The sequence below is a fragment of the Pseudomonas sp. Marseille-Q5117 genome (assembly GCF_946901175.1).
GTDB classification, from domain to species: Bacteria; Pseudomonadota; Gammaproteobacteria; order Pseudomonadales; family Pseudomonadaceae; genus Aquipseudomonas; species Aquipseudomonas iranensis.
Window position 1 is genome coordinate 56,003 of sequence record NZ_CAMPPP010000008.1, and the last position, 115,343, is coordinate 171,345.

Consider the following 115,343-nt stretch of genomic DNA (forward strand, 5'->3'; position numbering starts at 1 on the left):
TGTCTGCGATTTGACGAACAACACATGACTCCTTGTGGGAGCGAGCCTGCTCGCGAAAGCGGTGTCTCAGAAAAGTATCTGCCGTCTGACACGCTGCCTTCGCGAGCAGGCTCGCTCCCACCGGTTATTTGTGTTTCCGGCTATTCGCAGTGAGCGGCAAAACCCGCTATCGTCGCCGCCATTCGATTTTCGAGGCGAACATGGGCTATCTACTTTTTGTGACGCTGATCCAGGCGTTTTCCTTCAGTCTGATCGGCGAATACCTGGCCGGGCATGTCGACAGTTACTTCGCGGTGCTGGTGCGTGTGGTGCTGGCCGGACTGGTGTTTATTCCGCTGACGCGCTGGCGTTCGGTGGAGCCGGCGTTCATGCGTGGCATGTTGCTGATCGGCGCGTTGCAGTTCGGTGTGACTTACGTCTGCCTGTACCTGAGCTTCCGCGTGCTGACGGTGCCGGAGGTTTTGCTGTTCACCATTCTTACGCCGCTGCATGTGACGTTGATCGAAGACGCGCTGAACCGTCGCTTTAATCCGTGGGCATTGATTGCTGCGCTGGTGGCAGTAGGCGGTGCGGCGGTGATTCGCTTCGACAGCATCAGTCCCGACTTTTTCATGGGCTTTCTGCTGCTGCAACTGGCCAACTTCACCTACGCCGCCGGGCAAGTGATGTACAAGCATCTGGTGGCCAAGCATCCGAGCGATCTGCCGCATTACCGCCGTTTCGGTTATTTCTACCTGGGCGCGTTGGCGGTTGTGCTGCCAGCGTTCCTGTTGTTCGGCAAGTCGAACTTCCTGCCGGAAGCGCCGCTGCAATGGGCGGTGTTGCTGTTTCTCGGACTGGTGTCGACGGCGCTGGGTCTGTACTGGTGGAACAAGGGCGCGTGCATGGTCAACGGCGGTACCCTGGCGGTGATGAACAACCTGCATGTGCCGGTGGGGCTGCTGTTGAATCTGCTGATCTGGAATCAGCATGAGGAACTGGGGCGGTTGTTCCTTGGCGGGGGTGTGATTCTGGCGGCTGTGTGGATCAGCCGGTTGGGTATCCGCAAATCCGCGGTCGCCGCATAACCCTTGTGGGAGCGAGCCTGCTCGCGAAGGCGCTGGCTCAGATAAGTATGGGGCGACTGACACATTGCATTCGCGAGCAGGCTCGCTCCCACATTGGATCTTGGGTTACATCAGGTGTTTTTCCGGCTCCGCAATACTCGCCGAGCCCAACACCGCCGGCAGCAACCCGGCGCGCAAATCCCCGCCACTCGGCTGCTGATACAGGCTCAGCCCGAACTCCGGCAGCACCGCCAGCAGGTAATCGAAAATATCCCCCTGAATCCGCTCGTAATCGGCCCACACCGTGGTGCGGGTGAAGCAGTAGATTTCCAGCGGAATGCCCTGCGCGGTGGTCTGCATCTGCCGGACCATGCAGGTCATGTTCGGCTGAATCTCCGGGTGACTCTTCAAATACGCCAGTGCGTACGCGCGAAAGGTGCCGATGTTGGTCATGCGGCGGCGGTTGGCCGACATGGCGGCGACATTGCCCTGCGCTTCGTTCCAGGCTTTGAGCTCGGCTTTCTTGCGGCCCATGTAGTCGGTCAGCAGGTGCACCTGGGAGAGCTTTTCTTCCTCGTCGTCGCGGATGAAGCGCACGCCGCTGGCATCGATGAACAGGCTGCGTTTGATCCGCCGACCGCCGGACTGCTGCATGCCGCGCCAGTTCTTGAACGACTCGGACATCAGCCGCCAGGTCGGGATCGAGACGATCGTCTTGTCGAAGTTCTGCACCTTGACCGTGTGCAGCGTGATGTCGACCACGTCGCCATCGGCGCCGACTTGCGGCATTTCGATCCAGTCGCCGACCCGCAGCATGTCGTTGCTGGTCAGTTGCACGCTGGCAACGAACGACAGCAGGGTGTCCTTGTAAACCAACAGAATCACCGCCGACATCGCACCCAGACCCGACAGCAGCAACAGCGGCGAGCGGTCGATCAGGGTGGCGACGATGATGATCGCGCCGAACACGTACAAAACCATTTTCGCCAGTTGCACGTAGCCTTTGATCGAGCGTGTACGCGCATGCTCGGTGCGCGCGTAGATGTCGAGCAGGGCGTTGAGCAGGGAACTGACCGCCAGCAGCAGGAACAGGATAGTGAAGGCCAGGGCGACGTTGCCGAGAAAATTCATCGCGGTTTTGCTCAGCTCCGGCACCAGGTGCAGGCCGAACTGGATCACCAGCGATGGCGTCATCTGCGCCAGCCGTTGAAACACCTTGTTGTGGCGAAAGTCGTTGACCCAGTGCAACGCCGGTTGGCGGCCGAGCATGCGGCTGGCGTGCAGGATCAGGTAACGCGCCACCCGTCCGAGCACCAGCGCAATGACCAGCAGCACCAGCAGCGCCAGTCCCGATTGCAGAAGTGGGTGCTCTTCGAGCGTGCCCCAGAGGCCTTGGGCTTTGAGCCAGAGCTGTTTGATATCCATAAGCGGAACATTTCTTCTGTAAGACGCGAGGGCCGATTAGAGCATTTAAGACGCTGTGTATTGCAGCGAGTGACAAATCGGGCAACAAAAAAACCACTGATTGTCGCCGTTTGCACAAAGAAACTCGGCCTGAGCGCTCGAAACCGGTAACCTATGCAGCTGTTTTTTTGCATATCTTCGAGGTAGCACCCGTGTTTTCCCAATTCGCCCTGCACGAACGCCTGCTCAAAGCCGTGGCCGAGCTGAAATTTGTCGAGCCAACGCCAGTGCAAGCCGCGGCCATCCCGCTGGCGCTCCAGGGGCGTGATCTGCGGGTGACGGCGCAAACCGGTAGCGGCAAAACCGCCGCTTTCGTCCTGCCGATCCTCAATCGCCTGATCGGCCCGGCGAAGATCCGCGTCAGCATCAAGACGCTGATCCTGCTGCCGACCCGTGAACTGGCCCAGCAGACCTTGAAGGAAGTCGAACGCTTCTCGCAGTTCACCTTCATCAAGTCCGGCCTGATCACTGGCGGCGAAGACTTCAAGGTGCAGGCGGCCATGCTGCGCAAAGTGCCGGACATCCTCATCGGCACCCCGGGGCGGATGATCGAGCAGCTCAATGCCGGCAACCTCGACCTGAAAGAAGTCGAAGTGCTGGTCCTCGACGAAGCCGACCGCATGCTCGACATGGGTTTCGCCGAAGACGTGCAGCGTCTGGTCGATGAATGCCCGAACCGTCAGCAGACCATGCTGTTCTCCGCCACCACCGGCGGTTCCGGCCTGCGCGAGATGATCGCCAAGGTCCTGAACAACCCGGAGCACCTGCAGCTCAACGCCGTCAGCCAGCTCAACTCGACGACTCGTCAGCAAATCATCACCGCCGACCACAATCAGCACAAAGAGCAGATTGTGAACTGGCTGCTGGCCAACGAGACCTACCAGAAGGCCATTGTCTTCACCAACACCCGCGCCATGGCCGACCGTATCTACGGCCGCCTCGTGGCTCAGGAATACAAAGCGTTCGTGCTGCACGGCGAGAAAGACCAGAAGGATCGCAAACTGGCGATCGATCGTCTGAAGCAGGGCGGTGTGAAGATCCTCGTCGCGACCGACGTTGCGGCCCGTGGTCTGGACGTCGACGGTCTGGATCTGGTGATCAACTTCGACATGCCACGCAGCGGCGACGAATACGTGCACCGCATCGGTCGTACCGGCCGCGCCGGCAACGACGGTCTGGCGATCTCGCTGATCTGCCACGGCGACTGGAACCTGATGTCGAGCATCGAGCGCTACCTGAAGCAGAGCTTCGAGCGCCGCACCATCAAGGAAGTCAAAGGCACCTACGGCGGACCGAAAAAGGTCAAGGCCTCGGGTAAAGCCGTCGGCGTGAAAAAGAAAAAGACTGACGCCAAGGGCGACAAAAAGAAAACCGCCGCCAAGACGCCGACCAAGCGCAAGAGCGTCAACCGTCCAAAGCCGGATTCTCTGGTGAGCAGCGACGGCATGGCCCCGCTCAAGCGTCGCAAGCCAGCCGAGCCTGCGGCTGAGTAAGCTAAAGAACGCGCATAAAAAAACCGGGCATTGTCCGGTTTTTTTTCGTCCTCAACTGTCGGCTTTCTTCTCCGCCGACCCCAGTTCCTTCAAACGCTGATCGATCAGCTGGCACTTGTCCGGCAGATCGGCGCTGGCCGTGTCCAGATCCATTTTCTGCAACTCGGCGTTGATCTCCTTGGCCTTTTCCGGATTCTGCTCGGTGAGCTTGGAGACTTCCTTGGCCAGTTGTTCGCGTTTGATCGTCGCCTCTTCCGGCGTGCAGGCCCAGACGGGCAGGGCGCAGGCAAGGGTGGCGGCGAGAGACAGCTTGATCAGGGTTTTCATGGGCAGGCCTCAGTTCCGGTTAAGGCGGGTTGAACGGTTGAGGGCTGAAGCCTGGTAAAAGTTCAGAAACTGTGGGGCCAGGATTGTCCTCAATCGGCATGGCAGCAACCCGACTTCGGCGCACCGTCATACCGATCATGATGCCGCACCCATTCCATGATCTCGTCTTCATTCCTGCCCTTGGGCGTCAGATCCAGATAGTGGTAAGCACCAACCAGCATGTCCAGACCGCGCGCGTATGTGGAATAGGTGTGAAAAATCTCGCCTTCGTCATTGCGATAAAACACGCTCAGCCCCGGCATTTCTTCCTCGGCGCTGTCGGTCTTTTCGTAGTTGTAGGTAGCCTTGCCCTCGGCGACGTCTTCAGCCCGGGCGCAGACGCCGAAGTCGTAATTGAAATCGCAACCTTCTGACGAGACCCAGTCGAACTTCCAGCCCATGCGCTGTTTGAATGCCTGAAACTCGTCGAACGGCGCGTGGGAAACTGCGACAACTGCAACGTCGTGATGGGCCAGGTGCTGGTTGGCGCCGTCAATGTGGTCGCTGAGGAACGAGCAGCCCTGGCAGCCTTGCTCCCAGCCTTTGGCAAACATGAAATGGTAGATGATCAACTGGCTGTTGGTGCCAAACAGGTCGTTGAGCTTGAGCTCGCCGTTCGGCCCTTGGAAGTGATAGTCCTTGTCGACTTTCACCCACGGCAGGGCGCGGCGCTCGGCGCTGAGGCGATCGCGTTCCCGGGTGAAGGCTTTTTCGTGGGCCAGATGCTGCTCGCGGGCGGCGAGCCATTCTTCGCGTGATACCACCGGATGGTTTGTAACGTTCATGACGATGTCTCCTGCGGGTGAACCGGCTGTTTCAGCCTAGTCGTTCATCGTGCGAGGGAATCGACAGCCGCCGGTCGGTCGGGTCCGGAAATACTGCTGAACGGCTGCGCAGCGCTTCGGTCACAACCTTGAACGCGGCACAAAATCACCCGCACCGGAGGTTGGATCAGGATGACGACTTATAACTGGGATTTGATTGAACGTTTGCTGCATGAAGTGCAGAACAGCGCTGGCCAAAGCTTCGCTCCCCGCGCTTATGCCGAAGACTATGCGGCGGAGAAAGCCAGCGCTGGCGAGCCGATCGACAATCTCGATCACTTGAAAACCCTGGCCTGTGATTATGAAAAGCTCTTGCTGGAGCGCGGATTCATCGAGCCACGGCCGGATCACGAGGGCAGTACTGGCAACAACTTCATTCTCACCCCGCGCGGCTCCAGCCTGTTGAGCCTGATCGACAGCAGCATCCCCGGCAACGACCATCCGCGTCAGGTGCTGGATGAACAGGAGGATGCGCTGGATGAGGTGACGTTTGATGAAGTCGCTTCAAAGGCTCAAATCGCCTGAACCAGCGAAATCCGCCCTGTGGGAGCGAGCCTGCTCGCGAATACGGTCTGTCAGTGACATTGAACTGTCTGATACACCGCTTTCGCGAGCAGGCTCGCTCCCACATTGGATTCCAGTGATTTCAAGGTTTCTGCGCGGCCTTCAGGCACTTGAGGTCATTGAAGTCTTTGCGCACTCCCTCGATTTTCTTCAACAACCGCTCACGCTGTTGCGGCGTGCTCTCGGCCATCAAGTCGACAAACAGCGAGCGCGCCTGGGCTTCGGTGTTGGCGTAGGCCTTGCGATAATCCGCTGTCCACAACCGCTCGCGATTGACCAGAAGTGTCTCGATGCGTTGTGGGAATTCCGCGCTTTGGCGTTGCGCAACGGCGGCGCTGAACTGTTGCTGCCAGTGCGCGCGATTGGCGATCCATTGGGTGTTCTGGTCGCCCAAGGCATTGGTCCAGGCCACGACGCGTTGTTTCTGTGTATCACTGAGTGGGCCTAGCCAATCGTTCAGGCGTTTTTCCATGCGCTCGCCGCGTTCCTTGATCTGCTGAGCCAGCGGCGGTTTCACGTATTCCTGCTGACGTTTGCGCAAATCCTTGGCGAACGCTTCGTTCATTTCTGCCACCTGTTTATCGTCCAGTCCTTGCAGCAGCTCGATGGCCGAAGGGGTGATTTCCCGGGCGGTTTCGGCGATGGCCTGTTTGGCTTCGGCGGTGCGCTCCTGCAGAGCGGCGTCGCTGACCTGATTGCTCTGGACCATGGCCTGCAAACGGTCCAGCCAGTCAAGGTAACCGGGTAACTGCGTGGTGCAGTGCCAGCTCAGGTGTTCCTTGAGCCGTTCGCTGAACCAGTCTTTCTGCTCGCCGTTCATGTCCACGTAATCGCTGAGCGACCACGGGATAATCACGTCGAGGTTGCGGTAGGCCAGGCCCACGCGGCTGCAAGCGCCGAGGGCGAGAGTGAAGATCAACAGGGCGGCAATCTGTTTGAACCAGCGAGACATGGCAAATCCTTGCAAGAGCCTGGCGTCGGAAATCTGATTCTTATGTGATGCAGGATGCGCGCGGCAGTTCAGCCGATCAATAGAACGTGCGTACAGCCTTGAGGGTGACGAGGCCGTCACACTCGCTGTTGTGCCCGGAATAGGCCGAGCAATCACTGCCGCTGAGGCTGGAGTCGCTGTAGATCAGATCAAGATCGACGCCCATGAATGGCCGCGACAGTTTCACCGACCAGTCAGTGAAAGTGCTGATGTAACCACCGTCCACCGCCGCCGGTGTATTCAACTGGTGCGTGGTGTATTTCATGCTCACGCCAATACCGAACGGCTGATTGCCAGTGAGGTCGGCAAACAAGGTGTTGTTCTGTTTATCCGGGTCGTTGCTCAGGGCAATGCCAAAGCGACTGCCGAGCAGGGTCAGGCCACCGAACAGCTCTTGGCTGTCGAGGGTGTCCACGCGGGGATAGCTGTAATGGATCATCCCGACTTCATAGCCGAGCACCTGATCGAACGGCTGCTTGAAGCCGACGTAGGAATCGATCTCGAGGTTCTTGCCCGGGCTGATGCCCATGCTCGGCGCGTACTGGCCGAAATACACGCCGCTGTCGTGGCTCAGATCAAGGCCACCGTGGAACGAGCCGACCGCCGCCGGTTTCACCAGACCCTGGGCCATGCTGCGGCTGGGCGTAGTGCCGAGCTTGAGATCGAAGTCACCCAGTTCACCCTGAAAAACCTGCGCGTGCGCAGTCGCGCCTGACAGCAGGCTGACGAACAATAAACAGGGAAATGGGCGCATGCGTCACTCCATGAACCGCGAGCGCAGGGCGAAGGCCTGCTGAAACGCTTGATCTAGACGCGTGCAAGGATACCGGCGAATGCCTGGCATTGATGGCCGTTCGTCGTTTTTCGGGAATTTTTGTTTAAAACGAAGGGGTGTTGCGCGGTGCCAGTCCAGGCGCTTCGAAGTTCAAAGCGCCTCTGGACGGGGTGAAACCGGTGTTACTTCTTGCCCAGGCTGATCTGCTTGGACGGGCCGAATGTCTGGCCACTGACGCCTTTGGCAATTTGCTGGATCTCGCCGCCGGACTTGAGGAATGCTGCGATCTGATCGTTGATCGATTCGCTGGTTTCAACGGCTGGAGCTGGCTTTGCTTTGCTGGTGGATGCTTTTACACGCATGGCGGCCATTAACCTTTAGAAAAGTAACTCGGCCAGGCATCGTACAGGAATAACTTGACAATAGCTTGGTAAATATCCCCCGGATTAACCAACCGTAACGCTGCATTATTACCGGCCGCCCACTCGTAATAAGCAGCTAACCTGCTGTTTTAAATAAGAACATTTAATCGAGGTGAGGCAAATCAGCACGGCTGTGAAGCGTCGGGCCGGACTGACGAGCGGCACCCCGCAGGCCAGTGATCACGCAGAATCAACAGGTTGACGCAGATTTTCCGCTGCGAGGATCTGTCGCCCGACGTCTGCGGCAAAAACGGGTAGAATGCCGCCCACGTATTGAGGGTTTCGGAAATGGCTTTAGTCGGGCGTTACAACAGTTTGCAAGTGGTTAAACACACTAACTTCGGTTTATATCTGGACGGCGGTGCCGACGGCGAAATTCTTTTGCCCAACCGTTATATCCCCAAAGATATTCCCAGCGAAGATGAAGACTGGCTCAACGTATTCATCTATCTGGACAGCGAAGACAAACTTCTCGCCACCACGGAAAAACCCAAAGTTCAGGTCGGCGAATTTGCCAGCCTGAAAGTGGTTGAAGTCAACAGCATCGGCGTGTTCCTCGACTGGGGCCTGCCGAAAGATCTGTTGCTGCCGTACTCGGAAGAAAAGCGCCAGATGACTGCTGGCGAATACTGCGTGGTGCACGTCTACCTCGACAAACACACGCGCCGCATCACCGCCACCGCACGCCTTGATCGTTACCTGGACAAGACCCCGGCCACCTACAGCCCGGGCCAGGAAGTTGATCTGCTGGTAGCCGAAGCCACCGACATGGGCTTCAAGGCGATCATCAACAACAAGCACTGGGGCCTGATCCACAAGAACGAGATCTTCAAGTTCATGCGTTCGGGCATGCGCGAGAAAGGCTTCATCAAGGAAGTGCGCGCCGACGGCAAGATCAGCCTGAGCCTGCAACCGGTCGGCCAGGAAGCGGCGAGCAGCCTGAGTTCGAAGATCCTCGGCAAGTTGCGCGAGAACGACGGCACCCTGGCGGTCAGTGACAAGAGTGATCCGGCACTGATCAGCAGCCTGTTCGGCGTCAGCAAGGGCAACTTCAAGAAAGCCATCGGCTCGCTGTACAAGGAAGGCAAGATCGTCATCCACGCCGATCGCATTGAACTAACCTGAGCCTTGAGTGGCCCATGTTGCAGGCCACACAAGAGGTTGGATCGATGAAAAAGGCGCTGATCGCTTACGTCGCAACGCTGCTGACGTTTCTGCTGCTCGATGGCATCTGGCTCGGGCTGCTGATGGCGCCGACCTATCGCGAACTGCTCGGTTCGCTGATGCTGGAAAAACCGCTGCTGTTGCCCGCAGCGGTTTTTTATTGCCTGTACGTTATTGGCTGCGGGGTGTTTGTCGCGTTGCCGGCGCTGAGCTGGCAGAGGGCGGCGAATCTGGGCGCGCTGTTGGGGCTGGTGGCGTACGGCACTTATGACCTGACCAATTGGGCGACCTTGCGCGATTGGTCGATGCAGGTGAGTTTGATGGATTGGGCGTGGGGGACAGTGGCGACAGCGGTTGCCTGCACGGTGGGTTATTTGGTGGCGAAGCGGTTTGCCTGAGCTGATCCGGCAGTTGTGTTGGCAGTGCTGGCCTCTTCGCGAGCAGGCTCGCTCCCACATGTTCACCGAACCCTCTGTGGGAGCGGGCTTGCCCGCGAATGACGGCGCAGCCGTCAACCATTCAGCGCTGACGCCACTGACCAACTTAATGTCTTTTCCAGACGGCTTTTTCCGCGCATCTGATTGATAATCCCCGACACTGTTTTCTGACCATTGGATGGCCTGCCATGTTGTGTGTGTTCGAGGTGTTGCGGTGAGTGCCGAGCGGCGCAATGCCGACGGTTTTGCCCTGCAAGTGATGATCGGCCTGTGCCTGATCTGGGGTGTGCAGCAAGTTCTGATCAAATGGGCGGCAACGGACATCGCGCCGGTGATGCAAGCGGCGGGGCGCTCGGGGATTTCTGCGTTACTGGTCGGTTTACTGATCTGCTGGAAGGGCGGTTGGGATCAGGTCGGCAGCACCTGGCGCGGCGGCTTGCTGGCCGGTGCGCTGTTTGGTCTGGAGTTCCTGTTCATCGCCGAAGGCCTGCAACTGACTACCGCCGCGCATATGTCGGTGTTCTTGTATACCGCGCCGATCTCCACCGCACTCGGCGTGCATTTCCTGCTCGCCAGCGAGCGGTTGCGCCCGTTGCAATGGCTGGGGATTCTCCTGGCTTTCATCGGCATTGCGATTGCCTTCGCTGGCGGTGTGTCGTGGGACAACCTTGATCGGCGCATGCTGCTGGGCGATGCCTTCGGCGTATTGGCCGGCGCCTGTTGGGGCGCGACCACCGTGGTGGTGCGCGCCTCGCGATTGTCGGAAGCGCCGGTGACGCTGACCCTGTTCTATCAGTTGCTGGTCGGTTTCATCGGCCTGCTGTTGATCGCGCTGTTCAGCGGCCAGATCACCCACGTCAGCCTGACTACCGTGGCGGTGGCCAGTGTGCTGTTCCAGGGCCTGGTGGTGTCGTTCTTCAGCTACCTGGTGTGGTTCTGGCTGCTGCGCCGTTATCTGGCGGCCAACCTTGCGGTGTTCTCGTTCATGACGCCGTTGTTCGGCGTGACCTTCGGCGTGCTGCTGCTCGGCGAACAGTTGAGCGTGAACTTCGTCATCGGCGCCGTGCTGGTGCTGCTCGGCATCACTTTCGTCAGCGCCGAACAGTGGCTGCGTCGGCGTTTGCGCAAGGCGCTGGGCCAGTAGCCTTGGCCTGCATCGCCAGCGCGCCGGCCAGCAACAGGCCGGCACCGGCGATCAGCAGCGCCGGCTGCAAGCCGCCGCTGAAATGGCTGCTCAGCGCCGCCAGCAGCGGGCCGCTGAGCTGGCCGACAGCGAAGCACGCCGTGAGCATCCCGGCGTTGCGCTGAGTGGCGTGGGGCGCCAGCTCTCGCGACCGCTGCATGACCAGTTGCATGCAGGCCAGAAACGGCGTGCCGCAGAGGATCACCCCCAACGCCAGACCGAGGCCGCTGCCCAGCAGACAGGCGAACACTCCGGCCGCTTGCAGCCACAACGTCGCCATCAGCCAGTGCCGCGTGGTCTCGGGATCATGTCGGCGCAGACTCACCAACCACACACCGATTGCCGCGCCGAGGCCAAAGCACGGCCAGAACAGATCCGCCTGCCACTGGCCGTGAAACTGCGCATTGGCCATCTGCGACAGGAACGTTGCCGGAATGATGTAGCCGATGCCGTACAACGCATACACCAGCGCCAGCCGGGCAATGCCGCGATTCGCTGGGTTCACATGGGGTGGCGCTGGCCTCGCTACCACCGTGGGCTGCGGCAACAACCGCCAGACGCCGAGCATCATCAGCAACGCGGCGGCCGCGTAGATCAGCCACAGGGTTGCCGATGTCTGCTGCAAGCGATGTGAGACCAGCGCTAGCAACCCTGTGAGAAAAATCCCCAGACCCGGCCCGGCGAAAACCAGAGCACCCCAGCGCGGGCGACCCGCTGCCGCCGCCAGCGGCTGACTGAGTGAAGTAATCATCACCAGCACCCAGGCACTCGCCACCCCGGTACCAAAACGCAGCAGCAAGTGCGACCAGAAACCGTTGGCCCAGAACGACGCCAGGGTCAGCAGCACGCACAGCCACAGCCCGCCATGCAATCGTCGCTGCACCTGCTGCGGCCGCTGGGCGAACATCGCATCCACGGCACCGAGCAGATAGCCGAAGTAGTTGGCCGCCGCGATCAGCCCGGCAGCGGTGAGGTCGATCTGCCCTTCGCTGAGCAGGTGCGGCATCTGAGGAGGCGGCGAAACGGCCAATGCCCATGGCCATCATCAGGGCAACGAAACAGGCGGATAAACGTATCAGCGGCGACATGGTCGGGCTTCCTTCAAAGCAGCAATGACCGTCAGGCTAGGATCGATTGACTTTCTTTAAAATTGAATAATAGTGAGTAACTTGTTCTGTTCAGGAGAAAGTGGGTGGAATTCAGCCAACTGCGGATATTTCAGGCGGTCGCCGAGGAAGGCTCGATCACCCGCGCCGCCGAGCGTTTGCATCGTGTGCCGTCGAATCTGTCGACGCGGCTGAAACAGCTCGAAGAGCAGTTGGGTGTCGAACTGTTCGTCCGCGAACGGCAGCGCTTGCAACTGTCGCCGGCGGGCAAGGTTTTGCTCGATTACACCGGCAAACTTTTCGCTCTGCGCGATCAGGCCAGTGCGGCGGTGATGGGCGGGCAACCGGCCGGCGACTTCGTGCTGGGCACCATGTACAGCACGGCGGCGATCCATCTGCCGGCGTTGCTGGCGCGTTATCACAAGCAATACCCGATGGTGAATTTGCAGGTGCAATCGGCACCGACCGGGGAATTGCTCGAAGGGTTGCTCACCGGTCGCCTCGACGCGGCGTTGGTCGACGGCCCTCTGGAACTGGCCGGGCTCGATGGCGTGCCGTTGTGCGAGGAGCGGCTGGTGCTGATAACCGAAATCGACCATCCACCGGTGCACAGCGCGCGGGATGTCGAGGGACGCTCGGTATTCACCTTCCGTCAGGGCTGTTCATATCGCATGCGTCTGGAAGCGTGGTTCTCTCACTACCACGCGGCGATGGGCCGGCCGATGGAGATCGAGTCGTATCAGGGCATGCTCGCCTGTGTGATTGCCGGCAGTGGTGTGGCGTTGATGGCCGAGTCGATGCTGGCCAGCCTGCCGGGTCGCGAAAGCGTCGCCGTGCATCCGTTGGCCGCGCCGTTCGCGGGTGCGACAACATGGCTCATGTGGCGCAAGGGCATGGCCGGGGCCAACCTGAATGCCTGGATCGACGTGCAGCAAGCGGTCTATCCCGTGGCTTTGCATGAAGTGCGTGAAACAGCCTGAACCAATCGCAACAGATTCTGTTCAATTCAGTAACAGATCATTGCGGATTTGGCCGAGCATTGCGTAGGACTTCGGACTATTATCAGTGCGAAGCGGCCTCAGAATTCCGGCCGCTCAGCACCACCCTGAAGGGGGCATGACGATGAAAGAGAAAATCCAGAACTGGCTGCACGATTTGGGAGTTGCCCTCGGTTTGATCGAACCGCCTCTGCAACCGGTACCGATTCGCACGGACGACGAACAGCGCCGACGCCAGCCACGTCGCCGTTAATACCTGCGATCAGAGATTTCAAGATCGCAGCCGTCGGCAGTTTCTACAAAGTGTAGGAGCTGCCGAAGGCTGCGATCTTTTGTTTTTTATCAGGCAAAAAAAACGGGTGTGGTTACCGACGCCACACCCGCTGAAGAAAACATCAAGTCGTTACAGCCGATTCACACCGCCGTTGCCACGGTCGCCGGGCGCGGCGAGAACAGGCTGACCAGTACAAAGCTCACCAGGCTGACACCCAGGCTGTAATAGATCGGCGAGTTCGCGTCCATGCCGTCCTTGACCATGAACACCAGCGCCGTGATAAAGCCCAGCGTCATTGCGCTGATCGCCCCGGCAGTGGTCGCACGCTTCCAGAAAATCGCGCCCATCAGCGGAATCAGCATGCCGCCGACCAAGAGGTTGTAAGCCAGAGTCAGCGCGCTGATCACGTCGTTAACGACCAGAGCAATACCCAGCACCGCGATCCCCGTCAGCAGGGTAAACAGACGGCTGACCGCGACGTTGGACTGTTTGCCGCCGCGCAGTTTCGGCAGCAGGTCTTCAGTCAGGGTGGTGGACGCGGCGAGCAGGCCGGCGCTGGCGGTGGACATCATCGCCGCCAGTGCGGCAGCGATCACCAGGCCACGGATGCCGTCAGGCAGCGAGACTTTGACGATGGCGGCAAAGGCGTTGTTGACGTTGTCCAGATCCGGAATCAGTACATGCGCAGCCATGCCGATCAAGGCGCAGACCAGGCCGTAAATGATGCAGTAGATCCCCGCGGAAGTGCCGGCGTACTTGGCGACTTTTTCGCTTTTGGCGGTGAAGACCCGCTGCCAGATGTCCTGGCCGATCAGGATGCCGAAGAAGTAGATCATGAAGTAGGTAATGATCGTGTCCCAGCCGATGCTGGTGAAGTTGAAGCTGGCCGCCGGCAGTTGCGCGACCAATTGATCCCAGCCGCCTACGCGGTACAGGCAGATCGGCAACAACACGAACATCAGGCCAACCGTCTGGATGCCGAACTGGACGATGTCCGTCAGGGTCAGCGACCACATGCCGCCGATCGTTGAATAAGTCACCACGATACCGCCGCCCAGCAGTACGGAAATCCAGAAGGGCAGACCGAACAACACTTGCAGCACGGTGCCGATCGCGAGAATCGAGGTCACGCCGATCATCAGCGCGTAAGCGAGCATGATCGTCGCACTGGCGGTGCGCGCCATCGGGTTGTAGCGCTTCTCCAGGACCTGGGTGACGGTGAATACCTTGAGTTTCAGCAAGGGTTTGGCGAGGAACAGGTTCAGCGCGACGATGCCGCAGCCCAGTGCCGCGCACAGCCAGAATCCGGAGATGCCATGCACGTAACCCAGACGCACGGTGCCGACGGTGGACGCGCCGCCGAGAACGGTCGCCGCCATGGTGCCCATGTACAGCGACGGCCCCAGATTACGCCCGGCAACCAGATAGTCTTCGTGGGTCTTGGCCTTGCGCATGCCGTAGTAGCCGAGAATCAGCATCGCAGCGGCATAAATGAGTACGACGAATAAATCCAAAGCCATGATGGCGTGTCTCCGATTGTCTTTTTTATGGTCAAGCAAATGGGGTCTGCAAGGCTTCCTGTGGGAGCGAGCCTGCTCGCGAAGGCGGTCTGTCAGTCACACCAATGTTGGATGTGCTGAAGTCTTCGCGAGCAGGCTCGCTCCCACAGGGTTTTGCGTTTATTCAGGCGGCCTGACGTAGTTCGGGTTTTATGGCGGCTTCACTGCGCACATCCGTTGGCCCAAACACCTCCCGAGGTTCGGGGAACAAGCGCAGCAGCGTCAGATACACCACCGACGCCAGGCCCAATGTCACCGGCAGACTGATGTCGATGCCACCGGCCAGTTCGCCCAGCGGGCCGACGAACTGCCCCGGCAGGTTGACGAAGCACAGGCCGACCAGCGCACTCGGAATCCACGCCCCCAGACCGCGCCAGTTCCAGCCATGGTTGAACCAGTAGCGTCCGCCCTGTTCGCCGCGAGTGAACACTTGCAGATCATTCGGGCAGTAGAAGCCGCGTCGCACCAGCAGGCCTATGATCATGATCACCATCCACGGGGTGGTGCAGGTGATGATCAGCACGGCGAACGTCGACACGCTCTGCACCAGGTTCGCCGCAAACCGGCCGATGAAGATGAAGGCGATCGACAGCACGCCGATCAGCAAGGTCGCCTTGACCCGGGACAGCACGCGCGGGAACACGCTGGACATGTCCAGCCCGGTGCCATACAGCGACGTGGTGCCGGTGGACATGCCGCCGATCACCGCAATCAGGCACACCGGCAGGAAGAACCAGCTCGGCGACACAGCCAGCAAGCCGCCGACATAGTTGTTCGCGGCGATGTAGTCCGGCGCCTTGATCGCGACGATGGTGGCGGTGGCGAGGCCGAACAGGAACGGGATCAACGTCGCCAGTTGCGCGGCGATCACCGCCAGCATGATCCGGCCCTTTGGCGTCTTACGCGGGATGTAGCGCGACCAGTCGCCGAGAAACGCACCGAAGGAAATCGGGTTGCTCATCGCCACCAGTGCCGCGCCGATGAATGCCGCCCAGAACCCGGCCTGACCCAGTGCCACGCTGCCGGCGTACTGGCTGTCAAATGCAGGGGCGAAGGCGAAGATGCCGAGCAGGAACAACAGGCTCGCGGCCCACACCGCGATGCGGTTGACCCACAGCATGATGCGGAAACCGTAGATGCACACGGTCAGCACCAGCAGCGCGAACAGACCGTAGGCCAGGCCCAGGGTCAGGTCGGTTTCCGGCAGATCAACGAGGCGTTTGGCACCGCCGACCAGCGCATCCCCCGAGCTCCACACTGACAGCGAAAAGAAGGCGATTGCCGTCAGCAACGACAGGAACGACCCGACAATCCGCCCGTGCACGCCGAAGTGCGCACCGGAAGACACGGCGTTGTTGGTGCCGTTGAGCGGGCCGAACAGGCCCATCGGTGCGAGGATCAGCGCACCGACCACCACACCCAGCACAATCGCCCAGACACCCGCCTGAAACGACAGGCCGAACAGCACCGGGAAACTGCCGAGCACAGCGGTGGCAAACGTATTGGCGCCGCCGAAGATCAAGCGAAACAAGTCGCTGGGTCGGGCGTCGCGCTCATGATCCGGGATCTGTTCGACCCCGTTTGTTTCGATGCTGCTAAGGCTTTTTTCGTTGTTGTTGTTATTCATGATCTGCTCCGATCATCAGGCGCGCTCATCGTGCGTGAGCGTCACCATTGGCTAAGGGGGTGGCAGCCCTTCCGGCATTGCGGACAAATGTTCGTGACAGGCCAGCCATAGGCCTTGTTGTTCTAGGCTCGACGCTTGTCTTCTGAAAACAATCGTCTCGCGCTCCTGGCTGAAGTGTTGCTCCCCTTGCATGCGCAGCTCGGTGGCCACGTCATGGATGAAAATCGCCACGTCACCCTGCAGGCTGACAAAGGCGTTGCTCGAGGTGCACGACAGCACCTCGAATCCATCCTCGGCACGCCAGCGGTCCCACAACGCCTGATAGGCATCGCGCGACAGCAATGGCTGGTCGAGGGTGTAGAAAACGAAGCTGGCATCTGTGCTGAATGCGCCGAAGTAAGCTTCGCGATCGTTACGCGCAAACGCGGCGACCAACTCGGCGGCCGCGTGCAGAACCTGATCACGTGCGTGCATGACCCGACCCTCAGCGATGAACCACGCCAGGCAGTACGCAGAGCATTTCGTACAGCAGGTTGGCGGCCAGCAGCGAGGTGTTGCCGGTGGTGTCGTAAGCGGGCGAGACTTCTACCAGATCGCAACCGATCAGGTCGAGGCCCTGGCAGCCACGGACGATTTCAATCGCCTGAATGGTGGTCAGGCCGCCGATTTCCGGGGTGCCGGTGCCGGGCGCCCAGGCCGGGTCGATGCCGTCGATATCGAAACTCAGATACACCGGACCGCCACCGACTTTCTCGCGTACTTCAGCCATCAACGGCGCCAGCGACTTGTGCCAGCACTCTTCGGCCTGCACCACACGGAAGCCCTGATCGCGGCTCCAGTTGAAGTCGTCAGCGGTGTAACCCTGGGCACGCAAACCGATCTGCACCACGCGGTCGCAATCGAGCAGACCTTCTTCGACGGCACGACGGAACGTGGTGCCGTGGGCGATCTTTTCGCCGAACATGTGATCGTTGACGTCAGCGTGGGCATCGATGTGCACCAGGCCAACCTTGCCGTGCTTTTTATGAATCGCGCGCAGGATCGGCAGGGTGATGGTGTGGTCGCCGCCCAGGGTCATCGGGATGACGTTGTGCTCGAGGATGTTGTCGTAGGCTTCTTCGATGATGCGCACGGCGTCGAGCAGGTTGAAGGTGTTGATCGCCACGTCACCGATGTCGGCCACCGACAGCGAGTCGAACGGCGCGGCACCGGTGGCCATGTTGTACGGGCGGATCATCACCGATTCGGTGCGGATATCGCGCGGCCCGAAGCGCGTGCCGGGGCGCAGCGAAGTGCCGATGTCCAGCGGCACGCCAACGAAGGCAGCGTCCAGACCGGCAGCGGTCGGTACATGGGGGAGTCGGAGCATGGTGGCGATGCCGCCGAAGCGCGGCATTTCGTTGCCGCCCAGTGGTTGGTGAAGAATCTTGTCCACGGGTAGGGCCTCATCGTCTTTGTTTTATTTATGCCGGCGCGCCGTTGAGCACAGGTTCGGACGCCGCTGTGGGGCCGATCATGCGAAATGTAGTGACGGGGAAAAATCGCTACGGGCAAAAACTTAGTTCAGATTTTTCTAAACTAATGCCAGACTTCCACACCTGATCGTTCCCATGCTCTGCGTGGGAATGCATCCACGGACGCTCCGCGTCCAGCCGTACTCGCAAGTGACGCAGAGCGTCACGGGCTGCATTCCCACGCAGAGCGTGGGAACGATCCTTGGGAGCAGAAATGGCCAACGCTTTACCCGACCTGAAACTCCTGCGCATCTTCGTCAGCGTCGTGCGCCATCAGGGTTTTGCCAATGCGCAGCAGGAACTCAACCTGTCGACCTCGGCGATCAGCACCTACATGAGCCAGCTCGAAGCCGCGCTTGGTCTGGTGCTGTGCCATCGTGGGCGCGGTGGCTTCAGCCTGACCAGCAAGGGCGAGCTGTTCCATCAGGAAACCCTGCGCCTGCTCGCCGAGCTTGAAGGCTTCGAGCAATACGCCGCCGCGCTCAAGGGCGAGCTGCGCGGCACGCTCAATCTCGGGGTGATCGACTCCACGGTCAGCGACAAGGCGCTGCCATTTGCCGAAGCCATCGGCGCCTACAGTCAGGAACACCCGGCGGTGCATTTGCACCTGTCAGTGATGAGCCCTTATGAATTGCAGCTCGGCGTGCAGGACAATCGCCTCGATCTGGCCATCGGTGCGTTTTCCACGCGCATGAGCGGTCTGGTCTACATGCCGCTGTACCGCGAGCAGCACTGGCTGTATTGCAGCAGTCGCCATCCACTGTTCAACGAACGGCGCATCCCCGAGCAGGTCATCACCCAGCAACGGATGGTCGGGCGCGGTTACTGGAGTCAGGCGGAACTGGCCCGGCACGGTTTCAAACACAGTGCCGCGACCGTGGAAAGTATGGAAGCGCAGCTGATTCTGGTGCTCTCCGGCGCCTACATTGGTTATCTGCCGGAGCACTACGCGCAGGCCTGGGCCGACAAGGGTGATCTGCGCGTTCTGCTGCCGGCGACCTTCGGTTATCAGGCACCGTTTTCGATGATCATGCGCAGGGGCCGCAGCCGCGAGCCGCTGATCCAGACCTTCCGCGATTTGCTCAAAGCGCAATTGAATCAGGCGTAACCCACCATGTCCCGAGCCCAATGCCCGCGCTGCCTGCGCCCCCAAACCCACTGCCTGTGCCCGTTGATTCCGCACCTCGACAGCCGCACGCGCGTGTTAGTGCTGCAGCATCCGAGCGAGGTCAGCCACGCGCTCAATACCGCGCGGCTGGCGGCGCTGGGGCTGAGCAATGCCGAGCTGATTGTTGGTGAGGTGTTCGAGGATTTGCCGAAACTGTTGAACCGGCCGGGCTATCAGGCGCGCTTGCTGTTCCCGGCTGAGGATGCGCAGCCGTTGCAGGCTTACGCGCCAAATGATCAGCCAATGTTGCTGGTCGTCCCGGACGGCACCTGGCGCAAGGCGCGAAAGATGCTGCACCTCAATCCGCTGCTGGCGGCGCTGCCACGGGTGACCCTGGCCGAGGGCGGGGTGTCGCGCTATCGCTTGCGCAAGGCGCCGGGGCCGGGGGCGCTATCGACGATCGAGGCGATCGTGCAGGCGCTGGAAACCCTCGAAGCGCCGACGACGTTTGCGCCGTTGCTCAAGCCGTTTGAAGCGCTGATCGAAGGGCAGATTGCGGCGATGGGGGAGGAGGTCTTCCAGCGTAACCATGGCGACAGATGATCATTGTCTGTGCGGGCCTCTTCGCGAGCAGGCTCGCTCCCACAGGGGAACGCATTCCAATTGTGGGAGCGAGCCTGCTCGCGAAAGCGCCAGATCAATCACCGCAATTCAAAGATCACTAGCGCTCGCGCATCGCCTCGGTCCGCGCTTTCAGCACGGGTTTGAGCAAGTAATCCAAGACGCTTTTCTCACCGGTAATAATGTCCACCGTCGCCACCATCCCCGGGATGATCAGCAGCGGTTTCACGTCGCCGCCCAGGTGGTTTTTGTCGGTGCGCACCTGAATCAGATAGAAGCTGTTGCCCTTGTCGTCGGTAATCGTATCGGCGCCGATCAGCTCCAGTTTGGCGCTCAGCCCGCCGTAAATCGTGTAGTCATAGGCGCTGAACTTGACCATGGCTTTCTGGCCCGGATGCAGGAACGCGACATCTTGCGGGCGGACTTTTGCTTCGATCAGCAGGTTGTCTTCCAGCGGCACGATTTCGACCATGTCGCTGCCCGGCTGGACCACGCCACCGATGGTGTTGACCTTCATCTGCTTGATCACGCCACGCACCGGCGACGTCACCGTGGTGCGGCTGACGCGATCGTCGATGGCGATGCTCGAGGCGGTGATTTTCGACAGGTCGGTGCGTTTCTCATTCAGCTCTTTGGCGGCCTCGGAACGGAAGGTCTGCTCGGATTCGTCGATCTTGCTGCGGATCTCGGCGATGGCCGATTCGGCGCGGGGAATCGCCAGCGTGGTAGCGTTCAGCGAACCGCGAATTTCCACGGCACTGCGTCTGAGGCGGAGAATTTCCACCGGTGACACAGCGCCGGTTTTGACCAGCGGTTCCGACATGTTCATCTCTTGCTGCAACAACGCGAGGCTGGAGCTGAACTGGCCTTGCTTGGAACGAAACTCCGCCAGTTCCTGGGTTTTCTGCCGCAGTTGTTCACTGAGGGTGCGCTGCTCGCTGGCCAGGCGGCGTTGGCGTTGCTCGTACAGTGAGCGTTCGTCCTCGGCGACTTGCGGCGCCTTGGCGATGACTTCAGCGGAGAGTTTGAAGGGGCGTCCCTCGGCCTCCGCTGACAGCCGTTCAACCTGCGCGGTCAGCGCGTAACGGTCGGCCTCGCTTTCGCCCTTGTTCGAGCGAAAGCGCGTGTCATCCAGACGCAACAGGGTGTCGCCCTTGCCGACCATCTGGCCTTCGCGAACGAAAATCTCGGTGACGATGCCGCCCTCAAGGTTCTGGATCACCTGAACCTTGCTTGATGGAATCGCCTTGCCTTCGCCCATGGTGACTTCTTCGAGCACGGCGAATTTGGCCCAGACCAGGGCGGCGATCAGCAGCGCTGCCGCCAGCCACACGGTGATCCGCGATTTGCGCGGCGAATCCTGCAACGCCGCGCCGGCGGTTTCCGGCATGAACTCGGCTTCGGCGCTTTTGCCGAAGCTGTCGAAGTAGCCGCGCTTGTTGCTATCGGAAGTAGCTGGCATGGCGTAACTCCTAGACCGCCGCCGAGCCGACACGGCCCTTGCGCAGTGCATCGATGACCGCTTCTTTCGGGCCGTCAGCGACGACCCGGCCGTTGTCCAGCACCAGCAACCGGTCCACCAGGCTCAGCATCGACGTGCGGTGGGTCACCAGCAGCAGGGTTTTGCCTTGCACCCAGCCATGCAGTTTCTGCCGCAGCGCATCTTCACTGCTGTAGTCCATGGCGCTGGTGGGTTCGTCGAGCAGCATGATCGGCGGATCGAGCAGTAACGCGCGCGCCAGCAACACCGCCTGGCGTTGGCCGCCGGATAGCAGTTGTCCGCGTTCGCCCACCGGTCGGTCGAAGCCTTGCGGGTGTTGTCGGGCCAGTTCGGTGACGCCAGTCAGTTCGGCGACTTCGAGCATGCGTGAATCGCTGATGTAACGCGCGCCCAGGGTCAGGTTGTCGCGCAGGCTGCCGGCCAGCAGCGGCAGGTCGTGGGCGACATATCCGATCTGCTGGCGCAGGTCAGCCACGTCCAGTTGGCGCAGGTCGAGGCCGTCGAGCAGTAACTGGCCTTGTTCCGCTTCGTAGAAACCCATCACCAATCGCGCCAACGTACTTTTGCCGGAACCGCTGCGGCCGATGATGCCGACCCGCTCACCGGCTTTCAGGCTGAAGCTGACCTCGCTCAGCGCCGGCGCATTCTGGCCGTTGTAGTGAAACGTCACGCCGCTGACGTCCAGTGCGCCTTGCAGCTGCGTGCGTTCCAGTGGCCGTTGTTTGCCGTCGCGTTCCTGCGGCAGTGCCATCAGCGCATCTGTGCTTTTCATCGTTAGTTGCGCTTGCTGGTAACGGGTGATCAGCCCGGCGATCTGGCCGAGCGGGGCGAGTACGCGGCTGCCGAGCATGTAAGTGGCGACCAGCGCGCCGACGCTGAGGTTGCCGGCAATGATGCTGTAGACCCCGGCCACAATCGTCGCCATCCCGGAAAACTGCTGGATGAACAGCGTGCCATTGGTGGCCAGGGCCGACAGGTTGCGTGCGTGGCTGTCGAGGCGGGTGAGGGCGCCGTGGGTGCTTTCCCATTTGTGCTGGCGCTCGCTTTCGGCGCCGCAGGCCTTGAGGGTTTCCAGACCGCCGAGGGTTTCGATCAGCACTGCCTGACGCTCAGCGCCGAGGCTCAGGCTTTTCTGCACGGTGTCACGCAGGCGCACCTGAATCGCCATGGCGAAGATGATGGTGATCGGAAACGCCAGCAGCGGAATCACCACCAGCCAGCCGCCGAGCAGGCCGATTACCACCAGCATCAACACCACGAAGGGCAAGTCGATCAGGCTGGTCAGGGTCACGGCAGTGAGAAATTCACGCAGGCCCTGGAAATCGTGAATGCTCTGGGCAAAGCCGCCGATGGTCGCCGGCCGCGCTTTCATCGACATGCCGGTGATGCGCTCGAACAACGTTGCCGAGAGGATCACATCGGTTTTCTTGCCGGCGGTGTCGAGCAGGTGCGCACGCACTACGCGCAGCACCAGTTCAAAACCGGTGCCGATCAACAGGCCGATCGACAGCACCCACAGCGTCGAGGTCGCCTGATTGGGCACCACGCGGTCGTAGGTCTGCATGACGAACAACGGCACCATCAGGCCCAGCAGGTTGATCAGAAAACTGGCGAGAATCGCATCGCTGTACAGCCATTTCGACAGTTTAAGGGTGTCGCGAAACCACGCATTTACCCGTGGCACCAGCGGCGCACGCAGGTCTTCGAGTTCGTGGCGCGGACGGGCGAACAAGGCCTGGCCGCTGTAGTGTGCGCTGAGCTCTTCGCGACTGACCCATTGTTCGCCGCCGTCGGCTTCACTGGGCAGCAGCAGGGCTTTGCCATCCTCGCCGAAGCGCCGCAGCACGGCAGTGCGGCCGTCGTTGAGCAGCAGCAGGATCGGCAGGTTCAGCGGCGAAATGTCTTTCAGGTCACGGCGCAACAACCGCGCCTGCAATCCGGCCCTCGCGGCTGCACGGGGCAACAGATCGAGGCTCAGGCGTTGTTTGTTCAGGGGCAGCCCGGCGCTCAGGCTGGCACGACTGACCGTGGCGCCATGCAGTTTGCAGAGGATCAGCAGGCCGTCCAGTAACGGATCGTCGAAGCTCAGGCGCGGATCGACCCCGGTGGCGCCGGGTTCCATGCTGGTCATAGTGATTGCCTCTGTTGAACGGGCTCGGTTATCGGATCGTTCCCACGCTCTGCGTGGGAATGCCTCTAGGGACGCTCTGCGTCCAGTGACGCGGAGCGTCACGGGCTGCATTCCCACGCCAGAGCGTGGGAACGATCAGAGATCGCAGCCTTCGGCAGGTCCTGCAGGATCTATTTCAACTCGGGCAGGCGCGCCTGGTTTTTCACTTCGGTCGTGGCAATCGCATCAGCCGGCAGCACCACGCGTTGCTTGCTCAGCAACTGGCCCATGTTCGCCAGCACGCGGTACATCGAGTATTCCTCGGTGTAGCGGATTTCGGTGTAGCGGCGGTTGGCGTTGTACAGCTCGTTTTCGCTGTCGAGCAGGTCGAGCAGGGTGCGTTGGCCGAGGCCGAACTGGTCCTGATAAGCGGCGCGCACGCGTTTGGTGGTTTCGGCGTATTCGCGGGCGGTCGGTGTCTGCTTCTTGGCGTTCTCCATGGCGTTCCAGGCCAGACGAATGTTCTCGTTGAGCTGACGCAGGGCGTTGTTGCGGATGTCCATCGCCTGGTTGATGTCGTGGGCATTCGCGGCCAGACGTGCCTTGTCGCTGCCGCCACGGAACAGGTTGTAGTTCATCACCACACCGACACGCCATTCGTTGTCGTGGCCTTCGTCGCCCTGCACGTTGTTGTTTGCGCCGACTGCTGCTTCGGCATCGAAGCGCGGGTAGAACGGCGACTTGGCCACTTCATACTGGCTCTCGGCGGACTGCACGTCAGCCTGGGCCGATTTCAGGTAAGGGTTGTTGTCCACCATGCTCTGCTGCGCTTCACGCAGGTCCGGCGGCATCTCACCGCGAGTCGAGGCCGGGGTTTCCAGCTCATCGGGCATGCGTCCGACCACGCTGTAGAAATTCGATTCGGCGTCGGCCAGATCGACTTCGGCGGTGTCGAGGTTGTTCTGCGCCAGTGCACGACGGGCAACCGATTGATCGGAGTCGGCGGTGCTGCCGATGCCGCGCTCGGTGCGCAGGCCGATCTGATCGTTGACGCGCAAGTGCGCCTGCAGGTTGTTCTTCGCCAGTGTCACCAGTTCCCGCCGCTTGAGCACTTCGAGGTAGACCTCGATGGTGCGCAGGGCCAGATCCTGCGCGGTGCCTTGCGCGTAGTAGGCGCGCGAGTTGGACACGCCCTTGGTGCGCTCGACCTCGTTGGCGGTGTTGAAGCCGTCGAAGATCATCTGCCGCAAGCGCAGTTCCGACTGGGTGTAGTTGAGAATTTCGGTGTTGTGATTACCGAAGGCGCGGGTGTTGGTGTTGTCGCTGTAGCCACGCCCGTAGGCAGCGTTCAGATCGACTGACGGATAAAACCCGCCCTTGGCCACTTTCACCTGCTCATCCGCAGACAGGCGGGCGTCCACGCGCGAAGCCAGCTCCGGATGGGTGGCGATGGTGCTTTGAATCGCCTCGGTGAGGTTCATCGCCTGGGCTTGGGAAGTGCAAGCCATGGCCAGCAAAACCGCGCTGCAGAGGGGGGTTAGAACGCGCATGGGTGCATCTCCCTGGATCTCAATGTTGTGTTACCGTCGCCAAATATTTGACGTAAATTTAGGGTGTAAGCGTTTCACTCTTGTAACAACAGAGCTAAGAACATCCTAGAGCGTAGCTAAGAAAAAATTTTCATAAGGTTTATTCCAAAAAAAACTTATGCGGTTTTTCAAAAGCAGCACATTGTTCAGCTCGAAAGCCTTTGTTTTATGCGCTTTAGGGAGCTCGAAAAGGCTTGAGGAAAGTTCCATTCACTTTGCGAGACACTGCGAAGTACTGCTGAAGGGGAGGGACGCGTAACGGCGAATGAGCGACAGATTTTTGTCACTCGGGTGATTCACCGCCGTTACGTAGCGCTAGTGGGTCGATGGATTGAACAGGGTTGGCAAGTGCTTGATAGCGCTGACAATTCGTTTCAAACCGGGCCTGCGAAACGAACTGTCGAGGGTGCGAGCGTCGCCCCCGGCAACCCGATTGAGCCATGGGCTGCTTCGCGAACCTGTGCCGACGGTGGTCGGCAGCGGAGGATTTCACATGGCAGCGCTCATCGGTACGGTCACAAAAGTCATTGGTCAGGTGTTCGCTCAGGCGAGCGACGGCATCAAGCGTCCGCTGTTCGAAGGCGATCGTTTGTACGCTGGCGATCAACTGATCACCGGCGCGGAAGGCGCGGTGGCAGTGAAACTGCAAAACGGCGAGGAATTGACCCTCGGCCGGGGCAGCAGCATCACCATGACCGGGCAATTGCTGGCCGACCAGGCTGTCCCGGTGAACGTCGACGAAGCGCAGACCCCAAGCCAGGCGCAACTGACCGATGTCGAGCAGATCCAGCAAGCCATCGCCGCCGGGGAAGACCCGAGCAAAACCGCCGAAGCCACCGCGGCCGGCCCCAACGCGCCCACCGGCAATACCGGTGAACTGGGCGGCGGGCACAGCTTCGTTCTGCTCACCGAAGTCGGCGGCCGAGTCGATCCGATCATTGGTTTCCCTACCGCCGGCTTCAACGGTATTCCCGAATTTCCCGAGTATCGTCGCGACGCGGACATCGACAATGGCGACGACACGCCAGCGTCGGTCGTGGTGCCACCGCCACCGGTGAACAACCCGGTCATCCTCAACGGCCTCAATGGGGCGGATGGCGAACTCAACCTCAATGAAGCCAATCTGCCTGACGGTACAGCGGCCAATCCAGGCGCGCTGACGCAAAGTGGCAGCTTCACGGTCTCGGCAGCGGATGGTTTGAACAGCCTGAGCATCGGCGGCATCAACGTGATTGTTGGCGGCGTGCCGATCGGCTTTCCCCAGTCGATCACCACGCAACTGGGCAACACCCTGACCATCACCGGTTACAACGCGGCGACCGGCACGGTCAGCTACAGCTACACCCTCAACGGCAACGAAACCCACGCGGCCGGCGACAGCGTGAATAATCTCAGCGAACAGTTCACCGTGATCGCCACCGACAGCAATGGCGACAGCGCCACTGGTACCCTCGACGTGAACATCACCGACGACGTGCCCAAAGCGTTTGACGACGCCAACGGCATTGCCTCGGAAACCTTGCTGACCCTGACCGGCAATGTCCTCACCAACGACATCCAAGGCGCCGACCGCGTACCCACCGGACCGGTCACGCCCGGTACATTCACCGGTACTTACGGCACCTTGGTTCTGAACGCCGACGGCACCTACACCTACACGCTCAATACCAGCGATGCCGATTTCAAAGCCTTGACCGGCGGTGGCAACGGCACAGAGACCTTCGCCTACACCATCACTGATGCCGACGGCGATAGCAGCAGCGCCAACCTCGTTCTGCAGATTCACAACAACGATGATCCAGTCACCATCGATGGCCTGAACGTCGCTGGCGGCGAGCTGACGATCTACGAGAAAAATCTCAGCGACGGCAGCGCCCCGGACGCCACTGCGCTGACACAAAACGGCACGTTCACCATCACTGCACTGGACGGCGTCACCACGCTGACCGTCGGCGGCATCGCCGTGGTGACCAACGGCGTCGCCGCAGGCTTCCCGCAATCGATCACCACGCCGCTGGGCAGCACGCTGACGATTACTGGTTTTAACGCTGCAACCGGTGTGGTCAGTTACAGCTACACCCTGGCCGACAACGAAGCACATCCGAACGCCGACGGCGCGAACAATCTGCCTGAGCAGTTTGCCGTGACCGTGGTCGACGATAACGGCACAACCGCCACCGGCACGCTGGATGTAAACATCGTCGACGACCTGCCGAAAGCGAACGACGACAGCAACGGTACCGCATCAGAAAGCCAACTGACCCTGACCGGCAACGTCCTGACCAACGACGTGCAAGGCGCCGACCGCGTACCCGCCGGTCCAGTCACGGCCGGTACATTCACTGGTACTTACGGCACCTTGAGTCTGAACGCCGACGGCACTTACACCTACACCCTGAATACCAGCGATGCCGATTTCAAAGCCTTGACCGGCGGCGGTAACGGCACTGAAACCTTCGCCTACACCATCACCGATGCCGACGGCGATACCAGCACTGCCAATCTCGTATTGAACATCCACAACAACGACGATCCGGTGCTGCTCAATGGCCTCGACGTCAACGGCGGCGAACTTACCGTCTACGAAAAAAACCTCAGCGACGGCACCAGCCCCAACACCCCGGCGCTGACCCAGAACGGCACTTTCACCGTCAGCGCTCTCGATGGTCTGCAGACCCTCACAGTCGGCGGCATCGCGGTGATCACCAATGGCGTGGCCGCAGGCTTCCCGCAATCAATCGTCACCCCGCTGGGCAGCACCTTGACCATCAGCGGTTATGACCCGACGACCGGCGTGGTCAGCTACAGCTACACCCTGGTCGACAACGAAGCCCACTCGACTGCCAGCGGCGCCAACAGCCTCACCGAGAACTTCGACGTGGTGGCGACTGACACCGATGGCAGCACCGCCAGCGGCCAGATCAACGTCAACATCGTTGATGATTTGCCGACCGCGCATGCGGACGCGGCTTCGGTGGCCGAGGGTGGCACCGTCAGCGGCAACGTACTCAACAACGATGTCGGTGGCGCTGACGGCCCGGCGGTCACCGGTGCAGTGGTTGGCGTGCGCGCCGATGCTGACACCTCGACTTCGGCCATCGGCGGGCTCAATTCGCAGATCAACGGCACCTACGGCTACCTCACGCTTGATGCCAACGGTAACGCCGTTTATCACAGCAATCCGAACACGGTGAACGGCCCGGGCGCGGTGGATGTGTTCACCTACACCGTGCGCGATGCCGACGGTGACGAAAGCACCACGACCATCACCATCGACGTCTATAACAGCTGCCTGAAAGCGGTCAGCGACACTGACGTCACCGTCTACGAAAAAGCCCTCGACCTGAACCAGGATGGCCAGGATCTGGCGGCGGGCAGTGTGGTCGGCAGCGATCCGAACAGCACCGGCGAAACCGCATCCGGCACGCTGGTCGGCTCGGTCACCGGCGCGGTCGGCGCGATCAGCTATGCGCTGGTCGGCAGCGCCACCGGCAATTACGGGCAGATCGTCCTCAACGCCAATGGCACTTACACCTACACCCTGACTTCGCCAGCGACCACTACGCCGCACGCTGACGATGGCGCCAACAGCCTGAGCGAAACATTCACCTATCAGGTCACCGATTCGCTGGGCAATGTCGTCACCAGCACGATCGTTGTGAGCATCGTCGATGACGTGCCGAAGGCGCTGAATGACAGCAATGCCGACAGCGCAACAGAAGCCCAGGTGACCCTGACCGGCAACGTCCTCGACAACGACGTGCAGGGCGCCGACCGCGTCGCCAGCGGCCCGGTAACCGCCGGTACTTTCACTGGCACTTACGGCACGCTGGTGCTCAACGCCAACGGCACTTACACCTACACGCTGGACGCCAACGACGCCGATTTCAAAAACCTCCAGGGCGGCGGCAACGGCACGGAAACCTTCGCCTACACCATCACCGATGCCGACGGCGACACCAGCACCGCCAATCTGGTGCTGAACATCCATAACAACGACGATCCGGTGTGCCTCGACGGCCTCGACGTGAAGGGCGGCGAAATCACCGTCTACGAGAAAAACCTCGGCGACGGCAGCAGCCCCAATACGTCGGCGCTGACCCAGAGCGGCAGCTTCACCGTCACTGCGCTTGATGGCCTGCAAACCCTCACGGTCGGCGGCATTGCGGTGATCAGCAATGGCGTCGCCGCCGGTTTGCCGCAATCGGTGGTCTCGCCATTGGGCAGTACGTTCACCATCACCGGTTACGACCCGGCCACCGGAGTGGTCAGCTACAGCTACACCCTGGTCGACAATGAAGCTCATCCGAACGCCAACGGTGCCAACAGCCTCAGCGAGAGCTTCGACGTGGTCGCCACTGATACCGATGGCAGTACCGCCAGCGGCCAGATCAACGTCAACATCGTCGATGATTTGCCGACTGCGCATGCGGACGCGGCTTCGGTGGCGGAGGGCGGCAGCGTCAGCGGCAACGTACTCAACAACGATATCGGCGGCGCGGATGGCCCCGCGGTTAGCGGCGCAGTGGTCGGCGTGCGCGCCGGTGCCGACACTTCGACATCGGCCATTGGGGGGTTGAATTCGCAGATCAACGGCAGCTACGGTTACCTCACCCTCGACGCCAACGGCAATGCCGTTTATCACAGCAATCCCAACGAGGTGAACGGCCCGGGCGCGGTGGATGTTTTCACCTACACCGTGCGCGATTCCGACGGTGACGAAAGCACCACCACCATCACCATCGATGTGCACAACAGCTGCCTGATCGCCGTCAGCGACACTGACGTCACCGTCTACGAAAATGCTCTGGATCTCACCAAAGATGGCCAGGATCTCGCCCCCGGCACAGTCACCGGCAGCGAACCGGGCAACACCGGCGAAACCGCCAGCGGCACGCTGGTCGGTTCGGTCAGTGGCGGCAGCGGCGCGATCACGTACACCCTGCTCGGCAACGCCACCGGCAGCTACGGGCAACTGCAGCTCAACGCCGACGGCACCTACACCTACACGCTGACCTCGGCACCGAAAACCGCGCCGAGCGCCAACGACGGGCCGAACACGCTCAGCGAAACGTTCACCTACAAAGCCACCGATGCGCTGGGCAACAGCACCACCAGCACCCTCGTGGTCAACATCGTCGACGACATACCGAAAGCCGTTGCCTCGGATCGCTCGGTTACCGCAGTGGAGATCGATTCCAACATCCTCATCGTCCTCGACATCTCCGGCAGCATGGCCGACCCCTCTGGCGTGCCGGGCCTGTCGCGGCTGGCGCTGGCCAAGCAGGCCATTGGCGCCTTGCTCGACAAGTACGATGATCTGGGCGATGTGAAAGTGCAGTTGGTGACGTTCAGCAGCAGTGCCGCCGACCGCACCACGGTGTGGGTCGATGTCGCTACTGCCAAGACATTGCTCGCCGGCCTCAACGCCGGCGGCGGCACCAACTACGACGCCGCCGTGGCGGTGATGCAGACCGCGTTCAACACCTCCGGCAAACTCACCGGGGCACAGAACGTCGGCTACTTCTTCTCCGACGGCAAGCCCAACGAGGGCGACATCGGCGCGGCTGACGAAGCCGCGCTGAAAAACTTCCTCGACGCCAACAACATCAAGAACTATGCAATCGGTCTGGGCAGTGGCGTGAGCAACGCCAACCTTGATCCGCTGGCGTACGACGGCATCAACCACACCAACACCAATGCGGTGGTGGTCACCGATCTCAACCAGCTCAACTCGGTGCTCTCCGGCACTGTGCAGGGCGCGCCGGTCACCGGTTCGCTGCTGGGCGACGGTGGTTCGTTCGGCGCCGATGGCGGTTTCATCAAGTCGATCGTGGTCGACGGCACCACCTACACCTACGATCCGAAAGCCCTCAGTGGCCAGGGTTCGTTGACCGCGAGCGGTGGCGCCAACCACGGCACTTTCAATACCGCCAACAACACCGTCAGTATCGCCACCAACAACAGCGGCACGCTGGTGGTCAACCTCGACACTGGCGAATACAGCTACACCTCGCAGAAAACCACCGCAGTGGTGATCACCGAAAACATCGGTTTCACCGTCAGCGACAACGACGGCGATCTGGCCAGCTCCACCCTGACGGTAAAAGTGATTCCCAACGCGCCACCGGTGGCGATGGACGATCACGTCATCACCAACGTGCTCTCGGGCAACATCGTGGTGCCGGGCGAGCTGTTGCTGGCCAATGACAGCGATCCGAACGGCGATGCGCTCAACGCCACACCCACCAGTTTCAATACTGGTTGGGTTTCGAAAGCGGCGGACTTCACCGGCACCGGCCTGATCGGTTTCACTGGGCAGAACAATAATGCGGCCAACCAGAACCTGGCCAACGTGCGCAGCGCCTTCAGCGCCAATGCCGCGACCATGACCGCCGTGCTGGTGGTCAGCGGTTATCTGGGCATGGTGAGCAACAGCAATGCCAACGATGAAGACCGCATTACCGTCAATCTGCGTCAGGGCGAAACCCTCAATCTGGATCACCATCTGGGTGCCGGTAAGATCAGCATGGAGTATTCGCTCAACGGCGGTGCCTGGATGGCGCTGGCGGACGGCCAGACCCTCAGCGCCTCGGCGGACGGCGTCTACCAGATTCACATCACCAACATTGGTAATGGTGGCGGCAACCCGAACGCGGCGGAAAACTACCAACTGACCATGACCCTCAACTATGCGGGAGCCCACGACATCACGCCGGACTACCACGGCACCTACACCGCCAACGATAACCACGGCGGCAGCGACACGGCCAACGTCAGCATCAGCTATCAGGACGGCCTCACCCTGACCGGCACTGCTGGCGACGATGTGTTGGTAGCGGGCAGCGACAACAACGTGATCAACGCCGGCGACGGCAATGACGTGCTCAGCGCCGGCTCCGGCAATAACGAAATGCACGGCGACGGCGGCAACGACTTGCTCTACAGCGGTGCCGGCAATGACCTGCTCGACGGCGGCACTGGCAGCGACACCGCCAGCTACGCCCACGCCACGGCCGCTGTCACCGTCGACCTCGGCCTGCTCGGTGCGCAGAACACCCTCGGCGCCGGCACCGACACGCTGACCGGCATCGAAAACCTACTCGGCTCGAACTTCAATGACAGCCTCACCGGCGACGGCAACAACAACGTGATCAACGGCGGCCTCGGCAACGACTTTCTCAACGGTGGCGCTGGCGATGATCTGCTGATCGGTGGCATGGGCAACAATACGCTGACGGGCGGGGCAGGGGCCGACACCTTCCAGTGGCTCAAGGGCAACAGCGGCCACGACCTGATCACCGACTTCACCCCCGGCACCGACAAGCTCGACCTGTCACAACTGCTGCAAGGCGAAAACGCCAGCACCGCGTCGCTCGATGACTACCTGCACTTCACCGTCAGCGGCAGCGGCGCCTCGGTGATGACCAGCATCGACGTCAGCGCCATGGCCGGCGCCACGCCGAACCAGACCATCGACCTTGCCGGCGTCAACCTTGCCAGCCACTACGGTGTGACACCGGGGGCGGGCGGCATGGTGGCTGGAGGGCATGACACGGCGACGATCATCAGCGGCATGCTCAATGATCATTCGTTGAAGGTGGATACGGTGTAAGCGCCGTCTGAAACAAAAAAACCGCCGTCCAGCTCATAGGGACGGCGGTTTTTTTCTGCCTGATGGTACTGCGTTACTCACACGTCAGTCTTCGCGAGCAGGCTCGCTCCCACAGTGGAAGGAGTTGCAATGTGGGAGATCATCGACAGGTGAATACCTGCTCACTGCTAACGGCATGTGTCAGGATTTGCGCAACGTCTTCTGCCGCACAATATAAACCGTCACCAGCACCGCACTGGTCAGCATGAACCCCCGCGCCCAAACCAGCGGCACCAGATAACACGAGAACAGAATGCTCACCCACATCAGCCCGATCGCATAGACCTTGCCCTTGAGCGGAATACCGTTGCCTTCGAGGTAGTCGCGAATCCATGGCCCGAGCCGTGGGTGCTCGACCAGCCATTGATAGAAACGCGGAGAGCTGCGCGCGAAGCAGGCCGCGGCGAGCAGGAGGAAGGGGGTGGTGGGCAGGACCGGCAGGAAGATGCCGATCACCCCCAATGCGACGCTGAGCCAGCCGATGGCCAGCAGCACGTAGCGCAACATCAGGGGGCGGTTGCCTATGGGGTTGTCCATAGGCCGGATCTTAGTGGTGGCGTGGCTTGAGGATCGCCGGTTTTTCGTCGGGTGCCTGGCACAGCAGGTACAGCGCGGTCAGGGCTTCCGGGATCTGCACGATCATGTCGTCCATCAGGTTGGCGTCCTTGGCGATGTCTTCGAACTCAGGCTGCTCGTCGAACAGGCCGGAACCGACCATGATCGGCAGGAGCATTTCGCTGACTTCTTCTTCGGCGGTTTCGAACCAGGCCGCTTCGCGCAGGAACACGCCTTCCATGAAACCGATGCACCAGCCACGCAGTTCGGAGTCGTCCGGCTCTTCGCCCAGATCCAGTTCGCACGGCAATTCGAATTCTTCATCCGAGGCCAGTTGGCGAGCGATGTGCGCTTTGAGGCCGATCAGCGTGGCTTCGATTTCGGCGCGCTGGGCTTCGTCGGCGTAATGCGGCTCTTCGGCGAACAGCGCGTCGATCCACTCGCGCTCCGGAACGTCTTCGGAGCAGATCGACAGCGCGGTCAGGTAACCGTGGGCGGCGACGTAATCCAGCGCCTCGTCGTGCAGCTCGTCGGCGTCGAGGAAGACTTGCAGGCGGGTCAGTTGCTCAGCGAAGGACATTACGGGGCTACCTTGGGGAATAAACAATGCGGGAATTCTAGGCCTTCTTGCGCGCTCTAGCCAGCCGCTTGGCAGATTTGCCCGAATTACCGGCCTTACTGGGAAGATGAATAACCCTGTGGGAGCGAGCCTGCTCGCGAAGGCGGTGTATCAGGCACTTTTGCATCGACTGACAGGTCGCTTTCGCGAGCAGGCTCGCTCCCACAGGGTTCGGTGTGAGGTCAATAGCAGAGTGAGTCTTCTCAGCGGCGCCCTCTGTGGCGAAGGCCTCGGGTATACTGCCGCGTTTTGCGATCCCTGCCGGCGCTGCGCTGGTCATGCAATGTGTTCTTACGTTTTGTTTAAGCAGCCGAGGCTGCTCTGAACCAGCCTGAGCAGGGATGTATCGGTAGATTTTTGGAGTTTTTATGCTCGAACAGGCTCAACGCGTCCTCAAGGACATCTTCGGCTACGACAGTTTCCGTGGCCGTCAGGGTGCGATCATTGAGCGCGTGGCCAGCGGCGGTGATGCGCTGGTGCTGATGCCTACCGGTGGCGGCAAGTCGTTGTGCTTCCAGGTGCCAGCGCTGTTGCGTGAAGGTCTGGCGGTAGTGGTATCACCGCTGATCGCACTGATGGACGATCAGGTCGCCACCCTTGAAGAACTGGGCGTCGCCGCCGCTGCGCTGAACTCCACGCTGAGCGCCGAGCAGCAGCGCGACCTCGCTCTGCGCATCAAGCGCGGCGAAGTGAAAATGCTCTATCTCGCACCGGAGCGTCTGGTCCAGCCGCGCATGCTGGCATTCCTGCAAAGCCTGGAAATCGCCCTGTTCGCCATCGACGAAGCGCATTGCGTGTCGCAATGGGGCCACGATTTCCGCCGCGAATACCTGCAACTGGGCCAATTGGCAGAGCTGTTCCCCAACGTTCCGCGCATTGCCCTCACCGCGACCGCCGACAAGCGCACCCGCGAAGAAATCGTCGATCGCCTGCACCTGCAGAACGCCGAGCGCTTCCTGTCGAGCTTCGACCGCCCAAACATCTTCTATCGCATCGTGCCCAAGGAGCAGCCGCGCAAACAGTTGCTGGCGTTCCTGGCCGAGCGGCGCAGCGATGCCGGCATCGTGTATTGCCTGTCGCGCAAGAAGGTCGAAGAGGTTGCGGCGTTCCTCAGCGAGCAGGGCTTCCCGGCGCTGCCGTATCACGCCGGTCTGCCCAATGATCTGCGCGCCTATCACCAGAAGCGCTTCCTCAATGAGGAAGGCCTGATCATGGTCGCGACCGTGGCGTTCGGCATGGGCATCGACAAGCCCAACGTACGCTTCGTCGCGCACCTTGATCTGCCTAAATCCCTCGAAGCGTATTACCAGGAAACCGGGCGCGGCGGCCGTGACGGGCTGCCGGCGGATGCGTGGATGGCTTACGGTCTGCAAGACGTCGTGATGCTCAAACAGATGCTGCAGAACTCCGAAGGCGACGAGCGGCACAAGCGTCTGGAGCAGCACAAGCTCGACGCGATGCTGTCGCTGTGCGAAGAGACCCGCTGCCGCCGGCAGGCGTTGCTGGCCTATTTCGACGAAGACATGCCCGAACCGTGCGGGCATTGCGACAACTGTGTCGACGGCGTGCAGACCTGGGACGCCACCGAGCCTGCACGTCAGGCGTTGTCGGCGATTTTCCGCACCGGCCAGCGCTATGGCGTCGGTCATCTGGTCGACGTGTTGCTGGGCAAGGACAACGAAAAGGTGCGCAGCTTCGGCCATCAGCATTTGTCGGTGTTCGGCGTTGGCAAGGCGTTGAGCGAGAGCGAGTGGCGCTCGCTGTTCCGCCAGCTGGTGGCGCGTGGGTTGGCCGATGTCGATCACGAGGGTTATGGCGGTCTGCGCTTGAATGACAGTTGCCGGCCGCTGCTCAAAGGCGAAGTGAAGCTGGAACTGCGCCGCGACCTGAAACCGCAAGTCACCGCCAAAACCGGCAGCAAGAGCCAGGCCAGCCAACTGGTGCGCGGCGAGGAGCGCGAACAGTGGGAAGCCTTGCGCGCACTGCGGCGCAAATTGGCCGAAGAACACGGCGTGCCGCCGTACGTCATCTTCCCCGACTCGACGTTGTTGGAAATGCTCCGCAGCCAGCCGACGTCTCTGGCGGAAATGGCCCGGGTCAGCGGCGTCGGCGCGCGCAAGCTGGAACGCTATGGCGAAGCCTTCCTCGAAGTGCTCGGCGGCGAGGCGGAGGCGCCGAAGGTGGTCGCCGATGTCCGTCACGAGCTGATCACCCTGGCCCGCGCCGGCATGACGCCGCTGCAGATCGCCGGGCAGCTGCAGTGCTCGGAGAAAAACGTCTACGCCATGCTCGCCGAAGCCATCGGCAAGCAGCAATTGTCGCTGGAGCAGGCGCTGGACTTGCCTGAGGAGTTGATGGGCGAAGTGCAGGACGCATTCCTCGATGGTGAGGGCGAGTTGCCGTCGGTCGCTGAAGTGGCTGAGTTGTTTGCCGGGCGTGTGCCTGAAGGCGTGCTGTATTGCGTGCGGGCGGCGTTGCAGTCTGAATTCGAGATGTAATCTGGCCCTTTCCCTCACCCCAGCCCTCTCCCAGAGGGAGAGGGGGCCAACCGCGGTGTCTTGCGTCAGACATCGACCTGCAAGACCGAGTCGATTGTGGATTCACAGCGGATCGTTCAGCTCAGTGTATTTCTGCAGCATCCCCAATCAGTTCCCTCTCCCTCTGGGAGAGGGCTAGGGTAGGGGCTTTCGCAACGTACATCGACCAGGCAGGTCAAGCCGATTATGGATTCAACGAAGCGCTGTCAGGTCGGCGAATTTTCAAAACATCCCCCAATCGGTTCCCTCTCCCTCTGGGAGAGGGCTAGGGTGAGGGGCTTTTGATCTTTGCGCAGTTGTAACGATTCAGTACAGAGCGACTCTTGCCTATAACTGCCGCCCATGCTTAGCTGACTAATAATTAGATTTTCCGTATTTTCAGTCTAACCGTGAGTGTTTTATGCCGTTAACCGATCAACATCGCTTTGGTATGCAACTGGCCCAGATGTCTCGTGGCTGGCGTGCCGAACTGGATCGTCGTCTCGCCGGGCTGGGCCTGTCGCAGGCGCGCTGGCTGGTGCTGCTGCATCTGGCGCGTTTTGAAGAGGCACCGACCCAACGCGAACTGGCGCAGAGTGTCGGCGTCGAAGGCCCGACCCTGGCGCGCTTGCTTGATAGTCTGGAAAACCAGGGACTGGTGCAACGCCAGTCAGTGATGGAAGACCGTCGGGCGAAAAAAATCGTGCTCTGCGCACCTGCGCTGCCCTTGATCGAACAGATCGAAACCATTGCCACGCAGCTGCGCCACGAATTGTTCGAGGGCGTCGATGAGGCGGATTTGAAGGTGTGCATGCGCGTCCACGGTCACATTCTGGCCAACCTGGAAAAATCTTGAGGCACATCCCGCCAGTGATTTTTTGAGAGATCGCGCTGAGCCGACTATAAGAACTACTGGGCAATATCGTGTTCGTACCGGATGTGCGAACGCATAGAAACCGGTTTTGCTTATTTAAGGGATGCTCATGCTCGCAAGTCGGCACGTGCTGCGCGAGGGCGCCAAATGGCTGCTGCTCGCTGGCGTATTCAGCTATTCGACCTGGTCGATGGCGTTGGGGTTGGGCGAAATTACTGTTCACTCAGCCCTCAATCAGCCGTTCAAGGCCGACATCGCGCTGGTCGATGTCGGCACGTTGACGCAAAACGATCTCTCGGCCAGCCTGGCTTCGGCGGATGAATTCGGCCGGGCCGGCGTCGAGCGGGTGTTCTTTCTCAATGACCTCAAGTTCACCCCGATCCTGCGCGGCAGCCGCCAGATGATTCGGGTGACGTCCGGCAAACCGGTCAACGAACCTTTCCTGAATTTCCTCGTGCAACTCGATCAGCCCAACGGCCGTCTGCTGCGCGAGTACACGGTGCTGATCGACCCGCCGGGTTCGCCGGGCATCGTGCCCGCCACCGACGAGCCGGATCCGCGCCCGCAATCCTCTGAATTTCCAACCGTCGAACCGGTTACCGCACCGCCCCAGGCTGCCCAGGGCAAACGCACTGCCGCGCCTGTGCCGCCAACGCCAACGGCACGTGCCAACGATACGCAGGCCGAGCAGCTGGCCGCCAGTGTGCTGCTCACCCAGCAACTGCAAAAGACCCTCGACGAACAGAACCTCAGGCTGCAAGAGCAGCAAGTGCAAATAGCCGACGGCAAGAAGCAGATCGAGGAGTTGCAAACCCGTCTGGCCGAAGTGCAGAAGCCACCGCCACCACCCGTGGTCGCGCCGGCTCCGGCCGCGGCTTCAGCCCCGGTAGAGGCGGCAGACGATGGCGTGAACTGGCCGCTGCTCGGCGGACTGATATTGCTGCTGGGCGTGCTGGCTGCGTTGCTCATACGTCGCCGTCAGCAACGTTCGACAGCCGATGGCACGCCGACGCCGCTATTGCCTGTGAACGCCGAAGAAGACGTCGACGAGCCCGAGCTTCAACAATCTGTCGGTGCGCACGCGGCCGCCGATCATCGCGACGAGCCCGGTGCCGGCGACGTGCTTGAGGCCGTGGGCATCTATCTGGCCTACGGCCGACTCAGCGAAGCGGCCGGGCTGCTGCGCGATGCCTTGCACAAGGAGCCTGAACGCATCGATCTCGGTCTGCAGTTGCTGGAGGTTCTTGGGCGCCAAGGTGACAGTGGCGCTTTTGAACAGCAGGAAAACCGCCTGCGTGGCCTTGACGTCGATGACCGTGAACTGATTGAAATCCGCGCTCGCCATCCAAAACTGGCAGGCGCCGCACCGGCGGCATTTGCAGCAACGCCTACCGCACCCGAACTGCCCGTGGCCACGGCAGCGACCGCAGTCGCGCCGCTTGCAGCGTCGCCCAGCGCTCTCGAGGATGATTTCGAATTGAATCTGGGCGAGCTGTCGATGGATGCAAATTGGGATCTGAACGACAGCCGCGCTGATGCCGCCTCACCGCCGGTCGATGATCCGGCGCTGGGCACCAGCCTGTCGATGCTACCTGTCGATTTCGAACTGCCACAGGCTCAATCTGGCGAAGAAGCCGAGCTTGAATGGATCCCCGAACCCGACGCCCAGCCGCTCGACGACGACTTCCTCAATGAGTTCGGCGATCCCGAGCCGTCGCTGGTGCTGGAACCACTTGATCTGCAATCACCCGAGTCCACCGAAACCGACACCGAAGCCGCCGGCAAGCTCGAACAGGCGCAAACCTGTATCGACGACGGCGACATCGACAGTGCGATCGCGCTGCTCAATGAATTGCTCAAGGAAGGGGACGAGCCGTTGAAGCAAACCGCGAGGACGTTGTTGGCGGGGATACGCTGAGCGCCAACGGATTTCGTGTTCATCCGAGACCGCTATCGCGAGCAGGCTCGCTCCCACAATGGAATGCGCTCTATCCTGTGGGAGTGAGCCTGCTCGCGAAGGCGTCAGAACGTCTGCCCCAGATTCAGGTAAACCGCCTGCTCATCCGCATCATTCAACCCATAAGTGAAATTCAACGGCCCCAGCGGCGTGTCGAAGCCGATAAACACACTCGCGGCATTGATGTAGCCGCTGTCGAATTCATTGTCGTTGTTCCACGCCCGACCGCGCTCCAGCGAGGCGCCGGCGTACAGCGGGAAGTCCAGCGGCAGGTACGAGCGCGGCGTCAGGCGGCGGTAGTACACGGCGCGCATCAGGCTGACGTTCTGCCCGGACAGCGCATCCTCTCGGAACCCCGACAACTGCCGCGCGCCGCCGAGCAGGAAGCTCGAAGTCACCACGTTGGCATCGTCCAGCGTCCGACCGTAGCGCCCGCCGAGTATCAGCGTATCCGGCCCGTGGCTCATGGCCTTGTCGAAATTCACTTCCCATTGACGATAGCGCGTGTCCGAGCTCAGTCCCGGTTCGAATTGCGTAAAGGTCAGGCTGACGTCCTTGCCCTCGTGTGGAAAGTAGACGTTGTCCAGAGAGTCGTAGGAATACTTCACGGTGTAGAAGCCTTCGTTGAAACTTTCGCTCGGCAGATCCTGATCACCGATGCGCACGTCAGCCTTGCCCCAGGCCTGCCCAACGCCGAGTCGCACTTCACCGTTGTTGCCGATCTGCCGCCCAAGGTTGAGGCCGAAGCCGTAACGCTCGACGCGATACTGGGCGATCGGATCGTTATCTAGCACCGAGTCAACGTTCTGCGCCTCGAACGACCCATAGGGCGCGACGAAGTAGCGAGAGCCGACGTCCAGCGGCTGATAGAACTCGCTGTACAGCTCCTGCTTGTCGCCGATCTGCGCGCGGGTCAGCCATTCCGCGCCGAGGCGGTTAATGCCGTTGACGCGATAACTGGCGCCAAGATTGAAAGCACTGTCGCCGCGCATGTCGTCCGATAGATTCAAACCGACCCGCAAGTAATCGGTACCGCTGCGCTTGCCGCTGGCGCTGATGACCAGGGTGTGATCCTGGCCTTTATGCACCACGCGGTAACGCACTTGATCGAAGTAATCGAGGCCGTACAACGTGCCCATGTCCGAATGCAGGCGGCCCAGGTCCAGCGGCGCGCCGATCGGCTGGCGGATGTAATAGCGGATCACGTCATCGTCGACCTTCGAGTCATTTTCGACCCGGATCGCGGTGATGATCGGCGTGCGCTGACCAGGCTGGCGGGCGGCGTTCAATTCCGCGTCCTGGGGTTGAGTCGGCTTCAGCTGCGCCAGCCGCGCATCGAGGACCCGTGTGGCGCGGTAACCGGCGTCGATCATCTCTTGAGCCTTGCCGAAGTCGGTCACGCCGAACGCGGCCAGCGCAGGCTGGATCAACACGTCATTGGCATGCAGAGTCGCCAGTTGTTCTTCGGAGTTGCGCCGGGTCATCAGGGTGATCGACTGATTGAGCACATCGACCACCGTGGTCAGTTGCTTGCGGTTGCGCAGCGGCGTGCCGATATCGACGACGATGGCGATGTCGACGCCCATCTCCCGCGCGACATCCAGCGGGATGTTGTCGGTCATGCCGCCGTCCACCAGCAGGCGCCCGTCGAGCTCGACCGGGGCGAACACTGCGGGGATCGACATGCTCGCGCGGATCACTTGCGGCAGGTGGCCTTTGCGAAACACCACTTTTTCGCCATTGGCGATGTCGGTGGTTACGGCGCGAAACGGGATCGGCAGTTTGTCGAAGTCGCGGGTGTCGCTGGTGTGGGCCAACAGGCTTTCCAGCAGCAGTGCGAGGTTCTGGCCCTGAATCACCCCCAATGGCAGGCCGAGACTGCCGTCGTCGCGGAAGCTCAGTTTCTGTTTCACCAGAAAGTCGCGGTCGTCCTGCTTGCGTCGAAATGGCACGTCCTCACGCGGCGGGGCGTCGGACAGCGCCGCTTGCCAGTCGATGCTCAGGGCTAGTTTTTCCAGTTCATCGATCTTGTAGCCCGAGGCGTACAGCCCACCGACCACCGCGCCCATGCTGGTGCCGGCAATCGCATCGATCCTGATGCCTTGTTCTTCCAGCGCCTTGAGCACGCCGATGTGCGCCAGCCCACGCGCAGCACCGCCGGACAGCACCAGGCCGACTTTCGGTCGTGGCGCTTCACTGGCGTGAACCAGCAGGGGAAGGAAACCAAGCAGCAGGCAAAACAGCAAACGGCGCATTGTGAGTCTCGGGGCAAGCGGTAAAGCCGGCTATTATAGCGGCGCCCTCTGTCTCAGGAGTTTCAGCGATCATGACCGTCGCCAAAGCCGAAGTTGTCATCACTTATTGCACTCAATGCCAGTGGCTGCTACGCGCGGCGTGGCTGGCCCAGGAGCTGCTCAGCACCTTCGCTGACGATCTGGGCAAAGTGTCATTGGTGCCGGGCACCGGCGGGGTGTTTCACATCACCTGCGCGGGCGTGCAGATCTGGGAGCGCAAGGCCGACGATGGTTTCCCCGAGGCCAAGGTATTGAAGCAGCGAGTGCGCGATCAGATCGATCCTGACCGCGACCTCGGCCACAACGACCGCACTCAGTGAGAAGCGGCCTCGGCGGCGACGGTTTTCTTGTCGGCCGAGCCTGACATCCGCGCCGACACTACGATAGCGATGATGATCAACGCGCCACCGATGAGCATGCGCAGTGTCGGGGTTTCACTGAACAGCAGCCAGGCGAGGGTGATGCCGTAAACCGGCTCCATGGCGAACACCACCGCCGCGGTGCGCGCCTTGATTACCGCCAGACTGGCGACGAACAGGCTGTGCGCCACGCCCGTGCAAAACACCCCGAGCAGGGCGATCCACAACCAGTCCAGCGCTCGAACCTGACTCAACTGCGGTGCCGCGACCGGCAACAGACACAGCGCCACGACGACGTTCTGGCACAACGCCGCCTGCACCGCCGGGATGCGTCCGGAACTGGCGCGGTTGGTCAGCGACAGCAGGGAAAACAACAGGCCGGACAACACCGCCCAAAGGAGGCCGACGGTCGCGCCGCTGCCCAGATCAAATGCGGGCGTCACCAGCACCAGACCGATGCTGACCAATACCACCAGAACGATTTCATTGGGGCGGATGCGTTCGCGGAAGATCAGTCCTTCGAGAATCACCGTGAACGCCGGGAAACTGGCAAAGCCCAAGGTGGCGATGGCCACCCCGGCGATCTTCACCGATACGAAAAAACTCACCCAGTGCCCAGCCAGCAACACGCCGCTCAGCGCCAACCGTCGCCAGTCCAGCGCCTGTAGTTTTTGCCAGCCGCTCTGACTGGCAAATCGAGCGAAGAAGGCCAGCGCGAGCACGGCGAAGGCGGCGCGGCCGAACACTATGACCGCCGGCGATGCGGCAGCGAGTTTGCCGAACACACCGGTCAGGCCGAACATCAAAGCGCCAATATGCAGGGCGCCAAGGGCGGTACGCGGAGTCATTGCATTCCTTGAAGACAGAACAATTGCGCGCCAGTCTAAATCGCTGTCGCCGTCGCGTCTGTCATCCGATTCCTCAATTTTGAACGATGTGCGCTGTCACACGACTGACGCACGCCTGTCACGGTCGATTAACCGCGCGCGCGCAAGCTGGCGAAAACATCGCAGAGGGTTGCCCATGACCAGCGCCGAGCTCGCCCGACCCAGCCGCAAACAACGGGTGCGAACCCTGTGGATCTCCGATGTGCACCTGGGCACGCGGGATTGCCAGGCCGAGCACTTGTCGCAATTTCTCAAGGGCTACCACGCCGACAAGGTTTATCTGGTCGGTGACATCATCGATGGCTGGAAACTGCGCAGCGGCATGTACTGGCCGCAAGCCCACACCAACGTCATCCGCCGTCTGCTGACCATGAGCAAGCGCGGCACCGAGGTGATCTACGTCACCGGCAACCATGACGAATTCCTGCGGCGCTATTCGAAGCTGATTCTGGGCAATATCCAGTTGGTCGACGAAGCGGTGCATGTCACCGCCGATGGCCGGCATTTGCTGGTGATCCACGGCGATCAGTTCGATGTGATCACCCGTTATCACCGCTGGCTGGCGTTTCTCGGCGACTCGGCTTATGAATTCACCCTGACGCTCAACCGCTGGCTCAATCACTGGCGCGCGCGTTATGGCTATGGTTATTGGTCCCTGTCGGCCTATCTGAAACATAAAGTGAAGACTGCGGTGAGTTTCATCAGCGACTTTGAAGAAGCCATCGCCCACGAATGTGTGAAGCGCGGACTGCATGGCGTAGTCTGCGGGCATATTCACCATGCCGAGATTCGCAAGGTGGGCGAGGTGGACTACCTCAATTGCGGCGACTGGGTCGAATCGTGCACAGCGCTGATCGAGCATTGGGACGGCACGATCGAGTTGTATCGGCTGGCGGATGCCCAGGCGCGAGAGGCGGAATTGAAAGCTGCCAAAGTTGCCGAAATCGCCTGAGCGAAAAAGTACCCTGTGGGAGCGAGCCTGCTCGCGAAGGCGTAGTGTCAGACAAAACTTATGTGCCTGATACAGCGCTTTCGCGAGCAGGCTCGCTCCCACATGTGGTCTTAGGCCGGGCTGTGTTCATGCATCGCAGCCTTGTAGATCGAGTTCTTCGGCTGCGCGAACAGCCTTTCCATCATTGGCTCGAAGAAACTCAGCGGCAGCGTGTCATACGCCGGATCAAACGCCGCCGCGTCGTACTTGGCGCAAAATTCGGCAGTGGCCTGGAACTGCGGATGATCCTTGAATTGCTCGCGCAAATGCCGGTCCATGCCCAGGTGATGAAAGAAGTAATAGCCCTGAAAGATGCCGTGCTTCTCCACCATCCACAGATTTTCCGCACTCACGAACGGCTTGAGAATCGCTGCGGCGATGTCCGGATGATTATAGGAACCGAGGGTGTCGCCAATGTCGTGCAACAGCGCGCAGACCACGTATTCCTCGTCACGCCCGTCGCGAAAGGCGCGGGTCGCGGTTTGCAACGAGTGGGTCAGGCGATCCACCGGGAAACCGCCGAAGTCGCCCTCAAGCAGCTTCAGATGCGCGAGGATCCGCGACGGCAGCTGTCTGGCATAGGCACTGAAATCAGCGGCGATGATCGCCCAGTCTTCCTCGGTGCCGTCCTTCATATGGGTGAAGCGAGCATGGGCATTCATGTGCAGACCCTCATTCAGAACGCCACGCGACCGAGAATCATGTCGCGGTACATGACGAAATCGCCGAGCAGGCTGTATAGCGGATGCTGAAACGTCGCCGGGCGGTTTTTCTCGAAAAAGAAATGGCCGATCCAGGCAAAGCTGTAACCGGCCAGAGGTAGCGCGAGCAACAGCAGCCAGGCGCCTTTGGCGATGCTCAGGGCGAGAATGAAGATGACCAGAGAAGTGCCGATGAAATGCAGACGACGGCAGGTGCTGTTGCTGTGTTCGGCGAGGTAATACGGATAGAACTCGGCGAAGCTGTTGAACCGCTTGATGTTTTCCACGACCGCGCTCTCTGTGGTGATTGTTCTGGCGACAAGTTGTTCGGCGGGGAGCTTATTTGAGTCTAGAGTGATCATTGGCGTGGGCCAGTGACAATCGGCGCCACTTTAGTATCCTTCGCAAATAGGGCGGTTATCTGCAGCCCGTCATGTAAAAGAATAACAACCATGAGCGAACGAACGACTTCTGCAAGCTGGGCGATGGGGATTGTCAAAGCACTGGAGATGGACGGCCTGGATTGCCGGGTTCTGTTCAGGCAGCTGGGGCTGGATTTCAGTGCCTTGGAAGATCCGGATGCGCGCTTCCCGCAGGATTCCATGACCCGGCTCTGGCAGCGCGCGGTCGAGGTGTCCGGCAACCCGGCGATCGGCCTGAACATGGGCAAAGTGGTGCGCCCGGCCTCGTTTCATGTCGCCGGCTACGCGCTGATGTCGAGCAACACGCTGGCCGAAGGCTTCCAGCGTCTGGTGCGCTATCAACGCATCATTGCTGAAAGCGCTGACCTGAGCTTTCGCCTGCTCGACGAAGGCTACGCGCTGATACTCACCGTGCACGGCGATCATCTGCCGCCGACCCGGCAGAGCGCCGAAGCGTCACTGGCCTGTGCACTGGCGCTGTGCGGCTGGCTGACCGGGCGCCCGCTGCACCCGGTCAAAGTGTTGGTTCAGGGCGATCAGCCGATAAATCTGCAACCTTATAAGGAAGCCTTCCACGCACCGCTGGTGTTCAACGCGCCTTACGATGCGTTGATCTTCGAACGTGCTGACATGGAAGCACCATTGCCCACCGCAAACGAGGCCATGGCGCTATTGCATGACCGTTTTGCCGGGGAATATCTGGCGCGGTTTTCCGAAAGCCGCGTGACGCACCGGGCACGCCAGGTGTTGTGTCGTTTGTTGCCCCAGGGCGAGCCCAAGCGTGACACCGTGGCGCAGACGCTGCACCTGTCGCAGCGCACTTTGCAGCGGCGCTTGCAGGAGGAGGGCACCAGTTTCCAGCAATTGCTCGACGACACCCGGCGTGAATTGGCCGAACAATATCTGGCGCAACCGAGCATGACCTTGCTGGAAATCGCCTACCTGCTGGGCTTTGCCGACCCGAGCAACTTCTTCCGCGCGTTCCGCCGCTGGTTCGACACCACGCCCGGCGAGTACCGCTTGCGCCTGACGCAGGTGCCGGACGCGGTCAATGACGCCAGAACGCCGGAATACACAGCACAAACACCGTAATGATCTCCAGTCGGCCGAGCAGCATGCCGAACGACAGAATCCACTTCGCCGCATCCGGCAGCGTCGCGAAGTTGCCGGCCGGGCCGATGGTTTCGCCCAGACCCGGGCCGACGCCCGACACGGTGCTGGCGGCGCCGGTCAGCGCGGTCATCCAGTCGACCCCGAGCAGCGACAGCAGCAGGGCGATCACGCAGATGGTGATGGCGAAGAAAAACGAGAAGGTCAGGATCGAACGGACAATTTCTTCGTCGAGGCGGTGACCGTTGTACTTCTGCTTGATCACCGCGCGCGGGTGGATCAGTTGATTGAGGTTGGCCTTGAGCAGGATGTAGGCGACCTGGAAACGGAAAATCTTGATCCCGCCCGCTGTCGAACCTGAGCAGCCGCCGACAAAGCCCAGATAGAAAAACAGCATCAGCGAGAAGTTGCCCCACAGGCTGTAGTCACCGAGGGCAAAACCGGTGGTGGTGACTACCGAGGTCACGTTCAGCGCCACATGCCGTAGCGCTTCCAGCCAATGCAGCTTGGTGGTCCACCAGTACCAGGTGCCGAGCACCAGCCATGTCACCAGCAACATTGCCAGCAAACCCTGCACCTGTTGATCCTTGATCAACGCCCGGCGGTTGCCACGCAACGTCGCCACGTACAGGGTGAACGGCAGGCTGCCGAGGATCATGATGACGATCGCCACCCAGTGCACCGCCGGTTGTGTCCACTTCGCCAGCGACTGGTCAGAGGTCGAGAAACCACCGGTGGAAATCGCCGACATCGCGTGGTTGATCGCATCGAACGGGCTCATTCCCGCCCACCAGAACGCCAGGCTGCCGAGAATGGTGATGCCGACGTAGGCCGCCACGATCAGCCGCGCCACCATGTGCGAGCGCGGCATGACCTTTTCCGAGCGGTCCGAGGACTCGGTCTGGAACAGGCGCATGCCACCGATACGCAGCAGCGGCAGAATCGCCACCGCCATGCCGATAAAGCCGATGCCGCCGATCCAGTGCAGCAGCGAGCGCCACATCAAAATCCCCGGCGACATGTTGTCCAGGCCGTTGAGCACGGTGGAGCCGGTGGCGGTGATGCCGGACATGCTTTCGAAGAACGAGTCGGTGTAGCTGATGTGCTGGGTCAGCAGAAACGGCAGCGCGGCGAAGATGCACACCACCAGCCAGCTGCTGACCGTCAGCAGATACATGTCGCGCGGGCGCAGGTGGATGTGTTCGGGTCTGCCGGGTATCACCAGAGCGAGGCCGGCGACAAAGGTGATCATGCTCGCCCAGAGGAACGACGGCAGGTCGCTGGTGCGCTCGAAAATCACCAGCGTGGCCATCGGCACGACCATGGCCACAGCCAGGGTGATCAGGAAGATGCCGATGATGAAACCAATGATCCGTAAGGTCGGCAACGCCATGAAATCCGCTCGGGCTGGTGGGAGAAGGGCGCCATTCTACCTGTGGGGCAAGGCATGTAAACCGGCAGGCGCTGCGCAGATGAAGCTAGAATAGCCGCACATTTTTCAAAGGAGGTGGCCGATGCAGGCTCTCGACGCGTTGCTCAACCGTGTTTCCGTTCCCCGACTGGTCGAACCGGCCCCCACTGCCGAGCAGCGCGAAGCCCTGTTCGGCGCGGCCTTGCGTGCCCCGGATCACGGGCACTTGCAGCCGTACCGCTTTTTGACCGTCGAAGGCGCAGCGCGTGAGCAAATGGGCGAGTTGCTGGCCGAGGCGGCCCGCCAGCAGAGCGGCGAAGTCACCGAAGCGATGATCGACAAGGCCCGCAACGGCCCACTGCGCGCGCCGCTGGTGGTTGTGGTCATCGCGAAATTCCAGGAACACGTGAAATACCCGAAGGCCGAGCAACTGCTCACGGCCGGCTGTGCGGCCCACGGTATCTTGCTCGCGGCGTATGCGCAGGGGATTGGCGCGGTGTGGCGCACCGGGGATCTCGCGTACTCGAAGCATGTGGCCGAAGGCTTGGGGCTGGTGGAAGGCGAGGAGGTGATCGCGTTCCTCTACCTCGGCACACCGCAGAAAGAGCCGCGCGTGGCGGAGAAGGTTGATCTGGCTGAGTTCGTCAGCGCCTGGCCCGGTAAAGCCTGAAGATCAAAAGCCCCTCACCCTAACCCTCTCCCAGAGGGAGAGGGGACTGATTGGGGGATGCTTTGGAATTACACCGACCTGAGCGTCCTTCGCTGAATCCAGCGTCGGGATACCGGACGTCTGGTTTCTGCGAATCCATAAGGTCGATGCACAACGGCAGACACCTCGGTCGGCCCCCTCTCCCTCCGGGAGTGTATGTACCGGAGACATGGTGGACACATTTTCGGAGACATGGTGGACGGTTTTAGATCTTCTTACCTGCCGTCACGATCTGCAAGTTCAAGTCGATTCGAGCGACACGATGTCTACTCCAGTAGACATCGTGGATGCCGTCTTCCGTCGTCTCCCTGATCGCTATGCACCTGCCGTAAAAAGCCTTTCCGATCTTGTATTCCCGGTTTTTCCAGAAGATTTCACCTCCCACCTGTACCTTCCTGACCACATCTGCGTCGTTGTAATCCGGCTCCGCCGGTTGCTCCTGATATTCCCGTGGGCTGCCACTGTAACGAGTCGCCGGCACCGCCATGCCCAGCGCCTGATGAGGGCGCTTCTGGTTGTAGATGTCGCGCCAGGTATCAAACGCCCGTTGTGCGTCGTCGAGATCGGTGAAATACCGGCCTTGCAGGACTTCACTTTTCAGGCTGCGATGGAAGCGTTCCAGTTTTCCCTGAGTTTGCGGGTGATAAGGCCGGGAGTGGCCAACCTTGATGCCCTGGCTCATCAGCCAGACTTCCAGCGCGGTGTAAACGCCAGTCTGATCGCCCCATGGCGAGCCGTTGTCCATCGTCATGCGTAACGGCAAGCCGTAACGTCGAAACGCCCGCATTAGATGGTCCTGAACGGTTTGGCGCTGCTCATTGGCACATGCGGCAATACACAACGAAAAGCGTGAGTGATCGTCCAGTATCGTGAATGGATGGCAGCGTCCTTGGCTCAGGCCGAAGTGTCCCTTGAAGTCGATCTGCCATAGATCGTTAGGCGCTTCGTGCTCAAATCGGATAAATGGTTTGATCTCGGCAGCCTTTGGATCAACACGCGAATGACGCTGTAAAACCGCATGCACCGTGCTGACAGAGGGCATCACAGCGCCTTCGTCTTCCAGCACGCGCTTGAGCTTGCGGGCACCCCAAGCCTCGTATTGCTGACTCATGGTCAAAATTTGCTGCTCAACCTCTTCAGCACAACGTTTGGGTGATGTTTTCGGTCGCCGGGACTGATCGTGCAAGCCCTCTGCACCCGAGGTTTCAAACCTGTTGAGCCATTTGTAGGCAGTACTTGGGCTGATATTGAATCGACGGCAAAGCTGCCGAACATTCGACCCTTCTTGCCGAGCTAAACGCACAAACTCTGTACGAAGTTGCATGGTGGATGCCTCTTGCCAGGACACAGGTCATCTCCTTGATGATGAGCAATGTGCCTATTAAAAAGTGTCCACCATGTCTCCGAACACCTGTCCACCATGTGTCCGGTACATACAGGGAGAGGGCTGGGGTGAGGGGCTTTTCAGGGCTGGACCACGACTCCCGGTACCAACGGCAATTCCAGACTCGCCACAAAGCCGCCCTGCGGATGATTGGCCAGCGTCAGCGTGCCGCCATGCCGTTCTGCCGCCCGTTTGGCGATCGCCAGCCCTAGGCCATGCCCGGCAGCGGTCTGCCCCGGCGCCCGGTAGAACGGCTCGCCCAACTGACTCAGATGTTCGGTCTGCACCCCCGGCCCGTGGTCGCGCACGCTGATGACAATCCGCTCTCCCTGCCGCGCAGCCTGCAATTCGATCGGCTGATCGCTCGGGTTGAAGCGCTGGGCGTTGCGCAGCAGATTGTCCACGGCGCGCTCGATCATCGTTGGCCAGCCTTTGAGATTCAACTGCGGCTCGGCTTGCAGGCGCACGGTCTGCTCGGGGGAGCTGAGCTGCGCATCCTTTTGCAGCGTGGCGAGCAACGCATTCAGGTCCACTTCTTCAGCGCTGGCGTTGTCGGCATCGACTCGCGCCAGCACCAGAATTTCACTGATCAACGCCTCCAACCGGTCGCATTCGCGGGTCAGCCGTGGCCACAGTTTCTCGCGCTCTTGCGGGTTGGCACGCTCGGCCAAAGCCAGCGCGATGCGCAGGCGCGCCAGTGGTGAGCGCAGTTCGTGGGAGACATCGCGCAGCAACTGGCGCTGACTGCCGATCAGACTTTGCAGGCGCGCGCCCATGCGGTTGAAGTCGGTAGCCAGCACGCCGAATTCGTCACGGCGGTTGGCCAGTTTCGCCAAGCTGTTCTGCTGATATGTGGTCTGCCCCAGATCATGCACCGCGCCGCGCAAGCGACTCAGTGGGCGGGTGATGGAGAAAGTCACGAGCAAACTGAACAGGGTCAGCACCACCAGCGCGATGCCCAGCGCACTCAGCGGCCAGAGCAGACTTTCGCGGTGCCAGGCGTCGAGTTCGGGGTGCGGGATGCGGTAGATGAACAGGTAGGTATCACCGGTTTTTTCACTGGTGATCTCGTCGGTCAGACGCCGCCACGGCAGGCGGCGGTCATCGTTGTTCTGCCGCGCTTCGAATGCTGCGGCGCGGCGCGGGAAGGTACCACGCACCACCGGATCGCCGGTTTCGTTGAGCACCTGAACGTCGATGTGATACTGGCGTTTACGTTGTTCGAGAATGTCCTGCGCGGCTTCTTCGCCCTGGGTTTCGTAAGTCTGCGTCCATTCTGCCGCCAGCGTGTTGAGGCCGGGATGGCGGCTGAGAATCCATGCGTCCTGATTGAGCATGTGCCCGAGCAGGATCGACAGCCCGGCTACCAGAGCGATGGCCAGCCAGAAGCTCGCAAGAATCCGCCAGAACAGTGAACGCACAGAAACTCCTCGAAAATCACACCGTTCAAATGTGGGAGCGAGCCTGCTCGCGAAGACGTAGTGTCAGGCAATCCATCCCTGGCTGATACACCGCCTTCGCGAGCAGGCTCGCTCCCACATTCGATTTGAATGGAACAGGCCCGACGAGGTGAGTCGTCGGGCCCAGGGTCAAGCCATTATTGCGCCTTTTGTGCCTGCTGCGCTTTCCAGGCCTTGAACTCGGCCCATTCGGCACGGCGTTCGGCGCGTTTCTTCTGGATTTCGTCGAACTGCTTCTGTTGCTCGGGCTTAAGCAGTGCACGGACATCGGACTCGGCTTTCTTGTGGTTGGCCGCGATCTCGTCCTTCATGGCTTTCTGGTCGGCCGGCGAGAGTTTTTCCAGGTACTTGTCGACCACCTGCTTACGCTCGTGCATCTGCTCGCCCATGATCTTGCGAATCTGCTCGCGCTGTTCGCGGGTCAGGTCGAGCTGGCTGTACGGGCCTTTGCCGTGCATGCCACCGTGCATCTGACCACCGTGGCGCGGGCCATCCAGCGGACCACCGAGCGGACCGCCATCTTGCGGCATGGCCATGGCCACGGTTGGCAGAGCGGCAGCGAACATCAGAGCGATAAGAGTCTTGCGCATGGTGTATCTCCTTGTCTCGTTCCCGGTACGTTCCGGATGAGTGCAGATTACGCAGATCAAGGTCAGCGGCGGTCAGCGCAGCGTAAAGCTTCGGTAAAGACGTTTCGTGCCCGGCCTTACACATACGCTGTGCAGGAGGTGCTGAAGGCTGCGATCTTTTGGATAATGCACGGGCCGAGGCTGTGATCACTCATTTAGACGGTATTGTCGTTCAGCAAAAGAACAACGGCTGCGTGCCTTAGCAAAGCGAATACCGAGATTTCCTATGACAAATAAAACGTTTACCAGGCAAGTTGGCCCGTGGCTGATGGCAGCTTTATCGGTCAATGCGATTTTTTTGGCATTCCTGATTTTTGATCATGGTTCGCAGGGGCACGATATGAAGATGATCAAAACTAAAGAACCGTTACTGATCGAGGGTCCAAACGGCGACGAGAATTACTACGTGCTGCCGCAGGGTACTACGCTATATCACGATAAAAGCTTTCCTGAAGGGCATGATCGTTATGTGATGTATCTCAACCATAAGGGTACGGTTGCCCACGAAGAAGTACCGATGAAGCCTGAGTACGGCGGTTCTTTCATTGATCCGCTCTGGCTGGCAAATGTTGATGCGAATACTTTGCAAGAAATTTTCAAGCGTTTTCCACTTTCCAAAAAAGACATTGCCGCTGCCATTAAGGCCAACGAGATAACCAAGTACGATTTGGCCGACATTATTCGTTCGATGCCCGATTAACCACTGCAAAGCCACCGACGGCTGCATTCCCATAGAGTGCGTGGAAATCAGATACCCCTGTAGGAGTGAGCCTGCTCGCGATGGCGGTGTGTCAGACCAGAACGTGTTGACTGACACACCGCCATCGCGAGCAGGCTCACTCCTGCACGGCGCAGGTCTTATAGGCTGTAGTAGTAACCCCGACTCCGCAACGCAACGATCCGCGGCCGTCCGTCCGGGTGAGGGCCGATCTTCTTGCGCAAGTTGCTGACATGCATGTCGAGGCTGCGGTCGTACAGGGTCAGCTTGCGGCCGAGGGCCAGTTGCGCCAGTTCCTGTTTGTCCAGCGGCTCGCCGGGCTGCTTGAGCAGGGCTTCGAGCAGGCGGCTTTCGGAAACGGTCAGGGTCAGTTCTTTTTCGTCGATGCTGACTACGCCGCGTACCGGGCTGAAACTCAGATCACCCAGCTCAAGTTGCGTCGATACGGCGGCGGGATGGCTGCGGCGCAACACGGCGCGCAGGCGCGCGGTCAGTTCGCGGGGGTCGCAGGGTTTGGCCAGGTAATCGTCGGCGCCCAGTTCGAGGCCGAGGATGCGGTCCAGCGGTTCGCCACGCGCTGACAGCATCAGCACCGGCAGGTCGGCGTGGTCGTTGCGCAACTGCTTGAGCAGTTCCAGACCGCTGCCGTCGGGCAGCATCACGTCCAGCACCACCGCCGCCGGGGCGGTTTCGGCCAACGCCTTGCGGGCGCTCTGGCCGTCGTGGCAGGCGCGCACCTGGAAGCCTTCCTGGCTCAACCAGCTACTCAGGAGTTCGCACAACTCCTGGTCATCATCAATCAATAACAGCTCGCTCATGACTCACTCAATTTAGCCATTGCCGACGTTTTCGGCTTGCACCGCTGGCAAAGATACCGCAGAGCAGCGCCAATAGCGCTACCCCGGCGCCAGTGACGAACCACTGCTGTTGATCGGTCAGCAAACGCGGCAGCGGGCTGGCCTGGGCTTCCTTGAGTTGCAGCTTCAGACGCTGGTTCTCCTGGCGCAGCCGGGCGAGCTGGGCGCTTTCGCGAGTGTTGTCGGCATTTTGCAGTTGTTTGTTCAGTTCTTCGCGCTGCTGCTCACTGGCCTTGAGCCGCTGTTGCAGCTCGGTGATCTGGCTGCCGGCGCTCAATGACAATGGTGTGGAGCTGCCGCTTTCGGTGGTTTCCTCACCATGGGCGGGGGCCATGATCGACAACGTGAGCAACATCAGACACAACGGACCCTTGCGCATCGCGACACCTGTTTCCAAATGGATATTGGGCAGGTTGTCGGCAGGCAAACGAGAATAATGAGCGATTGAGAGCGCGATGAACCGAGAAGGTTCATCGCGTGGCAGGACTTAAGGCAGGACTTGCTTGAACGGCTTGACGATCACATTGGCGTAGACGCCGGCGGCAATGTACGGATCGGCATCGGCCCAGGCCTGTGCGGCGCTGAGGGAGTCGAACTCGGCGACGATCAGGCTGCCGGTGAAACCCGCTGCGCCCGGATCATTGCTGTCGACGGCCGGGTGCGGGCCGGCCAGCACGATGCGGCCTTCGCCCTTGAGCGCTTGCAGGCGTTCCAGATGCGCCGGGCGCGCGGACAGGCGAGCTTCCAGCGAGTTGGCAACGTCGGTGGCAATGATGGCGTAGAGCATGTCAGTCCTCGGTTTTTGGCGTTGTGGTATCGGTGTCATGCAGATGGCGCGACAGGTAAACGCCCTGTGCGACCAGGAACAGCACGGTCATGCCCAGGCTGCCGAACACCTTGAAGTCGACCCAGATGCTCTGGAAGGTGAAGGCGACGAACAGGTTCGCTGCGCCGCAGAACAGGAAAAAGCCGATCCAGGCGATGTTCAGGCGCGTCCAGACCGGGTCTGGCAAGGTCAGCGCGTGGCCCATGATGCGTTTGATCAGCAGGCGATCGCCGATGAAATGGCTGCCGATGAACGCCGCAGCGAACAACCAGTTGACCACCGGCGCTTTCCATTTCAGGAAGGTTTCGCTGTGGAAGGCCAGCGTCAGGCTGCCGAATACCAGGCAGGCGATCAGCGTCAGCCATTGGCTCTTTTCCAGCTTGCGCTGCTTGATGAACAGCGCGCCGTACACCACCAGCGAGCTGATGATCAGCATCGCCGTGGCGCTGTAGATACCGCCTACGGTCACTTGCTGGCCGGCAATGTCGACGACCCGTGGATCAAGTTTGTAAACGATGAAGAACAGCAGAAGCGGGATGAAATCGATGAATTGTTTCACAGTGAGAGCCAGAAGCTGGATGTGGCGGCATAATAACAAACATATGGGCGCGCGATAGCGCCAGCTGATTTGAGGTTACAACTCCCCGTGAATGTTGATTTGCACTGCCACAGCACGGCCTCCGACGGCGCCCTGGCGCCTGCGGTTCTGGTTGCGCGAGCGTTCGAAAACGGCGTGCGAGTCCTGGCGTTGACCGACCACGACACCCTTGAGGGGCTCGCCGAGGCGCGTACTGCTGCCACCGAGTTGGGCATGCAACTGGTCAACGGCGTCGAATTGTCCTGCACCTGGGGCGGGGCGACTATTCACGTGCTGGGTTACGGCTTCGACGTCAACGCCGCGCCGTTGGTCGAAGCAATCGCCAAATTGCACGATGGCCGCTGGCTGCGGTCGGAAGAAATAAGCCGCAAGCTCGCCCTCAAGGGCATGCCCGGTGCCCTCGACGGCGCCCGGCAGATCCAGCAGGAGCTGGGCGACAGCGGCAACGCGCCGGCCCGGCCGCATTTCGCCGACTGGATGGTGCGTGAAGGTTATGTAAAGGATCGCGCCGAGGCATTTCGCAAATGGCTCGGCGCCGGCAAGCTCGGCGACGTCAAGCTGCACTGGCCGACCCTGGAAGACACCGTCGCCACCCTGCGCGCCGCCGGTGCCTGGGTCAGCCTGGCGCATCCATGGCACTACGATTTCACCCGTAGCAAGCGCCGAAAGCTGATTGCCGACTATATTCAAGCAGGCGGGCATGCTATCGAGGTGGTCAATGGCCATCAGCCCGCAGAACAGGTGGGCAGCCTGGCGATCCTTGCCCGTGAGTTCGGTCTGCTGGTCAGCGCCGGCAGTGACTTCCATGGCCCTGGCGGCTGGTCCGAGATCGGCCAGTACCGGCCGGTTCCCGAGGACCTTCCACCCCTGTGGTGTCGGTTCAAACATGACACAGATATTGCCGCCGTCTGAACAGGTAGAGAATGTGAGTCAATTTTTCCAGATACATCCGGAAAACCCGCAAGCGCGCCTGATCAAACAGGCGGTCGAGATCATCCGCAAGGGCGGGGTGGTGATTTATCCCACGGACTCGTCCTACGCCATTGGTTGCCAGATCGGCGACAAGACCGCCATCGAGCGTGTGCGCCGTCTGCGTCAGCTCGATGAAAAGCACAACTTCGCGCTGATCTGCAGCGACCTGTCGCAACTGGGCAATTACGCCAAGATCGACACCGGCACCTTCCGCATTCTCAAGGCGCACCTGCCGGGGCCTTACACCTTTATTCTCAACGCCACCCGCGAAGTGCCGCGCCTGTTGCTGCATCCGAAGAAGCGCACCATCGGCCTGCGCGTGCCGAGCCATCCGATCGCGCTGGCGCTGTTGGCCGAACTCGGCGAGCCGCTGATGAGCGTGACGCTGATCATGCCCGGCGACGAAGACCCACTCAGCGATCCTTACGAAATGCGCCAGTTGCTTGAGCATCAGGTCGATCTGATCATTGATGGCGGTTTCGGCGGCATCAAGGCCTCAACGGTGATTGACCTGACCGGCGACGACCCGGAAGTGGTCCGCGTCGGTTGCGGCGATCCGACGCCGTTCATGGTCGAGGCCTGAATGTCCGCAGTGGAAACCGTGGTCGATCCCCAGGCCGGCGCCCAGCAGGAACTGCCGTTCGCGATGGTCTATGGCCAGGCGGTCATGGAAATGCCGCTGGACCTGTACATCCCGCCGGATGCGCTGGAAGTCTTTCTTGAAGCCTTCGAAGGTCCGCTCGACCTGCTGCTGTACCTGATCCGCAAACAGAACATCAACATCCTCGACATCCCGGTGGCGGAAATCACCCGCCAGTACATGGGCTATGTCGAGTTGATGCAATCGGTGCGTCTGGAGCTGGCCGCCGAATACCTGGTGATGGCGGCGATGCTCGCCGAGATCAAATCGCGCATGCTTCTGCCTCGCGCCGAAACCGTTGAAGATGAAGAAGACGACCCGCGCGCTGAACTGATCCGCCGCTTGCAGGAATACGAGCGCTTCAAGGCCGCTGCCGAAGGTATTGATGGGCTGAGCCGGGTCGGCCGGGATGTGATCGTGCCCAAGCTCGACGCCCCGGAAGCGCGGGCGCGCAAGCTGTTGCCGGACGTCGCGCTGGAAGAGATTCTGATGTGCATGGCCGAAGTGCTGCGCCGTGGCGACATGTTCGAAAGCCACCAGGTCAGCCGTGAAGCGCTGTCCACCCGCGAGCGCATGAGCGATGTGCTGGAACGACTCAAGGGCGGCGGTTTTGTGCCGTTTGTCGAGTTGTTCACCGCTGAAGAAGGTCGCCTGGGTGTGGTGGTGACTTTTATGGCGATCCTTGAACTGGTCAAGGAATCCTTGGTCGAGCTGGTGCAGAATGAGCCGTTCGCCGCGATCCACGTGCGAGCCCGAGCCGAATAACGAGTCGAAACATGAACCTGACTGAACCCCGCGAGCTGGCGCCCCTGCTTGAAGCCTTTCTATTGGCCTCGGGAAAGCCGCAATCCCTTGAGCGCCTGTATGAACTGTTTGAAGAAGGCGAGCGGCCGGAGCCGGCGGTCTTCAAGAAAGCCCTGACCCTGCTCGGCAAATCCTGCGAGGGCCGTGCCTTCGAGCTCAAGGAAGTCTCGTCGGGCTATCGCTTGCAGATCCGCGAGAAGTTCTCGCCGTGGGTCGGCCGACTCTGGGAAGAGCGCCCGCAGCGCTATTCCCGCGCCTTGCTGGAAACCATCGCGTTGATCGCCTATCGCCAGCCGATCACTCGTGGCGAAATCGAAGATGTGCGTGGCGTGGCGGTCAATAGCAACATCGTCAAGACCTTGCTCGAGCGTGAGTGGATTCGCGTCGTCGGTTACCGCGACGTGCCGGGCAAACCGGCGATGTTCGCCACGACCAAGGCGTTTCTCGATCACTTCAACCTGAAAAACCTCGAAGACCTGCCGCCGCTGGCCGAACTGCGCGAGATGGAAGCCGAACCGGTGCTCGACTTTGACGACGCGCCGGTGCCGCAGAGTCTGCAGGAACTGGCCGACGCCAGCGCCGAGCCGGAGGAGGAGAAGGAAGAAACCAGTTTCCATTCCCTGCTGCTGGAGCTGGACAGCATGGAAGAGGGGATCAAGACCGACTTCGACGACTTGCTGCGCGATGCGGTGGATGGCGAAGCGCCGGTGTCTGAGCCTGAGATCACCGCGCCGGTTGGTGAAGTTGAAGTTGAAGTTGAAGTTGAACTTGAAGTTGAACTTGAAGCCGCGCCTGACGCCGAACCGGAAGAAGACATTCTCGGTGTCGCCGAGGCCCGCGAGAAACTCCTGGCCGCTGTCGCCGCCCTCGAACAGCCGGAACCGGAACTCAGCGAAGAAGAAGCCGAAGCCCGCGCACTGGCCGAGGCAATCGAAGCCGAACGGCGCGAGTTCGAAGACTGACGCCTATTGAGAAACCAGTGAAGACCCTTGTGGGAGCGAGCCTGCTCGCGAAGGCGGTGTGTCAGATACATCAATACTGAATGACACTGCGCCTTCGCGAGCAGGCTCGCTCCCACAGCGTGAAATGTCGTTCTGGAGATTGCGATGAGCTCAACCAAAGACCCCTGCATCAGCCTCTGCAAATTCTCCGAAGACATCTGCCTGGGTTGCGGTCGCAGCAAGCGCGAGATCAAGGCCTGGAAGAAACTCGACAAGGACGACAAACGCACCGTGCTGGCGGAAGCCGCGCTGCGTCTGATCAAACTCGGTGGTGCCGGTCGGCGGAAAAAGAAATAACCGGCAATCGATCAGCTAGTCTCTGATGCGCGATGGCGCACATCCGCGTATGATTCGCGACCCTTCGCCGATCCCTTCGGCCTGGACCCAGTTTTCAATACTTCAGGCGCCGCCTGAACAGACCACACCGGGAGGTGCCCAGATGAGTGACATCAATCAGAAAGACGACCAGGAAATCGGCCCAGCAGGCGAAAAGCTGCAGAAAGTCCTCGCCCGTATCGGCGTCGGCTCGCGCCGTGACGTGGAATCCTGGATCAGCCAGGGCCGGATCAAGGTCAATGGCAAAGACGCCACCCTCGGCCTGCGCGTCGACATGCACGACGCCATTACCATCGATGGCAAGGTGATCAAACGCGAAGAGGCTGCCGAATCGGTGCGCCGCGTGATCATGTACAACAAGCCCGACGGCGAAATCTGCACCCGTGACGACCCGGAAGGCCGTCCGACCGTGTTCGACAAGCTGCCGCGTCCGAAAGAGGGCCGCTGGATCAACATCGGCCGTCTCGACATCAACACCACCGGTCTGCTGATGTTCACCACTGACGGTGAGCTGGCCAACCGTCTGATGCACCCGTCCTACGAGATGGACCGCGAGTACGCCGTGCGTGTACGCGGTGAAGTCGATGACGAGATGATCGAACGCCTCAAGGCCGGCGTGGTGCTGGAAGACGGCCCAGCGCGTTTCACCGACATTCAACAGGCGCCGGGCGGTGAAGGCTTCAACCATTGGTACCACTGCGTGGTCATGGAAGGGCGCAACCGTGAAGTGCGTCGTCTGTGGGAATCGCAGGGTCTGGTGGTCAGCCGTCTGAAGCGCGTGCGTTTCGGTCCGGTGTTCCTCAACTCCGACCTGCCGATGGGCCGCTGGCGCGAAATGAGCCAGTACGAAGTCGACGTGCTCAGCGCCGAAGTCGGCCTGACCCCGGTGGCAATGCCGCAGCTGAACGCCAAGAGCAAGGACAAGCTCGAACGCATGCAGCGCAAATCGTCGCGGCCAATGGCCAAGACCGAGCGCGTGCGTACTCTGCGTCCAGCCGCTGGCGCACCCACCGCACCGCGCCCGAGCCGTGAGCCGCAGATTGAAGGTGAGCGTCCAGGTCGCAAGCCGGTTGCCCGTGACGGCGAGCGCACACCGCGTCCGGCCAATGGTCGTACCGAGCGTGGCGAACGCGGCGCTCCTGCCGGTCGCGGTACGCCAGTGGCGGATCGTCCTGCCGACACCAGCAACAAGCGCCCGGCCAAACCGGCGCCGAAGCGTCCGGGGATCAAACTGGTCGACGGCGACAAGCCCTCCGGCAAGCGTCGCGGCGCACCGGCCGGTTCCGGTCAGCGCCCGGGTTTCGGTCGCAAAAGGCCGGAATAAGGCAGCTGTGAGTTACTAGCTGCAAGCTACAAGCTACAAGCTACAAGCTACAAGCTGAAGCAAAAACGCCAACCTCAGGGTTGGCGTTTTTTTTGTCTGGACGAAAGTCTGTGCTGACACCGATCGTTCCCACGCTCTGCGTGGGAATGCCTCAACGGACGCTCCGCGTTCGGCTTTGGAAGGGACGCGGAGCGTCCCGGGCTGCATTCCCACGCGGAGCGTGGGAACGATCATCTGCGGCTTACATAAATCCCCTGTGGGAGCGAGCCTGCTCGCGAAGGCGTCAGTCGCCTAAAACACAAACCGCCCATCAAACACCGGCTTGTCATCCAGTGCCAACACCCCGCCAGAAAAGATCAGATCCAGGTGATGACTGCCCTTGGCGCCACCGCCTAATCCAAGATGCAGCCCACAGTGTCGCTCCTCAAACCCTGCATTGCGCGCATACAGGTCCTTCACGCCTTCGTTGGTGCCAATCCCCAACTCCTCAATCCGTCGGTTTGAAGGGTTGGCATCCAGGTATTTGTTGAAATCATGCTCCAGCCCCGGCACGTCGGTGGCGATGCGGCTGATGGTCGAGTTCTCGATCCACAATTCCAGCGGCGATTCCAGCACGCCGTACTTGCGCGCGAAGGGGATGGTGCTGAGGAAGGTACCCTTGAACTTCACGTGGCCATTGATGGCTTCGCTGTGGGTGGCGATTTCGCCCGGGGCGAGGTCGAAGTTGCCGACGCCGTTGATGTCGGTCCACTTTTTGATGCTGCTCATCGGTGTTTCGAACCATGAGCCGTGATCGTCCTTGAAACTCAGCGTGGTCGCCTGGGACATGCGCTGGATCAGGTGACTGTTGAGTCCGGCGATGCGTTGCGGGGTGATGCTGAAGGTGTCGTAGAAATAGTCGCCGTAATCCTTGAACAGCAGCGACTTCCTCCAGTTTTCCGCCATGACCGCTTGCAGCGCACGAACGAACTCCGGGCCGTCGGGGCGTGGGTTGGGCAGGGTGGAGGAGTCGTAGAAGAAAATGTACAGATCGCTGTCGGCAATTGCCTCGGACAGCGCTGCGGTACTTTCCAGGTCCAGACGCCGAGCGCTGAACTGAAAGCGCGGATGCTCGCCGGCCTGTTCGGCAATGGCGCCGGTCAGGGCTTCGTAGTCGGCGGTATGGCCGAGCATGACCTTCGCCGAGTGGAGGCCGGCGAGGGCTGGGTGATGTTCGAGGTAGTAAAGGAAATGCGAGATGGCGCGGGGCTTATCCATGAATCCTCCCTGACTGACCGGGGAATGAAGCGGCAGGCACGACCGGCCGGACCGTGCCTGCCCGGGATGTCTTACAGAGGCCACATCGCCGTGCCGAACGGAACCACCGCGTCGGCTTGCATCATTTCCACAGCGGCCTCATGAGTTGGCGCTTCAAACCATTCGTCCAGTTGCAGTTCGGTATCCAAGTCTTTTTCCAGTGCTTGCATGGTCGATCTCCTAGAGAATTTCACGGTTTATGACTGACCGGTCGAGGTGGCCGGTGAGACGTGAAGAACCTAGTTGAGCGTTTTTGTGAATGCAAAAATTTATCCATTTAATTTTTAAATAGACTTTTTGTTCTGTTTTTCAGGATGGATTTTCTTATTTGAAAACAAAAAACTAGGTTGGTGAAATTGATAGCAAGCTAGCGACCGTCAATATGCAGACGTCCTACAGAAATTTCTGATTCGGAAAATATTCGTTACGCGTTGTAAAGAAAACCTGACGGTATTGGCCCGCCAACGCGGTGATTTCCCGTCTCGCCCTCCGTTGTAAGGAAAAGCTTCCGTAATCCGAGGGAGCGTGCGCCACGCAGGGCTCTGGCGCGCTTGTTTCCAGCCTTCAGGCAGGGTGTGATGCGCCCCATGCCTGTTGTGCAGGCGAATAACAAGAAGGAGGCGCAATGTACGCCGCGACTGATTTCCACTTCTCCCCGTGGGACGGTTTTCTCCTCGTCCCCGTCGATGGCCTGCAAAGGCCTGACTCACATTTTGCAGCCGCTCGAGACTGTCGAGGCGGACACATGCAATCCCGGCAACCGACACGCTGATCAGGCGGGTCTGGCAGCAGGGGGTTAGCGGTGTACAATGCGCCGCGTTTTAACTGTGACCCTCTGCGTAATCGCAAAAATCTCGAGGCTATCCGCCTTGTTCACTCCGCCGCGCCACAAGCGTGCCGGGTTCGATTTCGTCACAGATAAAAACAAACAGGTGACGCATGACCGTTGTAAATGAGCTGAACTCCTGGTGCCTGCGCTGGGGTTTGATCGGGGCTGCCTGAAATCGCAACCTTGCAGCAACGTCTACTGAACATCATCAAACCTTGCGTGAGACCTTTTCATGAGTGGACAACCCTCGCAATCAGGCGAGCTTAAACGCGGCCTGAAAAATCGCCATATTCAACTGATCGCCCTCGGTGGCGCGATCGGTACCGGATTGTTCCTCGGTTCTGCCGGGGTACTGAAATCCGCCGGCCCGTCGATGATCCTCGGCTACGCCATCTGCGGCTTCATCGCCTTCATGATCATGCGCCAGCTCGGCGAAATGATCGTCGAAGAGCCGGTGGCCGGCTCCTTCAGCCATTTCGCGCACAAATACTGGGGCGGTTTCGCCGGGTTCCTCTCGGGCTGGAACTGCTGGATTCTGTACATTCTGGTGGGCATGTCCGAGCTGACAGCGGTCGGCAAGTACATCCATTACTGGGCGCCGGACATCCCGACCTGGGTCTCCGCGGCAGCATTCTTCGTGCTGATCAACGCGATCAACCTGGCCAACGTCAAAGTCTTCGGTGAAGCCGAATTCTGGTTTGCGATCATCAAGGTTGTGGCCATCGTTGGCATGATCGCCTTGGGCAGCTACCTGCTGGTCAGCGGCCACGGCGGCCCGCAGGCGTCGGTGAGCAACCTGTGGTCCCACGGTGGTTTCTTCCCCAATGGGGTGAGCGGTCTGGTGATGGCCATGGCGATCATCATGTTCTCCTTCGGCGGTCTGGAAATGCTCGGTTTCACCGCCGCTGAAGCCGACAAGCCGAAAACCGTGATCCCGAAAGCGATCAATCAGGTGATCTACCGCATCCTGATTTTCTACATTGGCGCACTGGTGATCCTGCTGTCGCTGACCCCGTGGGACAGCCTACTGGAAACCCTCAACGCGTCCGGCGATTCCTACAGCGGCAGCCCGTTCGTACAAGTGTTCTCGATGCTCGGCAGCAATACCGCCGCGCACATCCTTAACTTCGTCGTGCTGACCGCTGCGCTGTCGGTATACAACAGCGGCACCTACTGCAACAGCCGCATGCTGCTAGGCATGGCCGAGCAGGGCGATGCGCCGAAAGGTCTGGCGAAGATCGACAAGCGCGGCGTGCCGGTGCGTTCGATTCTGGCTTCGGCGGCAGTGACGCTGGTTGCCGTGTTGCTCAACTATCTGATCCCGCAGCACGCGCTGGAACTGCTGATGTCGCTGGTGGTTGCGACGCTGGTAATCAACTGGGCGATGATCAGCTACTCGCACTTCAAGTTCCGCCAGCACATGAACCAGACCAAACAGACGCCGCTGTTCAAGGCGCTGTGGTACCCGTACGGCAACTTCGTCTGCCTGGCATTCGTGGTGTTCATCCTCGGCGTGATGCTGCTGATCCCGGGGATTCAGATCTCGGTGTACGCGATTCCGGTGTGGGTGGTATTCATGTGGGTCTGCTACCTGATCAAGAACAAGCGCAGTGTGCAGCCGGTGGTGGCTGCGACCGCGAAATAACCGCGCAGGCAGAAACGACAAACCCGGCCAGAGTGCCGGGTTTGTTGTTTCCAGAGATCCCAAAATATTCCCCTGTGGGAGCGAGCCTGCTCGCGAAAGCGTCGTACCAGCTTGCGTAAATGCCGACTGACACACCGCCTTCGCGAGCAGGCTCGCTCCCACAGAGGTTGAGTGAATCAGGTTATCCTGCACGCTCTGATTACGGACGCTTTTCCATGCTGGTGATTTCCAACAACGTGCATCTGCCGGATGCCGAGATCGAATTGACCGCCATCCGCGCGCAAGGCGCCGGTGGGCAGAATGTCAACAAGGTCTCCAGCGCCATGCACTTGCGCTTCGACATTCCCAACTCGTCATTGCCGGAGTTCTACAAGGAACGCCTGCTGGCACTGCGTGACAGTCGCATCACCAGCGACGGCGTGTTGATCATCAAGGCGCAGCAATACCGCACCCAGGAAGCCAACCGCGCCGATGCGCTGGAGCGGCTGGTCGAGCTGATTCTCAGCGCCACCAAAGTGGAAAAGAAACGCCGCCCGACCAAGCCGACCCTCGGTTCGAAGAAGCGTCGGCTCGAGTCGAAAACCAAGCGCGGCAGTATCAAGGCCGGGCGCGGCAAAGTGGACTTCTAAACCTCGCGATACTTCGCCGTGTGCTTGTACAGATAGACACTCAAGCCAAGTCCGCTCAACGCCGCGAAGGCTGCGAACAGAAAGATCGAAGCAAAACCGAATCCTGCTGCGATCGCCCCGGCCAGCGGCCCGGTGATCCCCAGCGACAAATCAATGAACAGCGAATAGGCACCGACCGCCGCGCCACGGCTCGAGGCTGGCACCAGATTTACTGCTTCCACGCCCAGCGCCGGGAACACCAGCGAGAAGCCGAAACCGCTCAGCGCCGCACCGGCCAGTGCCCAATGCGCATCCGGAGCAATCCACAACAGCAACAGTCCCAACGTTTCCACCGACAGACAGGCAATCGCCACGCGGAAGCCGCCGAGGCGGTTGATCAGATTGCCGAACAGCAGCCGCGCGCCGATGAAGCTGGCGCCGAACAGGCTCAGGCACAGCACCGCGTTGTCCCAGTGCTGGGTCGCGTAATACAGGGTAATGAAGGTGGCGATGGTGCCAAAACCGATCGAGCCCAGCGCCAGTCCGCAGCCGTGAGGGAAGACTTTGCCCAGCACATGCATGAACGGCAGACGTTCGCCGGCGACGATCGGCGCAGCGGTTTTTGGCCATGCCAGCGCCAGACCGAGCAAAGCGAGGAGGATGATGCTCACGCCCATGCTCCACAGCCCCAACCTGCTTACCAGCCAGACACCGAACGGCGCGCCGATCGCCAGGGCCCCGTAACTGGCGATGCCGTTCCAGGAAATCACTTTCGCCGTATTCGCCGCGCCAACCCGACCAATGCCCCAGCCAATCGAACCGGAACCGACCAGGCTTTCCGCACTGCCCAACACCAGACGGCCGATCAACAGACTGATCAGGCTCAGCAGCGGCAGGTTCGGCGTCCACGCGGAAATCAGCATGAACACACCGCTCAAGCCGCAACCAGCGAGGCCGATCATCACTGCGCGTTTGCTGCCCTGGTTGTCGATGATCTTGCCGGCATACGGGCGGCTGAGCAGGGTGGCGAGGTATTGCACGCTGATCACCAGCCCGGCGATCACCGCACCGAAACCGAGGTCACTGTGGACGTAGCCCGGCAACACGGCGAGCGGGATGCCGATGTTCAGGTAACCGATGAAGGTGAAAAGGACGATGGAGACCACTTGCAGCGTGACCGCCAGCGGACGCTGGGGCTCGGATATAGACGACATGGGTAACGATCCACGGGAGCAGCAGATTAGATAGGCTGCTCATGATACCGGCGTGAACCGCAGAGGGGCGGGGGAAAGGAAAACTATTTGCCGGGCGGCGCTTTCAGGATTCGCCGGGGCGACCAGTTGCGTGGTGACGAGGGCGGCGAGGGCGTTTTCTTCGCTGCCGAAACGCTCGAGCAGGGTGGCCTGTTTCTCGGGTGAGAGGCGATTCCACATCTCGATCATTTTCTCGGTGGCGCCGATCAGCACGGCAGCTTGGCTTTCGGAGAATTCATCGGTCATGGCGGGCTCGGGTTTCAGGCAGTGTGGAAAGCGCATGTTAGCGCTTTCCACACGGTCTGTACGGCGGGTCTTACTCTTCGCTGTCGGCTTTGCGGCTGTCAGCGGCTTCTTGCGGCTCGGGCTTTTCAGCACCGGCGTGTTGCGGGGTCGTCTGCTCAGGTACGTGCAGGCTTGGGAAGGGGAGATTGGGAATCTCGTGCATGGTTGCGCTCCTCGCTAAGTCTGTTGATAGATCAGGTGCTCCGCGCTTTACAAAGCCTGCGCAGGATACAGCAGGAAAAATGACAATCAGACTTTTAATTCAAATTAATGCGACAGATGGCCGCAGGGCGCGAGATCAACCGAAAACTAAATGTGGGAACGGGCCCTGTGGTGAGGGGATTTATCCCCGCTGGGCTGCGAAGCTGCCCCAGACCCTGCATTCGCGGAATGTCTGACACTCCGCGAGCAACGGTGTACGACTGCTGCGCAGCCGGGCGGGGATAAATCCCCTCGCCACAAGGGCCCGCTCCGACCGGGTTGTGTACTGCAAAAACTATTTGCAGGCGTCAGCGATCGCGTCAGCGAGCAATGCGAGGCGGGTGGCGTCAATGCCGGCGACGTTGGCCCGGCCCGAGCTGACCATGTACACGCTGTGCCGCTCGCGCAGGGTCTTCACCTGTTCCGGCGACAGGCCGGTGTAGGAGAACATCCCGCGTTGCACCCCGATGTGCGCAAAACGCTCGCGCAAACCGTGGGGTTCCAGCGCTTCGACCAGACCGCTGCGCAACTGCGCGATTCGCAAGCGCATGGCTTCCACTTCATCGGCCCAGCGCGCTTTCAGCTCTGGATCGGCGAGGATGGTCGCGACCACCGCCGCGCCGTGATCCGGCGGCGTCGACCAGAGATTGCGGGCGATGTTGGCCAGTTGGCTGCGGATGTCGGTGAGCTTGTCGGCGTTGGTCGCGCAGACGATCAGCGCACCGGTGCGGTCGCGGTACAGGCCGAAGTTCTTCGAGCAGGAACTGGTGACCAGCAGCTCTGGCAGTTGCGCCGCGAACAACCGGGTCGACCACGCGTCCTGCTCCAGGCCATCACCAAAACCCTGATAAGCAAAGTCGATCAGCGGCAGCAGATCGCGGCTGCGCACCACTTCAAGCACACGCTTCCAGTCGTCATGGCTCAGGTCGAAACCGGTCGGGTTGTGGCAGCACGCATGCAGCAGCACCACGTCACCCTTCGGCACTTCCCTGAGCACGGCGAGCATCGCTTCGACGTCGAGGCGGTTGTCACTGCCGACGTACGGGTAGTGGCTGACCTTGACCTTGGCGGCGGCGAAAATGGTTTCGTGGATCGGCCAGGTCGGGTTGCTCAACCACACGCCTTTACCCGGCAGGCATTGCGCAATGAAGTCTGCCGCCAGCCGCAAGGCACCGGTACCGCCCGGGGTCTGGCTAGCGCCGGCGCGTTGTTCGGTGATCAGTTGCGAGTCGGCACCGAGTACCAGCTCATTGATGACCTTGCCGAACAGCGGATTGCCGTGGCCACCGATGTAAGTCTTGGTGTCCTGGCTTTCGACCAGTCGCGCTTCAGCGATTTTCACCGCTTCCGGGATCGGCGTCAGGCCCTGAGCATCCTTGTAGACGCCAACGCCGAGGTCGAACTTGCGCGGATTGGCATCCTGCGCATAGGCCTCCATCAAACCGAGAATCGGGTCGCCGGGGACCCGGCCGATGGCGTCGAAGTGCATTACTTGCGTCCTTCTGCGGTCTTCGCCACTTCGTCAGTGCGCGCAGCCATGATGAAGTCGTTGCGGTGCAGGCCTTTGATCGAGTGGCTCCACCAGGTCACGGTGACTTTGCCCCACTCGGTCAGCAGGCCCGGGTGGTGACCTTCGGCCTCGGAGATCTCGCCCACGGCGTTGGTGAACGCCAGCGCGTGCTTGAAGTTCTTGAACAGGAAAACTTTTTCCAGCTGCATGATGCCGTCGCGTACTTCGATGTTCCAGTCAGGGATCTGCTTGATCAGGATCGGCAGTTCTTCATCGCTGACTTGTGGCGCATCGGCGCGGCAGGCTTCGCAGTGGGCTTGGTTCAAAGTCGACATGGTGTATTCCTGAAAACGAGTGTGTTTTTTATTAAAGCGCGTGTGCCGCCAATGCCGTCACGCTAAAGCAAAGTGGCGGCGACGGACAGACGCAATTGTCAGCAAAAGTCGCGGTTCAGGCGGCTTTGGGTTTCGGCGGAAATTTCGGCGCGTGCAAGCCCAGCTGCATGCCTTGGCGAACCATGGCCATGATGTCTTCATGGGCCACATCGAACAGGCGCTTGAGATTGGGCAGGACGAAGTACAGCGGCTGCAGAATGTCGATGCGATACGGCGTGCGCATGGCTTCCAGTGGATCGAAAATCTGATGCTCGGGCTCGTCCGACAGGCAGTAAACGGTTTCTTTCGGCGAGGACAGAATTCCGCCACCGTAGATGCGCTTGCCCTGCGGGGTGTCGACCAGACCGAATTCGATGGTCATCCAGTACAGCCGCGCCAGATACACGCGTTCTTCCTTGGTCGCTTGCAGGCCAAGCTTGCCGTAGGTGTGGGTGAATTCGGCGAAGTACGGGTTGGTCAGCAACGGGCAATGACCAAAGATCTCGTGAAAGATGTCCGGCTCTTGCAGGTAGTCGAGTTCTTCGCGGGTACGAATGAAGGTGGCGACGGGGAATTGCTTGCTGGCAAGCAACTCGAAAAAGGTCTGGAAAGGAATCAGTGCCGGCACCCGGGCAACTTGCCAGCCGGTGGTCTCGCCGAGGACTTTATTGATCTCGGCCAGTTGCGGGATGCGGTCGTGGGGCAGACCGAGTTTTTCGATACCGTCCAGGTATTCCTGGCACGCGCGACCTTCGATCACCTTCAATTGGCGAGTGATCAGCGTGTTCCACACCGCATGTTCTTCGGCGGGGTAGTCGATAAAACCTTGCGCATCGGGCTCGCGAGCCACGTAGTGCGTCTGCTTCATGCTGCTCTCCTGCTAGGAAATTCTTGTTATGTCCAGCGATGGCTAAATGAATACCCCAGAGCGCGAAGCTGCGCAGCATGTTGAGCGGTGAATGCGTAGGAAAATTCTGCTTGTTTCGTAAAGTTATCGTTACGCTTTGTCGGGTAATGCGCATTTACGGTGATTGGCGGGTTTGAAAAGGGCAGGGGCTGTCACATAATCTTGACAACTATCTGCGTGCCTCCACAGAAAACTCTGCCTCGGGCGCGCCACAAGGACATGTGTTTACCTCTCAAACCTGTCGGGCCTTTTTCTATGCGCATCAAAGTCCACTGCCAGAACCGCATCGGCATCCTGCGCGACATTCTCAATCTGCTGGTGGCGTACGGGATCAACGTTGCCCGCGGTGAAGTTGGCGGTGAGCATGGCAATGCGATCTACCTGCACTGCCCGAACCTGATCAACATCCAGTTCCAGGCGTTGCGCCCCAAGTTCGAGGCGATCGGCGGGGTGTTCGGAGTCAAGCGCGTTGGCCTGATGCCCAGTGAACGCCGGCACATGGAATTGAACGCACTGCTCGGCGCACTGGAGTTTCCGGTGCTGTCGATCGACATGGGCGGCTCGATCGTTGCGGCCAACCGCGCGGCGGCGCAGTTGCTCGGCGTGCGCGTCGATGAGGTGCCGGGGATTCCGCTGTCGCGCTACGCCGAGGATTTCGACCTGCCCGAACTGGTGCGCGCCAACAAATCGCGGATCAACGGCATGCGCGTCAAGGTCAAGGGCGACATCTTTCTCGCCGACATCGCGCCGCTGCAATCGGAGCACGACGACAGCGAGGCCATGGCCGGCGCCGTGCTGACGCTGCACCGCGCCGATCGGGTCGGCGAGCGCATCTACAACGTGCGCAAACAGGAACTGCGCGGCTTCGACAGTATTTTCCAGAGCTCGAAAGTCATGGCCGCTGTGGTCCGCGAAGCGCGACGCATGGCGCCGCTGGATGCACCGCTATTAATAGAAGGCGAAACCGGCACCGGCAAGGAACTGCTCGCGCGCGCCTGTCACCTCGCCAGCCCGCGTGGACAGTCACCGTTGATGGCGCTCAACTGCGCCGGACTGCCGGAGTCGATGGCCGAGACCGAACTGTTCGGCTACGGCCCCGGCGCTTTCGAAGGCGCTCGCGCTGAGGGCAAGCTTGGCCTGCTGGAGTTGACCGCTGGCGGCACGCTGTTTCTCGATGGCGTCGGCGAGATGAGCCCGCGCTTGCAGGTCAAGCTGCTGCGCTTTCTTCAGGACGGTTGCTTCCGTCGCGTCGGCAGTGATGAAGAGGTCTATCTCGATGTGCGGGTGATCTGCGCGACCCAGGTGGACTTGTCCGAATTGTGCGCGCGAGGCGAGTTTCGCCAGGATCTCTATCACCGCTTGAACGTGCTGTCGCTGCACATCCCGCCGCTGCGCGAATGCCTCGACGGTCTGACGCCGCTGGTTGAACACTTTCTCGATCAGGCCAGTCGGCAGATCGGCTGTCCGCTGCCGAAACTGGCCCCGGCGGCGATGGATCGCCTCAGCCATTACCACTGGCCGGGCAATGTGCGGCAGCTGGAGAACGTGCTGTTCCAGGCGGTTTCCCTGTGCGACGGCGGCACGGTCAAGGCCGAACATATTCGCCTGCCGGATTACGGCGTGCGTCAGCCGCTTGGCGATTTCTCCCTCGACGGAAGTCTGGACGAGATCGTCGGGCGTTTCGAGAAAGCGGTGCTGGAGCGCTTGTATTCAGAGCATCCGAGCAGTCGGCAGTTGGGCAAGCGGCTGGGGGTTTCGCACACGACGATTGCCAACAAGTTGCGTGAGTATGAGGTTGGCAAAACCTCCGAAAGCTAAATAGAGCCTTTGTGGCGAGGGGATTTATCCCCGATGGGCGGCGAAGTCGCCCCGCTTTTCCTTCCCAGCGAACTCATTTGCAGGCTTGGCGACTGCTGCGCAGCCGAACGGAGATAAATCCCCTCGCCACAGGATCGCCATCCCCCGCCGAACTCAGGATTGCCACTAACCGGCATGACACCGCCGGTTTTTCGTCTTCCACCCATTTCAAATTCCCCCTCCGATCCCCTCAAGTCCCCTGTTTACCGGGCCTTCGCCCGCCAATAAAAAGTTGGTCTGCAAATTGCTTATGGCTGAGCAGTACAGCGGTGGGCGGCAAACGTCCGGCATGCAGAGGAAACACAGTGGACAAGTACCTTTATGTGGCAATGACCGGCGCCAGCCAGAACGCACTGGCGCAGCGGGCGCATGCCAACAACCTGGCGAACATCTCCACCAACGGCTTCCAGCGCGACCTCGAGCAGGCGCGTTCGATGCCGGTGTTCGGTGACAGCTTTCCGGCGCGGGCGTTTGCCATGAGCGAACGTCCCGCCACCGACTTCACGCCGGGCTCACTGGTGCAGACCGGCCGTGAACTCGACGTCGCGGTATCCGGCAACGGTTTCATCGCCGTGCAAAACCCCGGCGGCGGCGAAAGCTACGTGCGTACCGGCAGTCTCAACATCGACGCCCTCGGCGTATTGCGCGCCGGCAACGGCATGCCGGTGATCGGTAATGGCGGCCCGATCGCCGTGCCGCCCGAGCAGCAGGTCGAAGTCGGCGAAGACGGCACCATCAGCATTCGCGCAATGGGCGAAGGCCCCCGCGTCATGGCCGAAGTCGACCGGATCAAACTGGTCAACCCGGACATCAAGAACATGAACAAAGGTCTCGACGGTTCGATTTACACCAAGGACGGTCAGCCGGCGCAAGCCGACGCCAACGTTAAACTGGTCTCGGGTTTCCTCGAGTCGAGCAACGTCAATGCCGTGGAAGAAATGACTTCGGTGCTGGCCCTGGCCAAGCAGTTCGAGTTGCACGTCAAGATGATGAACACCGCCAAAGACGACGACCAGGCCATGGCTCGGGTCTTGCAGATCAGCTAATTATCAGAACGTCGCGCCGTAAAACAGGCGCACGAGGAGAATCGAATGCTTCCGGCTCTATGGGTTGCCAAAACCGGTCTGTCCGCCCAGGACACCAACCTGACCACCATTTCCAACAACCTGGCGAACGTCTCGACCACGGGTTTCAAACGTGACCGTGCCGAGTTCCAGGACTTGCTCTATCAGATCAAGCGTCAGCCAGGCGCCCAGTCGACCCAGGACAGCGAACTGCCGTCGGGTCTGCAAGTGGGTACCGGTGTGCGCATTGTCGGCACCCAGAAAAACTTCACCGCCGGCAGCCTGCAAACCACCGAGCAGCCGCTGGACATGGCCATCGACGGTCGCGGTTTCTTCCAGATCCTGCAGCCGGACGGCACCACGTCCTACACCCGTGACGGTACTTTCCACCTCGACTCCAATGGCCAGATCGTCAACGCCAGCGGTTTCGCGCTGGAGCCGGCGATCATCATCCCGAACGATGCGCAGACCTTCACCGTCGGCCGTGACGGCACCGTGTCGATCACCATCGCCGGCAACCCGGCCTCGCAAGTGATCGGCAACCTGCAGACCGCCGACTTCATCAACCCGGCCGGCCTGCAAGCCGTGGGCAACAACCTGTTCCTGGAAACCGCGGCTTCCGGCGCGCCACAGATCGGCACCCCGGGCCTGAACGGTTTCGGTACCACGCTGCAGAACACTCTGGAAACCTCGAACGTCAGCACCGTTGAAGAGATGGTCAACATGATCACCACTCAACGCGCCTACGAGATGAACTCCAAGGTGATCTCCACCGCCGACCAGATGCTCTCGTTCGTAACGCAGAATCTGTAATCCAGTCTTTGGGGCGGCCTGAGGTCGCCAGCAACACCGTGAGGTAGGGTCATGAAGCGCTTTGTATCTGTTCTGGCATTGAGTGGGGTCGTCTCGCTCGCGGGCTGCGTCGCCCCGACGCCCAAGCCCAATGACCCTTACTACGCCCCGGTGTTGCCGCGCACACCGCTGCCGGCGGCTGCCAACAACGGCTCGATCTATCAGGCCGGCTTCGAGCAGAACCTGTACAGCGACCGCAAGGCGTTCCGGGTCGGTGACATCATCACCATCACCCTGAACGAGCGCACCCAAGCGAGCAAGAACGCCAACTCGCAGATGGACAAGAACAGCGATAACTCGATCGGCCTGACCTCGTTGTTCGGCTCCAGCCTGACCACCAACAACCCGATTGGTGGTGGCGACTTGAGCCTGAACGCCGGCTACAGCGCCGACCGTTCGACCAAGGGCGACGCCAAGTCCGGGCAGAGCAACAGCCTGACCGGTTCGATCACCGTGACCGTGGCCGACGTGCTGCCCAACGGCATCATCGCCGTGCGTGGCGAGAAGTGGCTGACGCTCAACACCGGTGACGAACTGGTGCGCATCGCCGGTATGGTCCGCGCCGATGACATCGCGACCGACAACACCGTGTCGTCGACCCGTGTCGCCGATGCGCGCATCACCTACTCGGGTACCGGCGCGTTTGCCGATACGAGTCAGCCAGGCTGGTTCGACCGTTTCTTCCTCAGCCCGCTGTTCCCTTTCTAGGTGGCTACGTTGAATCTGAAAAGCCTTATGGTGGCCGCGTTGTTGATGTCTGCGGCGTTCACCGCACACGCCGAGCGGCTGAAAGACATCGCCAGCATTTCCGGCGTGCGCTCCAACCAGTTGATCGGTTACGGCCTGGTGGTCGGGCTTAACGGCACCGGTGACCAGACGACGCAGACCCCGTTCACCCTGCAGACCTTCAACAACATGCTCTCGCAGTTCGGCATCAAGGTGCCGCCGGGATCGGGCAACGTGCAGTTGAAGAACGTCGCGGCGGTGTCGGTGAGCGCCGATCTGCCAGCGTTTGCCAAACCGGGTCAGCAGGTCGACATCACCGTGTCCTCGATCGGTAACTCCAAGAGCCTGCGTGGCGGCACCTTGCTGCTGACGCCGCTCAAGGGTATCGACGGCAACGTCTATGCGATCGCTCAGGGCAATCTCGTGGTCGGCGGTTTCGACGCTGAAGGCCGCGATGGTTCGAAGATCACCGTCAACGTTCCGTCGGCCGGTCGTATACCGGGCGGTGCGTCGGTGGAACGTGCGGTGCCGAGCGGTTTCAACCAGGGCAACAGCCTGACGCTGAACCTCAACCGCTCCGACTTCACCACCGCCAAGCGCATCGTCGACAAGGTCAACGACATGCTCGGCCCTGGCGTCGCCCAAGCCATCGACGGCGGATCGGTGCGGGTCACTGCGCCACTGGATCCGAGCCAGCGCGTCGACTACCTGTCGATCCTGGAAAACCTTGAAATCGATCCGGGTCAGGCGGTGGCAAAAGTCATCATCAACTCGCGTACCGGCACCATCGTCATCGGCCAGAACGTGAAAGTGTCGCCAGCCGCCGTGACCCACGGCAGCCTGACGGTGACCATCACCGAAGACCCGATCGTCAGCCAGCCGGGCCCGCTGTCCAACGGCCAGACCGCCGTCGTACCGCGCTCGCGAGTGAATGCCGAACAGGAAGCCAAACCCATGTTCAAGTTCGGCCCGGGCACCACCCTCGACGAGATCGTCCGTGCGGTGAACCAGGTCGGCGCAGCACCGGGTGACCTGATGGCAATTCTCGAAGCTCTGAAGCAGGCCGGCGCATTGCAAGCCGACCTGATCGTGATCTGAGGCCGGCCACCATGGATATGCGCAAAAGCGGTCTGGTCAGCAGCAGCGATTCGGGTTCCTACTCCGACCTCAATCGTCTGAACCAGCTCAAGGTCGGCGACAAGAACAGCGACGAAAACATGCGCAAGGTGGCGCAGGAATTCGAGTCGCTGTTCCTCGGCGAAATGCTCAAGTCGATGCGCTCGGCCACCGAAGCGCTCGGCCAGGACAACCCGCTGAACACGCCGGCGGCCAAGCAGTATCAGGAAATGTACGACCAGCAACTGGCGGTTTCCATGTCGCGGGAGGGCGGTGGTATCGGCCTGGCCGACGTGCTGATCCGGCAGATGTCGAAGAACAAACCGATGGCGCCGGGCGAGGCTGCCGCCGCGTCCGCCGCCAAGCAGCAGGAAGCGCTGGCCAAGGCCGCCGCCGTGCCGACGCCGATTGCCGCCGGCACCGTCGCCACCGGTCCGCTGTCCCGCGTCAACGGCGAGCGTCCATTGTGGGCATCGCGCTCGGTGCATGCGCCGAACAACACCGATATTTCCCATCGCAACGACATGGCGCTGATCAACCAGCGGCGTCTGGCATTGCCGCCGAAACTGGCCGATCGCTTGCTCGCTGGTCTGGTGCCGTCGGCGCCGAGCGTGGCCACTGCCAGCACTGCGGCCGCAGCGACCAACGCCTTGCCGCAACGCGCTGCGACTACCGCCGTTACAGGCTCCGGCGCGTTGTACAACGGCGACTGGCTGGCCCGTGCCGAAGAGCAGAAAGCCGCTGGCGGGCAGATGCAGGTTTACGGCCGCGCCATGGCGCAGATTCCGCTGGCACCGGCGAAAAAGGCCTTCAGCTCTGCCGACGAATTCGTCAACACCATGCTGCCGATGGCCAAGGAAGCCGCCGACCGCATCGGCGTCGATCCGCGTTATCTGGTGGCGCAAGCGGCACTGGAAACCGGTTGGGGCAAATCGGTCATGCGCGCTCAGGATGGCAGCAGCAGCCACAACCTGTTCGGCATCAAGGCCAGCAGCAACTGGAAGGGCGATTCGGCCCGCGCGATCACCAGCGAGTTCCGCAATGGTGCGATGGTCAAGGAGACGGCCGAGTTCCGTTCCTACGCCTCGTACAAGGACAGCTTCCACGATCTGGTGACGTTGCTGCAGAGCAACAATCGCTATCAAGAAGTGCTGAAGTCGGCCGATAACCCAGAACAGTTTGTACGCGAGTTGCAGAAGGCCGGTTACGCCACCGACCCGAACTACGCGACGAAGATTTCGCAAATTGCCAAGCAGATGAACAGTTTTGAAAACTACGCTGCGGCGGGTGTCTCCACCACGCCTTTATAAGGCACCAGGTAATAAGGTCTGAACCATGAGTTTGCTCAATATCGGGATGTCGGGACTGTCGGCCAGTCAGTCCTCTCTGGCTACGACAGGCAACAACATTGCCAACGTCGACACCGCCGGTTATTCACGTCAGCAAACCGTGCAGGGCACCAAGTCCTCGCAGCAGTACGGCAGCGTTTTCATCGGCACGGGCACGACCCTGGCCGACGTGCGCCGGGTGTACAACTCGTACCTGGAATCGCAGCTGCACACCGCGACTTCGCTGGACAGCGAATCGGCCGCGTTCCTCAAACAGGCGACGCCGCTGGACGCCATGCTGTCGGACACCAACACCGGCCTGACCGGTGTGCTGCAGAAATTCTTCACATCGATGCAGGGCGTATCGACGTCGGCCACCGATGACACTTCGCGTCAGTCGGTGCTGACCGGCGCGCAGGCGCTGACCAGCCGTTTCAATACCCTGGCCAAGCAGCTCAACGATCAGAACACCACGATCAACGGCAGCCTCGGCGACATGACCGCCCAGGTGAACAAACTCGCCACGGCGATCGCCAATCTCAACCAGAAGATCGGCGAAATCTCCACCAGTGGCGGGGCGCCGAACGACTTGCTCGACAGCCGTAACGACGCCGTGCGTCAGCTCTCCGACCTGACCGGTGCCCAGGTCGTCGAGCGCGGCACCAGCTTCGACATCTATGTCGGCAGCGGTCAGCCGCTGGTCATCGGCAACACCACCAACAGCCTGAGCATGGTTGCGAGCAAGACCGACCCGTCGCGCATGTCGATCCAGATGGATCGCGGTTCGAGCACCATCGACATCACTTCGGTGATCAGCGGCGGCGAAATCGGCGGTCTGCTGACCTATCGCAAGGAAGTCCTCGACCCATCGCTCAACGAGCTCGGTCGCGTCGCTCTGGTGATTGCCGATCAGATCAACAGCCAGCAAGCCCAGGGCATCGACAAGAACGGCGACTTCGGCGCGGCGATTTTCAACAACATCAACAGTGCCGCTCTGATCAGTCAGCGCAGCATTGCGAAGGACGGCAACAGCGCCGGTTCGGGCAACCTCGATGTGACCATCAAGGACACCGGCAAGCTGACCACCAGCGATTATCAGGTGACCTTCACCAGCGCCACCGATTACACCGTCAAACGTTCCGACGGCACCGATCTGGGCGCATTCAGCACCACGACCAATCCGCCGCCAGTGATCGACGGCTTCACCCTGGCCTTGAACGGCGGCGCGCTGAGCGCGGGTGACTCGTTCAAAATCACGCCGACCCGCAACGCGGCGGCGAGCATTCAGACGGTCCTGACCGATCCGAAGAAAATCGCTGCGGCCGGTCCGCTGACCGGCGTCGCCAGCGCCAACGGTCTGGGCACTTACACTCAGCCGACGCTCAGCGACAAGATCGACATCTACAACCCGACCGCCCAGGCTGACATGCAGGCGGCGTTGAAGAATTCGACACCAGTGAAACTGGTATTTGGCGCAGCCAGCGGTGGCAGCCAGTCGTACACCCTGGTCGACGCCAAGGGCGGGACGCTGGGCACCGGCACCATCGTGCCTGGCCAATCGAACACGCTGAACCTGAAAGTCGGCATCGTCGATGCCAGCGGCAACCCGGTGATGGACACTACCGTCACGCCGAACGTGCAGAAGACCTTCACCGTGCAGACCACCGTGGGCGGCACGCCGAAATCCGGCGAGACCTTCACCATGAACCTCACCGGCGCGGCGTCTTCGGACAACCGCAACGCCCAGGCACTGGTCGCGTTGCAAACCAAACAGACCGTGGACACCGGTTCGGCGAGCAAGGGCATCAGCCTGACCGACGCCTACAACACCCTGGTGACCAACGTCGGTACCAAGACCGCTCAAGGCAAGTCCGACAGCGCCGCGACCACGGCGATTCTGGAGAACGCCAAGGGTGCCCGCGATTCGCTTTCCGGGGTCAACCTGGACGAAGAAACCGGCAACCTGGTCAAGTACCAGCAGTACTACACAGCGTCTTCGCAGATCATCAAAGCTGCGCAGGAAACTTTCGCCACGCTGATCAACAGCCTTTAAGGAGTCGTAATTCATGCGCATTTCCACCGCCCAGTATTACGGAACGCAAGCTTCGGATTATCAGCGTAACTTCAACAAGGCTGTCGCCACCGCGAGCGAGGCGAGCAGCCTGCAACGCATCAACACCGCCGCCGATGATCCGATCGGTGCCGGGCGCTTGCTGCAATTGGGCCAGCAGGCAGCGATGCTCGATCAGTACAAGACCAACGTCAACACCACCAAAAGTGCGTTGAACGTGCAGGAGTCCACGCTGGATTCGATCACCACGGCGTTGGCACGGGCCAAGGAACTTGCGCTGGCCGCGAACAACGGCACGATCACCGACAAGGACCGCCAGGCTTACGCCTCGGAGATGGGCGAGATCCAGCAACAAGTGCTGGGCCTGATGAACGCCAAGGATGCCAACGGCAACTACCTGTTCTCCGGTTCGAAAACCGATACCGCGCCGTACTCGAAGAATTCTGACGGCACGTTCAGCTACAACGGCGACCAGACCACCATCGATCTGGGCATCGGCGACGGCATGACCGTGGGCACCAACACCACCGGTTGGGACGCGTTCCAGCAGACCATCAACACCGGCCGCACCAACACCAAGATGACTGCGCCAGCCGTCGATGACGGCCGTGTCGTGCTGTCCAACGGCACCGTCGGCACTGCCGCCACTTACGACGCCAAGTTCACTGCCGGGCAGCCGTATACCATCGATTTCGTCAGCAGCACCCAGCTGAAAATCACCGATGCGCTGGGCAACGATGTGACCGCCGAGGCCAGCCAGAATGGCCTGATCAGCAATAGCAGCGGCGCCAACCAGACTGTCAGCTTCCGTGGCGTCGACCTCAAGCTGAACGTCAACCTGAAGGCCGGCGATACCAATCCGGACGCCGTTATCGCAGGGCACAGTTTTCAGCTGTCGGCCTCGCCGGACTCGTTCACCACCACGCGTAATCCGGGTAACCCGTCGACCAGCGTGATCACCGGTTCGACCATCACCGATCAGGCAGCCTACACCGCAGCTTTCCCGCAGGGCGGCGCGGTGCTCAAGTTCACCAGCGCCACCGATTTCGATCTGTATGCCGCGCCAGTGACCGCCGACAGCAAGCCGGTTTCTTCGGGCACGGTTGCCGGCGGTAACGCTACCGCTGCCGGTGTGACCTTCGCGCTGGGCAACACGCCGGCTGCAGGCGACCAGTTCTCGATCCAGCCGAACAATCATCAGACCCAGAACGTGCTCGACACCCTGGGCCAGATGATCACCGCGCTGAACACGCCGGTTGACGGCGATCCGGTTGCCAAGCAGAAATTGCAGGGCGCGATGGAGGCGGGCCTCGGTAACATCGATGCCGCTTCCAACCAGATCGGCACGGCGGTGACCACCATTGGTGCGCGTGGTCAGGCGCTGGACATGCAGACCATCACCAACGACAGCCTGACCACGGCAAACAGCACCACCCAGGGTTCGATTCGTGATTCCGATCCGGCTGAAGTCATGACCCGCCTGACCCTGCAACAGACCATGCTGCAAGCCGCGCAACTGGCGTTCAGCAAGATCAGTCAGTTGGGTCTGTTCAACAAGATCTGATGATTGGCGGGTGCGTGAGCGCCCGCCAACGTTGTGCCTCTGTTAATGATTTTTTGCGGTATCAAGGGCTCGTTTTTGCGAGCGGGCTCGTACCGCCTGTGAGCCCGCCGTGAATTCACTTCCTCTCGTCAGCATTGCCATCCCTGCGTTCAATCCGCGCTTTTTCGAGCGCACGCTGAACAGTGCCGTCAGCCAGACTTACAGCAATCTCGACATCGTCGTGTGCGATGACAGTCGTGGTGACGAGATCAAGGACATCGTCAGCTTGGTGATGGAGCAAACCGGGGCTCAGGTGCGCTACGTTCGCAATCCACAGACGCTGGGGCTGGTGGGCAACCTGAAAGCCTGCCTCGAACAGGCGCGCGGCGAGTTCATCAAATTCCTGTGTGACGATGACCTGCTCTATTCGGCCTGCATCGAACAGCAAGCCCATGAGTTACAGCGCGAAGAAGTCAGTCTGGTGATCGCTCAGCGGCTGCTGTGGGACGCCAACGACATCATTCTGCCGGCCCGTTTGGAAAACAGCTCGCTATCACCCGTGAGCGCCTTGCTCAAAGGCGACGATGTGCTGAGCATTTTCGAAAAATTCCCGGTCAACGTCCTCGGCGGCTTCAGCAGTGCGTTGTTCCGGCGTGCCGATGTCGCCGAACTGTTGCCCGCTCTGACTGAAGCAGGTGCATGCTTCGTCGCGACCCTGGATTTTGCCTTGTACGTGTGTCTGTTGCGGCGCGGCAACATGGTGACGTCGAACAATGTCCTGAGCGCCGAGCGACTTTACCCTGAGCGCCTGAGCGCGCAGCAACCGATGAAGGATGCTGCCGAGGTTGAGCGCGAGTGGCTTTCGCAAATGCTCAAAGTGCGCAGCGGCGAGTCGGCGCCCGCAAAGGGCTGGGTTCGCTACGTGCGACTGACGAGCGCCGACGAGTCGCCTCGCGTTTGGGAAGAACTGCCGCTGAGCCGTACCCTTGGCACCAAGCAAAGCCGCCAGGAGCTGGGTGTGGGTGTCGACAGCTTCAGTTTCGGCGAGCTCTATGCGCAGTGGCTGGCGTGTCGGGTGCTGACCGAGACGCAGCGCCAATGGTTGCCGGAAACGCTTGCTGGCTGGCCGCAGCAGCCGAGGATCGTGCCGATCGTCATCGATGCGCAGGGTAGCCGCGACGGTCTCGAGCGCACCCTGCAAGCGCTCGCTGCACAGGACTACCCACCGGAGCTGGTGCTGGTACTGTCCGTAGCCTGTACCGAAGCAGTGTTGCAGGATCGGGTGTTCCACATGCCGTTGCAGGATGACGGTCTGGAGCAGATCAATGCGCTGTTGCCGCAACTCGAAGGCGCCGACTGGTTCTATCTGCTGCAACCGGGAGATCGCCCGGTGGCACCGGCATTGCTGGTGATGGCCGATCGCATCGCGCATTCGCGGTCGCTGACGTGTCTGTACAGTGATGAAGGCAGCGTGCGCGCCGGCGAATCGGCGGAACCGGCGTTCAAACCGGACTTCAACCTCGACCTCATGCGCAGTTATCCATACGTCGGCCGAGCGCTGGCATTCCAGCGCGAACGCTTCCTCGCCCTAGGTGGATTTGCGCCAACGTTCGCCGAACTGGCGCCACACGACATGCTCTGGCGGATGGTCGAAAGCGATGGCCTGCAGGTTGTCGGTCATATCGCCGAGGTGTTGCTGGAGTCGAAATTCGACCTGTCGCAATGGCTCACCGAGCCTGGCGTGGTGGAGCAAAGTCCGCGAATTCTCGAGGCGCATCTGCAGCGCCTCGGCATTGCTCATGAAATCCGCCAGAACGGGCTGCTCAATCGTGTCGACTACCGTCACGCGCAACGCCCTCTGGTGTCGGTGATCATCGTCACTCAGGACCAGACTGCCGCCTTGCAGCGTTGTGTCGAAACGCTGCTGGAGAAAACCGCCTACACCGAGTACGAATTGCTCCTGGTCGACAACGGCAGCGAAAGCGCCGAAGCGCTGGCGTGGCTGGACGGCATGGCGCAGTTGGGCAGCGACCGGATTCGCGTGCTGCGGTATGCGCAAAAGGGCGATGCCGCCGCTGTGCAAAACTTCGCCGCGCGCCAGGCGCGCGGTGAGTACGTGCTGATGCTTAACGCCTTTGCGGTAATCACCCAGGCCGACTGGCTCGATGAGCTGCTCAATCATGCACAGCGCCCTGAAGTCGGGGTGGTGGGCGCCAAGCTGTTCAACCCGGACGGTGGCGTGCTGCACGCCGGTCTCATCCTGGGGCTGAATGGGCCGGCGGGACTGCCGTTCTACGGCCAGCCGATGCAGTCGGACGGGTATATGCACCGACTGCAAGCTGTGCATGATCTGAGCGCGGTCGGTGGCGACTGCATGATGATTCGCAAATCGGTATTCGAAGCGGCCGGCGGTCTTGATGAGCAGGATTTCAAGCAACCGCTCAGTGTCGTGGATCTGTGCCTGCGCATTGGCCGCGACGGTTATCTGGTGGTGATGAACCCGCACGCCGTGCTGGCGGTGGGTACGCAGCCAGTTATCGCGGCGACGGAGCAAGAGCAAGCGCAGCACGCCGAGGAGAAGGACACCTTCTATCAACGCTGGCTGCCACTGGTTGCGCGCGACCCGGCCTATAACGTCAACCTGACGTTGCAGGGCGTTGGCGCCAGCAACTTTAGCCTTGAACCGGGCCTGCGTACTGGCTGGAGCGCGTTCTCCAAGGCGCAACTGCCGAACGTGCTCGCGGTTCCGATCAATGCTTCTGCCATCGGTCACTACCGCATGAGCCAGCCGATGATCGAGCTGGAAGCGGCCAACCGGGTGGAGGGACGGGTCTGCTACGGCTTACCGTCGATCATCGATATCGAGCGTCAGTCCCCCGATGTGATCGTCCTGCAAGGGCGCTATTCGGAGCATGCCATTGATGAAATTCCGCCGCTGAAGAAGTTCTTCAATGCCCGACGGATTTTCGAACTCGACGACTATGTCATTGACGTTCCCCATCGCAATGCACACATCCGCAACATGCCGGGCAAGTCGGACATGGAGCGTATGGTGCGCCGAGCGATCGGCCTGTGCGATCGCGTGGTCGTTTCAACCGCGCCGCTGGCCAACGCGCTGTCGGACATGCACCACGACATACGCGTGGTGCCGAACATGTTGGCTCAGGACTTGTGGGGACACCTGCGCAGCCAGCGTCGTACCTCGAAAAAGCCCCGTGTCGGCTGGGGGGGCGGCACCAGTCACCATGGCGATCTGGCAGTGATCGCCGACGTGGTGCGCGAACTGGCCAACGAAGTGGACTGGGTTTTCTTCGGCATGTGCCCGGATGATTTGCTGCCGTACATGCATGAGTTTCACGGAGTGATCCCGCTGGATGTCTATCCGGCAAAACTGGCCAGCCTGAACCTCGATCTGGCGCTGGCGCCGCTGGAGTTCCACATCTTCAACGACTGCAAGAGTAATCTGCGGCTGCTCGAGTATGGCGCCTGCGGTTTTCCGGTGGTCTGCACCGATACCGAGGCCTATCGCGGCTACTTGCCGTGCACCCGGGTCAAGACCAACACGACCGATGAGTGGCTGCAAGCGATCCGCATGCATCTGGCTGACCCGGATGCCAGTTATCGCATGGGCGATGAACTGCGTGAGGTGGTGCTGCGAGACTATGTTCTGCGCGGCGATAACTTGCGCCATTGGGAGTATGGCTGGCTGGCGGATTGAATTGCCCGCAAGGCTTCATTGAAAGGCGATCTCTCGGGTCGCCTTTTTCACAGGTTCATTGATTTGTTTGAGTCGATCAGCGAGGGAATGCGCTCCGGACAGGCAACGCCCGCACTGACAGATCCGGTTTCAACAACCACGCAAGGAAGATGCAATGACAATTGTGAATGGAACGAGTGAAGCGGATGTCCTGCTGGGCACCGACAGCAATGACCAACTCTATGGACTGGAGGCGGATGATGTCCTGCTGGCAAGTACGGGATCGGATGAGCTTGATGGCGGGGACGGCTTCGACACCGCGAATTACTACGCAATAACCTCTGGAATCAACGTCGAACTGGCCGACGGTACAAGTACCGTCGCCGGCCCCGACGGCAAGCTCGATACGCTGGTGTCCGTTGAGAAGATCGTCGGGACGTTTTCCAACGATACGTTCACCAGTTCGGTAGCCGGCGTGACGCTGGAAGGCAGCAGCGGTGACGATGTCTACATCGTCACCGCTGAAGACGTGACCATCGTCGAGGAAGACTGGGGCGGCTACGACGAACTGCGCACCAGCCTCAACAGCATCAAGATGGCCGGCTTCGTCGAGAAACTGACCTTCACGGGTACCGGTGATTTCAAGGCATACGGCAGTGACACCGACAACGAGATCATCGCTGGTGCCGGTAATGACTGGCTGTGGGGTGGTGATGGTGCAGATCATTTCGTCGGGGGGGACGGTTACGACACCGTCAGCTACAGCGACAGCCTTGAAGGGGTACGAGTCGAAGACTTCACCAACCATGACGGCCTGACCATCGCCTATGGCGATATTTTTAACGGTATCGAAGCGCTTCAGGGCTCGGGCTTCGATGATGTGATTTATCGTCATAATGACTCGATGAGCATCGATGGTGCGCACGGCTACGACACTGTGAGTTACCGCTACGCCTTCGACGTGGCCAATGTCGTGATCGGCAATGGCAGCAACCTTGCAGGTGACACGCTGCTCAATGTGGAAGAGGTTATCGGTTCCTCCGGCGCCGATCGTTTTGTCGTCAACGCCAGTGGTGTGAAGGTGGCTGGTGGTATCGGTGATGACGTTTATACGATCAACAGCACCGGCGTGACTGTCGAAGAAGACGACAGCTTCATGGGTGGTACCGATCATGTGTACACCAGCCTGTCCGAGTTGAGGCTGAGTGCGTTCGTTGAGCGGTTGACCTATACCGGCAGCAGCGATTTCACCGGTTACGGCAATGACGGGGACAACACGATCGTTTCCGGTGCCGGGAACGATGTGCTGCTGGGCGGGGCGGGGGCCGATAACTTTGAAGGTGGTGCGGGCCTCGACATCGTCAGCTATGACGACAGCGCTGAAGGCTTGAGCGCCTCGCTGAAATGGGGCGCGCAGAGCGGTATCGCCTTCCATGACGTCTACATCGACATCGAAGGCCTGCGCGGCAGCCAGTTCAATGATGTTCTGGAAGGTGAGTGGGGCGACAACGTCCTTGAAGGCGGTGGTGGTGACGACCAGATTCAGGGTGGCGATGGCAACGATCACATCTACGGCGGTCTGGCGTCCGGTCTCGATGCAGCCGGGCAGTCCGACACCTTGTTCGGTGGCTCGGGCGATGACGTCATCATAGCTGCGCGCGATGGCCTGTTTACCTGGGTCAGTGGCGATGAAGGCAATGACAACATTACCCTCGGGCGAGGCGTGGCCTATGGTGGGCAGGGCAACGACGTGTTGATCTTCAACGGCGCCGGCCCGTCGGGCCTGGGCGGCAGCGGGTTTGGCGAGCAGGGCGATGATACCTATGTGGTGGACACGTCTGCCTTGGTGACCATCAAGGATGAAGGGCTGGATGCCAACGACACGCTGATTCTGAACACCATCGCTGACGCCAGTCAGTTGAGCGTGACCCGTGTGGGCGATGACGTTTATCTGCACAGTGCCAATGATGGTAGCAGTGGCGTGCCGGACAACGGTGTGCGGCTGGTGGACTGGTATGCGGGGTTTGCGACCATCGAGCATGTTCAGACGGCCGATGGTCAGATGTATGAGCTGCCGGTAGGTGCTGATGGGTTTGCGCTGTTCGGGTAGTTTTTGCGCATCGTTGAAGTAAGGGGTGGGTCTTTGGATTCATCCCTTTTTTGTTTTTTGGCTTGGCGGCCCTTGGGCCGACCAGACTCTCGGGGTTTGGGTGAATATCCGTTTCTGCGGGTGTTGCTGTAAGAGCGAAACCGCCAGCGCCAGCACCCGCAATAACGGATAGGCCCCCAATCAAAATCCTCAGCCCGTTCCCCACCGCCTCGACTCTGAGCTGGCGCGTTTCCTGCAAGTGCCCCTCAAATCGCCATAAAACGAGCGCTTGCGGTCATTGCACTTGCGCCCGGAACGGCAAAAGGTGTCGCCGCAAGGCCCGCAACGCTCAACAAAGCCATGCGCAGCCCGGTGAAGAACAAGAGGGGAGACGATGAAGGCAGTAATTTTGGCGGGTGGCCTCGGCACGCGGATCAGTGAAGAGTCGCACCTCAAGCCCAAGCCGATGATCGAGATCGGCGGCAAGCCAATTCTCTGGCACATCATGAAGCAGTATTCCGCCCATGGAATCCACGACTTCGTCATCTGCCTGGGCTACAAGGGCTATGCGATCAAGGACTTCTTCGCCAACTACTTCCTGCACACCTCCGACGTCACCTTCAACATGCGCGAGAACCGCATGGAGGTGCACCAGAATTACAGCGAGCCGTGGAGCGTCACGCTGGTCGACACCGGCGAAGAAACCATGACCGGTGGCCGGCTCTTGCGCACTGCGCCTTATCTCAAGGACGAAAAAGCCTTTTGTTTTACCTACGGCGACGGCGTCTCGGATATCGATATCGGCGCTTTGATCCGTTTTCATGAAGCGCACGGCAAGCTCGCGACCGTTACTGCCGTGCAGCCTCCAGGCCGTTACGGTGCGTTGCAACGCACAGGCCACCAAGTTATGGGCTTCACCGAGAAGCCGCGAGGTGACGGCGGCTGGATCAATGGCGGCTTTTTCGTCCTGTCACCACAGGTGCTGCCTTACATCGCCGGCGATGCGACCAGCTGGGAAGCCGAGCCGTTGATGCAACTGGCTGAGTTGGAACAGCTGCATGCCTACGAACATTCCGGCTTCTGGCAGCCGATGGACACCCTGCGTGACAAGAACCATCTCGAAGCGCTGTGGCAGAGCGGGGAGGCCCCATGGAAGCAATGGGCCTGAGTGCGGAGTTCTGGCGTGGCAAACGCGTCCTGGTCACCGGACACACTGGATTCAAAGGCAGTTGGCTGACCCTGTGGCTGCAAAGCCTTGGTGCGCAAGTCAGCGGTTTTTCTCTGGATCCGTCGACCGAGCCGAGCCTGTTCGAACTGGCGCGCGTGCACGAAGGCATCAATGATCAACGCGGCGATCTGCGTGACCTCGGCGCCTTGCTGGAAATCATCGCCGAGACCGAGCCGGAAATAGTCCTGCATCTGGCGGCCCAGCCTCTGGTGCGCGAGGGCTATCGCGATCCACTCGGCACCTATTCAAGCAATGTCATGGGTACGCTGAACCTGCTCGAAGCGATTCGTCAGGTCGGCGGTGTGCGCGCCTGTGTGCTGGTCACCACCGACAAGGTCTACGCCAACAAGGAATGGCTGTGGCCGTACCGCGAAGACGAAGCCCTCGGTGGACACGATCCTTACAGCAGCAGCAAGGCCTGCTGCGAGTTGCTCGCGCAGTCGTATGCCGCGTCGTTCTTCCCGGCGGACAAACATGCCGAACACGGTCTGGCCCTGGCTACCGCACGCGCCGGCAATGTGCTGGGCGGTGGTGATTTTGCGCCAGAACGACTGATTCCCGATGTGCTGAAAGCCTGGACTGCCGACGAGCCAGTGACCCTGCGTTACCCGCAAGCGGTGCGTCCGTGGCAGCACGCGCTGGAGCCGCTGGCCGGTTATCTGCAATTGGCTGCTGCGCTCTACGAGTACGGCCCGGAATACGCCGGTGCGTGGAACTTTGGTCCCGGGGAGGCCGACATGTGCAGCGTCGGTGAGGTGGTCGAACTGCTCGCCAACCGTTGGCCGCAGGCCCGCGGTCTGCGCATCGAACCGAGTGAGCTGCACGAAGCCGGTCTGCTGCGTCTGGACAGCAGCCGCGCGCGGCAGGTGCTTGGATGGAAGCCGCGCTGGACGCTGGAACAATGCCTGACGCACACCCTCGGCTGGCATCTGGCGTGGCAACACGGCGATGACATGCGCGTCGTTACCTTGAACCAATTGAATCTGTACAGAGAGCGTTCATGAGCGATTACACCTTGCAGAAAACGCCATTGGAGGGTCTGTACCTCATTCAGCAGAAAGTCTTCTGCGATGAGCGCGGGCGGTTCGCCCGGCTGTTCTGCCAGAGTCGTCTGACCGTCCAGGGACGTCCTTTTGCGATCCGCCAGATCAATCATTCGCGCACGGCCGGCCAAGGTAGCGTACGCGGTCTGCATTTTCAGAAAGCCGGTTATGCCGAATCCAAGCTGATCACTTGTGTGCGCGGCGCGGTCTGGGATGTGGCGGTCGACCTGCGGCCGCAATCGCCAACGTATTTGCAGTGGCATGCGCAAGAACTGCGCGCCGATGATGGCCTCAGCTTTTTGATTCCTGCCGGTTTTGCCCACGGCTTCCAGTCACTGACCGATGAATCGGAAGTGCTGTACCTCACCGATGCCGATTACGCACCGGAGCATGAAGCGGGTTTGTCGGCCCTTGATCCGGCACTGGCGATCTCATGGCCGCTATCCGTCAAGAATCTGTCAGCCAAGGATTCCAGGCATCCGCTGCTCGACAAACAGTTTCAGGGAGTCGAGCTTTGACGGCGAACACCTCCACTGTGCTGGTCACTGGCGCCACCGGCTTCGTCGGTCGCCACTTGGTCAGCGCTTTGCTTTCCAAAGGCTTCAAAGTGCGTGCGGTTGCGCGCACCCTCGACTCGGCTCGCAGTCTGCCGTGGTTCGCGCAGGTGGAATTTGTCGCCGCCGATCTGCATGCGCCAGACCTTGATGTCGAGCACTTGGTTGATGGCGTGGATGTCGTCGCTCATCTGGCCTGGAGCGGCTTGCCTAATTATCAGGCGCTGTTTCATTTCGAACGCAACCTGCCGGCGGATTACGCGTTTCTCAAGCGTGCGGTCGTGGCAGGGGTGAGCCAGGTGCTGGTCACCGGGACTTGCTTTGAATACGGCTTGCAAAGCGGCCCGTTGGCCGAGTCGGTCTTGCCCCAGCCTTGCACGCCTTACGGTCTGGCCAAGCACACCTTGCGCCTGTTCCTTGAAGCATTGCAGCGCGAGCAGGCGTTCACCCTGCAATGGGCGCGGTTGTTTTACCTTTATGGCGAAGGGCAGAACAGCAACAGCCTGCTGGCCAGCCTCGACCGCGCCATCGATGGCGGTGAGGCGCAGTTCAATATGTCGATGGGCGACCAGCTGCGTGATTATCTGCAGATTACCGAGGCGGCCGCGCAATTGGCTTCGCTGATCGGCCGGCCTGATGTCGACGGCGTCACCAATTGCTGCAGCGGCCAGCCGATTTCCGTACGCGCGCTGGTTGAACAGCGTGTCCGCGAACGCCAGTCGACGATCATGTTGAATCTGGGCCATTACGGTTATTCCGCCCATGAGCCCAAGGCGTTCTGGGGTGATGCTCAGCGAATCTCGCAACTGAAGGGGCAAGAACATGCTGCATGAGCTTTATCGCGCGACCGGACTGCCGGTATTGCAGAACCGCACGTTTGCCAGCGCCGAAGAGGCGCGGGCCTCAGGGGTGGCAGACATTGTTCTGGTACAGGACAGCCAAAGCGGATTGATCTTCAACCAGGCCTTCGATGCCGACAAGCTGAGCTATGACGCCGACTATCAGAACGAACAGGCGCACTCGGTGCAGTTTCAGGCGCACCTCAATGCCGTCGAAGCGATCCTCGCCCGGCACTTCAAGGGCCAGACCCTGATTGAGGTCGGCTGCGGCAAAGGTTATTTCCTTGAGATGCTGCGGGGCAAAGGTTATGCCATTACCGGGATCGACCCTTCGTATGAAGGTGACAATCCTGACGTGATCAAGGCACCCTTCACCCGCGAGCTGGGGTTGGCAGCGGATGCGATTGTCTTGCGCCATGTGTTGGAGCACATCAGCGATCCGTTGGCATTTCTCGCGCAAATGGCTGCAGCCAATCAGGGCGGGCAGATTTATATCGAAGTGCCGTGCTTTGATTGGATCGTCGAGCACAATGCCTGGTTCGACGTGTTCTATGAGCACGTCAATTACTTCCGTCTCGCCGACTTGCGCGCAATGTTCGGCACCGTGCTTGAGGCCGGGCATCTGTTCGGTGGCCAATATCTGTACATCGTTGCCGATCTCTCAACGCTGCAACAGGTGCCGGTCGAGACGCCGTCGTTGCTGACGCTGTCGACCACCTTCACCGCCAGTCTTGATCGCGCCGTGCAGATCATTCAATCCGCGCCGGCACAGGGCTCGGCCATCTGGGGCGCTTCGTCCAAGGGCGTGATTTATTCATTGGCCTTGCAGCGCGCCGGCGTGGCGGTAGATCGCGTCGTCGACATCAACCCGGCCAAGCAGGGCCGATACCTGCCGCTCAGTGGCGTGCGGGTGTCCTCGCCGCAAGAGGCCATGGATGCGCTGCCTGCAGGCGCCCATCTGTTTGTGATGAATTCCAACTACCTCGAAGAAATCAAGCGGATGACTGGCGCACGCTACGTCTATCACGCCGTCGACAGCGCTTCGTTTCAGTGACCCTTGAGATTATTAAGATGACCGAAAACAACATCCACAAAGCCTTCGAAGCCGAATGCCAACAAGAGATCGCGCGCCAGGGTGATGACCAGAAAGTGGTAGCACTGGCTCGGGATTTCTTCAACGAATCGGCCCGCCATAAATACAGCTACCACTTCTCGTGGATGGGCCGTCCGATCATCCAGTTGCCGCAAGACATGATGGCCATGCAAGAGATCATCTGGCAGGTCAAACCGGACCTGGTGATCGAATGCGGCATCGCTCACGGCGGTTCGATCATCTATTACGCCTCGCTGTTGGAGCTGCAGGGCCACGGCGAAGTGCTGGGCATCGACCTCGACATTCGCCCGCACAACCGTGAGGCCATCGAAAGCCACCCGATGGCCAAGCGCATCCAGATGATCGAAGGTTCGAGTATCGACGAGGCGACCGCGCAGAAAGTCCGCGCGATTGCCGAGGGCAAGAAAGTGATTCTGGTCCTCGATTCCAACCATACCCACGACCACGTACTCGAGGAGCTGCGCTTGTATGCGCCGCTGGTTTCGGTGGGTAGCTACTGCGTGGTGATGGACACCGTGGTTGAAGACATGCCGGCGGACTTTTTTCCGGATCGCCCGTGGGGTCATGGCGATAACCCGAAAACCGCCGTGTGGAAATACCTGGAAGAGAACAAGGATTTCGAGATCGATCGGCAGATGCAGAACAAACTGCTGATCACCGTGGCGCCGGACGGTTATCTGCGCCGCGTTCGTTAATTCGCAACATTACCCAGCGTTGTTTCGGCGAGTCGCCGGTTGTGGAGAGAAGTTATGCAAGGCAAGTACAGTTCTGAACTGACGCTACCGCTCAACGAGTTGTTGACGGTGGTGCTGATTACTCACAACCGGCCGGCGTTCCTGCGCCGTGCGGTGAAGTATTACAGCAGCTTGCCCTGCCGAATCATGGTGCTGGACTCCACGCCGGAACGTCCGGAAGGCGATTTCTCCGCCGTCGATTATCATCATGTACCGCAATTCGCCTACTGGGGGATGCAGGCCAAACTGGCCTATGGCGTTGAGCAACTGAGCACGCCATACATGGTGCTGGCGGCGGATGACGATTTCATCGTGTTCGATTCGCTCTGCGAGTCTGTCGGCTTTCTTCAGGCCAACCGTGACTATGGCATGTGCCACGGCTATTGCCTGATGTACCTGGCGAAGGCCGATGGCGTGAACTACTACCGCCGCGACAAGAAGGTTCAGGAAGACTATTCGTCCGAGCGGGCGCAGGATCGCGTCATTGACTACATGAGTCAGTACATCCCGCCGTTCTACGCGGTGACCCGTACCGACCTGATGAAAACCTGGCACTCGTCATTGCCGCCGGGGACCAATTTCCAATGGCAGGAAATCGGGCACGTGTATTACCTGCTGGCGAGCGCCAAGGCACGGATCCTGCCGATTCCCTATGTGGTACGCGAGATCAACTACGGCGTTTCCGAACACAATACCGACGTGTATCACTCGCTGACCTATGTTGATGGCAAGTCGGTCGCCGAACGAGAGGCGTTTGCCGAATTCCTTGTCTCGCTGCCGACCGGTATCCAGAACCTCGATGCAGGGCAAGCCAAGGCATTTGTTCTGGAGAGCTTTGCGGCGATGGCCGAGAGTCTGGCCGTCCGCCGGGCGCTGACTGCCGAGTTGATTTTCGAGTCGACCTGGAATCAGCAATTGCGGCGGCCTGATCGGCGTTTCGGCCCACTGCAGTACGTTGAGATGCCGTTCTACAACCAGACGTTTTTCGATCTTCTGGAACAGTTTGAATTCATGATGCACGCCCTGCCGGCGGGTCGCCTTCAGTTGGAAGGGCTGGAAGGTGTATGGACGCGTCAGGCGCATCTGCTCCAGGCGCGCAATAACGATACGCCGGAGAGCGTGGTCGACCGGTTGTGGCAGGCGCATGATCTGAATGCGTTCAACCAGGTGGTTACCAAGCGTCTGGCCGCGCAGCTGCAAGTGCTCGGTGACGAGACGGCGGCGCAAGCCATGCATGAATGGGTCGCCCGCCTCGAGGCGCTGACGGTCGACGATCATCAGGTCACGTTCGACAAGATGCAATCGGGACGTTTGTTGAATTGGCTGGCTGCACGTGCGCCTGCCATCGAGCAGCTCGAGTCGATCAGCCAACACGTGGCTGCCGAAGGTGGTGGTCAGCAGTTCGGTATCTTCCTCCTTGATCTGGACAACGACATCGACAAGTTGCAGGTGTCGCTCGACAGCCTGGTCGAGGGGCACTGCAAAGCGTTCAGGATTGTCGTGTTCACCACTGGTGAAGCGCCGGCAGCGACCACTGCGCAGAACACCCTGCACTTTGTCCGTGTCACGCCCGGCAATCTCGTCGACAAACTCAACCAGAGCGCTCAGCAGTCGCCAAGCGACTGGTTGATGTTGGCTCAGGCCGGTGATGAGTTCACCGCTAGCGGCCTGTTGCGCGCCAGCCTTGAACTGATGGGGGCCGAGAGTGTGCGTGCGGTCGCCACCGATGAAATCCAGCGCAAGGAAAACGGCGCACTGGTCGACGTATTCCGCCCCGGTTTCAACCTGGATCTGCTGCAAAGCGTGCCGTCGCTGATGGCGCGGCATTGGTTGATCCGTCGCCAGGTGCTGCTTGACGCTGGCGGTTATCAGGCCGACTTCAGCAAGGCGCTGGAATTCGATCTGTTGCTGCGCATCATCGAACAGGGCGGACTTGACGGTCTCGCGCATCTCGACGAGCCGCTGCTGATCACCGAGCAGGCGCCTCTGGAAGAAAACGCCCACGAGCGTCAGGCGTTGCTGCGTCACTTGGGCAATCGCGGCTACAAGGCCAAAGTCACTTCGGCGGCGCCGGGCACCTGGCAGATCGATTATCGCCACACTGAGCAGCCACTGGTTTCGATCATTGTGCCGGTCATCGATGATTTGCCGGCACTGCGCCGCTGCCTGGAGGGCGTGCTGCTCAAAACCCGTTACAGCCGCTACGAAGTGCTGCTGGCAGCCAACGGCAAGCAGTCGGCAGCGGTCAACGATTGGCTGGGAACGCTGCGCCACGCCAAGGTCAACGTGTTGCGTGCCGACCAGCCGCTGAGCGAAGTCGCTTTGTACAACGCCGCCAGTGAACAGGCGCAGGGTGAATACCTGGTGCTGCTGGCCGCGGACAGCGAAGTGGTCAATCCGAACTGGATCGATTCGCTGCTCAACCATGCCCAGCGTCCTGAGGTCGGCATCGTCGGCGCCAAACTCGTCGATCGCGATGGCAAAGTCGCCAATGCCGGTCTGATTCTTGGTCTGAACGAAGGCGTGGGTTCGCCTTTCATCGGCGAGCAACACAAGGCCGAGGGCTACATGCAGCGGCTGGTTGTCGAGCAGAATTATTCGGCCGTCTCCAGGGTATGCCTGATGGTCGGCAAAGAGCTGTTCAATGCCCTTGGCGGCCTCGACGAAGCGACCTTCGCTGACGGCTATGCCGATGTCGATCTGTGCCTGAAGGCCGGCCAGGCCGGTTACCTCACCGTGTGGACGCCACTGGTGCAGGTGCTGCACACCGGCGAGCTGCCACAGGCGCCAGCGGCATTGGCGGCATTGCGTGAAAAATGGCCCGACGCCTTTGCCCAGGATCCGGCGTACAACGCCAACCTGGCCTTGAGTGGTAAAGGTTTCACTCTGGGCGAAAACGCCTCGATCAATTGGGCGCAGTTGCTCGCCTGAGCAGGCCGACAGGAATTACAACATGTTCAACGGACAATCGATTTTCATCTCCGGCGGCACCGGCTCGTTCGGGCGCAACTTCATCCGTCGCTTGCTGGAGCAATACCAGCCCAAGCGCGTGGTGGTGTTCTCCCGCGACGAGCTCAAGCAATGCGAAATGCAGCAGACGTTCAATGCACCGTGCATGCGTTATTTCATCGGCGACGTGCGTGACGCCGAGCGCTTGCGTCAGGCGATGCGCGGCATCGATTACGTAGTGCATGCCGCCGCGTTGAAGCAGGTGCCGGCGGCGGAGTACAACCCGACCGAATGCATCCGCACCAACGTCAACGGCGCGGAAAACATCATCGCCGCTGCCATCGACAACGGTGTGAAAAAAGTCGTGGCGCTGTCCACCGACAAGGCGGCCAGCCCGATCAATCTGTACGGCGCGACCAAGCTGCTTTCGGACAAACTGTTCGTCGCCGCCAACAACATTGCCGGCGAGCAGCAGACCCGTTTCGCCGTGGTGCGCTACGGCAACGTCGCTGGCTCGCGTGGTTCGGTGGTGCCGTTCTTCAGCAAGCTGATCGCTGACGGCGCGCAAGAATTGCCGATCACCGACGAGCGCATGACGCGGTTCTGGATCACCCTCGACCACGGCGTGCAGTTCGTCCTCGATAGCTTCGCGCGCATGCACGGCGGTGAAGTGTTCGTGCCGAAGATCCCGTCGATCCGTATCGTCGATCTGGCGCGCGGCATGGCCGAGCATCTGCCACACAAGAACGTCGGCATTCGTCCCGGCGAGAAGCTGCACGAACTGATGGTGCCGCTGGACGATGCGCGCATGACCCTGGAGTTCGAGGATCACTACACGATTCAGCCGTCGATTCGTTTTACCAGCGTCGACGTCGATTTCGCCGTCGATAAACTCGGTGAACGTGGCCGTGCCGTGGACGAGGATTTCGAGTATCGCTCGGACACCAACCCTCATTTCCTTTCAGTGGGGCAGATCGCCGATCTGCACGCGAAGCTGTCGGTATGATTCCCTACGGTCGGCAGAGCCTCGATCAGGCAGACATCGATGCGGTGGTCGAGGTGTTGCAATCGGACTGGCTGACCCAGGGGCCGACCATCGAACGCTTCGAACAGGCCATGGCCGCGCGTTGCCAGGCCGATTTTTCCGTGGCGGTGTGCAATGCCACGGCGGCGCTGCACATTGCTTGTCTGGCCGCTGACCTGGGGCCGGGCGATCGCTTGTGGACCTCGCCGAATACGTTTCTGGCTTCGGCCAACTGCGGGCGCTATTGCGGCGCAGAGGTTGATTTCGTCGACATCGATCCGCTGACCTGGAACCTCGACGCCTTTGCCCTTGAAGCGAAGCTGGAACAGGCCGAACGCGACGGCATGCTGCCGAAAGTCCTCGTCGCCGTCGCGTTCTCCGGGCAGAGCTGCGATATGCGCAAGATTGCCGATCTCGCCGTGCGCTACAACTTCACCGTGATCGAAGACGCCTCGCACGCGGTGGGCGCCAGTTACGCCGGGCGTCCAGTCGGTTGTGGCGACTTCGCGGCGATGACGGTGTTCAGTTTTCACCCGGTGAAAATCATCACCAGCGCCGAAGGCGGCATGGTCCTGACCAATCGCCCGGCGCTGGCCGAACGTCTGCGACGGCTGCGCAGCCACGGCATGACCCGCGATCCCGAGCACATGACCGAGCCGAGCCACGGACCGTGGTATTACCAGCAGATTGAGCTGGGTTTCAATTACCGGATCACCGATCTGCAAGCGGCGCTGGGACTGTCACAGCTGGGCAAACTGGATGAGTTTGTCGCCCGGCGCCGGGAACTGGCGGCGCGCTATGATCGCTTGCTGGCGTATTTGCCGGTGACGTTGCCGAGCCCGCAGGAAGAGGCGGAGTCTGCCTGGCACCTGTATGTGATTCGCTTGCAGACCGAGCGCTTCAGCCTCAGTCACCGCCAGGTTTTCGAAGGTTTGCGCGCGGCCGGTATTGGCGTGAATCTGCACTACATTCCCGTGCACTTGCAGCCTTACTATCAGGGTCTGGGGTTTGCCGAGGGCGATTTTCCCGAGGCTGAACGCTATTACGCTCAAGCCATCAGCTTGCCGCTGTACCCCTTGCTGAGCGATGAGCAGCAGGATCATGTAGTCGAGCAACTGCGGCGACTGACCGAACGATGACCGCTGCGGCGGTAGACGAGACTGTGTATGCGCGATCTGAGCGAGCAGGAAAGATTCTGGCAGGGTGAGTTCGGCAACCATTACGTTGAGCGCAATGTCGGCCAGGCGCTGGTGGCGGGCAATCTAGGGTTTTTCGCCAAAGCGCTGAGCCGGGCGGGTCGCGTCGACAGTCTGCTGGAGCTGGGTACCAACGCCGGCAACAATTTGCAGGCATTGCGTCAGTTATTGCCGCGTTGCGAACTGTTTGGTGTCGAGATCAACGAAAGCGCGTGCGCGCAGGCGCAGGCGCTGGACATCGCGCAAATCTGGCACGGCTCGTTGTTCGATTTTCCTGTCGAGCGCCGCTACGATCTGACCCTGAGCAAAGGCGTGCTGATCCATCTGGCCCCCGAGCTGTTGCCGCGCGCCTATGCGCAGTTGTACGAGCTGAGCCAGCGCTACATCCTGATCGCCGAGTACTACAATCCGGCACCCATGGAAATCGCTTACCGCGGTAACAGCGGCAAGCTGTTCAAACGCGATTTTGCCGGGGAAATGCTTGATCGCTATGCCGATTTGCAACTGCTCGACTATGGCTTCGTCTATCACCGTGATCGGCAATTTCCGGCCGATGACATCACCTGGTTCCTGTTGGAAAAACGCCCTTGAGCAACGTCGCAATCATCCCTGCCCGTGGCGGCAGCAAGCGTATCCCGCGCAAGAATCTCTTGCCGTTCGTGGGCGTGCCGATGATTGTCCGCTCGATCCGCACAGCGCTGGAATCAGGTTTGTTCGAGCAGGTCGTGGTCAGCACCGACGATGCCGAGATTGCCGACATCGCGAGGGCGCACGGTGCGCAGGTACCGTTCATGCGCCCGGCCGATCTGGCCGATGATTTCACCGGCACTGCGGCGGTCATTGTGCACGCACTACAGCAGTTGCCGTCCTTCGATTTCGCTTGCTGCATTTACGCTACTGCGCCGCTGTTGCAGGCACGTTATCTGCGTCAGGGTTTGGAGTTGCTGGAGCAGCATCCGCATCGATCATTTGCGTTCTCGGTTTGTGATTTCGCGTTTCCGGTACAGCGTGCACTGACAGTCGACGGGGACGGCGCCTTGACGGCGTTGTATCCCGAGTTTCGCAATACTCGTTCGCAGGACTTGCCCGAGGCGTTTCAGGATGCCGGGCAGTTTTACTGGGGCCGCAGCGCGGCGTGGTTGCGCGGTGATGTGCTGTATTCGCCAGCCAGCCTGCCGGTGATTCTGCCGCGATATCTGGTCCAGGATATCGACACCCCCGAAGACTGGCAGCGCGCCGAATACCTTTACGCGGCGCTCAAGGCCGGCGGAGAACTGCAATGAGAGTGCTGATCCGCGCCGACGCCTCGCCAACCATTGGCAGCGGCCACATCGCCCGTTGCCTGACCCTGGCGCGGGTGCTGAAACAGCAGGGCAGTCACGTCGCGTTTGCCTGTCGGCGTTTGCCGGGGCATCGACTGGAAGCCTTGAATGCCGAAGGCTTCGAGACCTTCGCGCTGCCCGAGCGCTATCGTGATGAAGACCCGCTGCAGGCTATCGAATCGATGTTGCCGTGGCAGTTCGATATTGATGCACTGGGCCTGCTGCTGGACGGGCAGGCACCGTTCGACTGGATCATCGTCGACCATTACGGACTCGATCATCACTGGCAAACCGCTGCCCGGCGCTGGGCGCACCGAATCGCCGCCGTGGATGATCTGGCCACGCGGCGCTACAGCGTCGATCTGCTGCTCAATCAGAACCTCTCTGGCTTGAGTGAAAACTACGCGCCGCTGCTGCCGCCAGGCTGTCGCACCTTGCTCGGCCCGCGCTACGCCATGCTGCGCGAAGAATTCAACTGCGAGGCCATCGAGATCAAACCGAAGGCCCGGCGCGTGCTGGTGAATTTCGGCGGTTTCGACGCGGCGAGGCAGACTCATCACGCGATGCTGGCGCTGGCGGATTTCACTGAGTTGCAGGTGGATTTCGTCGCTGGCGCCGACAACCCGGCGTGGACGCAGATGCAAGCGTTGGCCGAGAAGCGACCGAACTGGCGCCTGCACAGTTTCGTCAGCGATTTCCATCAGCGCATGACTGACGCCGACCTGTTTATCGGCGCTGGCGGTGGCACCAGTTGGGAGCGCGCGGCGTTGGGCTTGCCGACCATCTGCATCGCCGTGGCGAATAATCAGCAGGCCAACGGCGAAGTCATGGCCGCTGCCGGTGCGCATGTGTTCATGGGGGCTCGCGAGCAGGTCAGCGTCGAGCAGTTGCGTGATGCGGTCGGATTCGTCGTGAACAATCATTTTCTACGCCGCAGCCTCGCCGAGCGCTCGCGGCAACTGGTCGATGGCCGCGGTGCTGAGCGTGTGGCGGCGGCGCTGGCCGGTGCGGTGCTGAAACTGCGCCCGGCGACGCTGGACGATGCGCAGTTGCTGTTCGATGGGCGTAATGCCGAAGCGGTACGGCGCTGGTCGCTGGAAACCGGCGTGATCGATTGGGCGCAGCATCTGAACTGGTTGACGGCCAGTTTGCGCAATCCGCAGCGGCTGCTGCTGATTGCCGAGGCGGATGACGGCCCGGTCGGGGTGCTGCGCTACGACTTGCGCGGGTTCGATGCCGAAGTGTCGATCTATCTGCTGGAGGGGCGTTTCGGCCTCGGTTGGGGCAGGGCAGTGCTCAGCCGTGGCGAAGCATTTGTCGCTGCGCACTGGCCGCAATTGACACGCATCACTGCGCGGGTCATGCCCGCCAATCAGTCCTCATTGAAAGTTTTTCGCGACGCCGGGTTCATCCAGGAAACCTGTGCGTTCAGCCGTGTTTTGAAGGATCACCCGCATGTCTAGTTTCAAGATTGGCCAGCACACCATCGGTGCCGATGCGCCGCCGTTCATCATTGCCGAAATGAGCGGCAACCATAACCAGTCTCTCGACGTCGCTCTGCAAATCGTCGAGGCGGCGGCCAAGGCCGGGGCGCATGCCTTGAAGCTGCAAACCTACACCGCCGAAACCATGACCCTGGATTTGGCTGAAGGCGAATTCTTCATCAAGGATCCGGGCAGTCTGTGGGCCGGCACGTCGCTCTACGATCTCTACGAAAAAGCCCATACGCCGTGGGAGTGGCATGCGCCGATTTTTGCTCGGGCCAAGGAGTTGGGCATGCTCGCGTTCTCGACGCCGTTCGATGACAGCGCGGTAGACTTTCTCGAAAGCCTTGAAGTGCCGGCGTACAAGATTGCCAGTTTTGAAAACACCGATCTGCCGTTGATCCGTCGAGTGGCAGCGACCGGCAAACCACTGATCATCTCCACCGGCATGGCCAGCATCGCCGAACTGGATGAAACCGTGCGTGCCGCCCGCGAGGCCGGGTGCAAGGATCTGGTGTTGCTCAAGTGCACCAGCACCTATCCGGCCACGCCCCTCAACAGCAATGTGCGCACGATCCCGCATCTGCGTGAGTTGTTTGGATGCGAGGTGGGGCTTTCAGATCATTCGATGGGCGTTGGCGTGTCGGTGGCCGCAGTGGCGCTGGGAGCGACGGTGGTGGAGAAACACTTCACCCTCGACCGGTCGGCCGGTGGCGTGGACGCGAGTTTCTCCCTGGAGCCTGCGGAGCTGGCCAGTCTGGTCGTCGAAACCGAGCGTGCCTGGCAGGCGATGGGGCGTGTTCAGTACGGTCCGACCGAGGCCGAGCGCAAGTCGCTGGTCTATCGCCGGTCGCTGTATGTCACCGCTGACATGGTCGCTGGTGAAGCCTTTACCGGGGACAATCTGCGCGCCATTCGCCCCGGTCTCGGTCTGCCGCCCAAGCACACCGAAGCCGTCCTCGGACGCCGTGCGCGCACCGCGATCAAGCGCGGTACGCCGCTCGACTGGTCGTTGATCGAATAAGCCAATCTGCCATCGATTCGGCAAAATAGCGTGACCTGCGAGTCATAACGCGCATCTTCACTGTATTGTATTGACCGGGGAGATGGCGCCTGGCCCGTTTTGCGGTTCCAGTGATAGCCCTTTGCGCTTCCCGTGGCTGCCCGTTGTGGCGGCCGTTTTCTGTTTGTCGGCGCCCCTCGAATCCTTGCGAGCGGTGGTTTTGGGCTGTTTTTTATTGGGAAGCCGTAATGATTGGCATAAAAAGCATTGCGAGCTACGTTCCTGTAGCCGGCGTGGACAATTACGCACAAGGTGCAAAATTCGAAAAGGATGAAGAGTTCATCCTTGGCAAGATCGGTTCGGCGTTCCTGCCGCGCAAAGACGCTGAGCAGGAAACTTCCGACCTGTGCGTGGAAGCGGCCAATGCGCTGTTCGCCAGCAATCCTGAACTGAAACGTGAATCGATCGACGCGTTGATTGTCGTCACTCAGAACGGTGATGAAGAAGGCCTGCCGCACACAGCAGCAATCGTCCAGGACAAGCTCGGCCTGCCGACCAATGTCGCAGCGTTCGATATCTCCTTGGGCTGCTCCGGTTACGTCTACGGCATCTACGCGATCAAGGGCTTCATGGAAGCCGCCGGCCTGAAGAACGGCCTGCTGATCACCGCTGACCCGTATTCGAAAATCGTTGACCCGGAAGACCGCAACACCACCATGCTGTTTGGCGATGCCGCCACCGCTACGTGGATGGGCGAAAACCCGACCTGGGCGCTGGGCAAGGCCAAGTTCGGCACCGACGGTTCCGGCGCACCGCACTTGAAAGTCAGCAACGGCGTGTTCTTCATGAACGGTCGTCAGGTGTTCAACTTCGCATTGCTGAAAGTGCCGGCGCACTTGCACGAGCTGCTCGACGATTCCAATCTCAAGGCCGATGACATCGACGCATTCTGCATTCACCAGGGCAGTGCGGCGATTGTCGACGCCGTGGCGCGACGCTTTGAAGGCGAACCGGAGAAGTTCATCAAGGACATGGTCGAGACTGGCAACACCGTGTCGTCGAGCATTCCATTGCTGCTGGAAAAACATGTCCTCGACTCTGACTGGCAGCGCGTTGCGCTGAGCGGTTTTGGTGTCGGTCTGTCGTGGGGCTCGGCGATCATCTATCGTCCGTAGGCTCTAGCAAAAAGCACTGATACAAAAATAGCGTTCAAGGTTAACCTTGAACGCTATTTTTTTGCCCGAGAAGGAGCGCGAGGCGCCATGAGCGAGTTTTTCCAAGCCAATGCCGAGGTGTTGCAACGGCGCTGGCCGGCGCTGTACGAGCGATTGATGGCTGAAGACAGCGCGTCCGTGCAGGCCGAACTCGTGCAAGGACTGGGCTCGACGCTGAGCGTCGATGGCATTCAGCTGACCAGTCGCCATGATCGTCTGCATGAGGCGCAGATCCAGGCGGCGAGCCTGCCGGAAAAACCGCAACTTCACGTTTATGGCACTGGCCTGGGCGACTTGCCAGGCGTGCTGCTCGAGCGCGTAGGCCTGGAAAAACTGTACGTACACATCCTCAATGGCGCGCTCTTTGCGCTGGTGCTGCAGTTGCTCGATCAGCGCCAGTGGCTGCAGGATTCTCGGGTCGCGCTGTTTTACGCCGGTGATCACCCGGACTTCTTCACGCCATTCTTTGCCTTGCCCGCCGAGATGCTGCTGGCCGATGACTTCAATGCAAAGGTCCGCGACCGGCTGATCAATGAAGTGCACCTGACATTCAACAATCGCGATTTCGATCCGCAGTCACCGGAAATCCAGCAACGCTTGCAGGAATGTCTGCCGGTGGTGCTTGGCGATGACGATGTCGCGCAGTTGTTCGGCAGTTGCGCTGGACGTGACATCTACGTGATCGCCACCGGACCGACGCTGGAGCAGCATTTCGAACGTCTGGCGGCGATCCGTCAGCTTGCTGAGCGGCCGTTGTTCATCTGCGTTGATACGGCCTATCGGCCATTGCGTGAGCACGGCATCGAGCCTGATCTGGTGGTGAGCATCGATCAGCGCATCGGCTTTCGGCATCTGCCGTGCGAGGCGTCCGAGAACATTGCGCTGGTGTACTTGCCGATGAGCGATCCGCAGGTATTGAAGGCATGGAAGGGCAAGCGTTATGGCGGCTATTCGGCCAGCCCGATCTACAGCGACCTGCGAGAACAGTATCCACGCGGTGAGCTGCACGTCGGCGGCAGCGTGATTCATCCGGCGGTGGATCTCGCGGTAAAAATGGGCGCGAGTCGAATCACTCTGTTTGGCGCCGACTTCGCCTTCCCGATGAACAAGACCCACGCCGGTTGGGACGACGGCGATCTGGGCCCGCCGCTGGCCCAGGCGCGGCACTGGGTGCGCGATGGCCACGGTCAGCGCGTCAGCACTCAGCTTAATTTTCGCGGCTATCTGTGTGTGCTGGAGCGTTATATCGCCGCGCATCCACAGGTCGAATTTCTCAACAGCAGCCGCGCCGGTGCATCGATTGCCGGGACCGCTTTCAATCCGGAGTTCGTGCAATGAGTGCGCTGAGTCAGTGTCAGGATCAGTGTCGTCAGTGTGCCGCGTTGTTTCGCCTTGGGCGTGACGTTGAGGCGGCACTGACGATGGTCGATGTATTCGAACAGGCCCAGCAATGTCTGGCGTCTGCCTCAGTGGATATCCAGCAGGCGTGGGCACAGGTGCTCACGCAAATGCTCGACTGTCAGGAGCGCCAGGACTGGTTGGGCCTGGCTGACTATATGGAATACGAACTGGTCGAATTGCTGGAAACTGTCAGGCGTTGAACCGCTGCGCAGCGCTGGCCCGCGGCTTTGGGTTGCAGGCGGTTTTATGACGTCATTTTTTCGCGCTGGATGTGCTGCTAAGTCTTTGTTTTCTCGGGGGTGGCGTGGTGATGGCAAAATTTTTTCAAAAAGCCCTCAAGCAACCTGCAATCCCGACGATAACTATTACGAAGGTTCTCTAGGCCATACCCGGCGGTTGCCAGGGCCGGAAGCCGCAGTACCCAACCAACGAGGAATTCGTCATGGCTTTAACAGTAAACACCAACACCACATCGTTGAACGTTCAGAAAAACCTGAACCGCGCTTCCGACGCTCTGTCCACTTCGATGCAGCGCCTGTCTTCCGGCCTGAAAATCAACAGCGCCAAAGACGACGCCGCTGGCCTGCAGATCTCCAACCGTATGTCCTCGCAGATCCGCGGTAACACCCAGGCCATCCAGAACGCCAACGACGGTATCTCCGTTGCCCAGACCGCTGAAGGCGCTCTGCAAGCTACTACCGACATCCTGCAGCGTATGCGTGAACTGGCTGTTAAAGCCCGTAACGGTACCAACGGCACTGCTGACCAGACCGCTACCAACGCTGAATTCGCTCAGATGTCCGACGAGATCACCCGTATCTCGGCTTCGACCAACCTGAACGGCAAAAACCTGCTGGACGGTTCGGCTGGCACTGTGACCCTGCAAGTGGGCGCAAACACCGGTTCGGCTAACCACATCGACCTGGTACTGAGCTCCAAGTTCGACGCCGTCAGCCTGTCGGTTGGCAGCGGCACCGTTGTACTGACTGGCGCCAGCCCTTCTGACGCTGCCGTCGCCATCGACAGCGCGATCACTGCAATCGACGCAGCTATCGCTAACATCGGTGCTACCCGCGCCAGCCTGGGTGCTTCGCAAAACCGTCTGACCAGCACCATCCAGAACCTGCAGAACATCACTGAAAACACCACCGCTGCTCAGGGTCGTGTACAGGACACCGACTTCGCCGCTGAAACTGCTAACCTGACCAAGCAGCAGACTCTGCAGCAAGCTTCGACCTCCGTACTGGCTCAAGCCAACCAACTGCCTTCCGCTGTACTGAAGCTGCTTCAGTAATTTCGGAATGAGTTTAAGCGGGGGAGTGCGCTTGTCGTGCTCTCTCGCTTTTTTACGTTAAGAGGTGATGGGCATGGACATGAGCGTAAAGCTTAACGTGTCTTATCCGGCTCCCAAGCCAGTGCCACCGGTTGCTGACAAACCGTCAGAGCTGCCTAAAGTCCAAAAGACTGAAGCGCCGGTCGAGGCCAAGGATCAGGATGCGGACGGCGCCAAGTTGAAACTGGCGGTGCAAGAGATAGAAAAGTTCGTCCAGTCGATCAAGCGTAATCTGGAGTTCTCGATCGACGAGCATTCCGGCAAGGTCATCGTCAAGGTGATCGCGAGCGAGACGGGTGAAGTCGTTCGACAGATTCCTTCCGCCGAAGCCCTCAAACTGGCCGACAGCCTCGCCAATGCAAGTCATGTATTGTTCGACGCCAAAGCCTGATAAATGGCATGAATAGTGTTTGTTCGTTCTCAGGACGCGTGTAACGGTCAAAAGAATGGCAGCAATCTGAAGGGAGATGCACATGGCAAGTCCAATTCTACCGGGTTCCGGACTGGGTTCCGGCCTGGACATCGGCGCGATCGTGACCGCGCTGGTCAACGCCGACAAGTCTGCCAAGCAGACGCAGATCGATACTGCGACCAAAACCAACAGCCTGAAGATTTCCGGTGTCGGTTCGCTGAAAAGCGCATTGGCGGCATACCAGAAAGCAATGGGTGATCTGAACAAGGCAACGAGCCCGGCGTTTGCCGGTTTTACTGCGACTTCGGACACGCCGACTGTTGTCGGTGCCACATCGGATAAAACCGCCGTACCGGGTACGTATAGCGTCGTTGTGAAAAATCTGGCCACCGGCTCGAAAGTCGCCAGTGCCGCCTTCGCCGGCGGGGCCGCCAGTGCCATTCCGAGTGGTACTCTGAAAATCAGTCAGAATGGCATTGATTACAATGTCGCGATTCCGGCCAATGCCACCTTGCAGTCCACGCGTGATGCGATCAACACCGCGCAGGCCAGCAACGGTATTTCGGCCAACATCGTGACCGACAGCACCGGTTCGTCGCGACTGGTGCTCAGCTCGAACAAGACGGGCGCCGGCATGGACCTGCAGGTCAGCGGTATCGCCGGCCTCGAAATCGATGGCACCCAGGAAATGGGCAGCAGCCCGGCGGCCGGTGCGTCCGGAGCCGTCGGTAAGCTGGCGATGGATGCCAGTCTGACCATCGACGGCCTGGCCGTTACCAGCAAGACCAATACCGTGACCGGTGCAATCAGCGGCATGACGCTTAACCTGACTGCTGCCAGTCCATTGGTCAATGGCGTCGCAACGCCAGCGACCGTTTCGGTTGCGACCAATACCGCCGGCATCCAGACATCGCTGCAATCGTTCATCGATTCCTATAACACCCTGAAGAAAACCATCGACACCTTGTCCAAGGCAACGCCGGATGCCGATGGCAATCTGACCGTTTCGGCGGCGTTTACCGGTGACGCTCTGCCGCGTTCGTTGATGGCGGATGTGCGCGCTCAGTTGACAGATCCAGGGGCGGGCGGAGCGGGGCAATTGTCCGTGCTCTCGCAGATGGGCGTATTGACCGATAGCAAAACCGGTTTGCTGACGCTCGATACGGCGGTGTTCAACAAGCGGATGGAAACTCCGGGCATGGCTGGCCAGGTTCAGCAGCTCTTCAGCGGCACCGATTCCAAGAATGGTCTGTTGGCGCGTATGACTGCGGCGGTTGATCCATACGTCAAGACTGGTGGGCTGCTCGATCAGCGCAGTTCCAACCTGACTAATCTGACATCGAGCCTGCAAAAGCAGCAGGCGGCGCTGGATCTGCGTGTGGCTAACCTGACGACGACATTGACTGCCAAGTACAATGCCATGGACTTGCTGGTAGGCCAGATGAAGGCAACGGCGAGCAACATCACGTCGTTCTTCAGCTCGCTGAACGCTCAGCAGTCCGCGAAGTAACAGTCAGTAACGACAAAAACCCGGCTACGCTTTATCGGCGTGCGCCGGGTTTTTGTCTTTTGATCTAAAGTTTTCGGACCGGTTGGCGATACACTGGTTATACGAGTCAACGTGGCAATGAGGTAGAACATGAACCCGATGTTAGCCCTTCGGCAGTACCAGAAAGTCGGCGCCCATGCGCAGACGTCCGAAGCGAGCCCGCACCGTTTGGTGCAAATGTTGATGGAAGGTGGACTGGCCCGGATTGCGCAGGCCAAAGGCGCCATCGAACGCAAGGATATTCCCGGCAAGTGCACGGCGATCAGCAAGGCCATCGGCATTGTCAGTGGCCTGCGTGAAGGCCTCGATCTTGAGAACAACGCCGAGGCGCTGGCCGATCTGGATGGCCTGTACATCTACATGATGAAGCGCCTCGCCGAGGCCAACATCAGCAGTGATCCGCGTGTCCTCGATGAAGTAGCCGGTCTGCTGACAACGGTAAAAGAAGGCTGGGACGCCATCGCGCCCGTGCCGGCTCCGCAGTTCTGAAGGAGATCACCATGAGTCTTGTATTGCAGCGAATAGCCGATACCCGTGAAGCGTTGGTCGGAGCATTGGCCGAGCGAAACTGGGAAGCCATTGGTGAGTTGGATCTGGCTTGCCGTTCCTGCATGGAAGACGTCATGGCGGAAGCTTCGCTGGACGAAGTGGCACTGCGCGACAACCTTGAGGAGCTGCTATTCGTCTACAAAGAGCTTCTCGAGGTGGCAATGGGCGAGCGGCAGGCGATAGCCAACGAGATGTCGCAGATCACCCAAGCGCAAAAGGCTGCAAAGGTTTACCATCTGTTTGGTTGATTAACCGTCAGTTGAACCAGAGATGTGCGCCATAAATTTGACTGTGCACGGTTTTTTGACTTAACTAGTGGCTATTATCAGGTTTAGGGCGTCTACAGGCACATGGTGTCCTGCAAGCGTCTCGCTTGCCTTATTTTTCGGGCATTGAGTTGACTAGGGAAGTTGCTATTGCATGTGGCGTGAAACCAAAATTCTGCTGATCGATGACGATAGCGTCCGCCGCCGCGACCTGGCGGTGATTCTGAATTTTCTTGGCGAAGAAAATTTACCCTGCGGCAGCCATGACTGGCAGCAGGCAGTCGGCTCTTTGTCGTCTAGTCGTGAGGTCATTTGCGTACTGATCGGGACGGTCAATGCTCCTGGCGCGCTTTTGGGCTTGCTAAAGACACTCGCAACCTGGGATGAGTTCCTTCCGGTTTTGTTAATGGGCGATAATTCTTCCGTTGACCTGCCTGAAGACCAGCGTCGACGCGTCCTGTCGACCCTTGAAATGCCGCCCAGCTACAGCAAATTGCTCGATTCGCTGCACCGCGCCCAGGTCTATCGTGAAATGTACGACCAGGCCCGCGAGCGCGGCCGTCATCGCGAACCCAATCTTTTCCGCAGTCTTGTCGGCACCAGCCGCGCGATTCAGCACGTCCGGCAGATGATGCAGCAGGTGGCCGACACCGACGCCAGCGTACTGATCCTCGGCGAGTCCGGCACCGGCAAGGAGGTGGTCGCGCGCAACCTGCACTATCACTCCAAACGCCGCGACGCGCCATTCGTGCCGGTCAACTGCGGGGCGATCCCTGCAGAGCTGCTCGAGAGCGAACTGTTTGGCCATGAGAAGGGCGCCTTCACTGGCGCGATCACCAGCCGTGCCGGGCGCTTTGAGCTGGCCAACGGCGGTACGCTGTTCCTTGACGAAATCGGCGACATGCCGCTGCCGATGCAGGTCAAGCTGCTGCGCGTATTGCAAGAGCGCACCTTTGAGCGCGTGGGCAGCAACAAGACCCAAAGCGTCGACGTGCGCATCATTGCCGCAACCCACAAGAATCTCGAAAGCATGATCGAGATCGGCTCGTTCCGCGAAGACCTCTACTATCGCCTGAACGTGTTCCCGATCGAGATGGCGCCGCTGCGTGAGCGCGTCGAAGACATCCCGCTGTTGATGAACGAACTGATCTCGCGCATGGAGCACGAGAAGCGCGGTTCGATCCGTTTCAACTCGGCAGCGATCATGTCGCTGTGCCGTCACGGCTGGCCGGGCAACGTCCGCGAGCTGGCCAACCTCGTCGAGCGCATGGCGATCATGCACCCGTACGGAGTGATCGGCGTGGTCGAGTTGCCGAAGAAATTCCGCTACGTCGACGACGAAGACGAGCAGATGGTCGACAGCCTGCGCAGCGATCTGGAAGAGCGCGTCGCGATCAACGGCCATACGCCTGACTTCAGCGCCAGTGCACTGCTGCCGCCGGAAGGCCTCGATCTCAAGGACTACCTCGGTGGTCTGGAGCAAGGCCTGATTCAGCAAGCCCTGGACGACGCCAATGGCATCGTGGCACGGGCCGCTGAACGTCTGCGTATTCGCCGCACGACTCTGGTCGAGAAGATGCGCAAGTACGGCATGAGCCGGGCTGGAGGAGACGAACAGGCGGATGATTGACGCCTGTTTTGCAAGCGCTTCATTTATAAGCGGTTTTTTTTTAGGCACGGGTATTGCTATAGCCCTCGCAACGTTCCGTTTCACTGACGGTCAGCCAAGCGAGAGAGCCCAATGCCCCAAGCCGCCCAGATCTCTTCTGCCTCCAATATCGTGGGGCAACCCTCGTCCGTAGAGCAGGCAAGTCGTCAGGGACTTGAGCAGGCCTTCCAGCTGTTCAACCAGATGTCGAGTCAGCTGACTGACTCATACAGCCTGCTCGAAGCGCGGGTCACCGAACTCAAGGGTGAACTGGCCGTGGTCAGCGCCCAGCGCATGCAGGAACTGGCGGAAAAAGAACGCCTGGCCAATCGCCTGCAAAACCTTCTCGACCTGTTGCCCGGCGGCGTAATCGTCATCGATGGACACGGACTGGTGCGCGAAGCCAACCCGGCCGCCATCGATCTGCTTGGCTCGCCACTCGAAGGCGAACTCTGGCGCCATGTGATCGCACGCTGCTTCGCTCCCCGTGAAGACGACGGTCACGAAATCTCCTTGAAAAACGGTCGACGTCTGTCGATCTCCACCCGCTCGCTGGATGCCGAGCCGGGGCAGTTGGTGCTGCTCAACGACTTGACCGAAACCCGGCATCTTCAGGATCAACTGGCACGGCATGAGCGTTTGTCGTCGCTGGGGCGCATGGTTGCCTCGCTGGCCCACCAGATTCGCACGCCGCTGTCCGCCGCTTTGCTCTACGCCAGTCATTTGACTGAACAGCAATTGCCGGTGGAAACCCAGCAACGTTTTGCCGGCCGCCTGAAAGAGCGGCTGCACGAACTCGAACATCAAGTGCGCGACATGCTGGTGTTCGCTCGCGGTGAATTGCCGCTGACCGACCGCATTACGCCCAATGCCCTGATGCAATCGCTGCAGGCTGCGGCGTTGACCCATGTGCAGGATCTGCCAATTCGCTGGCAGTGCGACAGCCATGCCGGTGAGCTGCTGTGCAACCGCGATACGCTGGTCGGCGCGCTGCTGAATCTGATTGAAAACGCCATTCAGGCCAGCGCCGGCGAGGCGCGGCTGAAAGTGCATTGCTACACCAGAGGCAACACCCTGCGTCTGTGTGTCAGCGACAGCGGCAGCGGCATTGAGCCGACAGTTTTGGCGCGCCTCGGCGAGCCTTTTTTTACTACCAAAGTCACCGGCACCGGCCTCGGCCTGACCGTGGTCAAAGCGGTGGCCCGTGCGCATCAGGGAGAATTGACCCTGCGTTCGCGAGTCGGGCGCGGCACCTGCGCGCAGGTCAGTCTGCCGCTGTTTTCCGCTGCACAGGGAGTTGAATAAACGTCATGGGCATCAAGGTGTTGCTGGTCGAGGATGACCGTTCGTTGCGCGAAGCGCTGGCCGATACGCTGCTGCTCGCCGGCCACGACTATCACGCCGTCGGCAGCGCCGAAGAAGCGTTGACGGCCGTGGCGCAGCAAGCCTTCAGCCTGGTGGTCAGCGACGTCAATATGCCGGGCATGGACGGTCACCAATTGCTCGCGTTGCTGCGCGCACGCCAACCGCAATTGCCGGTGCTATTGATGACCGCCCACGGCGCGGTCGAGCGTGCGGTCGATGCAATGCGCCAGGGTGCGGCGGATTATCTGGTCAAGCCGTTCGAACCCAAAGCGCTGCTCGATCTGGTGGCGCGCCATGCCTTGGGCAGTATCGACGCGGGCGAAGCGGACGGTCCCGTCGCCGTTGAACCGGCCAGTGCGCAGTTGCTCGAGCTGGCGGCACGGGTCGCGCGCAGTGACTCGACTGTGTTGATCTCCGGCGAGTCCGGCACCGGTAAAGAAGTGCTGGCGCGCTACATTCACCAACAATCGCCGCGGGCCAGTCATCCGTTCATCGCGATCAACTGCGCGGCAATTCCTGACAACATGCTCGAAGCGACGCTGTTCGGTCATGAGAAAGGTTCGTTCACCGGCGCTATCGCCTCGCAGGCCGGCAAGTTCGAACAGGCGGACGGCGGCACCATTCTGCTCGATGAAATTTCCGAAATGCCCCTGGGCCTGCAAGCGAAGCTGCTGCGCGTGCTGCAAGAGCGTGAAGTGGAGCGAGTGGGCGCGCGCAAGCCAATCAGTCTGGATATTCGCGTGGTCGCCACGACCAACCGCGATCTGGCCGGCGAAGTGGCGGCGGGGCGCTTCCGTGAGGACCTGTTTTACCGCTTGTCGGTTTTCCCCCTGGCGTGGCGTCCACTTCGCGAGCGCACTGCCGATATCCTGCCGCTGGCGGAAAAGTTGTTGGCCAAACACGTCAATAAAATGAAGCACGCCGCAGCGAAGCTATCGCCCGAAGCGCAAGCCTGCCTGACCGCGTATCCGTGGCCGGGCAATGTGCGTGAACTGGACAACGCCATTCAGCGTGCGTTGATTCTGCAGCAGGGCGGTTTGATTCAGCCGCAGGATTTTTGCCTGAGCGGTGCGGTGACATTTGCGCCGTCGCCGGTCGCGGCACCGGTGATCCGCGAGGTGGAAATCGAGGCGGATTCTTCCGGCGCCCTGGGCGATGACCTGCGCCGCCGGGAGTTTCAGATGATCATCGACACCCTGCGCGCCGAGCGTGGCCGGCGCAAGGAAGCTGCCGAAAAACTCGGCATCAGCCCGCGTACCCTGCGCTACAAACTGGCGCAAATGCGCGACGCCGGGATGGACGTCGAAGGCTATCTGTTCGCCACCTGATCGATGCTGCAAAACATCCAGATGCTTTTCTCAGAAGGGTGCCCATGAGCTGGCACCCTTGTTGCTAATACCTGTGTACCCGCCGAGTGAGTGTCAAAAAATTGCGGGCCGCCCAAGAGAGTAGACCATGAGCCAAGGTATTGAATTTAATCGGTTGATGATGGACATGCAGGCCATGAAAGTGGATGCCATGTCTGCGCGTAAATCGACTGCCGCCGTCCAGGAAATCGCGGGCAGCAGCTTTTCCGACATGCTCGGTCAGGCGATCAATAAAGTCAGCGATACCCAGCAGGCGTCGACTCAACTGGCCAACGCGTTCGAGATCGGCAAGAGCGGTGTCGACCTGACTGACGTCATGATTGCGTCGCAAAAAGCCAGCGTGTCGTTCCAGGCTCTGACCCAGGTGCGCAACAAGCTGGTCCAGGCTTACCAAGACATCATGCAGATGCCGGTTTAAGGGCGAAATAAGTCATGGCAGAAGCAGTCGCTGATAACGTTCCGGCCAAGGCCACCCCGATCGACGGCAAACCGCCGCTGTTCGGCCTGTCCTTTCTGGAAAACCTTTCCCAGATGACCGTGCTGCGTCAGGTCGGCCTGTTGGTCGGTCTGGCTGCGAGCGTGGCGATTGGCTTTGCCGTGGTGCTGTGGTCGCAGCAGCCGGATTACCGTCCACTGTACGGCAGCCTTGCCGGCATGGACGCCAAGCAGGTCATGGAAACCCTGGCCGCCGCTGACATCCCTTACAACGTAGAACCCAATTCCGGCGCCTTGCTGGTCAAGGCCGACGACCTGTCCCGTGCGCGGATGAAACTCGCTGCTGCTGGTGTCACTCCCAGCGACGGCAACATCGGTTTCGAAATCCTCGACAAGGAACAGGGTCTGGGCACCAGCCAGTTCATGGAAGCGACCCGTTATCGTCGCGGCCTCGAAGGCGAACTGGCGCGGACCATCTCCAGCCTGAACAACGTCAAGGGTGCCCGCGTGCACCTGGCGATTCCGAAGAGTTCGGTGTTCGTCCGTGACGAGCGCAAGCCAAGCGCTTCGGTACTGGTCGAGCTGTACAGCGGGCGTTCGCTGGAGCCGGGTCAGGTGGTGGCGATCATCAACCTGGTGGCGACTTCCGTGCCCGAGTTGAGCAAATCGCAGATCACCGTCGTCGATCAGAAGGGCAACCTGCTCTCTGATCAGGCGGAGGACTCGGAAATGACCATGGCCGGCAAGCAGTTCGATTACAGCCGCCGCATGGAAAGCATGCTCACCCAGCGCGTGCACAACATTCTGCAACCGGTACTGGGCAACGATCGCTATAAGGCTGAAGTCTCCGCCGACGTCGATTTCAGTGCCGTCGAATCGACTGCCGAGCAGTTCAACCCGGACCAACCGGCGTTGCGCAGCGAGCAGTCGGTCAACGAACAACGCACCGCCAGCAATGGCCCGCAAGGTGTGCCGGGTGCCCTGAGCAACCAGCCGCCGGCGCCTGCCTCGGCGCCGCAGACCACCGGTGGCACCGCCGCACCGGCCGGGATGATCCAGCCGGGTCAGCCACTGGTTGACGCCAACGGACAGCAGATCATGGACCCGGCCACTGGCCAGCCAATGCTCGCGCCGTACCCGGCGGACAAGCGTCAACAATCGACCAAGAACTTCGAGCTCGACCGTTCGATCAGCCACACCAAGCAGCAGCAGGGCCGTCTCAATCGCCTGTCGGTGTCGGTGGTGGTCGACGATCAGGTCAAGATCAACCCGGCCAACGGTGAAACCAGCCGTGCGCCGTGGAGCGCCGACGAATTGGCGCGCTTTACCCGTCTGGTGCAGGACGCGGTCGGTTTCGACGCCAGCCGTGGTGACAGCGTCAGCGTGATCAACATGCCGTTCTCCGCCGAGCGCGGCGAAGTGATTGCCGATATTCCGTTCTACTCCCAGCCATGGTTCTGGGACATCGTCAAACAAGTACTGGGTGTGCTGTTCATCCTCGTACTGGTGTTTGGTGTGCTGCGTCCGGTGCTCAACAACATCACCGGCGGTGGCAAAGGCAAGGAGCTGGCCGGTCTGGGCAGCGACGTGGAACTCGGTGGCATGGGCGGCCTGGACGGCGAACTGGCCAACGACCGCGTGAGCCTCGGTGGTCCGCAGAGCATTCTGTTGCCAAGCCCGAGCGAGGGTTATGACGCGCAACTGAATGCAATCAAGAGTCTGGTAGCTGAAGACCCGGGTCGCGTGGCTCAGGTCGTGAAAGAGTGGATTAACGCAGATGAGTGATAACCGAGCCGCCACCGTCAAACTGACCAAGGTCGACAAAGCCGCGATTCTGCTGCTGTCCCTGGGTTCGACCGATGCTGCGCAAGTGCTGCGCCACATGGGCCCCAAAGAGGTTCAGCGCGTCGGCGTGGCCATGGCGCAGATGGGCAACGTCCATCGCGAGCAGGTCGAGCAGGTGATGAGCGAATTCGTCGACATCGTCGGCGATCAGACCAGCCTCGGCGTCGGTTCCGACGACTACGTGCGCAAGATGCTCACCCAGGCCCTGGGCGAAGACAAGGCCAACGGCCTGATCGACCGCATCCTGCTCGGTGGCAACACCAGCGGCCTCGACAGCCTGAAATGGATGGAGCCGCGCGCAGTCGCTGACGTCATCCGTTACGAACACCCGCAGATCCAGGCGATCGTGGTCGCGTACCTCGACCCGGATCAGGCCGGTGAAGTGCTCGGCAACTTCGACCATAAAGTGCGTCTGGACATCATCCTGCGCGTCTCGTCGTTGAACACCGTGCAACCGGCCGCCTTGAAAGAACTCAACCAGATTCTCGAGAAACAGTTCTCCGGCAACTCGAACGCCTCGCGCACCACCCTGGGTGGCATCAAGCGTGCGGCCGACATCATGAACTTCCTCGACAGCTCGATCGAAGGCCAGCTCATGGACTCGATCCGCGAAGTCGACGAAGACCTGTCCGGTCAGATCGAAGACCTCATGTTCGTCTTCAACAACCTCGCCGACGTCGACGACCGTGGCATCCAGGCGCTGTTGCGCGAAGTGTCTTCCGATGTGCTGGTGCTGGCCCTCAAGGGTTCGGACGAAGGCGTCAAGGAAAAGATCTTCAAGAACATGTCCAAGCGTGCCGCCGAACTGTTGCGCGACGACCTCGAGGCCAAAGGTCCGGTGCGCGTCAGCGACGTCGAAACCGCGCAGAAGGAAATCCTCACCATTGCCCGTCGTATGGCCGAAGCCGGCGAGATCGTGCTCGGTGGCAAGGGCGGCGAGGAAATGATCTAAGCCCATGGATAAGCCTGACGAGTCTGTGACGGATCTGATCCGCGCCCGCGATGTTCGTGGTTTCGAATCCTGGGCGCTGCCCAGCTTCGACCCGCCGAAACCGGAACCCGAGCCGGAGCCGGAACCCGAGCCGCCGGAAATGGAAGAAGTACCGCTGGAAGAAGTCCAGCCACTGACTCTGGAAGAACTCGAAAGCATCCGTCAGGAGGCTTACAACGAGGGCTTCGCCATCGGCGAAAAGGAAGGTTTTCACAGCACCACGCTGAAGGTGCGTCAGGAAGCTGAAACAGCGCTGGCGGCGAAAATCGCCAGCCTTGAGCTGTTGATGGCCAACCTGTTCGAACCGATCGCCGAGCAAGACACCCAGATTGAAAAGTCGCTGGTTGACCTCGTGCAACACATCACCAAGCAGGTGATCAAGCGCGAACTGGCCATCGATTCAACGCAGATCGAACACGTCATGCGCGATGCCCTCAAGCTATTGCCGCTGGGCGTGGAAAACGTGCGCCTGTACGTCAATCCGCAGGATTTCGCCCAGGTCAAAGCCCTGCGCGAACGCCACGAAGAAACCTGGCGCATCGTTGAAGACGAGTCGCTGTTGCCGGGCGGCTGCCGGGTTGAAACCGAACACAGCCGCATCGACGCCAGTGTCGAATCGCGGGTGACCCAGGTCATGGCCAAGCTGTTCGATCAGTTGCACGAGCAGGCCTTGCATCCGGCAGCGCCTGACTTGAGTCTGGACATTCCCGAAGTCACCCCAGCGGCTGTCGACTCTGACGAGCCGCGCGCGGACGCCAGCGATGCGCCTTGAACGCACCAGCTTCGCCAAGCGCCTGAGCACCTACGCCGAGGCCACCGAGATTGCCGGCGCGCCGATCCTTGAAGGTCGGCTGCTGCGCATGGTCGGCCTGACCCTCGAAGCCGAAGGCTTGCGCGCCGCCATGGGCACCCGTTGCATGGTGATCAATGACGACAGCTACCACCCGTCTCAGGTGGAAGCGGAAGTCATGGGTTTTTCCGGCAGCAAAGTCTTTCTGATGCCGGTCGGCAGCGTCGCCGGCATCGCCCCGGGCGCCCGCGTGGTGCCCCTGGCCGATACCGGTCGTTTGCCGATGGGCATGAGCATGCTCGGCCGTGTCCTCGACGGCGCCGGTCGCGCGCTGGACGGCAAGGGCGGCATGAAGGCCGAAGACTGGGTACCGATGGATGGCCCGACAATCAACCCGCTCAACCGTGATCCGATCAGCGTACCGCTGGACGTCGGCATCCGTTGCATCAACGGTTTGCTGACGGTCGGCCGTGGTCAGCGTCTGGGTCTGTTCGCCGGTACCGGTGTCGGTAAATCGGTGCTGTTGGGCATGATGACCCGCTTCACCGAGGCCGACATCATCGTCGTCGGCCTGATCGGTGAGCGTGGTCGCGAAGTTAAGGAATTCATCGAGCACATCCTCGGTGAAGAAGGCCTCAAGCGTTCGGTGGTGGTTGCCTCGCCAGCGGACGATGCACCGCTGATGCGTATGCGCGCGGCGATGTATTGCACGCGCATCGCCGAGTATTTCCGCGACAAGGGCAAGAACGTTCTGCTGCTGATGGACTCGCTGACCCGTTTCGCCCAGGCCCAGCGGGAAATCGCTCTGGCCATCGGCGAACCGCCAGCAACCAAGGGCTATCCGCCCTCGGTGTTCGCCAAACTGCCGAAACTGGTGGAGCGCGCCGGTAACGCGGAGAAGGGCGGTGGCTCGATCACGGCGTTCTACACCGTGCTGTCCGAAGGCGACGACCAGCAGGACCCGATTGCCGACTCGGCGCGGGGTGTGCTCGACGGCCATATCGTGCTGTCACGACGCCTGGCCGAGGAAGGTCACTATCCGGCGATCGACATCGAAGCCTCGATCAGCCGGGTGATGCCGGCGGTGGTTTCG

The 115,343-nt window shown here is 60.5% G+C and carries 100 protein-coding genes and 2 pseudogenes (1 of these 102 cut by a window edge); 66 read left to right on the plus strand and 36 right to left on the minus strand.

Annotated features, from left to right (window positions below; genetic code table 11):
- Positions 1 to 200: 200 nt before the first annotated feature.
- A complete protein-coding gene (locus tag OC605_RS14720; protein ID WP_186568394.1) occupies positions 201 to 1,067 on the plus strand; it encodes a carboxylate/amino acid/amine transporter in 867 nt (288 codons plus the stop codon).
- Positions 1,068 to 1,172: 105 nt separating this feature from the next.
- Here OC605_RS14720 and OC605_RS14725 read toward each other — a convergent pair whose 3' ends face one another.
- Entirely contained in the window at positions 1,173 to 2,471 is a 1,299-nt protein-coding gene (locus OC605_RS14725; protein ID WP_262137883.1) for a mechanosensitive ion channel family protein, read from the minus strand.
- 191 nt (positions 2,472 to 2,662) lie between these two features.
- Here OC605_RS14725 and OC605_RS14730 point away from each other — a divergent pair, with 191 nt between their 5' ends.
- The gene (locus tag OC605_RS14730; protein WP_024012040.1) at positions 2,663 to 4,003 is read left to right on the plus strand and encodes a DEAD/DEAH box helicase; all 1,341 of its coding nucleotides are present in this window, start codon (positions 2,663 to 2,665) and stop codon (positions 4,001 to 4,003) included.
- Positions 4,004 to 4,054: 51 nt separating this feature from the next.
- On the opposite strand, the gene OC605_RS14735 is transcribed toward OC605_RS14730, so the two are convergent.
- The gene (locus OC605_RS14735; RefSeq protein ID WP_262137885.1) at positions 4,055 to 4,330 is read right to left on the minus strand and encodes a hypothetical protein; all 276 of its coding nucleotides are present in this window, start codon (positions 4,328 to 4,330) and stop codon (positions 4,055 to 4,057) included.
- An 89-nt stretch (positions 4,331 to 4,419) separates the two neighbouring features.
- Complete coding sequence (locus OC605_RS14740) at positions 4,420 to 5,154, minus strand: DUF899 domain-containing protein (RefSeq protein ID WP_262137886.1); 735 nt, start codon at positions 5,152 to 5,154, stop codon at positions 4,420 to 4,422.
- A 171-nt stretch (positions 5,155 to 5,325) separates the two neighbouring features.
- On the opposite strand from OC605_RS14740, the gene OC605_RS14745 reads away from it, so the two are divergent.
- Entirely contained in the window at positions 5,326 to 5,718 is a 393-nt protein-coding gene (locus OC605_RS14745; protein WP_262137887.1) for a transcriptional regulator, read from the plus strand.
- Positions 5,719 to 5,839: 121 nt separating this feature from the next.
- Here the strand turns inward: OC605_RS14745 and OC605_RS14750 are convergent, their stop codons facing one another.
- The 3 genes from OC605_RS14750 to OC605_RS14760 all read right to left on the minus strand — a co-directional run bounded on the left by OC605_RS14750 (position 5,840) and on the right by OC605_RS14760 (position 7,894).
- Positions 5,840 to 6,709, minus strand: a complete 870-nt coding sequence (locus tag OC605_RS14750; protein WP_262137888.1) for a DUF6279 family lipoprotein — start codon at positions 6,707 to 6,709, stop codon at positions 5,840 to 5,842.
- Positions 6,710 to 6,785: 76 nt separating this feature from the next.
- The gene (locus tag OC605_RS14755) at positions 6,786 to 7,502 is read right to left on the minus strand and encodes a TorF family putative porin (protein WP_262137890.1); all 717 of its coding nucleotides are present in this window, start codon (positions 7,500 to 7,502) and stop codon (positions 6,786 to 6,788) included.
- Between the two features lie 203 nt (positions 7,503 to 7,705).
- Entirely contained in the window at positions 7,706 to 7,894 is a 189-nt protein-coding gene (locus tag OC605_RS14760; RefSeq protein ID WP_016985943.1) for a hypothetical protein, read from the minus strand.
- A gap of 339 nt (positions 7,895 to 8,233) precedes the next feature.
- On the opposite strand from OC605_RS14760, the gene OC605_RS14765 reads away from it, so the two are divergent.
- The 3 genes from OC605_RS14765 (at position 8,234) to OC605_RS14775 (ending at position 10,690) form a co-directional block, all read left to right on the plus strand.
- The gene (locus OC605_RS14765; RefSeq protein ID WP_016771157.1) at positions 8,234 to 9,070 is read left to right on the plus strand and encodes a S1 RNA-binding domain-containing protein; all 837 of its coding nucleotides are present in this window, start codon (positions 8,234 to 8,236) and stop codon (positions 9,068 to 9,070) included.
- A gap of 44 nt (positions 9,071 to 9,114) precedes the next feature.
- On the plus strand, positions 9,115 to 9,507 hold the full coding sequence (locus OC605_RS14770) for a DUF2177 family protein (protein WP_262137891.1): 393 nt from the start codon (positions 9,115 to 9,117) through the stop codon (positions 9,505 to 9,507).
- 253 nt (positions 9,508 to 9,760) lie between these two features.
- Positions 9,761 to 10,690, plus strand: coding sequence for a DMT family transporter (locus OC605_RS14775; RefSeq protein WP_262137892.1), 930 nt, complete (start codon positions 9,761 to 9,763; stop codon positions 10,688 to 10,690).
- On the opposite strand, the pseudogene OC605_RS14780 reads toward OC605_RS14775, so the two are convergent.
- Positions 10,638 to 11,817: pseudogene (locus OC605_RS14780) on the minus strand (MFS transporter). The gene OC605_RS14775 and the pseudogene OC605_RS14780 overlap by 53 nt on opposite strands.
- 104 nt (positions 11,818 to 11,921) lie before the next feature.
- On the opposite strand from OC605_RS14780, the gene ptrR reads away from it, so the two are divergent.
- Positions 11,922 to 12,815, plus strand: a complete 894-nt coding sequence (ptrR, locus tag OC605_RS14785) for a putrescine utilization regulator PtrR (protein WP_262137893.1) — start codon at positions 11,922 to 11,924, stop codon at positions 12,813 to 12,815.
- A 142-nt stretch (positions 12,816 to 12,957) separates the two neighbouring features.
- Positions 12,958 to 13,086 carry a PA1414 family protein gene (locus OC605_RS14790; RefSeq protein WP_003184145.1) on the plus strand — a complete coding sequence of 43 codons (129 nt, stop codon included), beginning with the start codon at positions 12,958 to 12,960 and terminating at the stop codon, positions 13,084 to 13,086.
- Positions 13,087 to 13,247: 161 nt separating this feature from the next.
- On the opposite strand, the gene OC605_RS14795 is transcribed toward OC605_RS14790, so the two are convergent.
- The 4 genes from OC605_RS14795 to speB form a co-directional block, all read right to left on the minus strand.
- Positions 13,248 to 14,627: a sodium:solute symporter gene (locus OC605_RS14795; RefSeq protein WP_110601986.1), complete on the minus strand. Its 1,380-nt coding sequence runs from the start codon at positions 14,625 to 14,627 to the stop codon at positions 13,248 to 13,250.
- Positions 14,628 to 14,790: 163 nt separating this feature from the next.
- Positions 14,791 to 16,293, minus strand: coding sequence for a purine-cytosine permease family protein (locus OC605_RS14800; RefSeq protein WP_262137895.1), 1,503 nt, complete (start codon positions 16,291 to 16,293; stop codon positions 14,791 to 14,793).
- A gap of 51 nt (positions 16,294 to 16,344) precedes the next feature.
- Positions 16,345 to 16,767, minus strand: coding sequence for a YybH family protein (locus tag OC605_RS14805; RefSeq protein WP_076566508.1), 423 nt, complete (start codon positions 16,765 to 16,767; stop codon positions 16,345 to 16,347).
- Positions 16,768 to 16,777: 10 nt separating this feature from the next.
- A complete protein-coding gene (gene speB / locus OC605_RS14810) occupies positions 16,778 to 17,728 on the minus strand; it encodes an agmatinase (protein ID WP_003222717.1) in 951 nt (316 codons plus the stop codon).
- A 293-nt stretch (positions 17,729 to 18,021) separates the two neighbouring features.
- On the opposite strand from speB, the gene OC605_RS14815 reads away from it, so the two are divergent.
- On the plus strand, positions 18,022 to 18,915 hold the full coding sequence (locus OC605_RS14815) for a LysR family transcriptional regulator (RefSeq protein ID WP_007956593.1): 894 nt from the start codon (positions 18,022 to 18,024) through the stop codon (positions 18,913 to 18,915).
- Between the two features lie 6 nt (positions 18,916 to 18,921).
- Positions 18,922 to 19,518 carry a tRNA-uridine aminocarboxypropyltransferase gene (locus OC605_RS14820; protein ID WP_262137897.1) on the plus strand — a complete coding sequence of 199 codons (597 nt, stop codon included), beginning with the start codon at positions 18,922 to 18,924 and terminating at the stop codon, positions 19,516 to 19,518.
- A gap of 118 nt (positions 19,519 to 19,636) precedes the next feature.
- Here the strand turns inward: OC605_RS14820 and OC605_RS14825 are convergent, their stop codons facing one another.
- From OC605_RS14825 to OC605_RS14835, 3 genes are all read right to left on the minus strand, one after another.
- Positions 19,637 to 20,998 carry an HlyD family type I secretion periplasmic adaptor subunit gene (locus tag OC605_RS14825; RefSeq protein ID WP_262137898.1) on the minus strand — a complete coding sequence of 454 codons (1,362 nt, stop codon included), beginning with the start codon at positions 20,996 to 20,998 and terminating at the stop codon, positions 19,637 to 19,639.
- Positions 20,999 to 21,008: 10 nt separating this feature from the next.
- Complete coding sequence (locus OC605_RS14830; protein ID WP_262137899.1) at positions 21,009 to 23,168, minus strand: type I secretion system permease/ATPase; 2,160 nt, start codon at positions 23,166 to 23,168, stop codon at positions 21,009 to 21,011.
- 170 nt (positions 23,169 to 23,338) lie between these two features.
- On the minus strand, positions 23,339 to 24,697 hold the full coding sequence (locus OC605_RS14835) for a TolC family outer membrane protein (RefSeq protein WP_016771146.1): 1,359 nt from the start codon (positions 24,695 to 24,697) through the stop codon (positions 23,339 to 23,341).
- Positions 24,698 to 25,229: 532 nt separating this feature from the next.
- Between OC605_RS14835 and OC605_RS14840 the strand changes: the two genes are divergently transcribed.
- Entirely contained in the window at positions 25,230 to 32,351 is a 7,122-nt protein-coding gene (locus OC605_RS14840) for a retention module-containing protein (RefSeq protein WP_262137903.1), read from the plus strand.
- Positions 32,352 to 32,531: 180 nt separating this feature from the next.
- Here OC605_RS14840 and OC605_RS14845 read toward each other — a convergent pair whose 3' ends face one another.
- Positions 32,532 to 32,927, minus strand: a complete 396-nt coding sequence (locus OC605_RS14845; RefSeq protein ID WP_262137904.1) for a YbaN family protein — start codon at positions 32,925 to 32,927, stop codon at positions 32,532 to 32,534.
- A 10-nt stretch (positions 32,928 to 32,937) separates the two neighbouring features.
- Positions 32,938 to 33,525: a YecA family protein gene (locus OC605_RS14850; protein WP_101158594.1), complete on the minus strand. Its 588-nt coding sequence runs from the start codon at positions 33,523 to 33,525 to the stop codon at positions 32,938 to 32,940.
- Between the two features lie 407 nt (positions 33,526 to 33,932).
- Between OC605_RS14850 and recQ the strand changes: the two genes are divergently transcribed.
- The 3 genes from recQ (at position 33,933) to OC605_RS14865 (ending at position 38,872) form a co-directional block, all read left to right on the plus strand.
- Positions 33,933 to 36,062 (plus strand): DNA helicase RecQ, encoded by a 2,130-nt coding sequence (gene recQ, locus OC605_RS14855; protein ID WP_024012058.1) that lies wholly within the window; start codon positions 33,933 to 33,935, stop codon positions 36,060 to 36,062.
- A 439-nt stretch (positions 36,063 to 36,501) separates the two neighbouring features.
- Entirely contained in the window at positions 36,502 to 36,936 is a 435-nt protein-coding gene (locus tag OC605_RS14860; protein ID WP_016771142.1) for a MarR family transcriptional regulator, read from the plus strand.
- A gap of 127 nt (positions 36,937 to 37,063) precedes the next feature.
- Positions 37,064 to 38,872 carry a FimV/HubP family polar landmark protein gene (locus OC605_RS14865; protein WP_262137906.1) on the plus strand — a complete coding sequence of 603 codons (1,809 nt, stop codon included), beginning with the start codon at positions 37,064 to 37,066 and terminating at the stop codon, positions 38,870 to 38,872.
- A 104-nt stretch (positions 38,873 to 38,976) separates the two neighbouring features.
- Here OC605_RS14865 and OC605_RS14870 read toward each other — a convergent pair whose 3' ends face one another.
- Entirely contained in the window at positions 38,977 to 41,166 is a 2,190-nt protein-coding gene (locus OC605_RS14870) for a patatin-like phospholipase family protein (RefSeq protein WP_262137908.1), read from the minus strand.
- Positions 41,167 to 41,237: 71 nt separating this feature from the next.
- On the opposite strand from OC605_RS14870, the gene OC605_RS14875 reads away from it, so the two are divergent.
- Positions 41,238 to 41,525, plus strand: coding sequence for a SelT/SelW/SelH family protein (locus OC605_RS14875; protein WP_186568419.1), 288 nt, complete (start codon positions 41,238 to 41,240; stop codon positions 41,523 to 41,525).
- Here OC605_RS14875 and OC605_RS14880 read toward each other — a convergent pair.
- The gene (locus OC605_RS14880) at positions 41,519 to 42,412 is read right to left on the minus strand and encodes a DMT family transporter (RefSeq protein ID WP_262137909.1); all 894 of its coding nucleotides are present in this window, start codon (positions 42,410 to 42,412) and stop codon (positions 41,519 to 41,521) included. The two genes, OC605_RS14875 and OC605_RS14880, sit on opposite strands and share 7 nt — an antisense overlap.
- Positions 42,413 to 42,587: 175 nt before the next feature.
- On the opposite strand from OC605_RS14880, the gene OC605_RS14885 reads away from it, so the two are divergent.
- Positions 42,588 to 43,403 carry a UDP-2,3-diacylglucosamine diphosphatase gene (locus OC605_RS14885; RefSeq protein ID WP_186568422.1) on the plus strand — a complete coding sequence of 272 codons (816 nt, stop codon included), beginning with the start codon at positions 42,588 to 42,590 and terminating at the stop codon, positions 43,401 to 43,403.
- A 110-nt stretch (positions 43,404 to 43,513) separates the two neighbouring features.
- Here OC605_RS14885 and OC605_RS14890 read toward each other — a convergent pair whose 3' ends face one another.
- Both OC605_RS14890 and OC605_RS14895 read right to left on the minus strand, forming a co-directional pair.
- Positions 43,514 to 44,104: an HD domain-containing protein gene (locus OC605_RS14890; protein WP_262137911.1), complete on the minus strand. Its 591-nt coding sequence runs from the start codon at positions 44,102 to 44,104 to the stop codon at positions 43,514 to 43,516.
- Between the two features lie 14 nt (positions 44,105 to 44,118).
- Positions 44,119 to 44,430, minus strand: a complete 312-nt coding sequence (locus OC605_RS14895) for a DUF962 domain-containing protein (RefSeq protein ID WP_042607489.1) — start codon at positions 44,428 to 44,430, stop codon at positions 44,119 to 44,121.
- A gap of 165 nt (positions 44,431 to 44,595) precedes the next feature.
- Between OC605_RS14895 and OC605_RS14900 the strand changes: the two genes are divergently transcribed.
- The gene (locus OC605_RS14900; protein WP_262137912.1) at positions 44,596 to 45,657 is read left to right on the plus strand and encodes an AraC family transcriptional regulator; all 1,062 of its coding nucleotides are present in this window, start codon (positions 44,596 to 44,598) and stop codon (positions 45,655 to 45,657) included.
- On the opposite strand, the gene OC605_RS14905 is transcribed toward OC605_RS14900, so the two are convergent.
- Positions 45,614 to 47,068, minus strand: coding sequence for a TrkH family potassium uptake protein (locus OC605_RS14905; protein ID WP_038363735.1), 1,455 nt, complete (start codon positions 47,066 to 47,068; stop codon positions 45,614 to 45,616). The two genes, OC605_RS14900 and OC605_RS14905, sit on opposite strands and share 44 nt — an antisense overlap.
- Before the next feature lie 121 nt (positions 47,069 to 47,189).
- On the opposite strand from OC605_RS14905, the gene OC605_RS14910 reads away from it, so the two are divergent.
- Entirely contained in the window at positions 47,190 to 47,756 is a 567-nt protein-coding gene (locus OC605_RS14910; RefSeq protein ID WP_125925339.1) for a nitroreductase family protein, read from the plus strand.
- Between the two features lie 244 nt (positions 47,757 to 48,000).
- On the opposite strand, the gene OC605_RS14915 is transcribed toward OC605_RS14910, so the two are convergent.
- From OC605_RS14915 to OC605_RS14925, 3 genes are all read right to left on the minus strand, one after another.
- Complete coding sequence (locus OC605_RS14915; protein ID WP_410056003.1) at positions 48,001 to 49,119, minus strand: IS481 family transposase; 1,119 nt, start codon at positions 49,117 to 49,119, stop codon at positions 48,001 to 48,003.
- A gap of 140 nt (positions 49,120 to 49,259) precedes the next feature.
- Complete coding sequence (locus OC605_RS14920; RefSeq protein WP_262137914.1) at positions 49,260 to 50,600, minus strand: sensor histidine kinase; 1,341 nt, start codon at positions 50,598 to 50,600, stop codon at positions 49,260 to 49,262.
- Positions 50,601 to 50,776: 176 nt separating this feature from the next.
- The gene (locus OC605_RS14925) at positions 50,777 to 51,229 is read right to left on the minus strand and encodes a Spy/CpxP family protein refolding chaperone (protein ID WP_042607494.1); all 453 of its coding nucleotides are present in this window, start codon (positions 51,227 to 51,229) and stop codon (positions 50,777 to 50,779) included.
- 265 nt (positions 51,230 to 51,494) lie between these two features.
- Here OC605_RS14925 and OC605_RS14930 point away from each other — a divergent pair, with 265 nt between their 5' ends.
- Complete coding sequence (locus OC605_RS14930) at positions 51,495 to 51,968, plus strand: hypothetical protein (RefSeq protein WP_262137916.1); 474 nt, start codon at positions 51,495 to 51,497, stop codon at positions 51,966 to 51,968.
- A gap of 158 nt (positions 51,969 to 52,126) precedes the next feature.
- On the opposite strand, the gene OC605_RS14935 is transcribed toward OC605_RS14930, so the two are convergent.
- The 4 genes from OC605_RS14935 to OC605_RS14950 form a co-directional block, all read right to left on the minus strand.
- Entirely contained in the window at positions 52,127 to 52,804 is a 678-nt protein-coding gene (locus tag OC605_RS14935) for a response regulator transcription factor (protein WP_016771129.1), read from the minus strand.
- 7 nt (positions 52,805 to 52,811) lie between these two features.
- Positions 52,812 to 53,222 carry a translation initiation factor 2 gene (locus OC605_RS14940; protein WP_016771128.1) on the minus strand — a complete coding sequence of 137 codons (411 nt, stop codon included), beginning with the start codon at positions 53,220 to 53,222 and terminating at the stop codon, positions 52,812 to 52,814.
- Positions 53,223 to 53,330: 108 nt separating this feature from the next.
- Positions 53,331 to 53,630, minus strand: a complete 300-nt coding sequence (locus tag OC605_RS14945) for a YciI family protein (protein ID WP_016771127.1) — start codon at positions 53,628 to 53,630, stop codon at positions 53,331 to 53,333.
- 1 nt (position 53,631) lies between these two features.
- Positions 53,632 to 54,228 (minus strand): septation protein A, encoded by a 597-nt coding sequence (locus OC605_RS14950; protein ID WP_016771126.1) that lies wholly within the window; start codon positions 54,226 to 54,228, stop codon positions 53,632 to 53,634.
- Positions 54,229 to 54,315: 87 nt separating this feature from the next.
- On the opposite strand from OC605_RS14950, the gene OC605_RS14955 reads away from it, so the two are divergent.
- The 6 genes from OC605_RS14955 to rluB all read left to right on the plus strand — a co-directional run bounded on the left by OC605_RS14955 (position 54,316) and on the right by rluB (position 59,344).
- Positions 54,316 to 55,179, plus strand: coding sequence for a PHP domain-containing protein (locus OC605_RS14955; protein ID WP_016771125.1), 864 nt, complete (start codon positions 54,316 to 54,318; stop codon positions 55,177 to 55,179).
- Positions 55,180 to 55,192: 13 nt separating this feature from the next.
- Positions 55,193 to 55,822, plus strand: a complete 630-nt coding sequence (locus OC605_RS14960; RefSeq protein ID WP_016771124.1) for an L-threonylcarbamoyladenylate synthase — start codon at positions 55,193 to 55,195, stop codon at positions 55,820 to 55,822.
- A gap of 123 nt (positions 55,823 to 55,945) precedes the next feature.
- A complete protein-coding gene (locus OC605_RS14965) occupies positions 55,946 to 56,644 on the plus strand; it encodes a segregation and condensation protein A (protein ID WP_172828192.1) in 699 nt (232 codons plus the stop codon).
- Positions 56,645 to 56,655: 11 nt separating this feature from the next.
- A complete protein-coding gene (gene scpB, locus OC605_RS14970) occupies positions 56,656 to 57,645 on the plus strand; it encodes an SMC-Scp complex subunit ScpB (protein WP_262137919.1) in 990 nt (329 codons plus the stop codon).
- A 144-nt stretch (positions 57,646 to 57,789) separates the two neighbouring features.
- Entirely contained in the window at positions 57,790 to 57,981 is a 192-nt protein-coding gene (locus OC605_RS14975; RefSeq protein WP_073472829.1) for a DUF1289 domain-containing protein, read from the plus strand.
- 142 nt (positions 57,982 to 58,123) lie between these two features.
- Positions 58,124 to 59,344, plus strand: a complete 1,221-nt coding sequence (rluB, locus tag OC605_RS14980) for a 23S rRNA pseudouridine(2605) synthase RluB (RefSeq protein WP_262137920.1) — start codon at positions 58,124 to 58,126, stop codon at positions 59,342 to 59,344.
- Positions 59,345 to 59,635: 291 nt separating this feature from the next.
- On the opposite strand, the gene OC605_RS14985 is transcribed toward rluB, so the two are convergent.
- On the minus strand, positions 59,636 to 60,601 hold the full coding sequence (locus tag OC605_RS14985; RefSeq protein ID WP_186566035.1) for a leucyl aminopeptidase: 966 nt from the start codon (positions 60,599 to 60,601) through the stop codon (positions 59,636 to 59,638).
- A gap of 71 nt (positions 60,602 to 60,672) precedes the next feature.
- On the minus strand, positions 60,673 to 60,810 hold the full coding sequence (locus tag OC605_RS14990) for a hypothetical protein (protein WP_003222780.1): 138 nt from the start codon (positions 60,808 to 60,810) through the stop codon (positions 60,673 to 60,675).
- An 891-nt stretch (positions 60,811 to 61,701) separates the two neighbouring features.
- Between OC605_RS14990 and OC605_RS14995 the strand changes: the two genes are divergently transcribed.
- Together OC605_RS14995 and arfB are read left to right on the plus strand one after the other, a co-directional pair.
- Positions 61,702 to 63,114, plus strand: coding sequence for an amino acid permease (locus tag OC605_RS14995; protein ID WP_039761099.1), 1,413 nt, complete (start codon positions 61,702 to 61,704; stop codon positions 63,112 to 63,114).
- 215 nt (positions 63,115 to 63,329) lie between these two features.
- Complete coding sequence (gene arfB / locus OC605_RS15000) at positions 63,330 to 63,743, plus strand: alternative ribosome rescue aminoacyl-tRNA hydrolase ArfB (protein WP_016771119.1); 414 nt, start codon at positions 63,330 to 63,332, stop codon at positions 63,741 to 63,743.
- Here arfB and OC605_RS15005 read toward each other — a convergent pair.
- The 6 genes and pseudogenes from OC605_RS15005 to phhA all read right to left on the minus strand — a co-directional run bounded on the left by OC605_RS15005 (position 63,740) and on the right by phhA (position 68,213).
- Positions 63,740 to 64,927: an MFS transporter gene (locus OC605_RS15005; protein WP_041479047.1), complete on the minus strand. Its 1,188-nt coding sequence runs from the start codon at positions 64,925 to 64,927 to the stop codon at positions 63,740 to 63,742. The genes arfB and OC605_RS15005 overlap by 4 nt on opposite strands.
- A gap of 114 nt (positions 64,928 to 65,041) precedes the next feature.
- A pseudogene (locus tag OC605_RS15010) lies at positions 65,042 to 65,221 on the minus strand (hypothetical protein); the annotation flags it as partial.
- Positions 65,222 to 65,291: 70 nt separating this feature from the next.
- The gene (locus OC605_RS15015) at positions 65,292 to 65,423 is read right to left on the minus strand and encodes a hypothetical protein (protein ID WP_016771117.1); all 132 of its coding nucleotides are present in this window, start codon (positions 65,421 to 65,423) and stop codon (positions 65,292 to 65,294) included.
- 333 nt (positions 65,424 to 65,756) lie between these two features.
- Positions 65,757 to 66,950 (minus strand): amino acid aminotransferase, encoded by a 1,194-nt coding sequence (locus OC605_RS15020; protein WP_262137924.1) that lies wholly within the window; start codon positions 66,948 to 66,950, stop codon positions 65,757 to 65,759.
- A complete protein-coding gene (locus OC605_RS15025; protein WP_016771115.1) occupies positions 66,950 to 67,306 on the minus strand; it encodes a 4a-hydroxytetrahydrobiopterin dehydratase in 357 nt (118 codons plus the stop codon). Before OC605_RS15025 ends, OC605_RS15020 begins: the two co-directional genes overlap by 1 nt.
- Positions 67,307 to 67,421: 115 nt before the next feature.
- Positions 67,422 to 68,213, minus strand: a complete 792-nt coding sequence (gene phhA, locus OC605_RS15030; RefSeq protein ID WP_186566031.1) for a phenylalanine 4-monooxygenase — start codon at positions 68,211 to 68,213, stop codon at positions 67,422 to 67,424.
- Between the two features lie 294 nt (positions 68,214 to 68,507).
- Between phhA and OC605_RS15035 the strand changes: the two genes are divergently transcribed.
- The 39 genes from OC605_RS15035 to fliI form a co-directional block, all read left to right on the plus strand.
- Positions 68,508 to 70,070: a sigma-54-dependent phenylalanine hydroxylase transcriptional regulator PhhR gene (locus OC605_RS15035; RefSeq protein ID WP_016771113.1), complete on the plus strand. Its 1,563-nt coding sequence runs from the start codon at positions 68,508 to 68,510 to the stop codon at positions 70,068 to 70,070.
- A gap of 344 nt (positions 70,071 to 70,414) precedes the next feature.
- Complete coding sequence (locus OC605_RS15040; RefSeq protein WP_042607504.1) at positions 70,415 to 71,155, plus strand: flagellar basal body rod protein FlgF; 741 nt, start codon at positions 70,415 to 70,417, stop codon at positions 71,153 to 71,155.
- Between the two features lie 45 nt (positions 71,156 to 71,200).
- Positions 71,201 to 71,986, plus strand: coding sequence for a flagellar basal-body rod protein FlgG (gene flgG, locus OC605_RS15045; protein ID WP_016771111.1), 786 nt, complete (start codon positions 71,201 to 71,203; stop codon positions 71,984 to 71,986).
- A 51-nt stretch (positions 71,987 to 72,037) separates the two neighbouring features.
- Positions 72,038 to 72,733, plus strand: a complete 696-nt coding sequence (gene flgH / locus OC605_RS15050; RefSeq protein ID WP_016771110.1) for a flagellar basal body L-ring protein FlgH — start codon at positions 72,038 to 72,040, stop codon at positions 72,731 to 72,733.
- A gap of 27 nt (positions 72,734 to 72,760) precedes the next feature.
- Positions 72,761 to 73,849: a flagellar basal body P-ring protein FlgI gene (locus OC605_RS15055; protein ID WP_024012083.1), complete on the plus strand. Its 1,089-nt coding sequence runs from the start codon at positions 72,761 to 72,763 to the stop codon at positions 73,847 to 73,849.
- Between the two features lie 11 nt (positions 73,850 to 73,860).
- Positions 73,861 to 75,177, plus strand: a complete 1,317-nt coding sequence (flgJ, locus tag OC605_RS15060) for a flagellar assembly peptidoglycan hydrolase FlgJ (RefSeq protein ID WP_122602227.1) — start codon at positions 73,861 to 73,863, stop codon at positions 75,175 to 75,177.
- Positions 75,178 to 75,202: 25 nt separating this feature from the next.
- A complete protein-coding gene (gene flgK, locus OC605_RS15065) occupies positions 75,203 to 77,248 on the plus strand; it encodes a flagellar hook-associated protein FlgK (protein ID WP_262137927.1) in 2,046 nt (681 codons plus the stop codon).
- Between the two features lie 13 nt (positions 77,249 to 77,261).
- Complete coding sequence (locus tag OC605_RS15070; protein ID WP_076566553.1) at positions 77,262 to 78,830, plus strand: flagellar hook-associated protein 3; 1,569 nt, start codon at positions 77,262 to 77,264, stop codon at positions 78,828 to 78,830.
- Between the two features lie 109 nt (positions 78,831 to 78,939).
- Positions 78,940 to 82,527, plus strand: a complete 3,588-nt coding sequence (locus tag OC605_RS15075; protein ID WP_262137928.1) for a glycosyltransferase — start codon at positions 78,940 to 78,942, stop codon at positions 82,525 to 82,527.
- Positions 82,528 to 82,681: 154 nt separating this feature from the next.
- The gene (locus tag OC605_RS15080; RefSeq protein ID WP_262137929.1) at positions 82,682 to 84,616 is read left to right on the plus strand and encodes a calcium-binding protein; all 1,935 of its coding nucleotides are present in this window, start codon (positions 82,682 to 82,684) and stop codon (positions 84,614 to 84,616) included.
- Positions 84,617 to 84,989: 373 nt separating this feature from the next.
- Entirely contained in the window at positions 84,990 to 85,763 is a 774-nt protein-coding gene (gene rfbF, locus OC605_RS15085) for a glucose-1-phosphate cytidylyltransferase (protein WP_039761130.1), read from the plus strand.
- A complete protein-coding gene (rfbG, locus tag OC605_RS15090) occupies positions 85,745 to 86,827 on the plus strand; it encodes a CDP-glucose 4,6-dehydratase (RefSeq protein ID WP_262137931.1) in 1,083 nt (360 codons plus the stop codon). Before rfbF ends, rfbG begins: the two co-directional genes overlap by 19 nt.
- Positions 86,824 to 87,384 (plus strand): dTDP-4-dehydrorhamnose 3,5-epimerase, encoded by a 561-nt coding sequence (gene rfbC / locus OC605_RS15095; protein ID WP_262137932.1) that lies wholly within the window; start codon positions 86,824 to 86,826, stop codon positions 87,382 to 87,384. Before rfbG ends, rfbC begins: the two co-directional genes overlap by 4 nt.
- Positions 87,381 to 88,253, plus strand: a complete 873-nt coding sequence (locus tag OC605_RS15100) for an NAD-dependent epimerase/dehydratase family protein (RefSeq protein WP_262137934.1) — start codon at positions 87,381 to 87,383, stop codon at positions 88,251 to 88,253. The genes rfbC and OC605_RS15100 overlap by 4 nt, the downstream gene beginning before the upstream one ends.
- The gene (locus OC605_RS15105) at positions 88,243 to 89,313 is read left to right on the plus strand and encodes a class I SAM-dependent methyltransferase (RefSeq protein WP_262137935.1); all 1,071 of its coding nucleotides are present in this window, start codon (positions 88,243 to 88,245) and stop codon (positions 89,311 to 89,313) included. Before OC605_RS15100 ends, OC605_RS15105 begins: the two co-directional genes overlap by 11 nt.
- Positions 89,314 to 89,330: 17 nt before the next feature.
- Complete coding sequence (locus OC605_RS15110; protein ID WP_039761138.1) at positions 89,331 to 90,068, plus strand: cephalosporin hydroxylase family protein; 738 nt, start codon at positions 89,331 to 89,333, stop codon at positions 90,066 to 90,068.
- A gap of 54 nt (positions 90,069 to 90,122) precedes the next feature.
- A complete protein-coding gene (locus OC605_RS15115) occupies positions 90,123 to 93,038 on the plus strand; it encodes a glycosyltransferase family 2 protein (protein ID WP_262137936.1) in 2,916 nt (971 codons plus the stop codon).
- 22 nt (positions 93,039 to 93,060) lie between these two features.
- The gene (gene pseB / locus OC605_RS15120; protein WP_262137937.1) at positions 93,061 to 94,062 is read left to right on the plus strand and encodes a UDP-N-acetylglucosamine 4,6-dehydratase (inverting); all 1,002 of its coding nucleotides are present in this window, start codon (positions 93,061 to 93,063) and stop codon (positions 94,060 to 94,062) included.
- Positions 94,059 to 95,219, plus strand: a complete 1,161-nt coding sequence (pseC, locus tag OC605_RS15125; RefSeq protein WP_125925355.1) for a UDP-4-amino-4,6-dideoxy-N-acetyl-beta-L-altrosamine transaminase — start codon at positions 94,059 to 94,061, stop codon at positions 95,217 to 95,219. Before pseB ends, pseC begins: the two co-directional genes overlap by 4 nt.
- Positions 95,220 to 95,246: 27 nt before the next feature.
- The gene (locus OC605_RS15130; RefSeq protein ID WP_262137939.1) at positions 95,247 to 95,867 is read left to right on the plus strand and encodes a pseudaminic acid biosynthesis-associated methylase; all 621 of its coding nucleotides are present in this window, start codon (positions 95,247 to 95,249) and stop codon (positions 95,865 to 95,867) included.
- The gene (gene pseF, locus OC605_RS15135) at positions 95,864 to 96,559 is read left to right on the plus strand and encodes a pseudaminic acid cytidylyltransferase (protein ID WP_262137940.1); all 696 of its coding nucleotides are present in this window, start codon (positions 95,864 to 95,866) and stop codon (positions 96,557 to 96,559) included. The genes OC605_RS15130 and pseF overlap by 4 nt, the downstream gene beginning before the upstream one ends.
- Complete coding sequence (pseG, locus tag OC605_RS15140) at positions 96,556 to 98,061, plus strand: UDP-2,4-diacetamido-2,4,6-trideoxy-beta-L-altropyranose hydrolase (protein WP_262137941.1); 1,506 nt, start codon at positions 96,556 to 96,558, stop codon at positions 98,059 to 98,061. The genes pseF and pseG overlap by 4 nt, the downstream gene beginning before the upstream one ends.
- Positions 98,054 to 99,106 carry a pseudaminic acid synthase gene (pseI, locus tag OC605_RS15145; protein ID WP_262137943.1) on the plus strand — a complete coding sequence of 351 codons (1,053 nt, stop codon included), beginning with the start codon at positions 98,054 to 98,056 and terminating at the stop codon, positions 99,104 to 99,106. The genes pseG and pseI overlap by 8 nt, the downstream gene beginning before the upstream one ends.
- Positions 99,107 to 99,333: 227 nt before the next feature.
- Positions 99,334 to 100,260 (plus strand): ketoacyl-ACP synthase III, encoded by a 927-nt coding sequence (locus tag OC605_RS15150; RefSeq protein ID WP_016771093.1) that lies wholly within the window; start codon positions 99,334 to 99,336, stop codon positions 100,258 to 100,260.
- An 87-nt stretch (positions 100,261 to 100,347) separates the two neighbouring features.
- The gene (locus OC605_RS15155) at positions 100,348 to 101,637 is read left to right on the plus strand and encodes a motility associated factor glycosyltransferase family protein (RefSeq protein WP_262137944.1); all 1,290 of its coding nucleotides are present in this window, start codon (positions 100,348 to 100,350) and stop codon (positions 101,635 to 101,637) included.
- On the plus strand, positions 101,634 to 101,900 hold the full coding sequence (locus OC605_RS15160; protein WP_186566000.1) for a hypothetical protein: 267 nt from the start codon (positions 101,634 to 101,636) through the stop codon (positions 101,898 to 101,900). The genes OC605_RS15155 and OC605_RS15160 overlap by 4 nt, the downstream gene beginning before the upstream one ends.
- Before the next feature lie 242 nt (positions 101,901 to 102,142).
- Positions 102,143 to 102,994 carry a flagellin domain-containing protein gene (locus OC605_RS15165; RefSeq protein ID WP_073472782.1) on the plus strand — a complete coding sequence of 284 codons (852 nt, stop codon included), beginning with the start codon at positions 102,143 to 102,145 and terminating at the stop codon, positions 102,992 to 102,994.
- Positions 102,995 to 103,067: 73 nt separating this feature from the next.
- Positions 103,068 to 103,424 (plus strand): flagellar protein FlaG, encoded by a 357-nt coding sequence (locus tag OC605_RS15170; RefSeq protein WP_262137946.1) that lies wholly within the window; start codon positions 103,068 to 103,070, stop codon positions 103,422 to 103,424.
- Positions 103,425 to 103,506: 82 nt separating this feature from the next.
- Positions 103,507 to 104,955, plus strand: a complete 1,449-nt coding sequence (gene fliD / locus OC605_RS15175; RefSeq protein WP_262137947.1) for a flagellar filament capping protein FliD — start codon at positions 103,507 to 103,509, stop codon at positions 104,953 to 104,955.
- 129 nt (positions 104,956 to 105,084) lie between these two features.
- The gene (fliS, locus tag OC605_RS15180; protein WP_041479013.1) at positions 105,085 to 105,483 is read left to right on the plus strand and encodes a flagellar export chaperone FliS; all 399 of its coding nucleotides are present in this window, start codon (positions 105,085 to 105,087) and stop codon (positions 105,481 to 105,483) included.
- Positions 105,484 to 105,494: 11 nt separating this feature from the next.
- A complete protein-coding gene (locus OC605_RS15185; RefSeq protein ID WP_016771085.1) occupies positions 105,495 to 105,791 on the plus strand; it encodes a hypothetical protein in 297 nt (98 codons plus the stop codon).
- Positions 105,792 to 105,963: 172 nt separating this feature from the next.
- The gene (locus OC605_RS15190) at positions 105,964 to 107,439 is read left to right on the plus strand and encodes a sigma-54 dependent transcriptional regulator (protein ID WP_016771084.1); all 1,476 of its coding nucleotides are present in this window, start codon (positions 105,964 to 105,966) and stop codon (positions 107,437 to 107,439) included.
- A 111-nt stretch (positions 107,440 to 107,550) separates the two neighbouring features.
- A complete protein-coding gene (locus tag OC605_RS15195) occupies positions 107,551 to 108,762 on the plus strand; it encodes a sensor histidine kinase (protein WP_024012102.1) in 1,212 nt (403 codons plus the stop codon).
- 5 nt (positions 108,763 to 108,767) lie between these two features.
- On the plus strand, positions 108,768 to 110,150 hold the full coding sequence (locus OC605_RS15200; protein WP_262137949.1) for a sigma-54-dependent transcriptional regulator: 1,383 nt from the start codon (positions 108,768 to 108,770) through the stop codon (positions 110,148 to 110,150).
- A gap of 127 nt (positions 110,151 to 110,277) precedes the next feature.
- On the plus strand, positions 110,278 to 110,607 hold the full coding sequence (gene fliE, locus OC605_RS15205) for a flagellar hook-basal body complex protein FliE (protein WP_262137951.1): 330 nt from the start codon (positions 110,278 to 110,280) through the stop codon (positions 110,605 to 110,607).
- Positions 110,608 to 110,621: 14 nt separating this feature from the next.
- On the plus strand, positions 110,622 to 112,409 hold the full coding sequence (gene fliF / locus OC605_RS15210; RefSeq protein WP_262137952.1) for a flagellar basal-body MS-ring/collar protein FliF: 1,788 nt from the start codon (positions 110,622 to 110,624) through the stop codon (positions 112,407 to 112,409).
- The gene (gene fliG / locus OC605_RS15215) at positions 112,402 to 113,421 is read left to right on the plus strand and encodes a flagellar motor switch protein FliG (protein ID WP_016771079.1); all 1,020 of its coding nucleotides are present in this window, start codon (positions 112,402 to 112,404) and stop codon (positions 113,419 to 113,421) included. The genes fliF and fliG overlap by 8 nt, the downstream gene beginning before the upstream one ends.
- A 4-nt stretch (positions 113,422 to 113,425) precedes the next feature.
- A complete protein-coding gene (fliH, locus tag OC605_RS15220; RefSeq protein WP_262137954.1) occupies positions 113,426 to 114,232 on the plus strand; it encodes a flagellar assembly protein FliH in 807 nt (268 codons plus the stop codon).
- Positions 114,222 to 115,343: the 5' portion of a flagellar protein export ATPase FliI gene (fliI, locus tag OC605_RS15225; RefSeq protein WP_016771077.1), read on the plus strand. It continues 237 nt past the right edge of the window; only the first 1,122 of its 1,359 coding nucleotides appear in the window; its start codon is at positions 114,222 to 114,224; the stop codon falls past the right edge of the window. Before fliH ends, fliI begins: the two co-directional genes overlap by 11 nt.

Excerpts from the sequence above, each read along its gene's own strand:
- OC605_RS14720 (WP_186568394.1), top strand. The coding sequence starts at position 201 with ATGGGCTATCTACTTTTTGTGACGCTGATCCAGGCGTTTTCCTTCAGT.
- OC605_RS14725 (WP_262137883.1), bottom strand. The coding sequence starts at position 2,471 with ATGGATATCAAACAGCTCTGGCTCAAAGCCCAAGGCCTCTGGGGCACG.
- OC605_RS14735 (WP_262137885.1), bottom strand. The coding sequence starts at position 4,330 with ATGAAAACCCTGATCAAGCTGTCTCTCGCCGCCACCCTTGCCTGCGCC.
- OC605_RS14740 (WP_262137886.1), bottom strand. The coding sequence starts at position 5,154 with ATGAACGTTACAAACCATCCGGTGGTATCACGCGAAGAATGGCTCGCC.
- OC605_RS14745 (WP_262137887.1), top strand. The coding sequence starts at position 5,326 with ATGACGACTTATAACTGGGATTTGATTGAACGTTTGCTGCATGAAGTG.
- OC605_RS14750 (WP_262137888.1), bottom strand. The coding sequence starts at position 6,709 with ATGTCTCGCTGGTTCAAACAGATTGCCGCCCTGTTGATCTTCACTCTC.
- OC605_RS14755 (WP_262137890.1), bottom strand. The coding sequence starts at position 7,502 with ATGCGCCCATTTCCCTGTTTATTGTTCGTCAGCCTGCTGTCAGGCGCG.
- OC605_RS14760 (WP_016985943.1), bottom strand. The coding sequence starts at position 7,894 with ATGGCCGCCATGCGTGTAAAAGCATCCACCAGCAAAGCAAAGCCAGCT.
- OC605_RS14765 (WP_016771157.1), top strand. The coding sequence starts at position 8,234 with ATGGCTTTAGTCGGGCGTTACAACAGTTTGCAAGTGGTTAAACACACT.
- OC605_RS14770 (WP_262137891.1), top strand. The coding sequence starts at position 9,115 with ATGAAAAAGGCGCTGATCGCTTACGTCGCAACGCTGCTGACGTTTCTG.
- OC605_RS14790 (WP_003184145.1), top strand. The coding sequence starts at position 12,958 with ATGAAAGAGAAAATCCAGAACTGGCTGCACGATTTGGGAGTTGCCCTC.
- OC605_RS14795 (WP_110601986.1), bottom strand. The coding sequence starts at position 14,627 with ATGGCTTTGGATTTATTCGTCGTACTCATTTATGCCGCTGCGATGCTG.
- OC605_RS14800 (WP_262137895.1), bottom strand. The coding sequence starts at position 16,293 with ATGAATAACAACAACAACGAAAAAAGCCTTAGCAGCATCGAAACAAAC.
- OC605_RS14805 (WP_076566508.1), bottom strand. The coding sequence starts at position 16,767 with ATGCACGCACGTGATCAGGTTCTGCACGCGGCCGCCGAGTTGGTCGCC.
- OC605_RS14815 (WP_007956593.1), top strand. The coding sequence starts at position 18,022 with ATGGCCAACGCTTTACCCGACCTGAAACTCCTGCGCATCTTCGTCAGC.
- OC605_RS14820 (WP_262137897.1), top strand. The coding sequence starts at position 18,922 with ATGTCCCGAGCCCAATGCCCGCGCTGCCTGCGCCCCCAAACCCACTGC.
- OC605_RS14825 (WP_262137898.1), bottom strand. The coding sequence starts at position 20,998 with ATGCCAGCTACTTCCGATAGCAACAAGCGCGGCTACTTCGACAGCTTC.
- OC605_RS14830 (WP_262137899.1), bottom strand. The coding sequence starts at position 23,168 with ATGACCAGCATGGAACCCGGCGCCACCGGGGTCGATCCGCGCCTGAGC.
- OC605_RS14835 (WP_016771146.1), bottom strand. The coding sequence starts at position 24,697 with ATGCGCGTTCTAACCCCCCTCTGCAGCGCGGTTTTGCTGGCCATGGCT.
- OC605_RS14840 (WP_262137903.1), top strand. The coding sequence starts at position 25,230 with ATGGCAGCGCTCATCGGTACGGTCACAAAAGTCATTGGTCAGGTGTTC.
- OC605_RS14845 (WP_262137904.1), bottom strand. The coding sequence starts at position 32,927 with ATGGACAACCCCATAGGCAACCGCCCCCTGATGTTGCGCTACGTGCTG.
- OC605_RS14850 (WP_101158594.1), bottom strand. The coding sequence starts at position 33,525 with ATGTCCTTCGCTGAGCAACTGACCCGCCTGCAAGTCTTCCTCGACGCC.
- recQ (WP_024012058.1), top strand. The coding sequence starts at position 33,933 with ATGCTCGAACAGGCTCAACGCGTCCTCAAGGACATCTTCGGCTACGAC.
- OC605_RS14860 (WP_016771142.1), top strand. The coding sequence starts at position 36,502 with ATGCCGTTAACCGATCAACATCGCTTTGGTATGCAACTGGCCCAGATG.
- OC605_RS14865 (WP_262137906.1), top strand. The coding sequence starts at position 37,064 with ATGCTCGCAAGTCGGCACGTGCTGCGCGAGGGCGCCAAATGGCTGCTG.
- OC605_RS14870 (WP_262137908.1), bottom strand. The coding sequence starts at position 41,166 with ATGCGCCGTTTGCTGTTTTGCCTGCTGCTTGGTTTCCTTCCCCTGCTG.
- OC605_RS14875 (WP_186568419.1), top strand. The coding sequence starts at position 41,238 with ATGACCGTCGCCAAAGCCGAAGTTGTCATCACTTATTGCACTCAATGC.
- OC605_RS14880 (WP_262137909.1), bottom strand. The coding sequence starts at position 42,412 with ATGACTCCGCGTACCGCCCTTGGCGCCCTGCATATTGGCGCTTTGATG.
- OC605_RS14885 (WP_186568422.1), top strand. The coding sequence starts at position 42,588 with ATGACCAGCGCCGAGCTCGCCCGACCCAGCCGCAAACAACGGGTGCGA.
- OC605_RS14890 (WP_262137911.1), bottom strand. The coding sequence starts at position 44,104 with ATGAATGCCCATGCTCGCTTCACCCATATGAAGGACGGCACCGAGGAA.
- OC605_RS14900 (WP_262137912.1), top strand. The coding sequence starts at position 44,596 with ATGAGCGAACGAACGACTTCTGCAAGCTGGGCGATGGGGATTGTCAAA.
- OC605_RS14905 (WP_038363735.1), bottom strand. The coding sequence starts at position 47,068 with ATGGCGTTGCCGACCTTACGGATCATTGGTTTCATCATCGGCATCTTC.
- OC605_RS14910 (WP_125925339.1), top strand. The coding sequence starts at position 47,190 with ATGCAGGCTCTCGACGCGTTGCTCAACCGTGTTTCCGTTCCCCGACTG.
- OC605_RS14915 (WP_410056003.1), bottom strand. The coding sequence starts at position 49,119 with ATGCAACTTCGTACAGAGTTTGTGCGTTTAGCTCGGCAAGAAGGGTCG.
- OC605_RS14925 (WP_042607494.1), bottom strand. The coding sequence starts at position 51,229 with ATGCGCAAGACTCTTATCGCTCTGATGTTCGCTGCCGCTCTGCCAACC.
- OC605_RS14930 (WP_262137916.1), top strand. The coding sequence starts at position 51,495 with ATGACAAATAAAACGTTTACCAGGCAAGTTGGCCCGTGGCTGATGGCA.
- OC605_RS14935 (WP_016771129.1), bottom strand. The coding sequence starts at position 52,804 with ATGAGCGAGCTGTTATTGATTGATGATGACCAGGAGTTGTGCGAACTC.
- OC605_RS14940 (WP_016771128.1), bottom strand. The coding sequence starts at position 53,222 with ATGCGCAAGGGTCCGTTGTGTCTGATGTTGCTCACGTTGTCGATCATG.
- OC605_RS14945 (WP_016771127.1), bottom strand. The coding sequence starts at position 53,630 with ATGCTCTACGCCATCATTGCCACCGACGTTGCCAACTCGCTGGAAGCT.
- scpB (WP_262137919.1), top strand. The coding sequence starts at position 56,656 with ATGAACCTGACTGAACCCCGCGAGCTGGCGCCCCTGCTTGAAGCCTTT.
- OC605_RS14975 (WP_073472829.1), top strand. The coding sequence starts at position 57,790 with ATGAGCTCAACCAAAGACCCCTGCATCAGCCTCTGCAAATTCTCCGAA.
- rluB (WP_262137920.1), top strand. The coding sequence starts at position 58,124 with ATGAGTGACATCAATCAGAAAGACGACCAGGAAATCGGCCCAGCAGGC.
- OC605_RS14985 (WP_186566035.1), bottom strand. The coding sequence starts at position 60,601 with ATGGATAAGCCCCGCGCCATCTCGCATTTCCTTTACTACCTCGAACAT.
- OC605_RS14990 (WP_003222780.1), bottom strand. The coding sequence starts at position 60,810 with ATGCAAGCACTGGAAAAAGACTTGGATACCGAACTGCAACTGGACGAA.
- OC605_RS14995 (WP_039761099.1), top strand. The coding sequence starts at position 61,702 with ATGAGTGGACAACCCTCGCAATCAGGCGAGCTTAAACGCGGCCTGAAA.
- arfB (WP_016771119.1), top strand. The coding sequence starts at position 63,330 with ATGCTGGTGATTTCCAACAACGTGCATCTGCCGGATGCCGAGATCGAA.
- OC605_RS15015 (WP_016771117.1), bottom strand. The coding sequence starts at position 65,423 with ATGCACGAGATTCCCAATCTCCCCTTCCCAAGCCTGCACGTACCTGAG.
- OC605_RS15020 (WP_262137924.1), bottom strand. The coding sequence starts at position 66,950 with ATGCACTTCGACGCCATCGGCCGGGTCCCCGGCGACCCGATTCTCGGT.
- OC605_RS15025 (WP_016771115.1), bottom strand. The coding sequence starts at position 67,306 with ATGTCGACTTTGAACCAAGCCCACTGCGAAGCCTGCCGCGCCGATGCG.
- phhA (WP_186566031.1), bottom strand. The coding sequence starts at position 68,213 with ATGAAGCAGACGCACTACGTGGCTCGCGAGCCCGATGCGCAAGGTTTT.
- OC605_RS15035 (WP_016771113.1), top strand. The coding sequence starts at position 68,508 with ATGCGCATCAAAGTCCACTGCCAGAACCGCATCGGCATCCTGCGCGAC.
- flgG (WP_016771111.1), top strand. The coding sequence starts at position 71,201 with ATGCTTCCGGCTCTATGGGTTGCCAAAACCGGTCTGTCCGCCCAGGAC.
- flgH (WP_016771110.1), top strand. The coding sequence starts at position 72,038 with ATGAAGCGCTTTGTATCTGTTCTGGCATTGAGTGGGGTCGTCTCGCTC.
- OC605_RS15055 (WP_024012083.1), top strand. The coding sequence starts at position 72,761 with ATGGTGGCCGCGTTGTTGATGTCTGCGGCGTTCACCGCACACGCCGAG.
- flgJ (WP_122602227.1), top strand. The coding sequence starts at position 73,861 with ATGGATATGCGCAAAAGCGGTCTGGTCAGCAGCAGCGATTCGGGTTCC.
- flgK (WP_262137927.1), top strand. The coding sequence starts at position 75,203 with ATGAGTTTGCTCAATATCGGGATGTCGGGACTGTCGGCCAGTCAGTCC.
- OC605_RS15070 (WP_076566553.1), top strand. The coding sequence starts at position 77,262 with ATGCGCATTTCCACCGCCCAGTATTACGGAACGCAAGCTTCGGATTAT.
- OC605_RS15080 (WP_262137929.1), top strand. The coding sequence starts at position 82,682 with ATGACAATTGTGAATGGAACGAGTGAAGCGGATGTCCTGCTGGGCACC.
- rfbF (WP_039761130.1), top strand. The coding sequence starts at position 84,990 with ATGAAGGCAGTAATTTTGGCGGGTGGCCTCGGCACGCGGATCAGTGAA.
- rfbG (WP_262137931.1), top strand. The coding sequence starts at position 85,745 with ATGGAAGCAATGGGCCTGAGTGCGGAGTTCTGGCGTGGCAAACGCGTC.
- rfbC (WP_262137932.1), top strand. The coding sequence starts at position 86,824 with ATGAGCGATTACACCTTGCAGAAAACGCCATTGGAGGGTCTGTACCTC.
- OC605_RS15105 (WP_262137935.1), top strand. The coding sequence starts at position 88,243 with ATGCTGCATGAGCTTTATCGCGCGACCGGACTGCCGGTATTGCAGAAC.
- OC605_RS15110 (WP_039761138.1), top strand. The coding sequence starts at position 89,331 with ATGACCGAAAACAACATCCACAAAGCCTTCGAAGCCGAATGCCAACAA.
- OC605_RS15115 (WP_262137936.1), top strand. The coding sequence starts at position 90,123 with ATGCAAGGCAAGTACAGTTCTGAACTGACGCTACCGCTCAACGAGTTG.
- pseB (WP_262137937.1), top strand. The coding sequence starts at position 93,061 with ATGTTCAACGGACAATCGATTTTCATCTCCGGCGGCACCGGCTCGTTC.
- pseC (WP_125925355.1), top strand. The coding sequence starts at position 94,059 with ATGATTCCCTACGGTCGGCAGAGCCTCGATCAGGCAGACATCGATGCG.
- OC605_RS15130 (WP_262137939.1), top strand. The coding sequence starts at position 95,247 with ATGCGCGATCTGAGCGAGCAGGAAAGATTCTGGCAGGGTGAGTTCGGC.
- pseG (WP_262137941.1), top strand. The coding sequence starts at position 96,556 with ATGAGAGTGCTGATCCGCGCCGACGCCTCGCCAACCATTGGCAGCGGC.
- pseI (WP_262137943.1), top strand. The coding sequence starts at position 98,054 with ATGTCTAGTTTCAAGATTGGCCAGCACACCATCGGTGCCGATGCGCCG.
- OC605_RS15150 (WP_016771093.1), top strand. The coding sequence starts at position 99,334 with ATGATTGGCATAAAAAGCATTGCGAGCTACGTTCCTGTAGCCGGCGTG.
- OC605_RS15155 (WP_262137944.1), top strand. The coding sequence starts at position 100,348 with ATGAGCGAGTTTTTCCAAGCCAATGCCGAGGTGTTGCAACGGCGCTGG.
- OC605_RS15160 (WP_186566000.1), top strand. The coding sequence starts at position 101,634 with ATGAGTGCGCTGAGTCAGTGTCAGGATCAGTGTCGTCAGTGTGCCGCG.
- OC605_RS15165 (WP_073472782.1), top strand. The coding sequence starts at position 102,143 with ATGGCTTTAACAGTAAACACCAACACCACATCGTTGAACGTTCAGAAA.
- OC605_RS15170 (WP_262137946.1), top strand. The coding sequence starts at position 103,068 with ATGGACATGAGCGTAAAGCTTAACGTGTCTTATCCGGCTCCCAAGCCA.
- fliD (WP_262137947.1), top strand. The coding sequence starts at position 103,507 with ATGGCAAGTCCAATTCTACCGGGTTCCGGACTGGGTTCCGGCCTGGAC.
- fliS (WP_041479013.1), top strand. The coding sequence starts at position 105,085 with ATGAACCCGATGTTAGCCCTTCGGCAGTACCAGAAAGTCGGCGCCCAT.
- OC605_RS15185 (WP_016771085.1), top strand. The coding sequence starts at position 105,495 with ATGAGTCTTGTATTGCAGCGAATAGCCGATACCCGTGAAGCGTTGGTC.
- OC605_RS15190 (WP_016771084.1), top strand. The coding sequence starts at position 105,964 with ATGTGGCGTGAAACCAAAATTCTGCTGATCGATGACGATAGCGTCCGC.
- OC605_RS15195 (WP_024012102.1), top strand. The coding sequence starts at position 107,551 with ATGCCCCAAGCCGCCCAGATCTCTTCTGCCTCCAATATCGTGGGGCAA.
- OC605_RS15200 (WP_262137949.1), top strand. The coding sequence starts at position 108,768 with ATGGGCATCAAGGTGTTGCTGGTCGAGGATGACCGTTCGTTGCGCGAA.
- fliE (WP_262137951.1), top strand. The coding sequence starts at position 110,278 with ATGAGCCAAGGTATTGAATTTAATCGGTTGATGATGGACATGCAGGCC.
- fliF (WP_262137952.1), top strand. The coding sequence starts at position 110,622 with ATGGCAGAAGCAGTCGCTGATAACGTTCCGGCCAAGGCCACCCCGATC.
- fliG (WP_016771079.1), top strand. The coding sequence starts at position 112,402 with ATGAGTGATAACCGAGCCGCCACCGTCAAACTGACCAAGGTCGACAAA.
- fliH (WP_262137954.1), top strand. The coding sequence starts at position 113,426 with ATGGATAAGCCTGACGAGTCTGTGACGGATCTGATCCGCGCCCGCGAT.